This window comes from Nocardia goodfellowii (assembly GCF_017875645.1).
Lineage (GTDB): Bacteria > Actinomycetota > Actinomycetes > Mycobacteriales > Mycobacteriaceae > Nocardia > Nocardia goodfellowii.
Genome location: NZ_JAGGMR010000001.1, coordinates 1,715,675 through 1,826,920 on the forward strand (window position 1 = coordinate 1,715,675; position 111,246 = coordinate 1,826,920).

115 protein-coding genes, 1 pseudogene and 1 riboswitch (2 of these 117 only partly in view) are annotated in these 111,246 nt (G+C 68.1%); of the genes and pseudogenes, 57 read left to right on the plus strand and 59 right to left on the minus strand.

Annotated features, from left to right (window positions below):
• From BJ987_RS07385 to BJ987_RS07395, 3 genes are all read left to right on the plus strand, one after another.
• Window positions 1-281: the 3' portion of an Rv0361 family membrane protein gene (locus tag BJ987_RS07385; protein WP_209885970.1), read on the plus strand. The gene continues 172 nt to the left of window position 1, outside the view; only the last 281 of its 453 coding nucleotides appear in the window; its start codon lies beyond the left edge, outside the window; it ends in the stop codon at window positions 279-281.
• A 51-nt stretch (window positions 282-332) separates the two neighbouring features.
• Window positions 333-448: riboswitch (SAM riboswitch) on the plus strand.
• Between the two features lie 15 nt (window positions 449-463).
• Window positions 464-880: a rhodanese-like domain-containing protein gene (locus BJ987_RS07390; RefSeq protein WP_209885974.1), complete on the plus strand. Its 417-nt coding sequence runs from the start codon at window positions 464-466 to the stop codon at window positions 878-880.
• 67 nt (window positions 881-947) lie between these two features.
• Complete coding sequence (locus BJ987_RS07395) at window positions 948-2,162, plus strand: O-succinylhomoserine sulfhydrylase (protein WP_209885977.1); 1,215 nt, start codon at window positions 948-950, stop codon at window positions 2,160-2,162.
• 5 nt (window positions 2,163-2,167) lie between these two features.
• On the opposite strand, the gene BJ987_RS07400 is transcribed toward BJ987_RS07395, so the two are convergent.
• Both BJ987_RS07400 and fgd read right to left on the minus strand, forming a co-directional pair.
• Complete coding sequence (locus BJ987_RS07400) at window positions 2,168-2,461, minus strand: hypothetical protein (RefSeq protein WP_209885980.1); 294 nt, start codon at window positions 2,459-2,461, stop codon at window positions 2,168-2,170.
• A gap of 164 nt (window positions 2,462-2,625) precedes the next feature.
• Window positions 2,626-3,636 (minus strand): glucose-6-phosphate dehydrogenase (coenzyme-F420), encoded by a 1,011-nt coding sequence (fgd, locus tag BJ987_RS07405; protein ID WP_209885983.1) that lies wholly within the window; start codon window positions 3,634-3,636, stop codon window positions 2,626-2,628.
• A 127-nt stretch (window positions 3,637-3,763) separates the two neighbouring features.
• Between fgd and BJ987_RS07410 the strand changes: the two genes are divergently transcribed.
• On the plus strand, window positions 3,764-4,519 hold the full coding sequence (locus BJ987_RS07410; protein ID WP_245366648.1) for an HAD-IIA family hydrolase: 756 nt from the start codon (window positions 3,764-3,766) through the stop codon (window positions 4,517-4,519).
• Here the strand turns inward: BJ987_RS07410 and BJ987_RS07415 are convergent.
• The 4 genes from BJ987_RS07415 to BJ987_RS07430 are packed head-to-tail and all read right to left on the minus strand — an operon-like array spanning window position 4,516 to window position 7,077.
• Entirely contained in the window at window positions 4,516-4,962 is a 447-nt protein-coding gene (locus tag BJ987_RS07415; protein WP_209897987.1) for a MarR family winged helix-turn-helix transcriptional regulator, read from the minus strand. The genes BJ987_RS07410 and BJ987_RS07415 overlap by 4 nt on opposite strands.
• Entirely contained in the window at window positions 4,962-5,597 is a 636-nt protein-coding gene (locus BJ987_RS07420) for a type 1 glutamine amidotransferase family protein (RefSeq protein ID WP_209885989.1), read from the minus strand. The genes BJ987_RS07415 and BJ987_RS07420 overlap by 1 nt, the downstream gene beginning before the upstream one ends.
• Before the next feature lie 36 nt (window positions 5,598-5,633).
• The gene (locus BJ987_RS07425) at window positions 5,634-6,518 is read right to left on the minus strand and encodes a DUF2268 domain-containing putative Zn-dependent protease (RefSeq protein ID WP_245365859.1); all 885 of its coding nucleotides are present in this window, start codon (window positions 6,516-6,518) and stop codon (window positions 5,634-5,636) included.
• Between the two features lie 52 nt (window positions 6,519-6,570).
• A complete protein-coding gene (locus BJ987_RS07430) occupies window positions 6,571-7,077 on the minus strand; it encodes a nitroreductase/quinone reductase family protein (protein WP_209885993.1) in 507 nt (168 codons plus the stop codon).
• 95 nt (window positions 7,078-7,172) lie between these two features.
• Here BJ987_RS07430 and pta point away from each other — a divergent pair, with 95 nt between their 5' ends.
• A complete protein-coding gene (gene pta / locus BJ987_RS07435; protein ID WP_209885997.1) occupies window positions 7,173-9,248 on the plus strand; it encodes a phosphate acetyltransferase in 2,076 nt (691 codons plus the stop codon).
• Between the two features lie 20 nt (window positions 9,249-9,268).
• Window positions 9,269-10,474, plus strand: coding sequence for an acetate kinase (locus BJ987_RS07440; protein WP_209886000.1), 1,206 nt, complete (start codon window positions 9,269-9,271; stop codon window positions 10,472-10,474).
• A 262-nt stretch (window positions 10,475-10,736) separates the two neighbouring features.
• On the opposite strand, the gene BJ987_RS07445 is transcribed toward BJ987_RS07440, so the two are convergent.
• From BJ987_RS07445 to BJ987_RS07455, 3 genes are read right to left on the minus strand one after another with little or no spacing between them, the layout of a single operon-like run.
• Window positions 10,737-13,094 carry a serine/threonine-protein kinase PknG gene (locus tag BJ987_RS07445; protein ID WP_245365860.1) on the minus strand — a complete coding sequence of 786 codons (2,358 nt, stop codon included), beginning with the start codon at window positions 13,092-13,094 and terminating at the stop codon, window positions 10,737-10,739.
• A 4-nt stretch (window positions 13,095-13,098) separates the two neighbouring features.
• The gene (locus tag BJ987_RS07450) at window positions 13,099-14,067 is read right to left on the minus strand and encodes a glutamate ABC transporter substrate-binding protein (protein WP_209886003.1); all 969 of its coding nucleotides are present in this window, start codon (window positions 14,065-14,067) and stop codon (window positions 13,099-13,101) included.
• On the minus strand, window positions 14,064-15,377 hold the full coding sequence (locus BJ987_RS07455; protein ID WP_307869528.1) for a GlnX family signal transduction membrane protein: 1,314 nt from the start codon (window positions 15,375-15,377) through the stop codon (window positions 14,064-14,066). The genes BJ987_RS07450 and BJ987_RS07455 overlap by 4 nt, the downstream gene beginning before the upstream one ends.
• A gap of 152 nt (window positions 15,378-15,529) precedes the next feature.
• Here BJ987_RS07455 and BJ987_RS07460 point away from each other — a divergent pair, with 152 nt between their 5' ends.
• Together BJ987_RS07460 and BJ987_RS07465 are read left to right on the plus strand one after the other, a co-directional pair.
• Window positions 15,530-16,231: an NUDIX hydrolase gene (locus BJ987_RS07460; protein ID WP_209886009.1), complete on the plus strand. Its 702-nt coding sequence runs from the start codon at window positions 15,530-15,532 to the stop codon at window positions 16,229-16,231.
• A gap of 122 nt (window positions 16,232-16,353) precedes the next feature.
• Complete coding sequence (locus tag BJ987_RS07465) at window positions 16,354-16,971, plus strand: DUF8020 domain-containing protein (protein ID WP_209886012.1); 618 nt, start codon at window positions 16,354-16,356, stop codon at window positions 16,969-16,971.
• A 58-nt stretch (window positions 16,972-17,029) separates the two neighbouring features.
• Here BJ987_RS07465 and thiE read toward each other — a convergent pair whose 3' ends face one another.
• Window positions 17,030-17,728 (minus strand): thiamine phosphate synthase, encoded by a 699-nt coding sequence (gene thiE / locus BJ987_RS07470; RefSeq protein WP_209886016.1) that lies wholly within the window; start codon window positions 17,726-17,728, stop codon window positions 17,030-17,032.
• A 343-nt stretch (window positions 17,729-18,071) separates the two neighbouring features.
• Here thiE and thiO point away from each other — a divergent pair, with 343 nt between their 5' ends.
• From thiO to BJ987_RS07500, 6 genes are all read left to right on the plus strand, one after another.
• On the plus strand, window positions 18,072-19,166 hold the full coding sequence (gene thiO, locus BJ987_RS07475) for a glycine oxidase ThiO (RefSeq protein WP_209886019.1): 1,095 nt from the start codon (window positions 18,072-18,074) through the stop codon (window positions 19,164-19,166).
• Window positions 19,163-19,381, plus strand: coding sequence for a sulfur carrier protein ThiS (thiS, locus tag BJ987_RS07480; protein WP_209886021.1), 219 nt, complete (start codon window positions 19,163-19,165; stop codon window positions 19,379-19,381). Before thiO ends, thiS begins: the two co-directional genes overlap by 4 nt.
• A 1-nt stretch (window position 19,382) precedes the next feature.
• Complete coding sequence (locus BJ987_RS07485; protein ID WP_245365861.1) at window positions 19,383-20,135, plus strand: thiazole synthase; 753 nt, start codon at window positions 19,383-19,385, stop codon at window positions 20,133-20,135.
• A 93-nt stretch (window positions 20,136-20,228) separates the two neighbouring features.
• Window positions 20,229-21,161: an ABC transporter ATP-binding protein gene (locus BJ987_RS07490; protein ID WP_209886029.1), complete on the plus strand. Its 933-nt coding sequence runs from the start codon at window positions 20,229-20,231 to the stop codon at window positions 21,159-21,161.
• Window positions 21,161-21,937: an ABC transporter permease gene (locus BJ987_RS07495; protein WP_209886033.1), complete on the plus strand. Its 777-nt coding sequence runs from the start codon at window positions 21,161-21,163 to the stop codon at window positions 21,935-21,937. The genes BJ987_RS07490 and BJ987_RS07495 overlap by 1 nt, the downstream gene beginning before the upstream one ends.
• 293 nt (window positions 21,938-22,230) lie before the next feature.
• Window positions 22,231-23,154, plus strand: coding sequence for an adenylate/guanylate cyclase domain-containing protein (locus tag BJ987_RS07500; protein WP_372446847.1), 924 nt, complete (start codon window positions 22,231-22,233; stop codon window positions 23,152-23,154).
• On the opposite strand, the gene BJ987_RS07505 is transcribed toward BJ987_RS07500, so the two are convergent.
• Window positions 23,151-23,309 (minus strand): CG2302 family histidine operon protein, encoded by a 159-nt coding sequence (locus BJ987_RS07505; protein ID WP_209886036.1) that lies wholly within the window; start codon window positions 23,307-23,309, stop codon window positions 23,151-23,153. The genes BJ987_RS07500 and BJ987_RS07505 overlap by 4 nt on opposite strands.
• Window positions 23,310-23,443: 134 nt before the next feature.
• On the opposite strand from BJ987_RS07505, the gene BJ987_RS07510 reads away from it, so the two are divergent.
• The 8 genes from BJ987_RS07510 to BJ987_RS07545 all read left to right on the plus strand — a co-directional run bounded on the left by BJ987_RS07510 (window position 23,444) and on the right by BJ987_RS07545 (window position 33,420).
• A complete protein-coding gene (locus tag BJ987_RS07510) occupies window positions 23,444-25,156 on the plus strand; it encodes an acyclic terpene utilization AtuA family protein (RefSeq protein ID WP_209886039.1) in 1,713 nt (570 codons plus the stop codon).
• Window positions 25,153-26,334 carry an acyl-CoA dehydrogenase family protein gene (locus BJ987_RS07515; RefSeq protein WP_209886042.1) on the plus strand — a complete coding sequence of 394 codons (1,182 nt, stop codon included), beginning with the start codon at window positions 25,153-25,155 and terminating at the stop codon, window positions 26,332-26,334. The genes BJ987_RS07510 and BJ987_RS07515 overlap by 4 nt, the downstream gene beginning before the upstream one ends.
• Window positions 26,331-27,929 (plus strand): acyl-CoA carboxylase subunit beta, encoded by a 1,599-nt coding sequence (locus BJ987_RS07520; RefSeq protein ID WP_209886045.1) that lies wholly within the window; start codon window positions 26,331-26,333, stop codon window positions 27,927-27,929. The genes BJ987_RS07515 and BJ987_RS07520 overlap by 4 nt, the downstream gene beginning before the upstream one ends.
• 8 nt (window positions 27,930-27,937) lie before the next feature.
• Entirely contained in the window at window positions 27,938-29,977 is a 2,040-nt protein-coding gene (locus BJ987_RS07525) for an acetyl/propionyl/methylcrotonyl-CoA carboxylase subunit alpha (protein WP_209886048.1), read from the plus strand.
• 18 nt (window positions 29,978-29,995) lie between these two features.
• On the plus strand, window positions 29,996-31,156 hold the full coding sequence (locus BJ987_RS07530; RefSeq protein ID WP_209886051.1) for an acyl-CoA dehydrogenase family protein: 1,161 nt from the start codon (window positions 29,996-29,998) through the stop codon (window positions 31,154-31,156).
• A 9-nt stretch (window positions 31,157-31,165) separates the two neighbouring features.
• Complete coding sequence (locus tag BJ987_RS07535) at window positions 31,166-31,942, plus strand: enoyl-CoA hydratase family protein (RefSeq protein WP_209886053.1); 777 nt, start codon at window positions 31,166-31,168, stop codon at window positions 31,940-31,942.
• Between the two features lie 4 nt (window positions 31,943-31,946).
• Entirely contained in the window at window positions 31,947-32,555 is a 609-nt protein-coding gene (locus BJ987_RS07540; protein WP_209886056.1) for a TetR/AcrR family transcriptional regulator, read from the plus strand.
• A 97-nt stretch (window positions 32,556-32,652) separates the two neighbouring features.
• Window positions 32,653-33,420, plus strand: coding sequence for an SDR family oxidoreductase (locus BJ987_RS07545; RefSeq protein ID WP_209886059.1), 768 nt, complete (start codon window positions 32,653-32,655; stop codon window positions 33,418-33,420).
• Between the two features lie 65 nt (window positions 33,421-33,485).
• Here BJ987_RS07545 and BJ987_RS07550 read toward each other — a convergent pair whose 3' ends face one another.
• The 5 genes from BJ987_RS07550 to BJ987_RS07570 form a co-directional block, all read right to left on the minus strand.
• Window positions 33,486-33,839 carry a hypothetical protein gene (locus BJ987_RS07550; RefSeq protein ID WP_209886062.1) on the minus strand — a complete coding sequence of 118 codons (354 nt, stop codon included), beginning with the start codon at window positions 33,837-33,839 and terminating at the stop codon, window positions 33,486-33,488.
• A gap of 61 nt (window positions 33,840-33,900) precedes the next feature.
• Window positions 33,901-34,956 (minus strand): hypothetical protein, encoded by a 1,056-nt coding sequence (locus BJ987_RS07555; RefSeq protein ID WP_209886065.1) that lies wholly within the window; start codon window positions 34,954-34,956, stop codon window positions 33,901-33,903.
• A 42-nt stretch (window positions 34,957-34,998) separates the two neighbouring features.
• Window positions 34,999-36,918 (minus strand): glycosyltransferase family 39 protein, encoded by a 1,920-nt coding sequence (locus tag BJ987_RS07560; protein ID WP_209886068.1) that lies wholly within the window; start codon window positions 36,916-36,918, stop codon window positions 34,999-35,001.
• Window positions 36,915-38,303, minus strand: coding sequence for a bifunctional glycosyltransferase family 2/GtrA family protein (locus BJ987_RS07565; protein ID WP_209886071.1), 1,389 nt, complete (start codon window positions 38,301-38,303; stop codon window positions 36,915-36,917). Before BJ987_RS07565 ends, BJ987_RS07560 begins: the two co-directional genes overlap by 4 nt.
• Before the next feature lie 72 nt (window positions 38,304-38,375).
• Window positions 38,376-39,020: an SAM-dependent methyltransferase gene (locus BJ987_RS07570; protein WP_209886074.1), complete on the minus strand. Its 645-nt coding sequence runs from the start codon at window positions 39,018-39,020 to the stop codon at window positions 38,376-38,378.
• 192 nt (window positions 39,021-39,212) lie between these two features.
• Here BJ987_RS07570 and BJ987_RS37705 point away from each other — a divergent pair, with 192 nt between their 5' ends.
• Both BJ987_RS37705 and BJ987_RS07575 read left to right on the plus strand, forming a co-directional pair.
• On the plus strand, window positions 39,213-39,338 hold the full coding sequence (locus BJ987_RS37705; protein WP_281070358.1) for a hypothetical protein: 126 nt from the start codon (window positions 39,213-39,215) through the stop codon (window positions 39,336-39,338).
• A 43-nt stretch (window positions 39,339-39,381) separates the two neighbouring features.
• Window positions 39,382-40,125, plus strand: coding sequence for a TetR/AcrR family transcriptional regulator (locus tag BJ987_RS07575; protein WP_209886076.1), 744 nt, complete (start codon window positions 39,382-39,384; stop codon window positions 40,123-40,125).
• Between the two features lie 24 nt (window positions 40,126-40,149).
• On the opposite strand, the gene BJ987_RS07580 is transcribed toward BJ987_RS07575, so the two are convergent.
• Window positions 40,150-40,833 (minus strand): TetR/AcrR family transcriptional regulator, encoded by a 684-nt coding sequence (locus BJ987_RS07580; protein WP_245365862.1) that lies wholly within the window; start codon window positions 40,831-40,833, stop codon window positions 40,150-40,152.
• Between the two features lie 86 nt (window positions 40,834-40,919).
• Between BJ987_RS07580 and BJ987_RS07585 the strand changes: the two genes are divergently transcribed.
• Complete coding sequence (locus BJ987_RS07585; protein ID WP_209886079.1) at window positions 40,920-42,008, plus strand: epoxide hydrolase family protein; 1,089 nt, start codon at window positions 40,920-40,922, stop codon at window positions 42,006-42,008.
• 106 nt (window positions 42,009-42,114) lie between these two features.
• Window positions 42,115-42,738: an NAD(P)-dependent oxidoreductase gene (locus tag BJ987_RS07590; RefSeq protein WP_209886082.1), complete on the plus strand. Its 624-nt coding sequence runs from the start codon at window positions 42,115-42,117 to the stop codon at window positions 42,736-42,738.
• 32 nt (window positions 42,739-42,770) lie between these two features.
• On the opposite strand, the gene BJ987_RS07595 is transcribed toward BJ987_RS07590, so the two are convergent.
• Window positions 42,771-43,916: a GTP-binding protein gene (locus BJ987_RS07595; protein ID WP_209886085.1), complete on the minus strand. Its 1,146-nt coding sequence runs from the start codon at window positions 43,914-43,916 to the stop codon at window positions 42,771-42,773.
• 113 nt (window positions 43,917-44,029) lie between these two features.
• Here BJ987_RS07595 and thiD point away from each other — a divergent pair, with 113 nt between their 5' ends.
• From thiD to BJ987_RS07610, 3 genes are all read left to right on the plus strand, one after another.
• A complete protein-coding gene (gene thiD, locus BJ987_RS07600) occupies window positions 44,030-44,875 on the plus strand; it encodes a bifunctional hydroxymethylpyrimidine kinase/phosphomethylpyrimidine kinase (RefSeq protein ID WP_209897997.1) in 846 nt (281 codons plus the stop codon).
• Window positions 44,876-45,025: 150 nt separating this feature from the next.
• On the plus strand, window positions 45,026-46,549 hold the full coding sequence (locus BJ987_RS07605) for an MFS transporter (RefSeq protein WP_307869529.1): 1,524 nt from the start codon (window positions 45,026-45,028) through the stop codon (window positions 46,547-46,549).
• A 130-nt stretch (window positions 46,550-46,679) separates the two neighbouring features.
• The gene (locus BJ987_RS07610; protein WP_209886089.1) at window positions 46,680-47,597 is read left to right on the plus strand and encodes a hypothetical protein; all 918 of its coding nucleotides are present in this window, start codon (window positions 46,680-46,682) and stop codon (window positions 47,595-47,597) included.
• 119 nt (window positions 47,598-47,716) lie between these two features.
• On the opposite strand, the gene thiC is transcribed toward BJ987_RS07610, so the two are convergent.
• From thiC to BJ987_RS07625, 3 genes are all read right to left on the minus strand, one after another.
• Window positions 47,717-49,357: a phosphomethylpyrimidine synthase ThiC gene (gene thiC / locus BJ987_RS07615; RefSeq protein ID WP_209886092.1), complete on the minus strand. Its 1,641-nt coding sequence runs from the start codon at window positions 49,355-49,357 to the stop codon at window positions 47,717-47,719.
• A gap of 240 nt (window positions 49,358-49,597) precedes the next feature.
• Complete coding sequence (locus BJ987_RS07620; protein WP_209886095.1) at window positions 49,598-50,077, minus strand: VOC family protein; 480 nt, start codon at window positions 50,075-50,077, stop codon at window positions 49,598-49,600.
• Window positions 50,078-50,212: 135 nt separating this feature from the next.
• Window positions 50,213-51,604: a lipase family protein gene (locus tag BJ987_RS07625; protein WP_209886098.1), complete on the minus strand. Its 1,392-nt coding sequence runs from the start codon at window positions 51,602-51,604 to the stop codon at window positions 50,213-50,215.
• 97 nt (window positions 51,605-51,701) lie between these two features.
• Between BJ987_RS07625 and BJ987_RS07630 the strand changes: the two genes are divergently transcribed.
• The gene (locus BJ987_RS07630) at window positions 51,702-52,388 is read left to right on the plus strand and encodes a TetR/AcrR family transcriptional regulator (RefSeq protein ID WP_209886101.1); all 687 of its coding nucleotides are present in this window, start codon (window positions 51,702-51,704) and stop codon (window positions 52,386-52,388) included.
• Here the strand turns inward: BJ987_RS07630 and fahA are convergent, their stop codons facing one another.
• From fahA to BJ987_RS07655, 5 genes are all read right to left on the minus strand, one after another.
• Window positions 52,389-53,576 (minus strand): fumarylacetoacetase, encoded by a 1,188-nt coding sequence (gene fahA, locus BJ987_RS07635; RefSeq protein WP_209886104.1) that lies wholly within the window; start codon window positions 53,574-53,576, stop codon window positions 52,389-52,391.
• Entirely contained in the window at window positions 53,573-54,769 is a 1,197-nt protein-coding gene (locus tag BJ987_RS07640) for a homogentisate 1,2-dioxygenase (protein WP_209886107.1), read from the minus strand. Before BJ987_RS07640 ends, fahA begins: the two co-directional genes overlap by 4 nt.
• Before the next feature lie 134 nt (window positions 54,770-54,903).
• Window positions 54,904-55,728, minus strand: coding sequence for an exodeoxyribonuclease III (locus BJ987_RS07645; protein WP_209886110.1), 825 nt, complete (start codon window positions 55,726-55,728; stop codon window positions 54,904-54,906).
• A gap of 32 nt (window positions 55,729-55,760) precedes the next feature.
• Window positions 55,761-56,723: an N-acetylglutamate synthase, CG3035 family gene (locus tag BJ987_RS07650; RefSeq protein ID WP_209886113.1), complete on the minus strand. Its 963-nt coding sequence runs from the start codon at window positions 56,721-56,723 to the stop codon at window positions 55,761-55,763.
• An 11-nt stretch (window positions 56,724-56,734) separates the two neighbouring features.
• On the minus strand, window positions 56,735-57,325 hold the full coding sequence (locus BJ987_RS07655) for a peptide deformylase (RefSeq protein ID WP_209886116.1): 591 nt from the start codon (window positions 57,323-57,325) through the stop codon (window positions 56,735-56,737).
• 273 nt (window positions 57,326-57,598) lie between these two features.
• Here BJ987_RS07655 and napA point away from each other — a divergent pair, with 273 nt between their 5' ends.
• From napA to BJ987_RS07680, 5 genes are all read left to right on the plus strand, one after another.
• Window positions 57,599-57,901, plus strand: coding sequence for a nucleoid-associated protein NapA (gene napA / locus BJ987_RS07660; protein ID WP_194816285.1), 303 nt, complete (start codon window positions 57,599-57,601; stop codon window positions 57,899-57,901).
• A gap of 49 nt (window positions 57,902-57,950) precedes the next feature.
• Window positions 57,951-58,538: a LytR C-terminal domain-containing protein gene (locus tag BJ987_RS07665; protein WP_209886119.1), complete on the plus strand. Its 588-nt coding sequence runs from the start codon at window positions 57,951-57,953 to the stop codon at window positions 58,536-58,538.
• A gap of 148 nt (window positions 58,539-58,686) precedes the next feature.
• Window positions 58,687-59,415 carry a superoxide dismutase[Cu-Zn] gene (gene sodC, locus BJ987_RS07670; RefSeq protein WP_209886122.1) on the plus strand — a complete coding sequence of 243 codons (729 nt, stop codon included), beginning with the start codon at window positions 58,687-58,689 and terminating at the stop codon, window positions 59,413-59,415.
• Window positions 59,416-59,428: 13 nt separating this feature from the next.
• Window positions 59,429-60,574 (plus strand): glutamate--cysteine ligase, encoded by a 1,146-nt coding sequence (locus BJ987_RS07675; protein WP_209886125.1) that lies wholly within the window; start codon window positions 59,429-59,431, stop codon window positions 60,572-60,574.
• Between the two features lie 53 nt (window positions 60,575-60,627).
• Window positions 60,628-62,004, plus strand: coding sequence for a phosphatase PAP2 family protein (locus BJ987_RS07680; protein ID WP_209886128.1), 1,377 nt, complete (start codon window positions 60,628-60,630; stop codon window positions 62,002-62,004).
• A 5-nt stretch (window positions 62,005-62,009) separates the two neighbouring features.
• Here BJ987_RS07680 and BJ987_RS07685 read toward each other — a convergent pair whose 3' ends face one another.
• Window positions 62,010-62,666 (minus strand): dihydrofolate reductase family protein, encoded by a 657-nt coding sequence (locus BJ987_RS07685; protein ID WP_209886131.1) that lies wholly within the window; start codon window positions 62,664-62,666, stop codon window positions 62,010-62,012.
• Window positions 62,667-62,765: 99 nt separating this feature from the next.
• Here BJ987_RS07685 and BJ987_RS07690 point away from each other — a divergent pair, with 99 nt between their 5' ends.
• Entirely contained in the window at window positions 62,766-63,263 is a 498-nt protein-coding gene (locus BJ987_RS07690) for a winged helix-turn-helix transcriptional regulator (protein WP_209886133.1), read from the plus strand.
• An 11-nt stretch (window positions 63,264-63,274) separates the two neighbouring features.
• Here the strand turns inward: BJ987_RS07690 and BJ987_RS07695 are convergent, their stop codons facing one another.
• The gene (locus tag BJ987_RS07695) at window positions 63,275-63,844 is read right to left on the minus strand and encodes a Uma2 family endonuclease (protein WP_209886135.1); all 570 of its coding nucleotides are present in this window, start codon (window positions 63,842-63,844) and stop codon (window positions 63,275-63,277) included.
• Window positions 63,845-63,911: 67 nt separating this feature from the next.
• Here BJ987_RS07695 and BJ987_RS07700 point away from each other — a divergent pair.
• A pseudogene (locus tag BJ987_RS07700) lies at window positions 63,912-64,031 on the plus strand (TetR/AcrR family transcriptional regulator); the annotation flags it as partial.
• Window positions 64,032-64,038: 7 nt separating this feature from the next.
• On the opposite strand, the gene mnhG reads toward BJ987_RS07700, so the two are convergent.
• The 13 genes from mnhG to BJ987_RS07765 form a co-directional block, all read right to left on the minus strand.
• Window positions 64,039-64,380 (minus strand): monovalent cation/H(+) antiporter subunit G, encoded by a 342-nt coding sequence (gene mnhG, locus BJ987_RS07705; RefSeq protein WP_209886137.1) that lies wholly within the window; start codon window positions 64,378-64,380, stop codon window positions 64,039-64,041.
• Window positions 64,377-64,637: a monovalent cation/H+ antiporter complex subunit F gene (locus BJ987_RS07710; protein WP_209886139.1), complete on the minus strand. Its 261-nt coding sequence runs from the start codon at window positions 64,635-64,637 to the stop codon at window positions 64,377-64,379. Before BJ987_RS07710 ends, mnhG begins: the two co-directional genes overlap by 4 nt.
• Complete coding sequence (locus BJ987_RS07715; protein WP_307869530.1) at window positions 64,634-65,167, minus strand: Na+/H+ antiporter subunit E; 534 nt, start codon at window positions 65,165-65,167, stop codon at window positions 64,634-64,636. The genes BJ987_RS07710 and BJ987_RS07715 overlap by 4 nt, the downstream gene beginning before the upstream one ends.
• Window positions 65,164-66,768 carry a Na+/H+ antiporter subunit D gene (locus BJ987_RS07720; protein WP_209886142.1) on the minus strand — a complete coding sequence of 535 codons (1,605 nt, stop codon included), beginning with the start codon at window positions 66,766-66,768 and terminating at the stop codon, window positions 65,164-65,166. The genes BJ987_RS07715 and BJ987_RS07720 overlap by 4 nt, the downstream gene beginning before the upstream one ends.
• Complete coding sequence (locus tag BJ987_RS07725) at window positions 66,765-67,148, minus strand: Na(+)/H(+) antiporter subunit C (protein ID WP_209886145.1); 384 nt, start codon at window positions 67,146-67,148, stop codon at window positions 66,765-66,767. The genes BJ987_RS07720 and BJ987_RS07725 overlap by 4 nt, the downstream gene beginning before the upstream one ends.
• Window positions 67,145-70,057 (minus strand): Na+/H+ antiporter subunit A, encoded by a 2,913-nt coding sequence (locus tag BJ987_RS07730; protein ID WP_209886148.1) that lies wholly within the window; start codon window positions 70,055-70,057, stop codon window positions 67,145-67,147. The genes BJ987_RS07725 and BJ987_RS07730 overlap by 4 nt, the downstream gene beginning before the upstream one ends.
• Before the next feature lie 53 nt (window positions 70,058-70,110).
• The gene (locus tag BJ987_RS07735; RefSeq protein ID WP_209886151.1) at window positions 70,111-71,439 is read right to left on the minus strand and encodes a hypothetical protein; all 1,329 of its coding nucleotides are present in this window, start codon (window positions 71,437-71,439) and stop codon (window positions 70,111-70,113) included.
• Window positions 71,440-71,491: 52 nt separating this feature from the next.
• Window positions 71,492-73,726 (minus strand): AAA family ATPase, encoded by a 2,235-nt coding sequence (locus BJ987_RS07740; RefSeq protein WP_209886154.1) that lies wholly within the window; start codon window positions 73,724-73,726, stop codon window positions 71,492-71,494.
• Between the two features lie 35 nt (window positions 73,727-73,761).
• Window positions 73,762-74,184, minus strand: a complete 423-nt coding sequence (locus BJ987_RS07745) for a hypothetical protein (protein ID WP_209886157.1) — start codon at window positions 74,182-74,184, stop codon at window positions 73,762-73,764.
• Window positions 74,185-74,270: 86 nt separating this feature from the next.
• A complete protein-coding gene (locus BJ987_RS07750; RefSeq protein ID WP_209886160.1) occupies window positions 74,271-74,624 on the minus strand; it encodes a UBP-type zinc finger domain-containing protein in 354 nt (117 codons plus the stop codon).
• Entirely contained in the window at window positions 74,617-76,107 is a 1,491-nt protein-coding gene (locus BJ987_RS07755; protein ID WP_209886164.1) for an ATP-binding protein, read from the minus strand. Before BJ987_RS07755 ends, BJ987_RS07750 begins: the two co-directional genes overlap by 8 nt.
• Window positions 76,108-76,117: 10 nt before the next feature.
• The gene (locus tag BJ987_RS07760) at window positions 76,118-77,785 is read right to left on the minus strand and encodes an FAD-dependent oxidoreductase (protein WP_209886167.1); all 1,668 of its coding nucleotides are present in this window, start codon (window positions 77,783-77,785) and stop codon (window positions 76,118-76,120) included.
• Between the two features lie 57 nt (window positions 77,786-77,842).
• A complete protein-coding gene (locus tag BJ987_RS07765; protein WP_209886170.1) occupies window positions 77,843-78,010 on the minus strand; it encodes a hypothetical protein in 168 nt (55 codons plus the stop codon).
• Window positions 78,011-78,198: 188 nt separating this feature from the next.
• On the opposite strand from BJ987_RS07765, the gene BJ987_RS07770 reads away from it, so the two are divergent.
• The gene (locus tag BJ987_RS07770) at window positions 78,199-78,654 is read left to right on the plus strand and encodes an SRPBCC family protein (RefSeq protein ID WP_209886173.1); all 456 of its coding nucleotides are present in this window, start codon (window positions 78,199-78,201) and stop codon (window positions 78,652-78,654) included.
• Window positions 78,655-78,690: 36 nt separating this feature from the next.
• On the opposite strand, the gene BJ987_RS07775 is transcribed toward BJ987_RS07770, so the two are convergent.
• The gene (locus tag BJ987_RS07775; protein WP_209886176.1) at window positions 78,691-79,719 is read right to left on the minus strand and encodes a beta-ketoacyl-ACP synthase III; all 1,029 of its coding nucleotides are present in this window, start codon (window positions 79,717-79,719) and stop codon (window positions 78,691-78,693) included.
• Window positions 79,720-79,899: 180 nt separating this feature from the next.
• On the opposite strand from BJ987_RS07775, the gene BJ987_RS07780 reads away from it, so the two are divergent.
• The 6 genes from BJ987_RS07780 (at window position 79,900) to BJ987_RS07805 (ending at window position 84,858) form a co-directional block, all read left to right on the plus strand.
• Complete coding sequence (locus BJ987_RS07780) at window positions 79,900-80,172, plus strand: GlsB/YeaQ/YmgE family stress response membrane protein (protein ID WP_209886179.1); 273 nt, start codon at window positions 79,900-79,902, stop codon at window positions 80,170-80,172.
• 116 nt (window positions 80,173-80,288) lie between these two features.
• Window positions 80,289-81,008, plus strand: coding sequence for a phosphatidylserine decarboxylase (locus tag BJ987_RS07785; RefSeq protein ID WP_209886182.1), 720 nt, complete (start codon window positions 80,289-80,291; stop codon window positions 81,006-81,008).
• The gene (locus tag BJ987_RS07790; RefSeq protein WP_209886185.1) at window positions 81,008-81,934 is read left to right on the plus strand and encodes a CDP-alcohol phosphatidyltransferase family protein; all 927 of its coding nucleotides are present in this window, start codon (window positions 81,008-81,010) and stop codon (window positions 81,932-81,934) included. The genes BJ987_RS07785 and BJ987_RS07790 overlap by 1 nt, the downstream gene beginning before the upstream one ends.
• Before the next feature lie 87 nt (window positions 81,935-82,021).
• Window positions 82,022-82,903 carry an RNA polymerase sigma-70 factor gene (locus tag BJ987_RS07795; RefSeq protein WP_209886187.1) on the plus strand — a complete coding sequence of 294 codons (882 nt, stop codon included), beginning with the start codon at window positions 82,022-82,024 and terminating at the stop codon, window positions 82,901-82,903.
• A gap of 89 nt (window positions 82,904-82,992) precedes the next feature.
• On the plus strand, window positions 82,993-84,081 hold the full coding sequence (locus BJ987_RS07800) for an NAD(P)/FAD-dependent oxidoreductase (protein WP_209886190.1): 1,089 nt from the start codon (window positions 82,993-82,995) through the stop codon (window positions 84,079-84,081).
• Window positions 84,082-84,138: 57 nt separating this feature from the next.
• Window positions 84,139-84,858, plus strand: a complete 720-nt coding sequence (locus tag BJ987_RS07805) for a Clp protease N-terminal domain-containing protein (RefSeq protein ID WP_209886193.1) — start codon at window positions 84,139-84,141, stop codon at window positions 84,856-84,858.
• Window positions 84,859-84,874: 16 nt separating this feature from the next.
• On the opposite strand, the gene BJ987_RS07810 is transcribed toward BJ987_RS07805, so the two are convergent.
• Window positions 84,875-85,540 (minus strand): response regulator, encoded by a 666-nt coding sequence (locus BJ987_RS07810; RefSeq protein WP_209886196.1) that lies wholly within the window; start codon window positions 85,538-85,540, stop codon window positions 84,875-84,877.
• The gene (locus BJ987_RS07815) at window positions 85,537-86,724 is read right to left on the minus strand and encodes a sensor histidine kinase (protein ID WP_307869531.1); all 1,188 of its coding nucleotides are present in this window, start codon (window positions 86,722-86,724) and stop codon (window positions 85,537-85,539) included. Before BJ987_RS07815 ends, BJ987_RS07810 begins: the two co-directional genes overlap by 4 nt.
• 107 nt (window positions 86,725-86,831) lie before the next feature.
• Between BJ987_RS07815 and BJ987_RS07820 the strand changes: the two genes are divergently transcribed.
• Together BJ987_RS07820 and BJ987_RS07825 are read left to right on the plus strand one after the other, a co-directional pair.
• Window positions 86,832-87,797: an SDR family NAD(P)-dependent oxidoreductase gene (locus BJ987_RS07820; RefSeq protein WP_245365863.1), complete on the plus strand. Its 966-nt coding sequence runs from the start codon at window positions 86,832-86,834 to the stop codon at window positions 87,795-87,797.
• Window positions 87,794-88,294, plus strand: a complete 501-nt coding sequence (locus tag BJ987_RS07825; protein WP_209886199.1) for a GtrA family protein — start codon at window positions 87,794-87,796, stop codon at window positions 88,292-88,294. The genes BJ987_RS07820 and BJ987_RS07825 overlap by 4 nt, the downstream gene beginning before the upstream one ends.
• Here the strand turns inward: BJ987_RS07825 and BJ987_RS07830 are convergent.
• Window positions 88,178-90,262 carry an NAD(+) synthase gene (locus tag BJ987_RS07830; protein ID WP_209886202.1) on the minus strand — a complete coding sequence of 695 codons (2,085 nt, stop codon included), beginning with the start codon at window positions 90,260-90,262 and terminating at the stop codon, window positions 88,178-88,180. The genes BJ987_RS07825 and BJ987_RS07830 overlap by 117 nt on opposite strands.
• Window positions 90,263-90,306: 44 nt before the next feature.
• Complete coding sequence (locus BJ987_RS07835) at window positions 90,307-90,981, minus strand: suppressor of fused domain protein (RefSeq protein ID WP_209886204.1); 675 nt, start codon at window positions 90,979-90,981, stop codon at window positions 90,307-90,309.
• 205 nt (window positions 90,982-91,186) lie between these two features.
• Between BJ987_RS07835 and BJ987_RS07840 the strand changes: the two genes are divergently transcribed.
• Both BJ987_RS07840 and groL read left to right on the plus strand, forming a co-directional pair.
• Window positions 91,187-91,489 (plus strand): hypothetical protein, encoded by a 303-nt coding sequence (locus BJ987_RS07840; RefSeq protein WP_209886207.1) that lies wholly within the window; start codon window positions 91,187-91,189, stop codon window positions 91,487-91,489.
• A gap of 240 nt (window positions 91,490-91,729) precedes the next feature.
• Window positions 91,730-93,355 carry a chaperonin GroEL gene (gene groL, locus BJ987_RS07845; RefSeq protein WP_209886210.1) on the plus strand — a complete coding sequence of 542 codons (1,626 nt, stop codon included), beginning with the start codon at window positions 91,730-91,732 and terminating at the stop codon, window positions 93,353-93,355.
• Window positions 93,356-93,419: 64 nt separating this feature from the next.
• On the opposite strand, the gene BJ987_RS07850 is transcribed toward groL, so the two are convergent.
• From BJ987_RS07850 to BJ987_RS07860, 3 genes are read right to left on the minus strand one after another with little or no spacing between them, the layout of a single operon-like run.
• Complete coding sequence (locus BJ987_RS07850; RefSeq protein ID WP_281070442.1) at window positions 93,420-93,623, minus strand: DUF885 family protein; 204 nt, start codon at window positions 93,621-93,623, stop codon at window positions 93,420-93,422.
• Between the two features lie 24 nt (window positions 93,624-93,647).
• On the minus strand, window positions 93,648-93,872 hold the full coding sequence (locus tag BJ987_RS07855; protein ID WP_209886216.1) for a hypothetical protein: 225 nt from the start codon (window positions 93,870-93,872) through the stop codon (window positions 93,648-93,650).
• On the minus strand, window positions 93,869-94,495 hold the full coding sequence (locus BJ987_RS07860; RefSeq protein ID WP_209886219.1) for an Rpn family recombination-promoting nuclease/putative transposase: 627 nt from the start codon (window positions 94,493-94,495) through the stop codon (window positions 93,869-93,871). The genes BJ987_RS07855 and BJ987_RS07860 overlap by 4 nt, the downstream gene beginning before the upstream one ends.
• 178 nt (window positions 94,496-94,673) lie before the next feature.
• Between BJ987_RS07860 and BJ987_RS07865 the strand changes: the two genes are divergently transcribed.
• Window positions 94,674-95,114: a hypothetical protein gene (locus tag BJ987_RS07865; protein ID WP_209886221.1), complete on the plus strand. Its 441-nt coding sequence runs from the start codon at window positions 94,674-94,676 to the stop codon at window positions 95,112-95,114.
• Between the two features lie 55 nt (window positions 95,115-95,169).
• On the opposite strand, the gene BJ987_RS07870 is transcribed toward BJ987_RS07865, so the two are convergent.
• Both BJ987_RS07870 and BJ987_RS07875 read right to left on the minus strand, forming a co-directional pair.
• Entirely contained in the window at window positions 95,170-95,859 is a 690-nt protein-coding gene (locus tag BJ987_RS07870; RefSeq protein ID WP_209886224.1) for a ZIP family metal transporter, read from the minus strand.
• Window positions 95,860-95,951: 92 nt separating this feature from the next.
• Complete coding sequence (locus tag BJ987_RS07875) at window positions 95,952-96,926, minus strand: SMP-30/gluconolactonase/LRE family protein (RefSeq protein ID WP_209886227.1); 975 nt, start codon at window positions 96,924-96,926, stop codon at window positions 95,952-95,954.
• A gap of 109 nt (window positions 96,927-97,035) precedes the next feature.
• Here BJ987_RS07875 and BJ987_RS07880 point away from each other — a divergent pair, with 109 nt between their 5' ends.
• Window positions 97,036-97,479, plus strand: coding sequence for a MarR family winged helix-turn-helix transcriptional regulator (locus BJ987_RS07880; protein ID WP_245365864.1), 444 nt, complete (start codon window positions 97,036-97,038; stop codon window positions 97,477-97,479).
• Between the two features lie 2 nt (window positions 97,480-97,481).
• On the opposite strand, the gene BJ987_RS07885 is transcribed toward BJ987_RS07880, so the two are convergent.
• Window positions 97,482-98,288, minus strand: a complete 807-nt coding sequence (locus BJ987_RS07885) for a DUF6585 family protein (protein WP_209886228.1) — start codon at window positions 98,286-98,288, stop codon at window positions 97,482-97,484.
• A gap of 517 nt (window positions 98,289-98,805) precedes the next feature.
• Here BJ987_RS07885 and BJ987_RS07890 point away from each other — a divergent pair.
• Window positions 98,806-99,438 (plus strand): TetR/AcrR family transcriptional regulator, encoded by a 633-nt coding sequence (locus BJ987_RS07890; protein WP_245365865.1) that lies wholly within the window; start codon window positions 98,806-98,808, stop codon window positions 99,436-99,438.
• Between the two features lie 39 nt (window positions 99,439-99,477).
• Entirely contained in the window at window positions 99,478-100,338 is an 861-nt protein-coding gene (locus tag BJ987_RS07895) for an alpha/beta hydrolase family protein (RefSeq protein WP_209886230.1), read from the plus strand.
• A 4-nt stretch (window positions 100,339-100,342) separates the two neighbouring features.
• On the opposite strand, the gene BJ987_RS07900 is transcribed toward BJ987_RS07895, so the two are convergent.
• On the minus strand, window positions 100,343-102,445 hold the full coding sequence (locus BJ987_RS07900; protein WP_209886232.1) for a prolyl oligopeptidase family serine peptidase: 2,103 nt from the start codon (window positions 102,443-102,445) through the stop codon (window positions 100,343-100,345).
• 42 nt (window positions 102,446-102,487) lie between these two features.
• Entirely contained in the window at window positions 102,488-103,042 is a 555-nt protein-coding gene (locus BJ987_RS07905) for an AMIN-like domain-containing (lipo)protein (RefSeq protein ID WP_209886234.1), read from the minus strand.
• A gap of 170 nt (window positions 103,043-103,212) precedes the next feature.
• Here BJ987_RS07905 and BJ987_RS07910 point away from each other — a divergent pair, with 170 nt between their 5' ends.
• Window positions 103,213-104,193: a dipeptidase gene (locus BJ987_RS07910; RefSeq protein ID WP_209886236.1), complete on the plus strand. Its 981-nt coding sequence runs from the start codon at window positions 103,213-103,215 to the stop codon at window positions 104,191-104,193.
• Between the two features lie 5 nt (window positions 104,194-104,198).
• Here the strand turns inward: BJ987_RS07910 and BJ987_RS07915 are convergent, their stop codons facing one another.
• Both BJ987_RS07915 and BJ987_RS07920 read right to left on the minus strand, forming a co-directional pair.
• Window positions 104,199-105,254 carry an NADP-dependent oxidoreductase gene (locus BJ987_RS07915; RefSeq protein WP_209886238.1) on the minus strand — a complete coding sequence of 352 codons (1,056 nt, stop codon included), beginning with the start codon at window positions 105,252-105,254 and terminating at the stop codon, window positions 104,199-104,201.
• 123 nt (window positions 105,255-105,377) lie between these two features.
• A complete protein-coding gene (locus BJ987_RS07920) occupies window positions 105,378-106,433 on the minus strand; it encodes a helix-turn-helix domain-containing protein (protein ID WP_307869532.1) in 1,056 nt (351 codons plus the stop codon).
• A gap of 77 nt (window positions 106,434-106,510) precedes the next feature.
• Between BJ987_RS07920 and lpdA the strand changes: the two genes are divergently transcribed.
• Both lpdA and BJ987_RS07930 read left to right on the plus strand, forming a co-directional pair.
• Window positions 106,511-107,914 carry a dihydrolipoyl dehydrogenase gene (lpdA, locus tag BJ987_RS07925; RefSeq protein WP_209886240.1) on the plus strand — a complete coding sequence of 468 codons (1,404 nt, stop codon included), beginning with the start codon at window positions 106,511-106,513 and terminating at the stop codon, window positions 107,912-107,914.
• A 165-nt stretch (window positions 107,915-108,079) separates the two neighbouring features.
• Entirely contained in the window at window positions 108,080-108,781 is a 702-nt protein-coding gene (locus BJ987_RS07930; RefSeq protein WP_307869533.1) for a polysaccharide deacetylase family protein, read from the plus strand.
• Here the strand turns inward: BJ987_RS07930 and BJ987_RS07935 are convergent.
• On the minus strand, window positions 108,774-109,193 hold the full coding sequence (locus BJ987_RS07935; protein WP_209886243.1) for a PPOX class F420-dependent oxidoreductase: 420 nt from the start codon (window positions 109,191-109,193) through the stop codon (window positions 108,774-108,776). The genes BJ987_RS07930 and BJ987_RS07935 overlap by 8 nt on opposite strands.
• 39 nt (window positions 109,194-109,232) lie before the next feature.
• Window positions 109,233-109,631: a winged helix-turn-helix transcriptional regulator gene (locus tag BJ987_RS07940; RefSeq protein ID WP_209886244.1), complete on the minus strand. Its 399-nt coding sequence runs from the start codon at window positions 109,629-109,631 to the stop codon at window positions 109,233-109,235.
• 100 nt (window positions 109,632-109,731) lie between these two features.
• Between BJ987_RS07940 and BJ987_RS07945 the strand changes: the two genes are divergently transcribed.
• Complete coding sequence (locus BJ987_RS07945) at window positions 109,732-110,589, plus strand: SDR family oxidoreductase (protein WP_209886246.1); 858 nt, start codon at window positions 109,732-109,734, stop codon at window positions 110,587-110,589.
• Between the two features lie 22 nt (window positions 110,590-110,611).
• Here the strand turns inward: BJ987_RS07945 and BJ987_RS07950 are convergent, their stop codons facing one another.
• The gene (locus BJ987_RS07950) at window positions 110,612-110,989 is read right to left on the minus strand and encodes a VOC family protein (RefSeq protein WP_209886248.1); all 378 of its coding nucleotides are present in this window, start codon (window positions 110,987-110,989) and stop codon (window positions 110,612-110,614) included.
• 128 nt (window positions 110,990-111,117) lie between these two features.
• Here BJ987_RS07950 and BJ987_RS07955 point away from each other — a divergent pair, with 128 nt between their 5' ends.
• A protein-coding gene (locus BJ987_RS07955) for a TetR/AcrR family transcriptional regulator (RefSeq protein WP_209886250.1) crosses the window boundary here: on the plus strand, window positions 111,118-111,246 show its beginning. It continues 630 nt past the right edge of the window; only the first 129 of its 759 coding nucleotides appear in the window; the start codon lies at window positions 111,118-111,120; its stop codon lies beyond the right edge, outside the window.

The window sequence follows — 111,246 nt, forward strand, 5'->3', positions numbered from 1 at the left end:
GGATCGCCGCGGCTGTCGGCAATTACGTCGGCGGACGTGCCCAGCGTGACGAGGTGCCCGCGCCCGGCACCGCCTGCGCCGGATTCGACGAGGCCGAGTCGCCGCTGGCCGCGCAGTTCGGGCCGGGCGGCCGAAAGTCCGTGGAGATCGCCAAGATCGAAGGTCAGACCGTCAACGGTGACCGGGCCAAGGCCACCGTCACCACCAAGGCGGACGGCAAAGAGACCACCGCGACTTGGAATCTGGTCCGTTCCGACGGCAAATGGCTGGTCTGCGACTGAGCCGGATTCGGTGTTTGACAGCCCGGCCCCCGTCCAGGCAATCTCAGTTCAGGTCATGAGCACCAGCGTCAAGCCCCGGCTCGCTGGTCGGCAACCCTCCTCCGCGGTGGGGTGCTCCGGGTGACGACCTGGCACGCATCCGAACCCCGATGCGGCAAGTGCGGATTCACAGGAGGATCGACATGACTTACGCCGGCGACATCACCCCCCAGCAGGCGTGGGACCTGCTGCGCGAGCACCCCGAAGCCGTCCTGATCGACGTGCGCACCGAAGCCGAATGGCGCTTCGTCGGCGTACCCGACACCACCCCGATCGAGCGCCCCACCGTGCTCATCGAATGGGTCGACAGCACCGGCGCACGCAACCAGGCCTTCACCGATCAGCTGCGCGAAGCCCTCGACGGCCGCGCGCCGGAAGCCCCCGTGGTGTTCCTCTGCCGGTCCGGCCAGCGCTCCGCGCACGCCGCGACGGTCGCGACCCAACTCGGCATCACCCCGGCCTACAACGTGGACGAAGGCTTCGAAGGCCCGCTCGACGCGAACGGTCACCGCGGCGGCGCCGGCTGGCGTGCCCAGGGACTGCCGTGGCGGCAGTCGTGAGCACCTGGGCGCCGGCGGCAGTCGGAGCCGCCAGGTCGGGTACACACAGTTCGGTGGAGGAACAGTCATGATCACTGGTGGCGCATTCGACAAGCCGCTGCCCGAGGGCGTCGGGCCGGCGACGCTCGGCGTGCGCGGCGGCCTGCGGCGCAGCGGTTTCGAGGAGACCTCCGAGGCGCTGTACCTCAGCTCCGGCTTCGTCTACGAGAGCGCCGAAGCGGCCGAGGCGTCGTTTACCGGCGATATCGAGCATTTCGTCTACTCCCGCTACGGCAATCCGACGGTGGCCATGTTCGAGGAGCGGATGCGGCTGCTCGACGGCGCCGAAGCGTGTTTCGCGACCGCGAGCGGCATGTCGGCCGTCTTCACCGCGCTCGGTGCGCTGCTGGGCGCGGGTGATCGGCTGGTGGCCGCGCGCAGCCTGTTCGGTTCCTGTTTCGTGGTGTGCAACGAGATCCTGCCGCGCTGGGGCGTGGAAACCGTCTTCGTCGACGGCGACGACCTGGACCAGTGGGAACAGGCGCTGTCGGTGCCGACCCAGGCGGTGTTCTTCGAGACCCCCGCCAATCCCATGCAGACGCTGGTCGATGTGCGCCGCGTCACCGAGCTCGCGCACGCCGCGGGCGCGAAAGTGGTGCTGGACAACGTTTTCGCCACCCCGCTGCTGCAGCGCGGCTTCGACCTCGGCGCCGACGTGCTGGTCTACTCCGGCACCAAGCACATCGACGGACAGGGCCGGGTGCTCGGCGGCGCCATTCTCGGTGATCACGACTACATCGACGGCCCCGTGAAAAACCTGATGCGCCATACCGGCCCGGCGCTCAGCCCGTTCAACGCCTGGACCCTGTTGAAGGGCCTGGAGACGATGCCGCTGCGAGTGCACCACTCCGCTGCCTCCGCTCTGCGCATCGCGCGGTTCCTGGACGAGCACAAGTCGGTGAACTGGGTCCGCTACCCCTACCTGGAATCGCACCCGCAGCACGCGCTGGCCACCAGCCAGATGAGCGCCGGCGGCACCGTGGTCACCTTCGAACTCGACGCCCCCGCCGGCGCAGCGAAGAAGCGCGCCTTCGAGGTACTGAACCGCCTCCGCATCGTCGACATCTCCAACAACCTCGGCGACGCCAAAACCCTGATCACCCACCCCGCCACCACCACCCACCGCGCGATGGGCCCCGAAGGCCGCGCCACCATCGGCCTCACCGACGGCGTGGTGCGAATCTCGATCGGCCTGGAAGACGTGGAAGACCTCCTCGACGACCTGGACCACGCCCTCGGCTGAGTCGGCTACGGCCGCGGCGGAAGTCGCCGCAGAATCTCGTCCATCTTGGTGTCGACGTGCGCGAAGCCGTCATCGACCTTGGTGTTCAACCCCCCGACGGTGGTGTTCAGCCTCGCGTGGGAGTTACTCAACTCCTCGTGCTTCAGCGCGAGATTCGTGATGGCTTCTTGAACTTGATCGAGCTTTGTGTCCAGCTTGAACAGCTTGCCGCCGATCATGGTCAGTGTTGCGGAATCTCGTGCGCCTTGGATTTCCATCTGAGCCTCCAGGGTTGCTACTCGGTCTTCGAGATCGGCCATGGTGTCGAGATTCCTTCCACTGATCGTACAAGCGCGGACAAGGCCCCGAGGGCGTTCGGTTCTTCGCCAAGCTTGGCCGTGGCCGGAGCGGAAAACACCCCCCGATCCACCAAATGTGGATAACTCGGGGGGTGTGGATAACTTCACTTTGGGGCTGTGAAGTCCTAGCCCAGTGCGCGCAGGCGGGGAGCTAGGTCGCGCTGGAACAGGTCCAGGAAGCGGCGCTGGTCGTGGCCGGGGGCGTGGAAGACCAGGTGGTTCAGGCCCGCGTCCAGGTAGGGCTTGATCAGGTCGACGGCTTGGTCGGGGTCGCTGGCGACGATCCAGCGCTTGGCGATCTGCTCGATGGGCAGGGCGTCGGCGGCGGTCTCCATTTCGATCGGGTCGGTGATGGAGTGCTTCTGCTCCGGGGTGAGGGAGAGGGGAGCCCAGAAACGCGTGTTCTCCAGTGCCAGTTCGGGATCGGTGTCGTAGGAGATCTTGATCTCGATCATCCGGTCGATGTCCTCGACGGTGCGGCCGGCCTTGGCGGCGCCCTCGGCGACGGCGGGCATCAGCTTCTCGGTGTAGAGCTCCATGCCCTTGCCCGAGGTGCAGATGAAGCCGTCGCCCGCGCGGCCCGCGTACCGGGCGACCAGCGGGCCGCCGGCGGCGACGTAGATCGGGATGCCGCCCTTGGGCACGTCGTAGATGGAGGCGCCGACGGTCTTGTAGTACTGACCCTCGAAGTCGGTGCGGTCACCGCTCCACAGCGCGCGCATCAGGTCGACGGCCTCGCGCAGGCGGCCGAACCGCTCCTTGAACTCCGGCCACTCACCGGTGTAACCGGTGGCGATCTCGTTCAGCGCCTCGCCGGTGCCGACGCCGAGCATGATCCGGTCCGGGTACAGACAGCCCATGGTGGCGAAGGCCTGGGCGATGACCGCGGGGTTGTACCGGAAGGTCGGGGTGAGCACCGAGGTGCCGAGCTGGATGCGCTTGGTGCGTTCCCCGACCGCCGCCATCCAGGCCAGCGAGAACGGCGCGTGCCCGCCCTTGTGCCGCCACGGTTGGAAGTGGTCGCTGACGGTGGCGCTGTCGAGGCCGTGCTCCTCGGCGAGCACCGCGATTTCTACCAGTTCGCGCGGCCCGAACTGTTCGGCCGACGCTTTGTATCCGAGCTTCAGATCACCCATTGCTCCGACGATAGTCAGCCGAGGCCGCTCGTGTGCGGAGGGTCTCGACGACGCGCATTCCGCGGGATTAGCCGATAATTGACTCGTGACCCCAGACAACGAACCGATTCTGTCCTACCTCACCGATATGGATGGGGTGCTGGTACACGAGGATCAGTTGATCCCCGGCGCCGACGAGTTCCTGGCCGAACTGCGCGCGAACAACACGCCGTTCCTGGTGCTCACCAACAATTCCATCCGCACCCCGCGTGACCTGCAGGCTCGGCTGCGCCAGACCGGCCTCGACATTCCCGAGGAAGCGATCTGGACCTCGGCGCTGGCCACCGCCACCTTCCTCAACGATCAGCGCCCGAACGGCACCGCCTACGTGGTCGGCGAATCTGGCCTGACCACGGCGTTGCACGAGATCGGCTACGTGCTCACCGACAGCGATCCGGATTACGTGGTGCTCGGCGAAACCCGCACCTACTCCTTCGAGGCGATAACCACCGCGATCCGGCTGGTGGAGAAGGGCGCTCGATTCATCGCGACCAACCCCGACGCCACCGGTCCGTCCCGGGACGGACTGCTGCCCGCGACGGGTTCGGTGGCGGCGCTGATCACCCGCGCGACCGGTAAGGACCCGTATTACGTCGGTAAACCGAATCCGTTGATGATGCGGTCGGCGCTGCGGCGGATCGGCGCGCATTCGCAGTCGACGGTGATGATCGGCGACCGGATGGACACCGATGTCATCTCCGGGCTGGAGGCGGGTATGCGCACGATTCTGGTGACCACGGGTATTTCGACCCGGGCTTCGGTGGAGGGCTTTCCTTACCGGCCGACCACGGTGGTGGATTCGGTAGCGGATCTGGTCGGCCGGACCGACAAACCGTTCAGCTAGGGCTTGTCCGCCAGTTTGTCGAGGACGTCCGCGAGCCTGGCCAGCGCCTCGACCGTGCGCGCGAACTCCGCGTAGCCCAGCTCGCCGACCAGCCGGTCCGCGAGTACGGCGTGGCGCGGGTTGATGCGCTCGACCGCGGCCCGGCCCGCGGCGGTGATGTCGACCAGCTTGGCGCGCCGGTGCGCCGGGTTCGGACGGTATTCGGCAAGTCCCTTGTCCACCAGCAGATCCGCGACGCGCTGCACACTCTGCCGAGTAATGCCCATCGCACGCGCGATGCCCGACACCGGCAGTGGCTCGCGCAGTACCGCGCCGAGCACCTGCCACCAGGCCGCGGTCAGCCCGGCGGGCGCGGCCAATTCCTCTGCGATGGCCAGGAATTGGCCGTTGAGGCGAAAGGACGTGATCGCCGCCGTACTGAAGAGCTCCTGCTCCGGGGTCATCATGCCTGGGTTTTCGCCTGTTCGTACGCGTCGAGTTCGGCGTAGGCGGCGGGGTCGCTGTGCGCGAAGAGCCGATACCAGGCGTCGAGGATGTGCGGTTCGTAGATGCCCAGCACGCCGAGCACCTCGCGGGCGAACTCGAACGGCGCGGTACCAGAGGCGGTGACCACGTCGCCGTCTGTCACCGCAGGTTGCTCGACATAGTGGCCGGCGCCTGAATACCCGCTGTAGACAAGGAATTCCGCGACGTTGCTGGTGTGCTTGCGGCTGTCGAGCAAGCCCTCCTTGGCGAGGCCGAAGGTGGCGCCGCAGATCGCCGCGACCGGTACCCCCGATTCGACGAACTCGCGCGCCTTGCGTGCGAAGGGAACCAACTCCTCGCTCATCCAGGTGTCGGCACCCGGGAGGATGAGCATGGCGCTCTCGGCGGGCGTCAGATCGGCCAGCGCGCGGTCGGGCACGATCCGCATGCCGCCCTTGGTGGTGATCGGATCGGTGGTCAGGCCGACCGTGCGTACCTCGAAGGTTCCCGGGGCACTCTGCCATTCCGGATTGTTGATGTGCGCGGTGGCGGCGCCGATCTCCCAGTCGGCGAGGGTGTCGTAAACGGCGGCGTGGACTGTCTTCGTGGTCATGACAGTATCCTGTCATATTTGACAGAATACTGTCAATCACTGATTCCGCAGTGCCATCCTGATGACCTCGGCGCTGTCGGCGTGCAGAGCCTGGGCGGCCGTCCGGCCCGACGCCGCCAGGTACGCGTCGACCAGCCGGTTCCCCGCGGCGTAACCCGCCCCGGTCGGCAATCCCACCGGGGTCGCGCCGTAGCGCTGGGCGCTGGCATCGCCGTGCACCCAGGCGGTGAAGTTCTGCATGCCGGTAACGTCCAGGCCGGTAACGACTTTGGCGAAGACCGCGTCATCGTGCAGCACGGGCACGCCGATCCGGGCGTATCCGAGTTCGTCGCCGTAGAGCTGCCGGGCGAACGCGTCGGCCAGTCCCTCGGACACCACGTGCTCGCCCACGGTCACCGTCGCCGGGTTCCACACCACTCCACCCGGGCTGTAGCGCAGATTGTGGTTGAGCTCGTGCACGGCGCCGGCCGCCAACCGTTCCACGTTCTCCGCGAACGGCCACAGCGTGAGCAGGATGAAGCCGGGCATGCTGCCGTTGCCGGTCATGCCGAGACAGGGACCCATGAAATGCGCGTCGCCCGGATCGCCGAGCACGAACAGCACGGTGATGTCGGGGACATGGATGTCCGGGGTCGCGGCGAGTTGCACGTCCAGCGCGTCGTCGAGGGCGCGCTGGATCCGGGTCCAGGCGTCGGCCGCGGCCAGCGTCTCCAGCGCGTCGAGGCAGCGCTGCTCGTCGCGGTCGAGCGGAAAGCCGGAGCCCATGTGGTGCAGGGCGACCAGGTCCACCTCGCCGGGGAAATAGCGGTACATGTCCTTGACGGGCTCGAGCATCGAGCGCAGCAGTTCGGCCCGATCCGCGACCGGTGCGCGCAGGATTCGCCGCATGTCCGAATAGGTGTCGAGAACGGTGATGGTCATGCCTCGACCCTAGGAATTGACGCTACGTCAAGGTCAATCCCGACGCAGTGCGCTAGGCCCGGCGCAGGGAGAATATGCGCAGGTCACGACTGGTGCGGTCGCGATAGGCGGCGTAGGCGCCGGTGACCTCGACGAAGCGGGCGAACACGCGCTCCTGGTCGGCTTGGGGGACGAGCGTGGCGGTCACCGGGATGCGCTCGCCCGCGATCGCGACGGTGGCCGCCGGGTCGGCCAGCAGATTGGCGGTCCAGGCCGGGTGCTTCGCCTGGCCGAAGTTGCTGCCGATGACATAGAGGACATCGCCGTCGTGCACGTACAGCAAGGGCTGGGTGCGCGGCTGACCGGATTTCCGGCCGATGGTGGTGAGCAGGATGACGGGTGCGCCGATCGGGCCGAGCACGGTGTACTTCGCGTTCGTGCGCGCCAGAACGGCGCGGTCCAACGGCGTGATTGTGCGGATGAACCAGGACCCGGGTCTGGTCGCGGCAAACCGATTCGCGGCTCGCGAAAGAACATTCGTGCGCGAACCCCATTGCCGGTCCGGGAACTCCTCCACCATGGGGGCGACTATATCGGCCTGGGCGGGTTATCCCATTCGGTGATGACTGTCTCGCCAACGGCTGCAATTGCCGCCGATTCACTAAGCTTCTGATCATGGCCGATAAAGACCCGTCCACCGTGTACATCGCCTCGCCGGAGGGCGACACCGGTAAGTCGACGGTGGCCTTGGGCGTGCTGCAGATGCTGTGCGCCACCACTGCCCGGGTCGGCGTCTTCCGGCCGATCACCCGTTCCACCACCGAGCCGGATTACATCCTGGAGTTGCTGCTCGAGCACAGCACCGCCGATATCGATTACGAGCAGGCCGTGGGCGTCACCTACGAGCAGGTGCACGCCGATCCGGATGCCGCGATCAGCGAGATCGTGATGCGCTTCCACGAGGTAGCCAAGGTGTGTGACGCGGTCGTGGTGGTCGGCACCGACTACACCGACGTGGCCAGCCCCAGCGAGCTGCGGTTCAACGCCCGGATCGCGGTGAACCTCGGCGCGCCGGTGCTGCTGGTGGTGCGCGGCGCCGAGCGCACGCCGGACGAGGTGCGCCAGCTCGCGGAGCTGTGCGCCAGCGAATTGGCCACCGAGCACGCGCAATTGGCGGCGATCGTCGCCAACCGCTGCGAGCCGGATCAGCTCGCCGAGATCGCCACGGTGCTGCAGGTTTTCAGCAATGTGCCGTCGTGGACCTTGCCGGAGGTGCCGCTGCTCATCGCCCCGACCATGGCGGAACTGTGCACCGCGATCGACGGCGAGATGTACAGCGGTGATCCGGAATTGCTGCAGCGTGAGGCGCTGTCGGTGATGGTCGGCGGCATGACGGCCGAACACATTCTGGAGCGGCTCACCGACGGTGTCGTGGTGATCGCCCCCGGCGACCGCTCCGAAGTTTTGCTGAGTCTGGTGAATGCCCATGAGGCGGAGGGTTTTCCGTCGCTGGCGGGCATCATCATGAACGGCGCTATGTTGCCGCATCCGGCGGTGGCCCGATTGATGGCGGGCCTGAAGCCCCGGCTGCCGATCCTCACCACCGAGCTGGGCACCTACGACACCGCCAACGCGGTGCACCACACCCGGGGCCGGATGGCGGCGGGCAATCCGCGCAAGGTCGACACCGCGCTGGCGCTGATGGAGGACCATGTCGACGCGCCGGAATTGTTGCGGCGCATCAGGGTTCAGCGCACCACGGTGGTCACCCCGCAGATGTTCGAGTACCAGCTGATCGAGCAGGCGCGCGGCAACCGCAAGCGCATCGTGCTGCCTGAGGGCACCGACGACCGCATCCTGCGCGCGGCCGGCCGGGTATTGCAGCGCAAGATCGCCGATCTGGTCATTCTCGGCGACGAGACGAGCATCCGGGCCCGCGCCACCGAACTCGGCGTCGACATCGGTGACGCGCAGGTGCTGGATCCGCGCACCTCCGGATATCTGGAGGAGTTCGCGGCCGAGTACACCGAGCTGCGCAAGCACAAGGGCATGACGATCGAGCGGGCCCGGGAAACCATGGCGGACATCTCCTATTTCGGCACCATGATGGTCTACAAGGGCATTGCCGACGGCATGGTCTCGGGCGCCGCGCACACTACGGCGCACACCATCCGCCCGTCCTTCGAGATCATCAAGACGGTGCCCGGCGTAGCCACCGTGTCGAGCGTCTTCCTGATGTGCCTGTCCGACCGGGTGCTGGCCTACGGCGACTGCGCGGTGGTCCCGGATCCGAGTTCCGAGCAACTCGCCGATATCGCGATCTCCTCGGCGCGCACCGCGGCCCAGTTCGGTATCGACCCGCGCATCGCCATGCTGTCCTACTCCACCGGCGAATCGGGCAGCGGCGCCGACGTGGACAAGGTGCGCGTGGCCACCAAGCTGGTGCGCGAGCGCGAACCGGATTTGCTGGTGGAAGGGCCGATTCAATACGACGCCGCGATCGAGCCGACGGTCGCCGATACCAAGCTCCCGGATTCCGAGGTGGCCGGGCGGGCCACGGTTTTCGTCTTCCCCGACCTCAATACCGGCAACAACACCTATAAAGCGGTGCAGCGCAGCGCCGGTGCCATCGCGATCGGTCCGGTGCTGCAGGGCCTGCGCAAGCCGGTCAACGATCTGTCCCGCGGCGCGCTGGTCGCCGACATCGTGAACACCGTCGCCATTACCGCGATCCAGGCGCAGGGGCAGTGACCATCGACGCAGGAGGCATAATGTCCGGCCAGGCGAAAGATCTTGTGCTGGTACTCAATTCGGGGTCATCCTCGATCAAATACCAACTGGTGGACCCGAGCTCGGGTGCCGTGGCCGCCGCCGGCCTGGTCGAGCGGATCGGGGAGGCCGACGGCGCGATCGAGCACAAGGCCGGTGACCAGGTCGTCGAGCACCACGGGCCGATCGCCGATCACAAGGCCGGGCTGCAACTGGTCTTCGAGAAGTTCGCCGAGACCGGCTTCGACCTGGCCGGCGCCGGGCTGTGCGCGGTCGGGCATCGGGTGGTGCACGGTGGTGAGGTTTTCTACCGGCCGACGCTGATCACCGATGAGGTGGTCGCCGCCATCGCCGCCCTTTCCGAGCTCGCGCCCCTGCACAATCCGGCGAACGTCACCGGCATCGAGAGCACCCGTGAACTTCTGCCCGATGTGCCGCAGGTCGCCGTGTTCGACACCGCGTTCTTCCACGGCCTGCCCGATGCCGCCAAGACCTACGCCATCGATGCGGAAGTCGCGGCGAAGTACGGCATCCGGCGCTACGGCTTCCACGGCACCTCGCACGAGTACGTCTCCGGCCGGGTGGCCGAGGTGCTCGGCCGGGATCCGGCCGAGGTGAATCAGATCGTGTTCCATCTGGGCAACGGTGCCTCGGCCTCGGCGGTGCGGGGCGGCCGGCCGATCGACACCACCATGGGCCTGACCCCGCTCGAAGGCCTCGTCATGGGTACCCGCGGCGGTGATATCGACCCGGGCATCCTGCTGCATCTGATGCGTTCGGCGCAGCTCGACGTCGACGGCGTCGACAAGTTGCTGAACCGCGACTCCGGGATCAAGGGGCTGTCCGGGGTCAACGATTTCCGGGAGCTACAGCGTCTGATCGACAGTGGCGCCAGGGCTGCTCGACTGGCCTACGACGTCTACATCCATCGGCTGCGCCGCTACCTCGGCGCGTATCTCGTCGGGTTGGGGCGGGTCGACGCCATCACTTTCACCGCTGGCGTGGGGGAGAACAGTCCGCAGGTGCGCGCCGACGCACTGGCCGGGCTGGAGCACTTCGGTATTCGGGTCGACCCAGGCCGCAATACCGCCGAAAATCGTGCCGCCAGGCGTATTTCGCCGGACGGTGCGGAGGTCGCGGTGCTGGTGGTGCCCACCAACGAGGAGCTGGCCATCGCCCGCGCCGCGCACGGTCTGGTCGTCTCCTAGGACGCATTCCCAGGAGACTCCAAGGAAACCTCACGGATTCCTCATGATTCGCACGGCATTATCAATGGCGGATCGAGTTCGCCCGGCACCGCCGGAATTCGCACCGACCACCGCACTCCTCGGGATGCCGCTTCCCTCGCCGCGCCCCGACGCCGCCCCGGCTGCCCCCGGTGCGGCAGCGGTGGCCGGTGACCCGCGGTGCCGACTGCAAACGACCCGGTCCGCGCCCGGCCGGAGCCTTCCCCGGCCGGGCTTTAACTTGTCAGAACCAGGATTTGGCGCGAATCGTATTGGCCAGGTCGACCAGGGCGTAGCGATGGCCGCGCCCCGGCGCGGAACGGGCCAGCGTGCGCAGGCCCGCCTCGGTGCCGTCGCGCAGATCGCGTTCGGTGAACGGTGCGCCGAACAGGGTGGCGTCGGGCAGTCTCGGGCGGTTGCCCGCCTGCAACCAGGCCAGGGCCGCACCGAGGACCATGACTCGCAGCTGTACCGCACGGCGTTCGCCGGTCGGCACGGCTTGCACCCGGGAGGCCGCGATATGCAGGGTGTCCTCGTCCAACTCGGCGACGGGTGCGGCGGTGAGCAGCAGGACCACTGCGGTCATCCGGGCGGTGGTGTAACCCCGTGAGGTGGCGGGGACTTCGTCGAGGGCACGTACCGCCTCCTCGACCCGCCCCGCTTCGGCCAGCTGCCGGGCCAGGCCGAACGCGGCGCTGATCACCGCGCGATCGGTGCGCCACACCGTGGCGTACATCCGTTCGGCGTAGGCGCGCCACTGCTCCGGCTCGGTCGAATCCCAATGGTGCAGTACCAGTTCCGCGGTGGCGGCGAGCGCGAGTTTCGGCGCGATCTCGCCGGGCAGCTGCCGCAGTACCGCGTCGAAGTGCCCGAAAGCCTGCTCGTAGTTCTGTTCCACCAGCTCGGTGCGCCCGAGATACCAGTCGACGCGCCAGTCCCCGGGCGGCAGTTGACGAAGCAGGTGCCGCACCGCGGCCGATTCGCCGAGATCGAGCCGGGCTCGGGCCTCGGCCAGCGTCAGCTCCAATCCCACTGTCTCCGGCGCGTTTCCGGGATCGCCGGTGGCCCGCTCGCGCGCCTCCTGCAAAGACTCCAGTGCTTGGCGCGGGTCGGGCTGCATGGCCGCGGCGAGCAGCGGAGCCGACGGGTCGGCGGGGTCGATCACCGGAATAGGCAGGGCCGCCGCGATATCGCGCGCCTGCAGCAGCTTGCTGCGACCGATGCCGTCGGCGTAGGCGTCGGTCTGACTGAGTACCTCCTCGGTGCCGAAACTGGCACGCTGTGGACTGAACACTGTGGACAACTGGGGATGTTCCACGCCCGTGTCCAACGCCAGGATTTCCCGCAGCACCCCGGCCAACTGCGCGTACATGGCGCGGGCAGACGGAAAACGGAGTGCCGGATCGGGTTCGGTGGCGCACAGCAGCAGCCGGTGGAAGAACTCGTAGCGTGCCAGCACCGGATGGTCGGCGGGATCCGGGATGCCCTCGGCGTAGCGCCCCTGCTCCATCGGCATGTTCAGGGTGAGCACGGCCAGGGTACGCCCGACGGTATAGATGTCCGAGGCCACCGTCGGGCCGGTCTTGGCGATCTCGGGGGCTTGGAATCCCCTGGTGCCGTACAGGTTTCCGTACGCCTCGATGGTGGCGACGGCACCGAGGTCGATCAGTTTCACCTGGTCCTCGGTGATCATGATGTTGTCGGGCTTCAGGTCGTTGTAGGTGAGCCCGATGGAATGCAGATATTCCAGGGCGGGAAGCACTTCCAGCACATAGGCGATGGCCTCGGCGACCGGCATCCGCTCCGGACGCAGATAGGAGTCGAGGATGGTGCGCAGCGAGCGTCCGCCCACGTACTCCATCACGATGTAGCCGATCGGGTCGCCGTCCGGTCCCGGATGTTCGACGAAGTTGTGAATCTTGACGATGCTGGGATGCGCTACCTCGGCGAGGAATTGGCGTTCGGCGACGGCCACCGCCTGCGCCTCCGCGTCCCCCGCGTGCAGCAGGCCCTTGAGCACCACCCAGCGGTCGCTGACATTGCGGTCGATGGCGAGGTAGATCCAGCCGAGGCCGCCGTGCGCCAGACACCCCTGGATCTCGTACTGGTTGGAGACCATATCGCCGGGATGCAGCGAGGGCCGGAAATCGTAAGGGGCGTCGCAGGTTTCACAGACACCCGTGGTACTGGCCGCGCGTACCCCGGTGGCCCGGCCGACCGGATTACCGCAGCGCCAGCAGAACCGTTTCGCCTCGGCGACAACGGGATCGGTGAGTACGGCCGCGAGCGGGTCGGCGGGCGGCACGTTCGGGATCGGCACCAGGCCCGCGCCGAGTCGCCGGACCGCCGGTCGCGATCGCGCCGTGCGCACGCTGCGCCCCGAGGTCCGATGCGCCGCACCGGAACTCGCACCGGAGTCGGGACGGCTGCCGGTGTCGGCGAGCGCGGCGGCCATGGTGCCGGGTAGCTCGGGTTCCGGCGGGGTCAGCGGCACCGCGACAGTCGGGTCGAATTCCTCGTTCTGCTCCGGTTTCCGGGGCGGGGTCCAGAACCCGGCGTAGATCGGCTGGGTGCTTTCGTGGTCGGACTCGTCGGCGTTCATCGGCTCAGTCCTGATAACTCGGGGCCGGCGGGCCGGGTGAGGGGCCGAGCCCGGTGAGCCATCGGTGGTAGAGCCGCTCCCAGGTGCCGTCGCCGCGGACCCGGTCCAGGGTGCCGTTCACGAAGCGCACCAAATCCTCTGCGCCCTTGGGTATTCCGATGCCGTAGGGCTCGACGCTGATGCTCGCGCCGACCACCTCGGTGTAGGGATCCTGCGCGGCCAGCCCGGCCAGGATCGAATCGTCGGTGCTGACCGCGTCCACCTGCCGCTGTTGCAGCACGACCAGGCAGTCGGCCCAGGTGGGCACGGAAAGAATGGTGGCGGCGGGCTGTTCGCGGCGGATGCGATCCAGCGAGGTGGTGCCGGTGACCACGCACACCCGCTTGCCCGCCAGGTCGGACAGGCCGGTGATGCCGGAGTTCTTCATCGTCAGCACCCGCTGATTGGCCCGCAGGTAGGTGGTGGAGAAGTCGACCTTCTGCCGGCGCTCGCAAGTGATCGTCATGGTTTTGACCACCAGGTCGACGGTGTGGTCCTGCAGTGCCCGCTCCCGATCGGCGGAACTGAGGGTGCGGAATTCGATGAGCTCGGGGCTGCCGAGCAGATCCTTGGCGACCTCGCGGGCGATATCGGCGTCGAAACCGACGACGTTGCCGGTGAGCGGATCGCGGAAGCTGAAAAGGTTACTGCCGGTGTCCAATCCGACGACCAGCCGCCCGCGTGCGCGAATCTTGTCCACGGTCGCGCCGCGGCCGCCGTCCGGTCGCAGACTGGCGGTGGGGTCACCGCAGTTCTGGCCGTTCTCCGGTGCGACGGGCGTATCGGTCTGCACCGGAACGGCTTTGGCGGGCAGCGGCGGTTCGCCGAAGTCGCTGGTCCGGCTGGGCGGGCTGGTGTCGGCATCGCTGACGCAGCCGCTGAGCAGCGCGGTGGCCGACAGCAGGGCGGCGAGCAGGGCGCAGCGGGTTCTCATCGGTACTCCCGTAGTCGGGGCCACAGGCCCAGTCCCACCGAGACGGCCGCGGCGATGCCCAGCGCCATCGCGCCGGGCGCGAGGAAGTCGAGCACCCGGGCGGCCTGGGAGATATTGCCGCGCAACGCGCTACGGGTCCGGTCCAGACCCTGCTGCAGGGCGCGGTCGAGCGCTTCGACCTGGGCGGCGGCGTCCGCGGCGCCCGGCCCGGTGGCCACCACGGCGGCTCCGGTGAAGTCACCGCGATCCAGGGTCTCGTTCATGCGCTGGTGGGCCGCGCGCCAACGATCCAGTGCGGCACGGGCTTCCGCGAGGTGGTCGGCGGCGGGCGCGTCCTTCGGGTAACCGGCGAGCAATTCGGTCATGCGGGTCATACCGGTGTTGTAGGTGCGGTCGTAGTCGCCGGTCGCGTCGCGGTTGACCAGCTTCAGGGTTTCGGCGGCCCTGGCCTGCTGGGCCAGGATCCGGGTTTCGGTGAGCCGGGCGGCGGGCAGCGCGCCTTCGTCCCGGCCCTGGATCACCGCCGCGGCGGAAATGGAACCGGCGGCGACGGTCCAGGCCAGCAGGATCAGCACCGACCCGCTGGCCAGCAGCAGGCCCGCGTTCAAGGTGCGCCGCCAGCGCCGCGCCAGATCCCGCTGCGCCCAGCCCAGCGCGCCCAGCGTCACGATCAGCAGCGCGATGGCCGCCCACGGCGGCCGCACGTGCCGGCTTTGCGCCGCGTCGACCGCGTCGGAGCGGTGGCCCTGGAGTTCCTGTGCCATCGGCAGCAGTGTGGTCTGCATCTGGTTCGACGCTTCGCTCAAATATGCCGCGCCGACCGGGTATCCGATGCGGTTGTTGGTGCGCGCGGTCTCGATCAACCCGCTGTAGATCGGCAGTCCCGTCGCGATGCCGGTGCGCAGCCGATGATCGGGGGAGGAGTGGCCGACGGCTTGCCCGGACTGGGTGACCAGTTCCGCGGCGGCCTCGCCCACGGCCTGCGAATACCGGTCGCGCACCGCCTCCGGTTCGAGCCCGCCCGCGATGAACGCCGTCGCCGCCGCGGCGTCGGCGATCGAGAGCGAGGTGTAGAGCCGGTGCGCGGAATGCGCGTCCGGTTCGGTGTCGTCGAGCAGGATGTCCAGGGCGTGCTGGCGGTCGCTGACCGTGCCCGCGGTGACCCACCCCGCCGCCAGGCACAGCGCGATCAGCAGCAGACCGAACGCGATGAGCCGGCCCGGCGAGGATTGCGCGAACGACCGCACATTGGCCGGGTCGAGCTGTTCGCGGACCTTGGCGACGGGGACACCGCGAAGCTGTCTACGCACGGACAACTGCTCCGTCCGAGCCATCTCCACCTCCGGGTCCGCGCTTCCCTGTGCGGCTGCGTCGCAGTTTATTGTGGGCTTACCGGTGCCGTGGATGTGAAACACCCCTGGAAAGCCAGTCTGCACCCACGGCGGGACGAGGATGGTTGGCAATGCGTGGTGACGGAGACGGGTGGGCCAAAGACCCCAGCGGCGTTCGGCACTGGGGCCGTTTCGGCGCGGCCGGGCTGCTGCTGCGGGCCCCGCTGCCCGGTGGCGGTTCGGCGGTGCTGCTGCAGCATCGCGCGCCGTGGAGCCATCAGGGCGGCACCTGGGCGCTGCCCGGCGGCGCCCGCGACAGTCACGAGACCCCGGTGCACGCCGCGGTCCGCGAGGCGTGGGAGGAAGCGGGCATCAACCCCGCCGACGTGCGGGTGCGCAGCGAACGCGTGACCACGTCGGCGGTCAGCGGCTGGACCTACACCACGGTCGTCGCCGACGCCGTCATGACCTTGCCGACCAGCCGGAACAAGGAGAGCACCGCCCTGGCGTGGGTGCCGGAGGCCGAGGTCGACGCGCACCCGCTGCACCCCGCGTTCGCCCTGGCCTGGCCTGGTCTGCGGGCCGCTCCCGCCCGCGTCTGCCTCGACGAGCTGCCCGACAGCGATGACGCCCGCCAGGTCGCGGCCGCCCTGCCGCGCACGGTCGACCTGGCCGAGCAAGGTTTCTACTGGCTGCACGCCGAACCGGACGGGCCGGGCGCGCACGCGCGCATCGTCGACGCCGCGGTTCCCGCGACCGCCCGGGACGAGGCGCAAGCCGAGCATTTGGCGAACGCCGTCCTGGCGCTCACCCGGGGTCAACTACTGACGTAGGCATCAATCAGCAAATATTGCGGTGGGATGACAACGGACCCCTTGTGTGGCAATGCTTTTCGCGCCGTTTTAGGTTGTTCGCGGCGCGCTCATCAGGGGCGTGCAGCGAAGGGGATTCAAGAATGAAGTTCGGGAAGATCACGGCTGCCGTTTTTATGGCGATCACCGCGGTGGGGATTACGGCGGCGACGGCCAACGGGCAGCCGGGGGTGGCCACGGAAGCGCCGGCGGTAACCGCACCGGGGAACGCGACCGCGGGCGTTGTGCAGGGAATCAACTACCGCACAACGGTTTCCCCGGCTGAGAAGCTGATCACCATGGCCCTGGACAAGGGGCGGTTCGAACTCGCGGCCGACGGTGCGTCCGTGCTGCTGAAGGCCGACGACGGCGCGACGGTGGACCAGGTGCCGCTGCGTTCCGAGCTGGCGGGGCGGCCGATCGCGGTCGCGCAGGAGATCGGCGTCGACGGCCGCAGCCTGAAACTGACCGCGTCCATGACGCCGGAGGACACCGCGCAACTCGGTGACGTGGCGCGGTTGAAGGACATCAGCTCCTACGACCGGCTCATGGAGCAGGTCGAGAAGAACAAGACCGGCATGATCATCGGCGGCGTCATCGGAGCGTTCTTCCCGTTCCTGTGGCTGGTCACCATCCCGGCCGGCGTGCTGATCGGCGGGTACGTCACCGGCGGTCAGGAGTTCCTCGACGCGGTGATCGCGTTCGCCACCGGCCGGCCGTGATCCGCGGCAGCTGACACCAAAGGTGTGCGGGCTTCGAGCCCGCACACCTTTTTTGTGTTCACGCGTTGGTGAGCAGCGCCGCTTTCAGTTCACGGGCGGCGGCTTCGGGGTCGCGGGCATCGGTGATGGCACGCACGACGACGATCCGGTCGGCGCCCGCTGCCAGCAATTCCGGGATGCGCGTCGCATCGATGCCGCCGATCGCGAACCACGGCCGGGTCGGATGCGCGTCGGCGGTGGAGCGGATCAGGTCGATGCTGGACGGGGTGCGCCCCGGCTTGGTCGGGGTCGCCCACACCGGGCCGGTGCAGAAGTAGTCGATGTGCTCGTCGATCGCGGCCAGTCCGGCCTGCGCCCGGTTGTGTGTGGACCGCCCGATCACCACGTCGGGGCCGAGGATCCGGCGCGCGTACCAGGGCGGCAGGTCGCCCTGGCCCAGGTGCAGGACGTCGGCTCCGGCGGCCAACGCGATATCGGCGCGATCGTTCACCGCGAACAGCGCGCCGTGCCGGCGGGCGGCGGCCTTCAGTTCGGCCAGCGCGCCGAGCTCGGCCTTGGCCTCGAGCGGCCCGTACTTCGCCTCACCCGGCGAACCCTTGTCCCGGAGCTGGATGATGTCGACTCCGCCCGCCAGCGCCGCGTCCGCGAACTTGGCCAGATCCCCTTTTTCCCGGCGTGCGTCGGTGCACAGATACAGCCGTGCCGTAGCGAGCCGTTCCCTGGGGGAAAGTGATCTTTTCTGCTGGGAGGGTTGCACGACTCCGACGGTAGCCGCGCTACCGTTGGTATGCGAACGGGTGGGGGTTGAAAAAGGCGAGGAAAGCGGTGAACGGTATGCGGGGTCGGCGACAGGACGCCTCCAAGTGGTTCGCACCCGCCCTCGGTGATTGTGGATGGCGACGGGATGCCGCCGGGTTGTCTGCACCTGCCCCCGATGGGTGTGGGTGGCGACAGGTTGCCACCGGATCGTCCGCACCGACCTTCGGTGATTGTGGATGGCGTCAGGATTCCGCCGAGTTGTCTGCACTCACCCCTGATGGGCGTGGGCGGCGACAGGCCACCGAGTTGGCCGCACCGGACTTGCGTGATCGCGGATGGCGATGAGCACGCTGGGTGTTGTCGGGGGTGGTGCTGTCGGGTTGGGGGTGGCTTGGCGGGCGGCTGAGGCGGGGTGGTCGGTCACTCTGTTCGATCCGGCGATCGGTTCCGGGGCTTCCTGGGTGGCGGGCGGCATGCTGGCACCGTTGTCCGAGGGCTGGCCCGGGGAGGAGCGGGTGCTGGAATTCGGCGCGGCGTCCTTGGCGCGCTGGCCGGAATTCGCGGCCCGGCTGGAGCAGCTGTCCGGTGTGGCGGTTTTCGTCGCCGACGAGACGCTGACCGTCGCGCTCGATGCCGCCGATGCCGCCGACCTGCGCACTATCGCCGCCTGGGTCGGGGGCCACGGTCACGACCTCCAGGTGTTGGACCGCGCCGGGGTGCGCGCGCTGGAACCCGCACTGGCCCGCACGGTGCGTGCCGGTCTGCTCGCCACCGCGGAACCCGCTGTGGACAACCGCCGGTTACTCGACGGACTGCGGAAAGCCTGCGTCGCCGCCGGGGTCCAGGTTCGTGCCGAAGCCGTGGCGGATCTGGATCGGCTCGACGCCGATCAGGTCGTGCTGGCCGCCGGGGCTGCCTCGGCCGGGCTCAGACCCGACCTGCCGGTCCGTCCGGTCAAAGGGGAGATCTTGCGTTTGCGGCACCGGCCGGGCGCGACGCCCGCACCGCGCCGGGTGATCCGCGCCCGGGTGCACGGCCGGGCGGTCTACCTGGTCCCGCGCGATGACGGAATCGTCGTCGGCGCAACACAATACGAGGCCGGTTTCGACACCACCGTCACTGTCGGCGGTGTCCGTGACCTGATCGCCGACGCCGAGGCGATCCTGCCCGGCATCGCCGAATACGAACTGGCCGAGGCGATCGCGGGTTCGCGCCCCGGCACCCCGGACAATCTGCCGCTGATCGGCAGGCTCACCGACCGGATCGTGGTCGCCACCGGCCACGGCCGCAACGGCATGCTCACCACCCCGCTCACCGTCGACGCGGTGCTGGGCGAGCTCGCCGGTTCTCCGCTGCCGGACGCGCGATCCGCTGATCCGCGGCGCTTCACGACGCCCACCGCGTCTGTCTCGTCATCTCTAGGAGGAATTCGATGACCGCCACCTCGGTCCCGATCGGCGTCACCGTGAACGGGCAGGACCACGAGTTCGCCGAAACGCTCACGGTGCGTGAGCTTTTGCGGCGGCTCGAGCTGCCGTGTCAGGGTGTCGCCCTGGCTGTCGACGGTGCTGTCTTCCCGAAATCGCGCTGGGACGAGCCGGTCGGGCGCGGCTGGAATATCGAGGTGCTCACGGCGGTGCAAGGTGGCTGACATGGCACCCTTACGCATTGCGGACCGCGAGTTCGGCTCCCGTCTGATCATGGGCACCGGTGGCGCGGAAAGCCTTTCGGTGCTCGAGGAAGCGCTGCGGGCCTCCGGCACCGAACTGACCACGGTCGCCATGCGCCGGGTGGACGCGGCGGGCGGCACGGGCGTGCTGGACTTGCTGAAGCGCCTGGACATCATGCCGCTGCCGAACACCGCGGGTTGCCGCACCGCCGCGGAGGCCGTGCTCACCGCGCAGCTGGCCCGCGAGGCCCTCGACACCAACTGGGTGAAACTGGAAGTGGTCTTCGACGAGCGCACCCTGCTCCCGGATCCGCTCGAATTGCTGGCCGCCGCAGAGCAATTGGTCGACGACGGTTTCACCGTGCTGCCCTACACGAACGACGACCCGGTCCTCGCGCGCCGGTTGGAGGACGCGGGCTGCGTCGCGGTGATGCCGCTGGGTTCGCCGATCGGCACCGGGCTGGGCATCGGCAATCCGCACAATATCGAGATGATCGTGGCCGCGGCGGGCGTGCCCGTCATCCTGGACGCGGGTATCGGCACCGCCAGCGACGCCGCCCTGGCCATGGAGCTCGGCTGTTCGGCCGTGTTGCTCGCCACCGCGGTGACCCGCGCCCAGCAGCCGGCGCTGATGGCGGCCGCCATGGCCGACGCCGTGCGCGCCGGATACGGGGCCCGGCACGCGGGCCGGATCCCGAAGCGGTTCTGGGCTCAGGCTTCTTCCCCATCCCGATAACCGCACCTCCGGGTATTTCTCATCCTCGAGGATGAGGCGACTCGGCACCTTGTGCTGACGCATCCGCGCCGTTTTTACGGAATGCTGAGCGGCATGATCGAACTGAGGGGCCTGACCAAACACTATGGCCAGACCGTCGCGGTTCAGGATCTCTCGTTCACCGTCCAGCCAGGACAGGTGACCGGCTTCCTCGGACCCAACGGCGCTGGTAAATCCACCACCATGCGGATGATCTTGGGCTTGGACCAGCCCACCGCGGGCACGGCGCTGATCAACGGCAAGCCGTATCACGAACTGCGGTCACCGCTGTGTGAAGTCGGCGCACTGCTGGACGCGAAATGGGTGCATCCGAACCGTTCGGCGCGTTCACATCTGCGCTGGATGGCGGCGACCAACAACATTCCGGCGTCCCGGGTCGACGACGTGCTGAAGCTGGTCGGCCTGTCCGAGGTCGCGGGCAAGGCCGCGGGCGGTTTCTCGCTCGGTATGTCGCAGCGGCTCGGCCTGGCCGGCGCGCTGCTCGGCGATCCGCAGGTACTGCTGTTCGACGAGCCGGTCAACGGTCTCGATCCGGAGGGCATCCTGTGGATCCGCCGCTTCATGCAGCGCCTGGCCGCCGAGGGTCGCACCGTGCTGGTGTCGAGCCATCTGCTCTCGGAAATGGCGCAGACCGCCGAGCATCTGGTGGTGATCGGCCGCGGCCGGCTCATCTCCGATTCCAGTACCAAGGAATTCATCGAAAAGGCGTCGGAATCGACGGTGCGCGTGCGCAGTCCGCAACTGGATCAGCTGCGCAGTCTGCTGACCTCCAACGGGATGACGGTGCGCGAGGACGGTTCGGACGCGGTGATCGCGGTCGATGTCACCAGTGACGCGGTCGGAAAGCTGGCCGCCGCCAACGAGATCACGCTCTACGAGTTGTCGCCGCAGCGGGCTTCGCTGGAGGAGGCGTTCATGCGGATGACCGGCGGTGCGGTGGAATACCACGCCACCGGCTTGGACGAAGTGATGGGAGGTGCGCTCTGATGGGCGTGTTGACAGCGGAACGCATCAAACTCACCTCGACCCGGTCGCCGTGGTGGTGCACGGCGATCATCATCGCGCTCGGCTTGGGCCTGCCCGTGCTGTTCACCCTGATCACCAATGCCACCTTCGGCACCGAGAACAGCGGCGACGCGCCGGGCTTGAATCCGGCCATGGCTTCCAGCGGTATCGCCGGATTCGGCGTGATGGTGCTGATGATCATGGCGGCGCTCGCGGTGACCAACGAATACCGCTTCGGGATCATCCGGACCACGTTCCAGGCCACCCCGCATCGCGCTCGGGTGATCAGCACCAAGGCCGGGTTGCTCGCGGTCTACGGCGCGGTGCTCACCGGCGTGCTGGTGGCGCTGGCCTATGTGCTGGTCAAGGTGCTGGCTCGGGCCGAACTGGCGCCGAATCTCGAGCTTTCCGGCGTGGATTCGTGGCGGCCGCTGTTCGGCGTGCCGATCTACGGCTTCCTGTGTGTGGTGCTCGCGGTGGCCATCGGCGTGCTGGTGCGTCAGTCGGCGGCGGCGATCTCGCTGCTGATCCTGTGGCCGTTGCTGATCGAGGGCCTGTTCGGCGCGATCCCGTGGGTCGCCAAGAATGTGACGCCGTTCCTGCCGTTCGCGAACGCGAATCACTTCCTCGGCTCGGGTGGTGAAACCGCCGTCAGTCACTTCCACTGGGGTCCGTGGGGTGGGCTGCTGTACTTCGCCGCGTTCGTCGCGATCGTTTTCGGGGCGGCGCTGTACACGGTGAACAAGCGCGACGCCTGACAAAGACCACCCGGGTAGCCTCCCTCGCCACTCGGGTAGGGGCCGCGACCTTGTCGGGAGGTCCGCGTGCCCCGATCGCATCTCCTGCCACTGCCCGGCGGGACGGTGTGACAACTATGGCCCGGTGCGGGATTCGTCCCCACCGGGCCGTGGTGTGTCCGGCGTCGGCAGTAATCTCGATCACAGCAATTTGTGAGTTATCTGTCGGGGCCCGATGGGGTGGTCCGCCGCCCGTTCCCGGGGCGAGTACAAGTAATCCGCCGATGGCAGATCTCCTGAGCTACGCTCGGGGCGTGAGGGATACACCTTCCGGCGGTACCGAACCCGTGCCGGAGCCGGAGGCCGATGGGGGAGTTCCGCCTGAAGTCGTCATACCGCTCGAGCCGTCCGATGCGCCGAAGCCGCCCCGCCGCGGCGGGCCGGCCTTCCGCCGTGCGCAGTTCTCCACGCTGATGACCACCGCGAACCAGCGCCCCGACTTCATCGGGATGCTGCGTAAAGCCCGCGAGCAGTTGCCCGGCGATCCGGCTTTCGGTGACCCGCTGTCGGTTTCGGGTCCCGGCGGCCCGCGCGCGGTGGCTCGCGCCGCGGACAAACTGGTCGGCGATACGCCCAGCGCGGCCCGCGAGATCGGCTTCGGCGCACTGCAGGTCTGGCAGGCCATGCTGGAGCGGGTAGGCCGGGGGAAGGGTAACGCCGAAGTAACTGTGATGTTCACCGATCTGGTCGCGTTCTCCCGCTGGTCGCTCTCGGCGGGCGACGAGGCCACCTTGGAGCTGCTGCGCGGTGTCGCCAAGGCGATCGAGCCGCCGATCGCCGACCGGGGCGGTCAGGTGGTCAAACGCATGGGTGACGGCGTGATGGCCGTGTTCACCTCGGCCGATCGCGCTGTCCGGGCGGCCGTGCAAGCCAAGCGCAATCTGGAGCACGTGAGCGTGCAGGGCTATCGCCCGCAGATGCGGATCGGTTTGCACACCGGTTCGCCGCGGGAGATCGGCGGCGACTGGCTGGGTGTGGATGTCACGATCGCGGCGCGGGTGATGGAGGCTGGCGGCAACGGCAACACCATGCTGTCGGAGGCGACACTGCAGTCGCTGGCGCCGGAGACGCTGGCGGAACTGGGCTTCACGGTGAAGCCGTATCGCCGCAGTTTTTTCGCGGCCCCGCTCAGCGGTGTGCCCGAAGACCTGCGTATCTACCGTTTGTTCGAGAGTTAACCGAGGGCCCAGGCGATCGCGCCGCCTGCCGCGAGCACGGCGCATACCGCCAGTGCGATGGCCAGGGGCCGGGTGGTTTTCCACAGCGAGTAGGCCCCGCCGGCCAGGAACCCGGACAGGGCGAGCAGCAGAATCACGGAGACGTCGGTCGACATTGTGCTGATTCTGCCGGGTTCGTCCGACTTGCCCCGCGCAGGGGTGGCCCGGGGAAAACCATGCCCCCACCTGCGCGGATATTTAACAAGCACGCGTGCTTGCTTTTTTCTGGATCGAATGTGATGCTGGCGCTATGGGAAATCTGGCCGCGGACCCGGATGTCATCCGGATCGGCAACTGTTCCGGGTTCTACGGTGATCGGCTCGGCGCCATGCGCGAGATGCTCGAGGGTGGGCAGCTCGATGTGCTGACCGGTGATTACCTCGCCGAGCTGACCATGCTGATCCTGGGCCGGGACCGGATGAAGGACCCCGACCTCGGCTATGCCAAGACGTTCGTGCGCCAGGTGCGGGACTGTCTCGCGCTGGCGCTGGAACGCAATGTGCAGATCGTCGCCAACGCGGGCGGCCTCAACCCGGCGGGGCTGGCGGAGAAATTACGCAAGGTCGCCGCCGACCTCGGGCTGGACGTGAAGATCGCGCACGTCGAGGGGGACGACCTGCTCGGCCGCGCCGGCGAGCTCGGGCTCGGCGCACCACTGACGGCCAACGCCTACCTCGGTGCGTGGGGCATCGTCGAGTGCCTGAACGCGGGCGCGGACATCGTGGTCACCGGCCGGGTCACCGACGCCTCCCTGGTCGTCGGACCCGCCGCGGCCCACTTCGGCTGGGCCAGAACCGATTACGACCGACTCGCCGGTGCCGTGGCCGCCGGTCACGTCATCGAGTGCAGCACCCAGGCCACCGGCGGCAACTTCGCGTTCTTCACCGAACTCGCCGACCTCGGCCGCCCCGGGTTCCCGATCGCCGAGATCCGGGCCGACGGCAGCAGCGTCATCACCAAGCACGAGGGCACCGGCGGCGCGGTCACCGTGGACACGGTGCAGGCGCAGCTCATGTACGAGATCCAGGGCCCGCGCTACGCGGGACCCGATGTCACGACGCGCCTGGACAGCATCCGGCTCCGCCAGGAAGCCCGGGACCGGGTGCTGATCAGCGGGGTGACCGGTGAGCCGCCGCCGCCGCAGCTGAAGGTCTCGCTGAACACCCTCGGCGGGTTCCGCAACGAGATGGAGTTCGTTCTCACCGGTCTCGATATCGAGGCGAAAGCCCAACTGGCGCAACGGCAATTGGAATCCTGGCTGCCGGTGCGGCCGGCCGAGCTGAACTGGACGCTCGCCCGGGTGGACCGGCCCGACGCCGAAACCGAAGAACAGGCCAGCGCGCTGCTGCGCTGCGTCGTGCGCGATCCGGACCCGGACAAGGTCGGCCGGGCATTCTCCAGCGTGGCCGTCGAACTCGCGCTGGCGAGTTACCCCGGATGCAGTTTCACCACGCTGCCGGGCAACGGTTCGCCCTATGGGGTGTACACGCCCGGGTTCGTCGATGCCACCGAGGTCACCCATATCGCCGTGCTGCCGGCCGGCGCGCGGATCCGGATCGATCCGGCGACGGAAATCCGTGCGCTGGAAGCGGTTCCGGAACCGGCACTGCCGCCTGCCCCGCCCGTGAGTGAAACTCGCAGCGTGCCGCTCGGCACCATCGCGCTGGCGCGCAGCGGCGACAAGGGCGGCGATGCGAACATCGGCGTCTGGGTGCGGACCGACGCGCAGTGGCGGTGGCTGGTGCATACGCTGACCGTGGAACGGCTGCAGGAACTACTGCCCGAAACCGCGCCGCTGCCGGTCACCCGGCATGTGCTGCCGAATCTGCGCGCGATCAACTTCATTGTTTCCGGCCTGCTCGGGAAGGGCGTGGCCTATCAGGCGCGCTTCGATCCGCAGGCCAAGGGGCTCGGCGAATGGCTGCGCTCCCGTCATGTCGATATCCCCGTGGAGCTAATATGACTGCGTCGCACAGCGATTCGATCAGTGGTGGGCGTCTCTGGAATGCGCCCGAGCGGCGCGAGTTGCGCGCCACCGTCCGAGGTTTCGTCGAGCGGGAGATCCTCCCGCACCTCGACGCCTGGGAGCGCGACGGCGAGATCCCGCGCGAGCTGCACAAGAAGGCCGGTGCGCTCGGCCTGCTGGGCATCCAGTTCCCGGAGGCCGTCGGCGGTTCCGGCGGTGACGGCATCGACGCGATGATCGTCTGCGAGGAGATCCACCAAGCGGGTGCGTCCGGCGGCCTGTTCGCCTCCTTGTTCACCTGCGGGATCGCGGTGCCGCACATCATCGCCTCCGGCAACGAGGATCTGATCGAGCGGTTCGCCCGGCCGACGCTGGCGGGGGAGAAGATCGGCTCGCTGGCCATCACCGAGCCCGGTGGCGGTTCGGATGTGGGCCATCTGACCACGACGGCCCGCCGCGACGGCGACCACTACATCGTCAACGGCGCGAAGACCTACATCACCTCCGGCGTCCGCGCCGACTTCGTGGTCACCGCGGTGCGCACGGGCGGCCCCGGCTCCGGCGGTATCTCGCTGCTGGTGGTGGAGAAGGGCACGCCCGGATTCACGGTCAGCCGAAAGCTGGAGAAGATGGGCTGGCTGGCCTCCGACACCGCCGAATTGTCCTACGTGGATGTCCGGGTGCCGGTGGAAAACCTTGTCGGCCCGGAGAATTCGGGTTTCTACCAGATCGCCGGGGCGTTCGTCAGCGAGCGCGTCGGCTTGGCCGTGCAGGCTTACGCGCAGGCGCAGCGCTGCCTGGACCTGACCCTGGAGTGGGTGCGCAACCGGGAGACCTTCGGCCGCCCGCTGATCAGCCGGCAGTCCGTGCAGAACACGGTTACCGAGATGGCGCGCCGGATCGACGTGGCCCGCGTCTACACCCGCACTGTGGTGGAGCGCGCGGCGGACGGCGAAACCGACCTGATCGCGGAGGTGTGCTTCGCCAAGAACACCGCCGTGGAAGCGGGCGAGTGGGTGGCGAATCAGGCGGTGCAGCTCTTCGGCGGTCTCGGCTACATGCGTGAGTCCGAGGTGGAACGGCAATACCGCGATATCCGGATTCTCGGTATCGGCGGCGGCACCACCGAAATTCTGACCGCGTTGGCGGCGAAACGATTGGGGTACCAGTCTTGAGCACACTGCGCAGCACACTCGACAGCGCGTCGCCGGAGTACGCGGCGGCAGCGGAGGCCATGAGCGGCAAGCTCACCGAGATCGAGGCGGAGTCCGCCAAGGCGATCGCCGGCGGCGGCCCGGAGAAGCTGGCCCGGCATCGCAAGCGCGGCAAATTGACCGCGCGTGAGCGCATCGAATTGCTCATCGACGAGGATTCGCCGTTCCTGGAACTGTGCCCGCTCGCCGCGTGGGGCAGCGACTTCCACGTGGGCGCGAGCGTCATCGCGGGTATCGGCGTCGTGGAAGGCGTGGAATGCGTCATCGTCGCACCGGATCCCACGGTGCGCGGCGGTACGTCCAACCCGTGGACGCTGCGAAAGAACCTGCGCATCAACGACATCGCGATGGAGAACCGGCTGCCGGTGATCGGCCTGGTCGAATCCGGCGGCGCCGACCTGCCCACGCAGAAGGAAGTTTTCGTGCCGGGCGGGCGGATGTTCCGTGACCTCACCCGGCTCTCGGCGGCTGGAATCCCCACCATCGCTTTGGTTTTCGGTAATTCGACCGCGGGCGGCGCCTACATTCCCGGCATGTCGGACTACACGGTGATGATCAAGGAGCGCTCCAAGGTGTTCCTCGGCGGGCCGCCGCTGGTGAAGATGGCCACCGGTGAGGAATCCGACGACGAATCCCTCGGCGGCGCCGACATGCACGCCCGGGTCTCGGGTCTCGCCGACTATCTGGCCGCCGACGAGCAGGACGCGATTCGCCTCGGCCGCTCCATCGTCAAGCGGCTCAACTGGCAGAAGAAGGGCCCGGCGCCGCGCGCGGAGGTCATCGAACCGCGGTATGACGCCGAGGAGCTGCTCGGCATCGTGCCGTCGGATCTGAAAATCCCGTTCGACCCGCGCGAGGTCATCGCCCGCATCGTGGACGGCTCCGATTTCGACGAGTTCAAGCCGCTCTACGGCAGCAGCCTGGTCACCGGCTGGGCCGAACTGCACGGCTATCCGGTCGGCATCCTCGCCAACGCGCGCGGTGTGCTGTTCTCCGAGGAGTCGCAGAAGGCGACCCAGTTCATCCAGCTGGCGAACCAGAAGAACACGCCACTGTTGTTCCTGCACAACACCACCGGCTACATGGTCGGTAAGGAGTTCGAGCAGAAGGGCATCATCAAGCACGGCGCGATGATGATCAACGCGGTCTCCAATTCGAAGGTGCCGCACATTTCGCTGCTCATGGGTGCTTCCTACGGCGCGGGTCACTACGGTATGTGCGGGCGCGCCTACGACCCGCGCTTCGTCTTCGCCTGGCCCAGTGCGAAGTCCGCGGTCATGGGTGGGGCCCAGCTGGCCGGTGTCATCTCCATCGTCGGCCGGGCCGCGGCCGAGGCGAAGGGCATGCCGTTCAACGAAGAGGCCGACGCCGGTATGCGCGCCATGGTGGAAGCGCAGATCGAGGCCGAATCGCTGCCGATGTTCATGTCCGGGCGGCTCTACGACGACGGCGTGATCGATCCGCGCGATACCCGCACGGTGTTGGGAATGGCGTTGTCCGCCATCCACAATGCCCCGATCAAGGGCGCCGAGGGCTTCGGCGTCTTCCGGATGTGAGGCGAACAATGACTGCATCGCACAGTGCTTCGGTGGATGGCGGTCGCGCGACGGGTGGGCTGGTCACCAATGTCCTGGTGGCCAACCGCGGCGAGATCGCGCGGCGTGTGTTCGCCACCTGCCGCCGGATGGGCCTCGGCACCGTCGCGGTCTACTCGGACGCGGATGCCGCCGCGCCGCATGTCGCGGAAGCCGATGCGGCCGTACGCCTTCCCGGCAATACGCCCGCGGAGACGTACCTGCGTGCTGAGCTGATCATCGAGGCCGCGCTGGCCGCCGGTGCCGACGCGGTGCACCCCGGTTATGGATTCCTCTCCGAGAACGCCGGATTCGCGAAGGCCGTGCAGGCCGCGGGCCTGACCTGGATCGGTCCGCCGGTCGAGGCGATCGAGCAGATGGGCTCCAAGGTAGCGTCCAAGAAGCTGATGGACGCCGCCGGTGTCCCGGTGCTGGCCGAACTGGATCCCGCCGAGGTCACCGACGCGCACCTGCCGGTGCTGATCAAGGCTTCCGCCGGTGGCGGTGGTCGCGGCATGCGGGTGGTGCGCGAGCTCGCCGAACTGCGACCGCAGATCGAGGCGGCCCGGCGGGAAGCCGAGTCGGCCTTCGGCGACCCGACCGTGTTCTGCGAGCGCTACCTGGAGACCGGACGCCATATCGAAGTCCAGGTGCTGGCCGACGAGCACGGCACCATCTGGTCCGTCGGTGAACGCGAGTGCTCCATCCAGCGCCGCCACCAGAAGGTTGTGGAGGAAGCGCCTTCGCCACTGGTGCAACGGATTCCGGGCATGCGCAAGCGCCTGTTCGAGGCGGCGCGGCTGGCGGCGGGCGCGATCGGGTACACCGGCGCGGGCACCGTGGAATTCCTGGCCGACGAGGCGGGTGACTTCTTCTTCCTGGAGATGAATACCCGGCTCCAAGTGGAGCATCCGGTCACCGAGTGCACCACCGGACTGGATCTGGTTCGGTGGCAGCTGGATATCGCCGCAGGCGGTCACCTCCCGGCGGAACCGCCGGTGATGCATGGGCATTCAATCGAGGTCCGGCTCTACGCCGAGGACCCGGCGCAGGATTGGCAGCCACAGAGCGGCCAGGTACACCGTCTCGCGATTCCGTTGGTGGCCAAGGAATTCGATCTGCTGAACCGTCCCGGCGTGCGACTGGACACCGGTGTCGTCGATGGATCGGTCGTCGGTGTGCACTACGACCCGATGCTGGCCAAGGTCATTTCCTACGGCGAATCCCGCGGCGAAGCAGCCCGTCTGCTGGCTGCGGCGTTGCAGCGCGCCGAGATCCACGGTCTGGTGACCAACCGCGATCTGCTGGTGCGGGTATTGCGGCATCCGGCGTTCCTCGCCGGTGACACCGACACCGCGTTCTTCGCCACCCATGGGTTGGACACGCTCGCGGCGCCGTTGGCCTCCGAGGCCGACGAAGCCCTGTCCATCGTGGCCGCGGCGCTCGCGGACGCCGCCGCCAACCGCAAGACCGCGAAGGTCGGCGGTGGCCTGCCCAGCGGTTGGCGCAACCTCCCCGCGCAGCCGCAGCGCAAGTCCTACGAGAGCCGCGTCAGCGGAATCCACGAGGTCGCTTACCGCTTCGGCCGGAGCGCGGTCACAGTCGAGGGGCATGCGGGTCTCGCCGTGCTCGAGGCCACGCCCGACCGCGTGGTGCTGGCTGTTCCCGGCGCACGCGGCGCGGTGCGCAGGCAATTCGACATTGCCCGCTACGGCGATCTGGTCTGCGTCGATTCGCCGCTGGGCCCGGTCGCGGTACGCAGACTGCCGCGCTTCAGCGATCCGGCCGACCAGGTGGCCACCGGTTCGCTGCTGGCGCCCATGCCGGGCAGCGTGATCCGGCTCGGCGCCGCGGTCGGCAGTCAGGTCGTACAAGGTCAGCCGATCCTGTGGCTGGAGGCGATGAAAATGGAGCACACCATCGCCGCACCCGCCGCCGGTGTGCTCACCGCACTCAATGTCACCGTCGGCCAGCAGGTCGACATCGGAGCCGTTCTCGCGGTGGTCGAGCCCGCGCCCGAGTCGCAGTAAATACGCCGAGGAGTAGCAATGAGTTTCATCGAAACCGAAGAGCAGAAGGCCCTGCGATCGGCGGTGGCCGCGCTGGCCGCCAAGTTCAACTACCGCGACTACGTGCTGCCCAAGGCGCGCAAGGGCGAGCCGCTCGACGAATTGTGGGACGAGGCCGGCAAACTCGGCTTCCTCGGCGTGAACCTGCCGGAGGAGTACGGCGGCGGTGGCGCCGGTATGTACGAACTCGCGCTGGTGCAGGAGGAACTCTCCGCGCAGGGTGCGGGCCTGCTGCTCATGGTGGTGTCCCCGGCCATCTGCGGCACCATCATCACCAAGTACGGCACCGACGAGCAGAAGTCGCATTGGCTGCCCAAGCTCGCCGACGGCAGCGGCAAAATGGTCTTCGGCATCACCGAGCCGGATGCCGGGTCCAACTCGCACCAGATCACCACCACCGCCCGGCGCGACGGTGACGACTGGATCCTCAACGGCCGCAAGATCTTCATCTCCGGTGTGGATCAGGCCGAGGCGGTGCTCATCGTCTCGCGCACCGAGGATCACAAGACCGGCAAACTCAAGCCGGCGCTGTTCATCGTGCCGACCGATGCCGAGGGCTTCCAGAAGACGGCCCAGGAGATGGACATCATCGAGCCGGACCATCAGTTCACCCTGTTCCTCGACGATGTCCGCCTGCCGTCGAGTGCGCTGGTGGGCAAGGAGGATGCCGCGCTCATGCAGCTGTTCGCGGGGTTGAACCCGGAACGCATCATGGGCGCCGCCATGGCCGTCGGCGGCGCGCGCTACGCCATCGATCGCGCGGTGGAATACGCGAAGGAACGCACCGTCTGGAAGACGCCGATCGGTGCGCACCAAGGCATTTCGCATCCGCTCGCGCAGGTGAAGATCGAGGTGGAACTGGCCAAGCTGATGATGCAGAAGGCCGCCACCCTCTACGACGCCGGGGACGAGATGGGTGCGGCCGAAGCCGCGAACATGGCGAAATACGCTGCGGCGGAAGCCAATATCAAGGCACTCGACCAGGCCATCCAGACCCACGGCGGCGCGGGCCTCACCCGCGACGTCGGCTTGGCCGCCATGCTCGCCGCCGCCCGGATCGGCCGGATCGCCCCGGTCAGCCGGGAAATGGTGCTCAACTTCGTCGCCCAGTTCTCGCTGGGCCTGCCGAAGTCCTACTGAGGAGGCACGATGAGCGATACCGCGCCCTTGGTGCGCTACGAACTGCGCGACGGCTTCGCGGTCCTCACCCTGGACTCGCCGCACAACCGCAACGCCCTGTCCGCCCGCTTGGTCGCCGAACTGCTGCAGGGCTTGGACCGCGCCTGGGCGGACCCGGCGGTGCGCGGCATCGTGCTTGCCCACACCGGCAACACCTTCTGCGCGGGCGCCGACCTCAGCGAGGCGAGCAATGCCGACCCGGCCGCGGCCGCCGATGAGCGCACCCGCGTCATGATCGGCGTGCTGCGCCGCCTGGTGGAAATCCCGAAGCCGGTGCTCGCGCAGATCGACGGCAATGTCCGCGCCGGTGGCATGGGCATCGTCGCCGCCTGCGATCTCGTGGTCGCGGGGCCGGGTTCCTCCTTCGCGCTGACCGAGGTGCGAATCGGGTTGGCGCCGTTCATGATCTCGCTCACCCTGCTGCCGCGCCTGGACCCGCGCGCGGCCAGCCGGTACTACCTGACCGGCGAGAAGTTCGACGCCGCCACCGCCCGCGAGATCGGGTTGGTCACCGTCACCGCCGACGATCCCGCCGCCGAGGTCGCGCGCCTGTGCGGTGAGCTCCGCAAAGGTTCGCCGCAGGGCTTGGCCGAGGCCAAGAACCTGGTCAACGGCGGCATCGTCGCGGCGTTCGACGACTCCGCGGAAGCGCTGGCCGAGCGTTCGGCGAGCTTCTTCGGCACCCCCGAGGTGCAGGAGGGCATGCTGGCCTTCCTGCAGCGCCGTCCACCGAGCTGGGCACAATAAGCCCATGGCGACACCGCACGAACCCAAGCAGGACCGCAGCCGGGCCACCCGGCAGCGGCTGCTCGAGGCGACCATCGACTGCCTGGCCGAGCGGGGCTGGGCGGCCGCCACCGTGTCGGTGGTCGCCGAACGGGCCGGGGTGTCGCGCGGCGCGGCCCAGCATCATTTCCCGACCCGGGAAGATCTGATCACCGCCGCGCTGGAGTACATGTTCGATACCAGAATGGCGCAGTCCAAGTCCGAGGCGATCGCGCTGTCCGAGGTCGCCGAGGGCTCCAGCCGCACCCAGGCCGTGGTGGCCGGTCTGGTGGACTCCTACACCACGCCCCTGTTCAAGGCGGCGCTGCAGGTGTGGACGCACGCCGCCGCCGATCCCGTGCTGCGTGAGCGAATCGTGCCGCTGGAGGCCAAGTTCGGGCGTATCGCACACCGCCGCGCCGTCGAGGCGCTGGGCGTCGATGACTCGGATCCCGTTGCGCACCACCTGGTTCAGGCAACCCTGGATCTGGCTCGCGGCCTGGGCCTGGCCGACGTGCTCACCGACGACTCCGCGCGCCGCAAGCAGATCGTCGACCAGTGGTCGGCCACCCTGCACGCCGCCCTGACGGCCTGACCTGCGCCGTCGCCGGGATGTCACACTCGTGCGCCCGGCGTCGTCTCCTCTGTGAACGCGGCACGACGCCGCGAAAGCCGAACAGCGGGAGCAGAGCATGTCGAACTCGAAGAAGATCGCGGTAGCCGGGGCGACCGGACGGTTGGGCCGCCATGTGGTGGACGTGCTGACCGAGCGGGGGCACGAGGTGGTGGCGTTCTCCCGGGCCGACGGTGTCGATATCGAAACCGGCGCGGGCCTGGCCGCGGCGCTGGACGGCGTGCGGGTTGTGATCGATGCCGCCAGCACCCCGTCCGCGGACAAGGACATCGCCACCCGGTTCTTCACCGCATCCGCGCGCAACCTGCATGCGGCGGGTCGGCAGGCAGGTGTGGAAAAGCTGGTCGCGGTGTCCATCATCGGCATCGACGATGCCGTCGGCGGCTACAACGCCGCGAAACTCGTGCACGAGCAGGTGTTGCGCGAAGGGCCGCTGCCGGTGCAGATCCTGCGCGCCGCGCAGTTCCACGAATTGGTCGAGGTGATGCTCGGCTGGGGGACGCAGGGTGCGGTGGCCCGGCTGCCGAAGATGCGGACCCAGCTGGTCGCCGCCCGCACGGTCGCCGAGGCGCTGGTGGACCTGGCGGTGCGGCCCGCGCCGGCAACCACCGGCGGGCCGCTCCCCGAAATCGCCGGTCCCCAGCCGGAAACCATGGCGGGGGCCGCCGCGCTCCTGGCGGCCGAACGTGGCCTTCGCCTCGAGGTCGAAGAGGTGAGCGATCCGGCCAACCCGGATCGCGAACAGTTCGAGGACGGCTCACTCCTGGCCGCACCGCACGCCACCCTCGGTGGCCCGACCTTCGCGGAATGGCTTGTCACACAGTGAATTCCCGTTCTATAGCCACCGTACGGCAGACCGGACAGCTTGCTGCCCAGTGAGTTTCGGACCGATCAGCAGCCCTGCGGTGCCTGACCGGCGTCCACGGCATACCAGGCCGAGCCGATCATGAACCCGACCACGCCTCCGATGATCGCGCCGGGGATAGCGCCGAACAGCAGGACCGGCACGCCCAGGATCGCACCCACCGTGCTGCCGAGCACGGCGGCGATCGCGCCCCGAAGTTCGAGGCTGTCGCCCGGCGCCATGCAGGCCGCGACGGGCGTCGCCGCCGGTGCGACCGCCTCGGCGGCCGCGACGGGCGCGGGCGGGGGTTCAGCCGAGGCGACGCCCCCGAATCCGACGATGAGCAGCACGGCGACAACGGCGCCGAGCACAGTGCAGGCCAATCTCTGGATCGTGTTCACGCAGGTCCCTGCTCGTTCGAAAGTGATTCGCGCCCCGGCAGTTCCGGGAAGCAACCCATCTTTACCCACTTTCCGCGGCGACGCTGCCTTTTCCGGATCGATCGGCGGGCTCGACGTGGGCGAACCAGGTGGCCGCCGCCGCGGCCGGCAGCACCTCTTCCAGCGCTAAATCGCCTGGCATGTAGGGAAAGAACCGTCCGGCGGGCCAGTGCCGCCGATACGGCGGCGGGTCGAGAACCAGCAGACGGACGCCCTCGACCAGTGGGATATCGGAGGGCGTGCCCTCGTTCCAGATCCACTCACCGCTGGGTGATACGAGATTGAACGAACCAACCGTCGGCACCATGCCCTCGGCGTCCCGGCACGCCGCGACCGCATCGTCGGCCGGTGCTTCACCCGCCACGTAGCCGCCGCCGATCAGCTCGTGGGCGAGCAGGGTGTGCAGCTGAAAGTTGTCGCCCATCCCCGACATTCGCATCCGGTACGCCGTGCCGGTCTCGCGGTGCAGGACAACCAGCGGTTCGTCGTCCAGGACGCGCAGCACATAGTCGAGGCATTTGTTCCAGCGGCCGGAGACCTCGGCGAAGCTGTCGTGCCGCTCCTGGAGCAGGGCGCGGATAGGGCCCAGGCGCTTGCGGACCGCCGGTCGTTGCAGCATGGCGAGGCCCGAGCGCTCCCAGTCCGGCTGCGTCCACCAGGCCATGACGTGCACCGGGTCGAACACCTCGAACAGCTCGGTGAACGGGACCTCCACCTCCTCTTCCGGATCCGGCAGGTCGATGTCCATGATCTCGGACCACTGCCGCGCGAACGTCGCGGCGTGCTCCAGATTCCGCGCCAGGTTCGCCAGCACGCGGGGCGCGCAGGCCACCGGGTCGGCGCCGTATTCGACGCACGCGCCGATCAGGACAGCGAGCTGGCCGCGTGCCAGCGGTGGCACCTCGTTGAGGATGGCGACCAGCGGATTCGCGGCCTGAGTCAGCTCCGCGGGTGTCGCATCCTGATACGCCGTCCGCATACGCTGGTCCGCGGCGGCCATGTCCGCGCCTACTCCGCCGCGTACCGCGTCGATGAAATCGTTTACGGCAGTGTGGAATCCGCCGGTAACCCCGTTCACCAGCGACACGGTATCGGCTCGGCCGGAGCATGTCGACCGGTGTCAGCGGGGGGCGGTCAGGTCGTAGAGCAGGACGCCGTCGACCTCGGTACCGGTGAAGTGTTCCCGCACCCACTGCGTGATCTGCGCCGAGACGCCCGCGCCGCCGCCGGGTCCGCGACTGTCACCGCCGATGAAGTAGTGGATCTTCCCCTGGGCGACATACTCCCGGAACTGCTCCAGCGTCGGCGCGGGGTCGCTGCCGTTGAAGCCGCCGATCGGCAGCACCGGAAGTTCCGTGGCCAGCTGGTAGCCCGCGGCGCTCTGCGCTCCGATGGTCGCCGCCACCCAGGTGTAGCCGGCGCTGCCCCGCTCCAGCAGCGCGGTGACCTGCGCGCTGGGCGTCCCGGCGCCGAGCAGTCCGCTGGGGCCGCCCTCGCGTCCCGTCGCTCGGCCGTCGGGTCCGTCGATCCGCACGGCGGTGCCCGGGGCCAGTTCGAGCATGCCTTCCGGGCCACCCATCATGCGCATGCCGCCGCGTCCGCCCACGTTCGGACCCGCGGTCGGAATCGAGCCCTGATGGGCGGACGCGATCGTGTCGACGCTGTAGGCGACCGGTCCGGCCAGCCCGGCGAACGCGGCGACCAGCGCGGTGACCAGCGCGAGCTTGCGTGGTGCGGGGAAAGCGACGGCGAGTGTGGCGAGGATGCCGGCCGCGAGCACCGCCCAGCGCAGCCACGGCACGAAACTCGCACTGCGGGACAGTAATACCCACGCCGTCGCGGTGGTCAGTCCGAGGGCGGCGGCCAGCGTGAGGCGCGCCCAGAGCCGCTCGCGGACCCGCCACAGCTGGGTCGCGCCCGCCCCCACCAGTGCGGCTACGGCCGGCGCCAGTGCCACCGTGTAGTACTCGTGGAAAATGCCCGCCATATAGCTGAACACCAACCCGGTCACCAGCAGCCAGCCGCCCCAGAGGATCAGCGCCGCTCGGCGGCCGTCCGTACGGGTAGCCTTGCCGCGCAACAGGATTCCGGCGGCCAACCCGACCAGGGCGGCCGGGAGCAACCAGGCGATCTGCCCGCCCTGCGCGGCCTCGAACATCCGGGTGATGCCGGTGCTGCCCCACATGCCGTTGCCGCCGGGCGGCAGCTCCGTACCACCGCCGCCGACGCTGCCGACCTCGTTGCCGTTCAACCGCCCGAGCCCGTTGTAGCCGAGGGTCAGCTCCAGAATCGAATTGTGCTGCGACCCACCGATCCACGGTCGCGCCGAGGCCGGCCACAGCTCGACCGCCACGATCATGGACGCACCGGCGGCCAGCAGCTGCAGGACGCGCTTGCCGAGCCGCGGCGGGCCCGCGATCAGGTAGGTGAGCGCCAAGGCCGGGACTACCAGCAGCACCTGCAATTGTTTGGTGAGAAAGCCGAAGCCGATCAACGCGCCGGTCAGCACCAGCCAGCGGGTCCGCCCGTCCGCGACCGCGCGGGTCATCGCCCAGGCCGCCGCGACCATCAGGAACACGAGCAACGCTTCGGGATTGTTGAACCGGAACATCAGTGCGGCAACCGGGGTTACGGCCAGGACCAGACCCGCGAGCAGTCCCGCGGCGGGGCCGAAGGGCCGGCGCACGGTCGCCCACAGCAGCGCCACCGAGGCGACGCCCAGCAGCACCTCCGGCACGAGGATGCTCCAGCTGTTCAGGCCGAACGCGCGCACCGACAGTTCCATCAGCCACAGCGCGGCGGGCGGCTTGTCCACCGTGATCGAGTTCGCGGCGTCCGAGGAGCCGAAGAAGAAGGCCGTCCAGGATTGCGAACCGGCTTGTACCGCAGCGGAATAGAACGAGTTGGCCCAGCCGTTGGCGCTCAGGTTGCAGAGATAGCCGATCAGCGTGCCGAGCACGAGGAGCGCCAAAGCCGGTAGCTCCCAGCGAGGCCGGCGCTCGAGCGATATCGGGCCACGCCGGGCCGTGGGCGGGGTCACCGGTCGGTCTCCTTGCTGAGGGCCGGTCGCGCCACGCCAACAGCGCTCGGTCCGGTGAAAACTGTCATGGGCCCGGCGGAGATCCGGGCCGGTCGTTGAGCGGCACACGCTACTTCGGCGTTGTCGGCCGCAGGTGCCGCGGCGTCGAACCGGGCGGTGCCCGCGTTGTTCCGGAACACCCAGCGCAGCCCGAGGAAACGGATCGACGTCGCCAGCAGATTCGCGAGCACCAGAACGAACAACTCCAATTGGATCGGCGCCGTCGCTGCCCAGTGCCGCAGCGCGAACAGCGATCCACTGGTCAGCGTCAAGCCGATGCCGAAGATCAGCAACCCGTGGAACTGGTGCCTGACCACGTTGGTCGTGCCGCGCACACCGAAGGTGAAGGCCCGATTGGCGGCCGTGTTGCCGATGGCGGTCACCAGCAGCGCGACGAAGTTCGACATCTGCGAGCCCGTAATCGGTTGTAGCGCAAGGTAGAGCGCCAGATAGGCGACTGTGCTGAGCACCCCGACGAGGGTGAACCGAACCAGCTGTCCGATCATGCCCGGCGGCACTCCGGGCACCAGTGGTTCACGGCCCACCGATCGGCGCAGTTCGTCGAGCGGTAGCGCGCCGGTCGCCAGTGCCCGGCCCAAGCGTCCGATGCCGAGCAGATCTTTGCGCGCGGTGTCGAAGAGTTCGACCCGGCTGTCCGGATCGTCGATCCAGTCGACCGGCACCTCGTGGATCCGCAGCCCGGCCCGTTCGGCCAGCACGAGCAGTTCGGTGTCGAAGAACCATTCCCCGTCCCGCACCAGCGGGAGCAGCTTGCGCGCCACGTCGGTGCGGATCGCCTTGAATCCGCACTGCGCGTCCGAAAAACGTGCCCGCAGCGTGGTTCGCAACAGCAGGTTGTACGACCGCGAGAGGAACTCGCGCTTGGGCCCGCGCACCACCCGCGCCGCCGAACTGAGCCGGGTGCCGATCGCGAGGTCGGAGTGCCCGGACACCAGCGGCGCCACCAGCGGGAGCAAGGCGTTCAGGTCGGTGGACAGGTCGACATCCATATAGGCGACCACGGCCGCGTCGGAGTCCGCCCACACGGTGCGCAGCGCCCGGCCCCGCCCCTTGGCCGCGAGGTGCACGACCCGGACCGCAGTCAGTTCGCTGCCGAGTAACTCAGCTACCTGCAAGGTGTCGTCGGTACTGGCGTTGTCGGCGATGGTGATGCGGGCCGGGAACGGGAATCCGTCGCGCAGGTGGGCGTGCAGTCTGCGCACGCAGCCGCCTAGATCGGCCTCTTCGTTGTAGACGGGAATGACGATATCCAGCACGGGCCTGATCGCCGTCGGCTGCGCGGGTGGCGTAGCGGTCGCGGTATCGCGAGTGGGCACAGTGGTCATGGCGACCACGGTCGCCAACCCCGCTGGTGCCCGGCTGGGTCCCGGCTGTGAGGTTGCTGGGACCCGCTGGGTCTACTTCGACCGGTGCACTCGCAGGACGCTGTCGGTGCGTACGCCGGTCGTACCGTCCGGGGCGGTCCACTCCCGCTCGACCTCGTCCTTGGTCTGCACCTGCCACTCGCCCGGCACGCCGGCGATCGCGTCGAGCATCTCCTCCAGGGTCGGGAAGTGCACGTCGTGGTGGTGCTCGTGCTGGTTCGAAGCCCAGCCCGCGTGGCTGCCGATCAGCAGCGCACCCCCCGGCGCGACCGCCGCGGCCGCGCGGCGCAGGATCTGGTTCCGTTCCCCTTCCACCTCGACCGGGGAGTGCAGGAACTGCGCCGACACCAGATCGAAGGTGCCTTCCGGAAATGATTGCGCCAGATCATGTTTCACCCAGGTGATGCGGTCGCCGACCCCGGCCGCCTCGGCATGGCCGGCGGCGCGCCCGAGCGCGGTCGCGGAGATATCGGCGGCGGTGACCGTCCAGCCGCGCTGCGCCAGCCAGATCGCGTCACCGCCTTCACCGGAGCCGAGATCGAGTGCGGTACCCGGGGTGAGATCGATGGCTTCCCGCACCAGCAAGGGGTTGGGATTGCCGGTCCAGATCTGGTCGCGCTCCTGGTAGAAGGCTTCCCAGAAGTCCTGTGCGGACTGGGAGGCACTGGTGTCGGCCATGCGGGTCTCCTATCACCGGGGGTTCGTCGGCGTGCCCGGCCATGTTGCGCCCGCGCGCGGTTCAGCGCCACTATTCTTGCCGTTTCGGCAACGGCGGCCGAGGCTGGAGCGCCGGGTTCAGCCCCCTCGGCCGCCGCCGTAGCGTACGGTCGTGCCAACGGGACCGTTCAGGTCTCCAAGCGAAGGACACGCATGTCCGATAAATCTCCGCGCAGCGCCATGTCCAAGAAATCCGGGAAGTCCCTGAAGGAAAAGCGAGCGGAGAAGCGGTCCAAGACTGCCGATCCCGTATTCGAAGTGACGCCGAAGAAGCGGTAGTACTCCGCCCGGTGCCGAGTCCTTGCTTGGTACGGTCGCTTTCGTGAGACAGCGCGGGCAGCAGCGTGGCGACCGGGCCGATGGCACCGCTCCGGCGGCGCCCAAGCGTGTCGACGCTCGTACCGAACGGTGGCGCGCGCACCGGCTGAAGGTGCGCGCGGAATTCGTCGACGCGGCCTTCCGGGCGCTCGCCGAGTTCGGCCCCGAAGTCAGCATGGGCGATATCGCCAAGGCGGCCGGTGCGGCGAAACCCAAGCTGTACCGGCATTTCGAGGACAAGACCGACCTCTACAACGCCATTGTCGACCGGGTCCGGGACATACTCTGGGACCGGATCGTCGCCAGCGTCGACCTCACCCACGATTCGGCGCGCGAGCTGGTGCGCCGCGGGGCGGCCGAATACGTGCTGGTGGTGACCGAGCACCCCAACGTCTTCCGATTCATGCTGCACAGCCACTTCACCCAGCAGGCCGACGAATCCGAGCGGGCGCTGCAATCCGCGCGGCAGTCGGCCCGGCGGGCCGCGGAAATGTTCGCGGGGCTGCTGGACGACCGGATCGAGGTGGCCCGCCTCGAACTCGTCACCTATTCGATCTTCGGCGCGGTCGCCTCCGCCACCGACTGGTGGATCGGCGCCAACCGCCTACAGGACCCGGCCCTGCCGATCGAGGATTTCGTCGCCTACCTCGCCGAGAGCATCTCCGCCCTCGCCGAGGCCAACGCGCGCATGAACGGCATCCCGATCCACGCCGATCGGCCCCTGCATCGAGCGTTCTCCGCCGAGTAGCTCACTCTCACAACCACTTCCGGGTCACGCCTCCACCACGCGTCCGCGGGCATTGCGCTCGCGTTGCCAGCGCCACGCGAACTCACCGGGCTGCGGGGCCGGACCCGGCAGTTCGTTCTCGGTTCGGGGTACCGCGATCCCCGCGATCAGCATGGCCAGGGTGCGCCTGCGCAGCTGCGCGGTGCGCTTCGTGTCCGGCATGCTGATCGCCGAACAGGCTTCCAGCACCAAACCGAGGTCTTGCGCGTTCACCTCCGGGCGTAACCGCCCCGACTCGTGTGCCCGGCGTACCAGTTCCGCGGTGACCTCGCCGGAGTGCGTGACATCGGGCAGCATCGCCTCGTCGGGGGTGAAGGTGCCGGCCAGATGCACGGTCAGGGAATGCACATCGGCGTCGACGACTCGTTCCAGGAAACCGACCAGCGCCTGCCAGCCATCCGAATCCGCCAGCGCGGCATCGGCTTCGGCGTTGTAGCGGCGTAACCCGTCGTGGCAGAGCTTGCGTAAGAGCGCGTCTTTGCTCGGATAGCGGCGATACAGGGCGCTGATGCCTACGCCCGCGCGGGTGGCGACGGCGGCGATGGGGGCGGTCGCGTCGGCGAGGAACACCGCGCGCGCCGCTTCCAGGATGAGTCCGTCGTTGCGCGCGGCCTGTGCTTTGCGTCCGGGCAGACCCTTCGGAGCCGGGTTTTCGGATGACTTGGGCATGGTTTCAGGATAGCACTTGAAACGGAATGATCCGTTCTGCTACATTGAGATCAGAACGAAGCATTCCGTTTCAAAAGGAGCAACCGATGAGCACCACCATCACCCCCTTCCACATCGCCATCGACCAGGCCGATCTCGACGACCTGGCGGCACGGCTGGAGCGCACCCGCTGGGCCGATCAGATTCCGGGTTCGGGCGACGCCTACGGCGTGAGTGTGGATCGGGTACGGCACCTGGTGGACTACTGGCGGGGCGGTTTCGATTGGCGCAAGGTCGAGCAGCAGCTCAACGCCTACCCGCAGTTCACCACCGAGATCGACGGGCAGAACATCCACTTCGTGCACGTGAAGTCGCGGAGGGACAACAGCTTCCCGCTGATTCTCACGCACGGCTGGCCGGGCACCTTCGTCGAATTCCTCGGCGTCATCGAACCGTTGACCGCCGCTGGATTCGACCTCGTCATCCCCTCGGTCCCCGGATACGGATTCTCCGGCGTGACAACGGAATCCGGCTGGAACGATCAGCGCATCGCGAAGGCGTGGGCCGAACTGATGTCCCGGCTCGGGTATGCGAAGTACGGTGCGGTCGGCAACGACGGCGGTGCGCAGATTTCCCCGGAGCTCGGCCGTGTCGCCCCGGAAAACGTGGTGGGCGTGCATGTTTCGCAGGTGTACTCGTTCCCCTCGGGCGACCCGAGTGAAATGGCCGACCTCACCGCCGACGAGCAGCAGTCGCTGGCCACCCTGGACTGGTTCGTCAAGAACAAGATGGGCTTCAACATCCTGCAGTCGCAGCAGCCGCAGACGCTGGCGCACGCACTCATGGATTCCCCGACCGGTCTGCTCGGCTGGAACAGCCAGCTGCTCGGTCCGGATCTGGACGACGACTTCGTGCTCACGAATATCGCGATCCACTGGCTGACCGGCACCGCGGGTTCGGCGATCCGGCACTACTTCGAGAAGGCGCAGGCTGAGCAGCCCACCGAGCCGACCACGGTGCCGCTGGCGCTGTCCGGATCGACGGGCGATTTCCACGGCATCCGGCGCTTCGCCGACCGCGATCACCGCAACATCGTGTCGTGGCGGACGCACGACGTGTTCACCCACTACCTGCACCACGTCGCGCCGGAGTTGATGGCGCAGGAGATCACCGAGTTCTTCGCGCAGTACCGCTAGACAGTCGCTTATGTAACCGAGACTCCGGACCATGGTTCGTCTCGTTCTCCGCTGATGTACTTAGTCCATCAGCAGCACAACAGCTTTCATCACAAGGAGAATCGAAATGCGAATCGCAGTCTTCGGAGCCACCGGAACCGTCGGCCGGGTCGTCGTCGAGCAGGCGCTGGCCCAGGGCCACGAGGTCACCGCGTTCACCCGCAACGCTGCCGGCGTCGGCCGGCAGCACGAGCGGCTGCGCGTGGTGGAAGGCGATGTGTTCGACTCGAACTCGGTCGAGCGGGCGGTCGCCGGGCAGGACGCGGCGATCATCGCCCTCGGTGACGACCGCAAGGGCCAGGTGCGCTTCGGCGGCACCAAGTCGGTCATCGAGGCGATGAACCGGACCGGGGTCAAGCGCCTGATCGTGCAGTCCAGTCTGGGTGTCGGCGACAGCCGGCCGAACCTGAACTTCCTGTGGAAGTACATCATTTTCGGGATCGTGCTGCGCAAGGCCTACGCCGACCACGGCCGGCAGGAGGAGTTGGTGCGGGCCAGCGACCTGGACTGGACCATCGTGCGGCCCGCCGCCTTCACCGACGGACCGCGCACCGGCGCCTACCGGCGCGGTTTCGGACCGGACGAGCAGGGTCTGCGGCTGAAGATCGCCCGCGCCGATATCGCGGAGTTCTACCTCGAGCAACTCACCGACCCGGCCTACGTGCGCCGCGCCGTGAGCATCTCGAACTGAGCGCGACGGCCATGCCCGAGTTCGCCACGCCCTCAGGCGTGCTCGTACAACTCGCCCCAAGCCGGGAACGGATCCGGGAGCGTCCGCCAGAGGTCGCGTCCCGCGGTGAATTCGGCATCCGTCAGCAGAGCGGTATCGAGCAGCTCGCGTATCCGGTCACCGTCGAGCTTGACGCCGATGAGCACGATCTCCTGTCCCGCGGGTACTCCCAGCGACGACCACCAGGCGGCGGGCTCGAAGGTCAGGTTCGGCCCCGCCTGCGACCACACCGCGGCGAGGTCGGGGCGACTCGCTATCCAGCAGAAACCCTTGCTGCGCAACATCCCTCGCAGCTGTTCGAGCGCCGCGGCCAGTCGCTCCGGGTGGAACGGCCGATCGGCGGTGTAGGTGATGCTGCGAATCCCGTATTCCTCCGTCTCCGGGACATGCCCGCCCGCGAGTTCTTCGGCCCAGCCGTCGGACTCGGCCGCGACCGCCGGGTTGTAGCGGCCGGTCTCCAGCACCTCGGCGAGATCCACCACGCCCTTGGTGGCGCGCAGTACGTGCGCCCGCGGGTTGAGCCGCCGGACCGTGGCTTCCACGGTTCCGGCGGCGTTCGCGCTCACCAGATCGGTCTTGCTGATCACCAGGACGTCGGCGAATTCCACCTGATCGACCAGCAAGTCCGCGATGGAGCGCTCGTCGCCCGCGCCGGCCGCCAGGTCCCGAGCGGCCAGGGCCTCGCCGCGCACCACTTCCGCGAGGAACGTCGAGGCGTCGACCACGGTCACCATGGTGTCCAGCCGGGCGACATCGCCGAGGGAGGAGCCGTCCTCGAATTCCCAGTCGAAAGTCGCGGCCACGGGCATCGGCTCGGAGATGCCGGTCGACTCGATGACCAGCTGGTCGAATCGGCCTTCCCGAGCGAGCCGGGCCACGGCTTCCATCAGGTCCTCGCGCAGCGTGCAGCAGATGCATCCGTTGGTGAGTTCGACCAGCTTCTCCTCGGTCCGATCGAGGTGCCCCTGGCCCGCGATCAGCGCCGCGTCGATGTTCACCTCGCTCATGTCGTTGACGATCACCGCGACCCGCCGCCCCTCCCGGTTCGCGAGGATGTGATCGAGCAGCGTGGTCTTGCCCGCGCCGAGGAAGCCGGACAGCACGGTGACGGGCAGGCGGGCGTCGAAAGATGTGGTCATAGCGTTAATGATAATCGTTTTCATTTGCGCGACCGCATGCGGGCAGGAAGCGGCGAAAATCGGGGGACGCGGGGGTGTTGGTCGTGACATCTGGTCGTAGGGTCTGAGACGTGCTGAAATTTCTGCCGATTCCCGCCGACGGGCAGACCCCTGTTCGAGTCCTCACCATCGCGGGCACCGACTCCGGCGGCGGCGCCGGAATCCAAGCCGATTCCCGGACCATGGCACTGTGCGGTGTGCACGCCTGCGTCGCCGTGGCCGCGGTGACGGTGCAGAACTCGGTGGGCGTCAGCGGCTTCCACGAGATCCCCCCGAATATCGTTGCGGGCCAGGTGCGCTCGGTGGTCGAGGACATCGGTATCGGCGCGGCCAAAACCGGCATGCTGGCGTCCACGGCCATTATCGAGGCGGTCGCGGAGGTGTGCCGGGAGGTCGGCATCGGCCGCGACGGTTCCATCCCGCTGGTGGTCGACCCGGTCGCGGCCTCCATGCACGGCGACCCGCTGCTGCACGAATCGGCGTTGGACGCGGTGCGGCACACGCTGTTCCCGCTGGCCACCGTGGTCACCCCGAACCTGGATGAGGTCCGGTTGCTCACCGGTGTGGCTGTGGTGGACGACGGCAGCGCCCGCCGCGCGGCCGAAGCCCTGCACGCGCTCGGCCCGCGCTGGGCCATCGTCAAAGGCGGTCACCTGCGCACCTCGGAATACAGCACGGACCTGCTCTTCGACGGTGACCGGTTCCTCGAATTCAGCGCGCCGCGCATCAAGACCGGCAACGATCACGGCGGCGGCGACACCATGGCCGCGGCCATCGCGTGCGCCCTCGCCAACGGCTACCCGGTGCCCGAGGCGGTGGAGTTCGCCAAGGAGTGGACCCGCCGCTGCCTCGAAGCCTCCTACGACCTGGGTGCGGGCCACGGCCCGGTGTCCCCGCTCTGGCGCCTGAACTACGCCTGAGCTCAGGGTTTTCCGAAGGCGAGCGCACCGCTCGTGCCGCCCGGCGGCTGATCGAGCAGCACATCCGCTAGTCCCTGCGTGGGTAACTTGATGTTTGCCGTAACCCGGTCAATGCTGGCTCGGACGCATTCGGTCTAGGGAAGGATCGACGTGACGGCGGATTTGCCCGAGCGCAACTTCGGGGTCATACGGTGGGTGATGCTCGCCGTGCTGTGTGCGAGCCTGCTGCTGGTGGCCATGGATGCCACCATCCTCAATGTCGCCCTGCCCTCGCTGATCGACGACCTGCACGTCGGTCAGCTGGAGCAGTTGTGGATCATCGACGTCTACGGCCTGGTGCTCGGCGGCCTGCTCATCACCACCGGCGCGGTCGGCGACCGGGTGGGCCGGAAGCTGTTGTTTCTCAGCGGGTTTCTGCTCTTCGGCATCGCCTCGGTAGTGGCTGCCACCGCGCAGAGCGCCGGCCAGTTGATCGCCGGCCGGGTGCTGCTGGCCCTGGGCGGCGCCATGGTGATGCCCTCGACGCTCTCGCTGATCCGCAATATTTTCGCCGATCCGAAGGAACGCACCCTCGCCATCGGTATCTGGGCGGCGGTGGCGGGTGCGGGCGCCACCATCGGCCCGATCGTGGGCGGGCTCCTGGTCGAGGATTTCGGCTGGGCGTCGGCATTCTGGCTGAATGTGCCCGTCGTGCTGGTCACCGTCGGCGCGGGCGTGTGGTTATTGCCCGAATATCGGTCTCCGCAATCGGGTGTGCTGGATTGGCTCTCGGCCGCCCTGTCGATCGCCGGAATCGTCGGGCTGGCCTGGGGTATCAAACACATCGCGAAAGGGTCGGCGGGCGGGCTGGATTGGGCTGTTTTCCTGCTCGGTCTGCTTTTCCTGGCCTGGTTCGCGCGACGGCAGCTCACCGCCGCCGACCCGCTGCTGGATGTCCGGCTGTTCCGCAACGGGCCGTTCCTGGCCGCCGCGCTGGCCACCCTGCTGGCCATGCTCGCCATCGGCGCCGCCCTGTTCCTGATTTCCCTGTGGCTGCAATACATTCACGGTTATTCGCCGTCCCAGGCCGGCCTGCGAACCATGCCGTCGGCCGTCACCCTGCTCGCGGCGTCGCTGGCCACCCCGTGGCTGATGCAGCGCGTCGGCGTGCGCGGCGTGCTCGCGATCGGGCTCGGCGCGCTCGCTCTCGGCTTCCTCGGCCTGGCGCTGAGCCCGGAACCGACGACCTACCCGGTGGTGGCGCTGGTGCTGGCCACGTTCGGGCTCGGTGACGGGCTCGCGGTCACGGCCGCCGCCGCGGTCCTGGTCTCCGCGGTACCGCCGGAACGAGCCGGGCAAGCGGGTGCTGTCTCCGAAACCAACTACGAACTCGGCATGGGTCTGGGCGTGGCGCTGCTCGGCAGTATCCACGCCCGCATATTCAGCGAGAATATGACCGAGATCCCGCTGCACGGTGATTTGCTCGAACAAGCGCGGGGGTCGGTGGGCGGCGCGGTCGAGGTCGCCTCGGAATTGGATCCGGCCGCGCGCGCCCAAGTGCTCACCGAAACCGGCCACGCCTTCGATGTGGCGCTGACCATCACCTCCTATATTTCGGCGGCGATCGTCGCGGGGGTGGCGGTAATCGCGGTATGGCTGGTCCCGCGCGGTTTCCGGATCACCGGTAATCACTGATGTGTAATTCTCTCGGTTGGAATACAAATAATGCCGAATTGTTTCCGCATGCCATTTGATCCCTGATTGAATAGCCAATGTTCCGGCCGATTAATACGAATGGGGGAGACCGAATTCCATTGGAGGCATGATGGCCAGCAGTGCGAACGGCAAGTCCGAACGCAAACGCAAGCCGGTCGAGGAGGCGCGGATGATCGAGCAACCGGTCGCCGAGATCGTGGATCGAATCCAGCGCAAACCGGTTCGCGTGCAGCGCATGGTCGAGAAGCCGGTGGTGGAGATTCAGGACAAGGTGATCCGGAAGCACGTCACCGTGGAACGCCGCACGCACAAGCCGGTGGTGAAGATCGTCGACAAGGTCGTCGAGGTGCCGGTGCAGCAGCTCGAGGAGCGGGTGGTCGAGAAGCCCGTGCAGAAGGTGATCCGGAAGGTCGTGCAGAAGCCGGTCATCAAGATTGTCGAGAAGGTGGTCGAGGTCCCGGTCGAGAAGATCGTCTACAAGGTGGTGCGGCGCCCGGTGGAGAAGGTCGTCACCGTCTACGAGGACGAGCCGGTCATCAAGATCGTCAAGGTGCCGCGCACGGTGGTGCACGAGAAGGTGGTGGTCAAGCCGGTCACCAAGGTGGTCACCAAGACCGTCGACAAGGTGGTCGAGAAGCCGAAGGTCGTGCAGCGGACGGTGGACAAGACGGTGAACTGGGAAGTCGACAAGGTGGTCGAGAAGCCCCGGATCAAGGAGAAGACCATCACCAAGAATGTCGATTGGGTGGTCGAGAAGGTGATCGAGCAGCCGAAGATCCGCGCGAAGGTCACCCGGGTTCCGGTGCGGAAGCCGACGCGCGCTGTGCGCGAAAAGACCGTGCCGATCCAGCAGACGGTGCCGCGCGTTGCCACCCCCGCGGTGGAACAGGCGGTGGAGCCGATGGTCGGCATCGGTAGCCGGCCAGCCAGGCGTCGCGCGGGTGAACTCGTGGCCGGCGCACCGGGCGCCGAACGCCGTTGGGGCGGCGCCGACCGGCCCGACGAGAACGGCCCGCCGCAACGCTGACCCCTCGGACAGCGGTGACGGTTTCGGCGCCCCTCGGAATCGTCACCGCCCCACCGGCCACCCGCCCGGGGGAGAAATGCCACCGGAGATGTCACTCGTCTCCGGTGGCATTTCGGGGGTCAGGACACGATCGGCAGATACACCTTGGCGCCCGCGTCGGCGAACTCCGCCGACTTCTCGGCCATGCCGGCCTCGATCGCCTCGACATCGGTAAGCCCTTGCCGCTCAGCGTATTCCCGCACATCGGCGGAGATGCGCATGGAGCAGAACTTCGGCCCGCACATGGAGCAGAAGTGTGCGGTCTTGGCGGGCTCCGCGGGCATGGTCTCGTCGTGGTACTCGCGCGCGGTGTCCGGATCCAGCGACAGCGCGAACTGGTCGCGCCAGCGGAATTCGAAACGGGCCTTGGACAATTCGTTGTCCCGGTCCTGGGCGTGCGGGTGCGCCTTGGCCAGATCCGCGGCATGCGCGGCGATCTTGTAGGTGATCACGCCGACCTTCACGTCATCCCGATTGGGCAGTCCCAGATGCTCTTTCGGGGTGACGTAGCAGAGCATCGCGGTGCCCGCCTGCGCGATGATGGCCGCGCCGATGGCCGAGGTGATGTGGTCGTAGGCCGGTGCGATATCGGTGGCGAGCGGGCCCAGGGTGTAGAACGGGGCCTCCTCGCAGAGCTCCTCCTCCAGACGCACGTTCTCCACGATCTTGTGCATCGGCACGTGGCCGGGGCCCTCGATCATCACCTGCACGCCATGGGATTTCGCGATCTTGGTGAGTTCGCCCAGGGTGCGCAGCTCGGCGAACTGCGCCTCGTCGTTGGCGTCGGCGATGGAACCGGGGCGCAGGCCGTCACCGAGGGAGAAGGTGATGTCGTAGCGCGCGAGGATCTCGCAGAGTTCCTCGAAGTGCGTGTACAGGAACGATTCCTGGTGGTGCGCCAGACACCACGCGGCCATGATGGATCCGCCCCGCGAGACGATGCCGGTGACGCGCTTGGCGGTCAGCGGTATGTAGCGCAGCAGCACACCGGCGTGCACGGTCATGTAGTCCACACCCTGCTCGGCCTGCTCGATCACGGTGTCGCGGTAGATCTCCCAGGTGAGCTGGGTCGGATCGCCGTTCACCTTCTCCAGCGCCTGGTAGATCGGCACGGTGCCGACCGGGACGGGGGAGTTGCGCAGGATCCATTCGCGGGTTTCGTGGATGTTCTTGCCGGTGGACAGATCCATGATGGTGTCCGCGCCCCAGCGGGTCGCCCACACCATCTTCTCCACCTCTTCGGCGATCGAGGAGGACACCGCGGAGTTGCCGATATTGGCGTTGATTTTCACCAGGAACTTCTTGCCGATGATGGTCGGCTCGAGCTCGGGATGGTTGTGGTTGGCCGGGATCACCGCGCGGCCCGCGGCGACCTCCGCGCGCACCAGCTCCGCCGAAACCCCTTCGCGCGCGGCGATGAAACGCATCTCCGGCGTGATGATGCCCTGCCGTGCCCAGGCCAGCTGGGTGCGCGGCCCCTCGACGTCCGGCTTGGTCCAGGCGTCGCGTAGCTTCGCGAGCCCCGCCTCCAGATCGATGGCGGCGTTGTCGTCGGTGTACGGACCGGAGGTGTCGTACACATCGAAGTGCTCACCGTTGGTGAGGTTGATGCGGCGCACCGGAATTCGGAGTTCGTCGACTTCGATGTAGTGCTTGACGCTGCCTTCGATCGGGCCCGTGGTAACGGTGTCGACAGTGTCGGACGTGGCTTGTTTGCCCATGTGGATCTCTCCCTACGCCGGCATTACCCGGTCAGGTTCATACGGTCGACGGCCCTGAACGCCCGGAATGGGCTAGCCGTCCTCTCAGCCCGCTGGTGCGAGCCCCCGTTCGGTGTGAAATTTTCCGCCCGACCATACCTGTCCGCTACCGTCCGGCACGCACCGAATGCCGTAATCCGGTGCTTCCGCACAACCGGGCGGGCCTGTCGCCCGCCCGCGCTCGGTCGATCCTCCGGGCTTTCAGCTGACCTTGCCCTCGTAGGCGTCGCGCATGGCCTGGACGTCGATCTTGCGCATACCGAGCATGGCCTTCATGGCGCGGTTGACGGCTTCCTTGTCGCCGACCATGAGCGCGTTCGCTTCGGCGGGCCAGACCTGCCATGGCACGCCGTACTTGTCGTTGAGCCATCCGCATTCGATTTCCTGGCCGCCGTCGGCGAGCAGCGCCGCCCAGAGGCGGTCGACCTCGGCCTGGCTGTCACAGTTGATCAACAACGACATAGCGTGCGAGTAGTGGTAGTCACCGCCGCCGTTGATAGCGGTGAACTGCTGCCCGCCGAGTTCGAAGTCGACGGTCATGACGAGGTCGGCTTCGCGCGGCCCGGCCTCGGAGTAGTGCTGCACGTTGGTGATCTTCGAATCGGGAAAGAGCGAACAGTAGAACTCGGCGGCTTCCTCGGCCTGGGTGTCGTACCAGAGATTCGTGACGATTTTCTGCATGACAGGGTCCTCCCGGTCTAGTGCATGGCCTGTGCCCATACCGACGATACGACGGCGCGAAATTCATCGGTCGGAAAAGACCGACCCCGGCCGGTCCGGTTCCGGTCGGGGTCAGCGGCGGCATCCGGCCGGTTCCTACCGTTCGCGCGGGCCGATCGGGAAGCCCAGTGCGCCGAAGGTGGCGTTCAGGTTGATCTCGATCTGGGTGATCAGGTCGTTGGTGTCGGCCAGCATGGAGACCGTGTTCTCGGTGCGGCAGCCGACCTGGTCGGGGGCGCCGGGCGCGAGCCGGGACTTCAGCCAGTTGAACGTGTCGGCCATGCCGAGCGAGGGCAGGGTCAGGTGCTCGCTGAGATGATCGCGCTTGTAGAGCACGGAAGCGCCTGCGGCACACCACTGCTGGGACAACCGGTCATTGGTCCACACCGGCACCGCTTCGTCGAAGACGCCCTGGTACAGGAAGATCGGCGCGGTCGGGGTGTTGCGGCCCAGTACCGTGGCGTCGAAGACTTCCTTGATTTCCGGCAGGGCCAGGAAGTCCTTGATCGGAATATCCAGCAGCCGTTGGTAATCCACGAACATCGCGGTCAGCGCATTGCGCGGGAGGCACTGCGAGTTGATCCGATCCAGCAGCCCGCGCCCCTCCGGCGTCAGGTGCCGGTAGGTGGTCTCCCGGAACGCGGGGTAGGCCTTGGACAGCGAGGCCATGCCGATACCCACCAGGCTGGAGAACATCGAGCCGTTGGTGTGTAGCAGCGAGACCACATCCGAGGTCGGCGCGCCGAGCGCAACCCCCTCGACGTTCAATTCCGGCGCATAGCTCGGCTGCATTTCGGCGGCCCAGCCCGAGCCCATGCCGCCACCGGAGTAGCCCCACATCGCGACCGGTGTGTGCACCCCGTCCAGGCCCAGCGGCTCGAACCGCTCGGCGGCCCGGATGCCGTCCAGCGTCATGTAGCCGGGTTCCTTGGCGACCGCCAGATGTCCTTGCAGCCCTTCGTAATCCGGGATGGAGACCGCCCAGCCCTGACTGATCAGCGCGGCCAGGGCGATCAGTTCACTTTGTGAATGGATGCCTTCCAGGCCTGGCAGACCCGCACCCTCTCGGAGCACGAACGAGGGTGCGCAGTCCGGGCTGGCGCTGTCGTAATAGAACTGGAGCGAGACCAGCGGCCGGGGCCGGTTCGGATCCGCGCCCGCGGGCAGGATGACGGTGCTGACCGCGACGGTGGGTTGCTCGAACAGATCGGTGGTGCGGTACATCAGCTGCCAGGAGCGCACATTCAGCGGCAGCACCGTGATCACCGCGAGCCGCACCTCCCGGGACTTGAGCACGGTGCCGGGTTCGGTGGCTTCGAAGCCCGCCGGGGCTTGATAGAACGCGTCCTGCGACGGCGGCGGCACCGCCGCGGCGGGCGCGGCGGTGACCCCGCCGGTCAGCAGCGTGGCCGCGACGGCCACGGCCACCCCCAGCGTGGCCGCGAGCGATCTGCCGCGTCTGGTCCGATCTCCGGTGAGCACTGCCACGTCTGCCTTCTTCCTGCTCGAGGTGGAGTGATTACAACAGACCATCGGGTTAGGAACAAGATGTCTTGTTGAAAGTGCGCCCGCTAATCTCGAAGTCATGACCCGCAGCAACTCCGCCGCGCGGCCGGCCCCAGCCCCGGCCCAGGCTCCGGCGCGGCGCCGGATCCGTGGTCTCGACGCCGAACAGCGCAGCGCGCAACGGCGCAGTCAACTGCTCGATTCGGCCACCGAACTGTTCGCCGCGCAAAGCTTTTCGGGTACCTCGATCGAGCAGATCTGCCAGCACGCGTTCGTCGGAACCAAGGGCTTCTACGATCACTTCGATAGCAAGGAAGCCTGCTATATCGCGCTGCTGGAACAGCTGACGGCGCAGATTCAGGATCGGGTCGCCGCGGCGGCGGCCGCGGTCGCCGACCGGCCGCGCCCGGAACGGATCGCCGCGGTCCTGACGGAGTTCGTGCACGCCATCGCCGACGATCCCCGCCTGGCCAAGGTCACCTTCGGCGAAGCGGGCGGCATTTCGCCGACCGTGGAGAAACAGCGCCGCGGCAACCGGCGCTGGGCCGCCGCCTTCCTCGAGCGGCAGTGGTCGGACGAGCCGAACCCGGACCGCGCGAGTCTGGCGTTGGCGCTCGCGACGGTCGGCGGCATGTTCGAGCTGGTCGCCGACTGGCTGCACCACCACGACGACGGGGGCGTCCCGGACGCGGTCGGCGTCTTGATCGAGGACCTCATCCGGTTCGTCGCGGCCGTCGAGGCCGGCCGGGCCGCTGTCGCTCGCTGATCAGGCGTGCTTGCCCGCGCGCGCCGCCCAGATACGGCCGCGGACTTCGCCGAGGCCGATGCGCTGGAAACCCGGGCCGGGCGCCGACGCCGTGATGACGATCTCGTCCCCGTCCTCCAGGAAGGTGCGCTTCTGGCCGTTGACCTGAATGGGTTGGGTTCCGCCCCAGGACAATTCGATGAACGAGCCGCGCTGGTCGGGATCCGGGCCGGAGATGGTGCCCGAGGCGTAGAGATCACCGGTGCGGGTGGCGGCGCCATTGGCGGTGAGGTGGGCCAGCATCTGCGCCGGTGACCAGTACATCCGGGCGTACGGCGGGTAGGAGACCGCTTCGCCGTCCCAGTGCACGGTGAGGTCGATGTCGAGACCCCACGGGTCGGGCGCCTGCAGGTAGGACAGCGGCGCCGGATCCTGCGAGGGCAGCGGGATGCGCGCGGTCTCCAGGGCGGCCAAGGGGGTTATCCACGCCGAGAGCGAGGTGGCGAAGGACTTGCCCAGGAACGGGCCGAGCGGCTGGTACTCCCAGGCCTGGATATCGCGGGCCGACCAGTCGTTGACCAGGCCGATGCCGAAGACGTGCGCCTCGAAATCCTCTATATCGATCGGCCGGCCGAGCTCGGAGCCGACGCCTACGACGAAGCCCAGCTCCGCCTCGATGTCCAGTCGCCGGGACGGACCGAAATCCGGTGTGCCCGAATCGGTCCGGCGTTGCCCGCGGGGGCGGACGATATCGGTGCCGGACACCACGACGGTGCCGGCTCGGCCGTGGTAGCCGACCGGCAGATGCCGCCAATTCGGCAGCAGCGGTTCGGCGTCCGGGCGGAACAGCCGACCGAGATTGGTGGCGTGATCGATGCTGGCGTAGAAGTCGACGTAGTCGCCCACCCGTACCGGCAGTTTCAGGTCGACCTCGGCGAGCGAGTGCACGGCCGCGGCCGGAAGATCGGTCTCGGCGAGCGTCCGCACCCGTTCGCGCACCTCGCGCCAGCGCCGGGGACCCTGTGCCAGAAAAGGATTCAGGCTCGGCTCGGCGAAGACGGAATCGTCCAGCGCCGCCGCGAGATCGATGACCGAGTCGCCCAACCGGACCCCGACCCGGTAGCCCCCGCCTGCCGGGGCGAACACGCCGTAGGGCAGGTTGTCCGGCCCGAACAGTGATTCGGGTGCCACCTCGATGCGGGTCCTCATGCCGGGCCCCGCCCCGACCAGGTCCACGCGTAAGCCGGGTCTTCGCAGGCCAGCGCGCCCTCCCCGAGTTCTAGCGGACGGAAGGTGTCGACCATGACGGCCAGCTCGTCGAAGAAGTCCAGGCCGATGCTGCGCTCGTAGGCGCCGGGCTGCGGGCCGTGCGCGTAACCGCCGGGATGCACCGACACCGAACCCTGGCCGATTCCGGATCCCTTGCGCGCCTCGTAGTTTCCGCCGCAATAGAACATGATCTCGTCGGAGTCGACATTGGAGTGGTAGTACGGCACCGGGATGGACAGCGGGTGATAATCCACCTTGCGCGGCACGAAGTTGCACACCACGAAGTTGACCCCCTCGAATGCCTGATGCACCGGCGGCGGCTGATGGATGCGCCCGGTGATCGGCTCGAAATCGGCGATATTGAAGGTGAGCGGATACAGGCAGCCGTCCCAGCCGACCACATCGAAGGGATGGGTCGCGTAGACCATCCGAGTGCCCGCGACCTGCCCGCCGGGGCGGTGCTTCACCAGCACCTCCACGTCGGTGCCGATCTCCAGCAAGGTTTCACCGGGTCCGTGCAGATCGCGCTCGCAATACGGCGAATGTTCCAGCAGCTGACCATATTTCGACAGATAGCGCTTCGGCGGCGTGATGTGGCTCGACGCTTCGATCGCGTACGCGCGCAGCGGTTCCGCGCCGGTAGGCAGCCAGCGATGCGTGGTGGCCCGGGGGATCAGCACCTGGTCGCCCGGACGTGCGCGCAAGGGCCCGAAGACCGTCTCCACGACCGCTTCGCCGGACTCGACGTAGACGAGTTCGTCGCCGATCGCGTTGCGGTACAACGGCGATGGTTTGCGCGCCGCCACGTAGGAGATGCGCACATCGGCGTTGCCGAGGACGAGTCGCCGGCCGGTCACCACGTCCGTCTCGGCCGCGGTGTCCCCGGGGAACAGCTCGTGCAGCCGCAGATGCCGGTGCCGCAGTGGATGATTCGGCGTGGTGCGCTGATCCGGCAATTCCCAGACCGTCGAGTCGACGATCGCGGGCGGCAGGCCGCGGTGATAGAGCAGCGAGGAATCTCCGGAGAAGCCCTCTTCGCCCATCAACTCCTCGTAATAGAGGTTGCCCTGCTCGTCGCGGTGCTGGGTGTGCCGCTTCGGCGGCACCGAGCCGACCTGCCGATAGAACGCCATGCCCGCATGCTAGTGCGCGGCAGCGCGAAATAAAGCGAAGTTGCCGGGTGATAGGCAGTTTGCACGGAATTACGCCGGGCGATCGGCACTGTGACCGAACAATTGCCTACCTGAAAGCCGAACTCCTTGTCATCTCACTCATTCGGCAAACCGAACTCCGCGATGACCGGCGCGTGGTCGCTGGCGCCCTTGCCTTTGCGCTCCTCGCGGTCCACGTTCGCGTCCTTGACGGTGGCGGCCAGCGCCTGCGAGGCCAGGATGAAATCGATGCGCATGCCCTCCCGGCGGGGGAAGCGCAGTTGGGTGTAATCCCAGTAGGTGTAGACGCCGGGTCCGGGCGCGAACGGTCGCATGACATCGGCGAATCCATGGTCGAGGAAGGCGTTGAAGGCATCGCGTTCCGGTTGCGAGACATGGGTCTTGCCCGCGAAGAACTCCATCGACCACACGTCCTCGTCGCGGGGCGCGATATTCCAGTCGCCGACCAGAGCGACCTTGGCCTGCGGGTCCGCGGTCAGCCAGCCGCCGGCGGTAGCGCGCAGGGCGGCCAGCCATTCCAGCTTGTAGGCGTAGTGCGGGTCGCCGAGGGTGCGGCCGTTCGGCACATACAGGCTCCATACCCGGACGCCGCCGCACGTCGCGCCCAGCGCGCGCGACTCCACCACCGGCGCGCTGATCAGCGACTCGCCGGCGTCCTTGTCGAAGCCGGGCTGACCGGGAAAGGCCAGTTCGACATCGCTCAGACCGACGCGGGAGGCGATGGCCACGCCGTTCCACTGGTTCACGCCGAGATGGGCGACCTCGTAGCCGAGTTCGTCGAACCGCTCGAACGGGAACTGATCGTCGCGGCACTTGGTTTCCTGCAGCGCGAGCACATCGATGTCCTGACGGTCCAGGAACTGCACCACCCGATCGATGCGGGAACGGACGGAGTTGACGTTCCAGGTCGCCAAACGCACGAAAAGCCTTCTTTCGGTATCGGATTCGACAGTTACCGGGGCGCCGCGTACCGGTAGTTGTGGTGCTCGAGGAATCCCAGATCCCGGTAGAGCGCGAGGGCCGCCGCGTTGTCGGCCTCGACCTGCACGTAGGCGTGGGTCGCACCGCGGGCGTGCCCCCAGCGGATCAGCTCGGCGCACACCAGCGCCCCGAGACCGTGGCGGCGGTGCGCCGCCTGCACGGCGATACAGCTGAGGCCGACCCAGCGGCGCAGGTCCGGCGCGGTCGTGACGGCGGCGCGTCCGATGGCGATCGGTTCCGGCACACCCAGCGCGGCGAAACCCAGTTTGCCGTCGTGCACGGCGGTCAGCACCTCGGGGACGGGCTGCTGCGGGACGGCCGTCAACGCGGGATTCTCGCCGCGGTAGCGGTGCAGTCGCAGCCAGGCCGCGTCTGGTTCGGTCGCCGTGCGCACCATCGGCGGGCCCTGGGGGAGAACGAAATTCTCGATATCGATGCCCAGGACGACGGTCTCGCTCCAGGTGCGCCAACCCTGGGGGACCGGTGCCAGGCGATCGGGCAGCAACAACTGGAAGGGCAGGCCGCGCTCGGCGTACCAGGCGGCGATACGCTGCAGCGTCTCCGCGGCGAGCACCGCGGGCGCACCGGAACGGCCCAGTGGCGCAGCCGAATTGGCGCGATTGGTGTATCCGTGCCCGGCGCGCAGTAGCCAGCCGTCGATCCACTCCTGTTGCACGCCCGGCCAGCCGTCGGCCGCGGCGGTTTCCAGTGCGCGGATCTCGCTGGTGCGAATCGGCCTGGGGCCCAGCGCCTTCAGCGCCACCACCTGGTCCGGTGGGACGGTAACCAGTTGTTCGGCACCGACTTTGACGGTCGGCGGCTCCAGCGACACCAGCTCGCCGATGACATCGGTCAGCGGCGGGGTGGAGCCGGGCGGCAGCTGGTAGCGCATGACCACCCGGGCGCCGAGCGGGATCGAAGGTTCAGTTGTCATCTACTCATGATTCAGTCGTCGTGGCCGAACGGATCCGGCACTGTGCCGGGCACCCAGCTGAGACCCGGTGTGCCCCAGCCCTCGCGCTTGATCGCCTTCTTCGCGGCCCGTGCGTGCCGGCCGATCAGCACGTCCACGTACAGGAATCCGTCCAGGTGGCCGACCTCGTGCTGCAGCATGCGGGCGAAGAAGCCCTTGCCCTCGATGTCGACCGGATCGCCGTGCTCGTCGGTGCCGGTGACGCGCGCCCAGTCGGCCCGTCCGGTGGGGAACTGGAAGCCGGGGACCGAGAGGCAGCCCTCATCGTCGTCGTCCGGATCCGGCATGGTCTCCGGGATCTCGGAGGTCTCCAGCACCGGGTTGATCACCGCGCCCTTGCGCCGGGTCGCGGTGCCGTCGTCGGTGATGTCGGGGCAGTCGTAGACGAACAGTCGCAGCGGGACCCCGACCTGGTTCGCGGCCAGCCCGACACCGTTGGAGACGTCGAGCGTTTCGTACATGTCCGCGATCAACTCCGCCAGTTCCTCCGGCGTCTGGGTAACCGGTTCGGTCGGGTTGTGCAGAACGGGGTCACCGACGATCACGATGGGGAGGACTGCCATGAGAAACAAGCCTAACGTGTGGGCCGGGTCATCCCGGGGCCGGAGGCCGGAGCGGGACACGCCGCTAATCCGTAGTAAACGAACACGCCGCGTTGGAGCTGAGCTACCTCCGGGCCGCGTGGTTGAATGATCCGCGACGTACAGGCACCATTTTTCGTCTGCCGCGGTGCGAGCTCAGCGTCCGGAGGCGGTAGCGGAGCGTGACCGTCAGGCGACGGGTGGGCGGGCGTCGCGAACACCGCCATAGAGACTGGAACTCGGCGAGGGAGCAAGATGGACGGCGCAGCGGCTCGGAATCTCGAGACGGTAACCGACGGGGAAAGCAGCGGCCTGAGTCGCCGCGAGCTGGACATCCTGGCCTTCGAACGGCAGTGGTGGAAGTACGCGGGCGCCAAGGAAGAGGCCATCCGTGAACTGTTCTCGCTCTCGCCGACCCGCTACTACCAGGTGCTCAACGCGGTAGTCGATCGTCCCGAAGCCCTCGCCGCCGACCCCATGCTGGTGAAGCGCCTGCGCCGGTTGCGCGCGAGCCGGCAGAAGGCCAGAGCCGCTCGCCGCCTCGGATTTCAGGTATGACACTCCCAGTTGCGTTCACCGGAGCTGAACTGCGGCTAGGGTCGTTGGCGTGAGCTCTCCCAATCCCACCTCCGGCGGGCCGCCGTTGCGCGCGCTGGCGATGGTGTTGATCGCGTTGGCCATCGTGTTCGCCGGGCTCGGTGCGATGTCGCTGTCGAATTCCGACTCCGGCACCGTGGCCGAAACGCCGTCCAGCACACCGAAACCGGTGCCGCCGGCCACCTCCGCCGCCCCGCGCACCACCGTGCCGTCCTCGGCCCCCGCGACGACCACGGACGTGACGTCCACCACCGCGCCGACCACCACCGCCCCGGTCACCACTACGCCGAGCACCACCGCGGCGGCTCCGGCCGCGACGGTGAATCGCGCTGTGCCCGTGCGGGTCCTGAACAACAGCCTGGTCGCCGGCCTGGCCGCGAACACCGCGGCGGAGCTCACCGCCAACGGCTGGACGAACGTCTCGGCCGGCAACTACGCGGGCGGCACCATCGCGAAAAGCACCGTGTACTACGGGAATACGGCCGGTGAAAAGGAAGCGGCCGTGCAGATCGCGAACGAACTGGGCGTCAGCGCCCAGCCGAAAGCGGCGGGAATCGACTCCGGCACGGGTGTGATCGTCATCTTGACGGGTAACTGACTTACAAGCACCAAGTAGTGAAGCGCGAGTGACGCGGCCCCTGCACGGTGTGACGCGGCGGGCGTGGCATCATCTTGTCCGGTAACGAACGTGTCCACCCAGCTTTACTCGTAAGATCTAACTCGGTACTCGTAAAGGAGTTCCCCCGATGGCAGTGCCTACCCACCCCGCCGACTCCGTCGGCTGCCATCCCCGGACGTCCGCGACTCGTCGTCCGTCCTGGCGGACCGTGGCCCCGGTGCTCGCGGTGGCGGTCTTCGGTCTCGCTGCCTGCACGAACAGCCAGGAATCGAGTGACGTCAAGGGAACCACGCCGCCGGTGTGGACCGGTGCGGATGCCCCGCCGCAGGGCGAGCCCGGCAAGGAAACCGGTGACGCGCACGGCAGTCAGGGTCACAAGGTCGACCTGAAGGACCCCTCGGGCGCCTCGGTCGGCACCGCGAACATCGTGCAGAGCGGGAACCACCTGCAGTTCACCATCGAGGCGCACGGCCTGAAGCCCGGCTTCCACGGTCTGCACATCCACTCCTTCGGCAAGTGCGAGCCGAACTCCGTCGCCCCGACCGGCGGCCCGGCGGGCGCCTTCCTGTCCGCGGGTGGCCACCTGCAGGTCGGCAGCGCCAACACGCACCCGGCCAGCGGCGACCTGACCTCGCTGCAGGTGCGCGCGGACGGCAACGCCAAGCTGATCACCACCACCGACGCGGTCACCATGGACGACATCAAGGGCAAGGCCCTGATGATCCATGCCGACGCGGACAACTTCGGGAACATCCCCAACCGTTATCTCCAGGCCAACGGCGCCGCTGGACCGGACCAGAACACGCTGGCGACAGGTGATGCGGGCGACCGCGTCGCCTGTGGCGTGATCCAGTAACGAAGGTGGCGACATGGCCGGGGCACCAAGCGCGAACGTACCGTTCAAAGGTTCACCCCGGCCCACGATCGGCATCGAGTGGGAGATAGCGCTCGTCGACAAGGTGACGCGCGATCTGTCCAACACCGCCGCAGCGGTTTTCGACGCGGTCGGTGATCTGCGCGCCCACGACGGCACCCCGCAGATCACCAAGGAATTGCTGCGCAACACCGTCGAACTGGTGACCGGCGTACACGAGAACGTCGCCAGTGCGGTGGACGACCTGCGCGGCACCATGGACACCGTGCGCCGCGCCGCCGACCCGCTCGGCGTCGATCTGTTCTGCGCGGGCACCCACCCCTTCGCGCAGTGGTCGGCCCAGCAGCTGACCCGCTCCGAGCACTACGACGAGCTGATCGAGCGCACCCAGTGGTGGGGCCGGCAGATGATGATCTGGGGCGTGCACGTGCACGTCGGAGTCTCGCACCGGGACAAGGTCTTTCCGATCCTGAACTCGCTGCTGCTGTCGTATCCGCATCTGCTCGCGCTGTCCGCGTCCTCGCCGATGTGGGCGGGTTCGGACACCGGTTACGCCAGCAACCGGACGCTGATGTTCCAGCAACTGCCCACCGCGGGCCTGCCGTTCCAGTTCGACAATTGGCCGCAGTTCGAAGGTTTCGTGCACGATCAGCTCAAGACTGGCGTCTTCGAGCAGCTCGGCGGCATGCACTGGGATATCCGGCCGGCGCCCAAGTGGGGCACCATCGAGGTGCGGGTCTGCGACGGCATCTCCACCAAGACCGAGCTGGCCGCGATGGCCGCGCTCATCCACTGCCTCATCGTCGATCTGGACCGGCGCATCGAGGGCGGCGAGGAGTTGCCCACGCTGCCGCCCTGGCATGTGCAGGAGAACAAGTGGCGGGCCGCGCGCTACGGGCTGGACGCGATCATCATCGTCGATGCCGACAGCAATGAGCGCCTGGTCACCGACGATCTGTCCGAACTGCTGAATCGGCTGGAACCGACCGCCAAGGAACTGGGCTGCGCGGCCGAGCTCGCTTCGGTCGCGGAGATCCCGCTGCGCGGTGCGTCCTATCAGCGGCAGCGCAAAGTCGCGGCCGCGGCGCAGGGCGATCTGGTCGCGGTGGTGGACTCGCTGGTCAAGGAGCTGGACACCTAGCTCCGGCCGCCTGTTCAGTTGGCCAGGGGGCTGACGTTCACGCGCCGTTTACTATGGTCGACGTGCTAGTCGAAGATCCAGGTTCCGGCGCGGGAAGTGTGGCGCAACGGTTTTCCGCGCCCCCGGCCCGGATCTGGGTCACCGCAGCGGTTTCGGCCGTCCCCGTGTTGCTGGTCACATTGCAGGTGGTGGCCGCGTGGCAGGGCTTCCCGGGTCCGCTGGAAAGCGTGTGGCAGGACTACGCCGGTACGCCCAAGTCGATGACGGTGCCGTGGGCCGGTCTGGTGCTGGCGCTGGTCGGTCTGCCGATGCGCCGCCGGATCATCGCGGTCGGCGCGGCCGTCGGCATCGACGCGGTGTGCGCGGGGGTGCGGTTGCTCGCCGGTTCGCCGTTCAGCGTGGGCAACGGCCCGGTGATCGTGCTCACCGGCATCGCGGTGCTGGCCTGGTGGCGCTGGACCGGCACGGAACGCCGCAACGCACTGCATGCCGCCGCGCTCGGCGCGCTGCTCATTCTCGCCACCAAGGTCGGCGATGTCTGGCTGCACATCACCACCATGGCCCGGCCCGCGGTGCTGGACGAGTACGTCATCCTCGCCGACCACGCGCTGGGTGATCCGTCCTGGGTGCTGGGCCGGGTGCTGGACGCGCTCGGGCCCGGCGTCTCGGCCGTATTGCACTGGGTCTACATCGAATTGCCGGTCGCCGCCATCGTGGTCGCGGTCTGGCAGTTGCGCCGGGTCACCGCGGCGGGTGAGCACGGCTGGCCGTCGCACTATCTGGTGCGCACGTTCCTGGTGCTCGGCCTGATCGGGCCGCTGTTCTATGTCATCTTCCCGGTGGTCGGCCCGATGTTCGCATTCGGTGCCGATGGGCACGGCCTGCAACTCGGCAACTACTGGCCCGGGGTGTTGCCGCCGCTGGACCGGAATCCGGCGGAGCTCGCCTTCGACAACTACACACCCCGCAACTGCATGCCGTCCATGCACACCGCCTGGGCGCTGTCGGTCTTCCTGCATACCCGGCGTGATCTCACCGGCGCCCGGGCGCCTGCCTGGCTGCGCTGGATGGGCGCGTTCTGGCTGTTCGGCACTCTCGCCGCCACCCTGGGTTTCGGTTACCACTATGGCGTAGACCTGGTCGCGGGCGCGGTGCTGTGCCTGACCGTCGAGTCCGCGCTGCGCGAACCCGAGCGCGGGTGGGGCTGGTTCCGCGTCCGCCTGGTGGGCGGTGGCACGATCGTCTTCGCGGCGCTGCTGCTGTCGTTCCGTTTTCTGGCGGTGCCGATGGCGGAATATCCGGTGCTCTCGGGCACGGTGGTGCTGGCCGCGCTGGCCGGTGTGGCCGCGGCTTTCCACGCCACCTGGTTCGCGCACCGGGACACCGTCGTCGCCCCGGTGCGTGCGGGGGAGGCAGTGGATACGGCGTAGCCCGGTCAGGCCCGGGTGAGGGTCAGGTGGGTGACGCCGCTGGGGGTGGACACCGCCTCGATGTCGTAGCGAGCATCGATGTCTTCCAAGCCATCCCACAGGCGCACGCCGCGGCCGAGCACGATCGGAACTTGCACCACGTGCAGGGTGTCGATCAGGCCCGCCTGAAGGAAGTCGCGCACGACCGTCGGGCCACCGCCGACGCGGATATCCAGATCGCCCGCCGCTTCGCGGGCCCGGTCGAGCGCCTCCTGCGGGGTGGCGTCGAGGAAATGGAAAACCGTGCCGCCCGCCATTTCGATCGACGGCCGCGGGTGGTGCGTCAGCACGAAAACCGGCGTATGGAACGGCGGGTTCGGACCCCACCAGCCCCGCCATTCCTGCTCGGTGCCGACCTCGGTCCACGGCCCGGTCTGATAGCTGAACTTGCCGCGCCCCATGATCTCCGCGCCGAACCCGTTCTCGATCTGTTCGGCGAACGCGTTGTCGGCGCCGGTGCTGCCGCCGGGCTGACCGAGCGCGGTGCGGCCGAAGCGGGTGGCGAACATCCACTCGTGCAGCCGCTCCCCGGCGTGGCCGAACGGCGCGTCCCGGGTGATGCCCGCGCCGGTAGCGAAACCGTCGAGCGAGATGGAGAAGTTGTGCACGCGAACTCTGGACATGATCGCCACTCCTAAGTGGTTGTTATTTGCAATCGCTTCTGTCGCATGACGGTAGGCGAAGTGATGGTAGATTGCAACCACTAGTTCGAGGAGGGGTACATGCATAGCTCGCCGCGTTCGGGATGCCCGATCAACGCCGCCGTCGAGGTACTCGGCGACCCATGGGCGATGCTGGTGTTGCGCGACATCATGTTCGGCAATCGCCGCTATTTCCGGGAGTTGCTCACCGGCTCCGAGGAAGGCATCGCGAGCAATATCCTCAGCAGCCGGCTCAAACAACTCACCGCCGCCGGCCTGCTCACCCGCGCGGCGACGCAGCGCGGCCAGCGCGCCGAATACTCCCTCACCGAGGCGGGCATCCAGGTCCTGCCGATCATGGTCGCCCTCGGCAACTGGGGCCTGGCGCACCGCCCGGGCACCCCGCACCTGCGCGTCCGCGCCGAACTACTCCGCGACGCCGGCCCCGAACTCACCGAAGCCATGATGGACGAACTCCGCGAACTCCACCTCGGCATTCCCCGCCCGAACCCGCAAGCCCCCCGAGCATCCACCCAGCTCGAAGCCGCCTACGAAGCGGCCACCCACACCACCGCCTGAACCCGACCCGACTACCGCACCCAATCCGCGAGCGGTGCGCTATCCAACTCGACCCGCACCGGGTCCGGCAACTCCACGGTCGCCCCGAACGGCACCGTGAGCTTCTTCTCGTAGCGAGTGGGTGTCGGCTGGCTGTAAACCGTGAGTTCGCCGTATTGGCGATCGATCAGCAGGTAGAGGGGAATTCCGCTTGCCGCGTAGGCGAGCGGCTTCTCTTCGCGATCGCGGCGCTCGGTGTCCTGGTCATCGGAGGTCACCTCGACCACCATGAGCACCGGGGCCGGATCGGCCCATTCGCCCTGACCGACAAAGGCCTCGGCGGCTGCCAGTACACCGTCCGGACGAGCGCGGCCCTTTCGGTACTGCCCGACCTTCAGCCCTTGTTCGGGCGTAAGAAACAGCTCCGGACGGAACAGCAGGAATGTACGGATCAACCATTGAATGATCCGGCCATGATCTCCGTCCGGAGCTGCTTTCGCCCCAAGTTGTCCATCGATGAACTCCAGTCGCACACCTTCGGCCACGCGAGCGAGTTCCTCGAACTTCTCGGTCGTCATGAGGGACTCACGCACGGCGGTCATATCCTCACGCTGTCAATGGCGTTGGGCGGTCGTAGAGCGAATCGATAGGTACCTCCAGGATAGGCCGTGGGTCTCGGCCGGCGAGGGCGCGGTGCGCACGCTGCTCGCCGACGACGGCGCCTGGACCGCGCGGACGCTCGGCGCCTTCGTGGGCGCGGCCGTCTATCGGGCGCTGCGCCAGGCGTGAAAGTGCTTCAGGTGTCGTCTAATTCGTCGCCGAGTTCGTTGATGCGCAGCAGTCCGTCGCGGTGCCGCTGTTCCCGGTAGGCGGTGCGGCCGAGCAGGTGCGCGATGACCGGCGCGGTCAGCATGGTGAACAGACCGGTGAGCGCGAGCATCCAGGCCTGACCGTCGTGGCGGAGCGCGATGGCGGTGCCCGTCAGGATCAGGATCAGGCCGATCACCTGTGGTTTGGTGGCGGCGTGCATCCGGGTCAGGGTGTCGGGGAAGCGGATGATGGCGATCGCGGCGGTGAACGCCAGCAGCGCGCCGGTGAGGATCAGCAGGCCGGACACCAGGTCGAGGACGAGCTTCATCGGTCGTCCCGGACACGGAAGCGTGCCACGGCCGCCGAGCCGAGGAAACCGACGATGGCGATCGCGACGATGGCGGGCACGTCGGTGGTGTCCTTGTCGTAGGCCGCCCAGACCGCCAATCCGGACGCGGCGATGGCGGTGAGCGAGTCGATGCCGACGACCCGGTCCAGCGTGCTCGGGCCGGCCAGGATCCGGAAACTGGTGAGCCCGGCGGCCGCGACGAGCAGCACGCCCGCGATCACGAAGACGACGATCATCGCGTCACCGTCCGTTCGAACGCCGAGACCAGCAGCCGGTCCAGCCGCCGGGTGGTCTCGTAGAACCGCCGCACCGCCGCGTCGCTGCTTACATCGAGGACGTGCACGTACACCGCGCAGCGTCGCCGATCGATTTCCAGCACCATGGTGCCGGGGATCAGATTGAGCAGGTCGGTGCACAGCACCATCACCAGATCCGAGCGGGTACTCAGGTAGACCCGCAGGACGCCCGACACCGGCGGCGGCGCGGGGCGAACGGCGAACCAGGCGATCTGAAAACTGGACTCCAGCGCGTAATACACGATCACCACGATCAATTCGGCCAGCGCCCGCAGGTTCAGCTGCCCGGCGACCGGCATCCGGGGCAGCGGCAGCGCGAAGATGATGAGCGCGCCCACGGCCAGCCCGGCGAGAATGTTGGCGACGCTGAGGTCACCCCAGAGTGCCGTGTAGACCAGCGCCAGCCAGACCAACAGCGCGATCCGCAGGATCACGGATCTGCTCACCCCGAGCAGCCGTTCGGCGTTCACCGGAAAGCTCCCGGATCACCCAGTACGGCAACGACATACACCGTCGAGTCGTGCAGTTCTGCGGCCGCGCGATCGGCGATGCCGAGGATCGGCCCGGCGAAGACGGTCAGCGCGAGCCCGACCGTTCCGAGCACCACGGTCGCGCCCACCATCAGTACCGGGGTGCGGCCGGGGTCGGGCCGTTCGTCGTAGAGCACATCGTCTGTCTCCTCTATCAGCGCGGGTGGTTTCGCGGCCGCGAGATGGCCCTCGGGTGCGTCGGATCGGCTGCGCCAGAACGCTTTCGCCCAGACGATCGCGACCACGTAGAGCGTCAGCAGACTGGTGAGCACCGCCGCGCCGACCAGTACCCAGGCCAGCGCGCTGCCGTCCATCGCGCCCGCCTGCAACAGCGCGACCTTGCCGATGAAGCCCGAGAAAGGCGGTATACCAGCGAGATTGAGCGCCGGCACCAGGAACAAGAGCGCCAGCAGTGGACTGGCCGCCAGCCCGCCGAGCCGGCGCATGGACGTCGATCCCGCCTGGCGTTCGATGATGCCGACCACCAGGAACAGCGTGGTCTGCACCAGGATGTGGTGTGCCACATAGAACACCGCGCCGGCGAGCCCCGCGACGGTGGCCAGCCCGATGCCGAACACCATGAACCCGATATGGCTGACCAGGGTGAACGACAGCAACCGGCGGATATCGCTCTGGGCGACCGCGCCGAAGATGCCGATCAACATGGTGAGCAGGCCGCAGACCAGCAGCACGGTGTCGAACCGGCCGTCCGGCGCGAGCAGCGAATGCGTCCGGATGATCGCGTACACACCGACTTTCGTCAGCAAGCCGGCGAAGACCGCGGTCACCGGCGCGGGGGCGGTCGGGTAGGAGTCGGGCAGCCAGTTCGACAGCGGGAAGACCGCCGCTTTGATGCCGAACGCCACCAGCAGCACCGCGTACACGGCGGTGCGAATGCCGTCCGGCGCCTCGCCCAGCCGGAGGGACAGTTGCGCCAGGTTCAACGTTCCGGTGGTGGCGTACGCCAGCCCGATCCCGGTCAGGAAGATCAGCGACGACAGCATGGACACCATCACGTAGGCGACGCCCGCCCGGATACGTTCCGCGGTCGCACCGATGGTGAGCAGCACGAACGACGCGGCGAGCAGGATCTCGAAACCGACGAACAGATTGAACAGGTCACCGGCCAGGAACGCCGCCGAAACCCCGGCCGTGAGCACGAGATAGGTGGGGCGGAAGATCGACGTCGGCTGCTTCTCGTCGCCGTCGCGGATGTTCTGGCCCGAGCCGTAGACCGAGACGCACAGCAGCACGATGTAGGAGACGAGCAGCATCGTGGCGGAGAGCCGGTCGGCCACCAGCGAGATCCCGATCGGCGTCCGCCAGCCGCCGACCTGCACGACCGCGGTGCCGTGCCGATCGGCCAGATACAGCATGAACGCGCTGATCACGACGCCCGCGGCCAGCACCAGCAGGGTGATGTAGCGCTGGATCAGGCGCCGCTGCCCGATGATCAGCGTCGCGGCCGCGCCGAGCAGCGGAATCAGCACGGCCAGCGGGATCAGCACGGGCAGCACGCCGGGCGAGAGGTGGTCGGTCATTCTTCCGGCTCCTCGGCCTGGCGGCGACGAGCCACCTGGACGTCGTCCGGATCGTTCGCGACCTCTTCGGAGGTGGTGAGAATGTAGGACCGGTAGGCCAGCGCGAGCACGAAAGCGGCCAGGCCCATGGTGATCACGATCGCGGTGAGCACCATGGCCTGCGCGAGCGGGTCGGCCATCTCGGCATGCACGTCGTCCGTGGCGCCGCGGATCGGCGGCGCCCCGTCCGGACCGCCGACGGTGATGATCAGCAGGTTCACCGCGTTGCCGAACAGGATCAGCCCGAGCAGCATTTTCGACACGGCGCGTTCCAGGATCAGGTAGACCCCGCAGGCGACGAGCACCGCGATCAGCACCAGCATGGTCAGGTCCGAGGTCATGTTTCCTCGAGTTCTTTGTCCAGCCGCGCACCCAGGCTGCGTAGTACGTCCAGCACCAGGCCGACCACGATCAGATAGACCCCGAGGTCGAAAAAGATCGCGGTGACGAGTTTTACGTGCCCGACGACCGGCAGGGTGATGTCCAGGATCGCCGAGGACAACGGTGGCGCGCCCAGGAACAGCGAGGTGACGGCGGTGCCCGCCGCCGCGATCAGGCCCGCGCCGAGAATGTGTCCCGGATCGATGGGCAGCGCCTCGCCGAGTTCGTAACGCCCACCGGCCAGATAGCGCAGCGTGAGTGCGAGCCCGGCGGTCAGCCCGCCCGCGAAACCGCCGCCGGGCGCGTTGTGGCCCGCGAAGAAGAAGTACACCGACAGCACCATGATGGTCGGGAAGACCAGGCGGGTGGTGATCTGTAGCACCATGGACCGATCCCGTCGATCCACCAAACGCCCTGCGGGCAGCCAACTCACGGCGTCCGGATCGTAGTTCGGCGAGTCCGCCGCGCGGGGGGCGCTGCCGAGGGGGCGGGTGCGGAACACCAGCGACGCGACCCCGGTGGCGGCGACGATCAGCACCGAGATCTCCCCAAGGGTGTCCCAGGCCCGGATATCCACCAGCAGCACGTTGACCGCGTTCTTCCCGCCGCCGAGTTGATAGGCGGCGTCCGGGATGAGCCGCCAGATCGGTTCGGTGCCGCGTGCGGCGGTCGCGAAGGCCGCCAGGACCGCCACCGTCACGCCGGCGAACACCGCGAACACTGCCCGATGCGGCCGGTACGCGGCGGTACGGCTGTCCTCGATCTCTGCCGGGAACGCGCGCAGCACCAGTACGAAGATCACCAGAGTCAGTGTCTCGACCAGGAATTGGGTGAGCGCGAGATCCGGAGCGCCGTGCAGGGCGAACAGCACGCCGCACCCGTATCCGGTGACCCCGACGACCAGCACACTGGCCAGTCGATTACGTAGCACGGTGGCGGCCACCGCCATCGCGGCCATGATCGCGGCGACGGCCGGTTGCACGGCCGTATCCCACAGCCGCAGCTCCACTTGCCGCCGCGCGCCCAGCACCAGCATCGCGACGGGAAGAACGATGAGCGTGCCGAGGATGGTGGCCTGGCTCAACGGCAGCGAACCGCGCTGCACCGCGGCGGTCATCCGCCGCGACAGCCGGTCCATCGCGCGCAGCGTCGCGTCGTAGGCGCGGTCGGCGTTGCCCAAGCGGTGCCGCCTGGACGCGCTGAACTCGTGCCGGAACGCGAACATCGTCGCGCCCGCCAGGAGAACCACCGCGGTGAGCAGCAATTCGACGCTCCAGCCGTGCCACAGTGCGAGATCGGCGTAGGCCGTGCCGCCCGGCAGCGTTTCCGCGTACGGCTCGATCAGGCGGCCCACCCACGGCGCGGCCAGCCCGCCGAGTAATCCCGCCGCCGCTAGGACCGCGGGCGGTATCAGGAACAGTGCGCCCGGGGCATGCCAGTGCGCGTCGGGCCGATCGCCGGTAGCCGGATCGGGTCGTGGCGGTGGGGTCCGGTGCTCACCGGGCAGCCGGGAGACATCGACCGGGTGCCATCGCACCGGCTCGTCGTCGGTGCCTTGCTCCCTTGGCGGCCAAGGCTTTTCACTGAACGCACCCCAGACGAATCGCGCACTGTAAGCCACCGTCAGGGCGGAGGCGACCACCACCCCCACCAGCAATCCGTTGCGCGCCAACCACGGCAGTTGCCCCGCGTCCAGGATCGCGCTGAGCGCACTCTCCTTCCCGGCGAACCCGAGCAGCGGCGGCAGCCCCGCCATGCTGGCCGCCGCGAGCACGGCGATGCCGCACAGCCACGGCGCCTTCCGCCCTACACCGGAGAGCCTGCGCAAATCCCTTGTGCCGGAACCATGGTCGACGATGCCGACCACCATGAACAAGCAGCCTTTGAAGAAGGCGTGCGCCAGGATCATCGCCACCCCGGCCAGCGCGCCCGCCGGAGTGCCGAGCCCGACCAGCAGGATCAGGAACCCCAGCTGGCTGACGGTCCCGAAGGCCAGCACCAGTTTGAGATCGGTCACCTGCATCGCCCGCAAACCCGCCAGCAGCATGGAGAACACGCCGAGCGTGAGCACCAGCGGATGCCACACCGGACTCGTCGCGAATACCGGGGCCAACCGCGCCACCAGATACACGCCCGCCTTCACCATGGCGGCCGCGTGCAGATACGCGCTGACCGGGGTCGGTGCCGCCATCGCACCCGGCAACCAGAAATGCAGCGGCACAATGGCCGACTTGCTCAGCGCGCCGACCAGCAGCAGGCCCACCGCCACCTGTGCCGCGACACCGGTGGGCGGATGCCCGGCCGCCAGCAGGTCCGAGAGCAGATAGCTGCCGGTGCGCTGGCCCAGAATGACGATCCCGACCAGCATGGCCAGCCCGCCCGCACCGGTCACCAGCAGCGCCTGAATGGCCGCGCGCCGGCTCACCGCCTGTTCGCCGTTGTGGCCGACGAGCAGGAACGACAGCACCGTGGTGGTTTCCCAGAAGATGTACAGCAGCAGCATGTTGTCGCTGGTGATCAAGCCGAACATGGCGCCGGCGAAGCCCACCAGCTGGGCCGCGAACACCCCCAGCCGGGGTTCGTCGTCCTGGAAATATCGTGCGCAGTAGGCCAGGATCAGCGCGCCGATACCGAGCACGAGCGAGGCCATGATCGCCGACAGCGTGTCGAACCGCAGATCGATGTTCATCTCGATGGCCGGCGCCCAGCGGATCCGGACCCGCTGTGTGTCACCCCAGTTCGCGATCACCCAGAGCAGCGACCCGAGCGGCGCCAGCGCGAGCAGCGCGAAAGCGTTGCGCCCCCATACCCGGACACACACCGGCGCCACCAGTGCGGCGAAGGCGTGTACGAGCAGAATTGCGAGCAAGCCGGGCGCTCCATGAGGTCGAAGAATGTTGGGGGACAGGTGTTCGTGCGGAGCTAGCTGTCGGTGGCGACCGATTCCCCCGATGTCGCCTCGGCCGGTCTGTGCCGGTGCCGGGGCCGCGAGCGGTACAGCAGCAGCAGTCCGAGCGCGCAGCAGGTCGTGAGGAACACCGCCACTCGTCCGGGCGTCGCCGGTTCGGGCACCCCCGGCCGGTCCGGCCACATGGTGTCGGATGTCGGCAGGGCGGTGATCAGTGACGGCAGGAACAGCGCCGCGATCGCGAGCACGCCGCTCGGCGGATAATGCGGCCGCGCCGCGCCGCAGCTGTATCCGGCGGTCAAAGCCAAGAAGACGCTGCCTATTCCGTAGCGCACGGGGCTGTCGTGCGCACCGCTGACGATGTCGAACAGCGCCAAGCCGAGCATCGCCACGATGGCCGCCGCCGCCGACGGCAGCCGGGCGCCCAGCAGGATTCCGGCCCCCGTCACCGCGAGCAATACCGCCACCAGCCAGCCCGGTCGCGGCGTATCGCCCAGCGCGTCCGCGACGGCGACCAGTGGAACCGCCAGCAGCACGCCGACGCCGTCGCGCCCCGGAAGCAGCATCGCCGCGGCGACGGCGGCCAGCGCGACCGCGATGATCGCCAGCCCGATTTCGGGGCCGTGCCCGCCGTCGTCCGGGGCGTCGCGGTACTGGCGGGAGAGCCATTCGGTCGCCGTGAGCGTCACCAGCGCGAGCACGGTGGCCGCGAGGATCGGTGTGATCGGCAGTTCCACCGCGATACCGGGCGGCGGCGTCCGGGCGGTCCGGTCCCGGTGGCGTAGCGCGCTGGCCAGCAAGAACGCGATGGCGATGGCGATGAGCGTGCGCGGCGGCGTCTCCAGCACGGCGTAGGGATCGCGGTCGCGGATCTGCAGGAGTTCGGCGAGATCACCGATCACGAAGGTCGCGGCGCCGCCGAGCGCGTAACCGAAACCGGGGCCCTGGCGGCCGGATTGCCAGCACCGCAGGGCCGCCGCGCCCAGTGCGCCCAGCAGCATGCCGCCGCACACGGAGTCCACATAGTTCTGCGTGGTGAGCAGCTCGGGGGCCGAAACCTGCTGACCGACAAAGTGATTCACGAGCAGTGCGATGGCCGCGCCGAACGCCCACCACCAGGCCGCGGCGGGGCCGGCGAAGGTCCGCATGAGCACCGCGATCGCCACGGCCACGATCACACCGATCGCGGCGCCCCGCGGCACGCTGTTGATCAGGCTGGAGAATCGGTACGGCGTGCTGTCCTCGGTCCACGCGAAGGTGATCGGCAGGAACAGTGTGACGCCCGCGACCGCGGCCCCCCAGCAGGCCGTGACCATATCGAAGAGTTCGCCGCGCCGTCGCACGCAGCGAACTTACCCCCGTTCACCTCCCGAACTGGGGATTGCTAACTGTTAGCTAATGGTGTCGGTCTGCGTATCGCCGCAAATCCTCCACCAGAACCGGATCCAGCGATGGACGAACCACCGACCGGGCCGCGGCGACATCGGCGGCGGTCACATCGGCGGCATCGACATCCCGGCGCATGGCCGACAGCGCCGCTTCGCGCAGCAGCGCGGCGCAGTCGGCGGCGGAGTATCCGTCCAGATCCTTGGCGAGCGCGGTCAGGTCGACATCACCGGCCAGCGGCACCGATCGCCCCGCGGTCCGCAGAATCTCCAGGCGTGCGGCCCCGTCCGGCGGCGGCACGAAGATCGAGCGCTCCAACCGGCCGGGACGCAGCAGCGCCGGATCGATGAGCTCGGGCCGGTTCGTCGCGGCCAAGACGACCACGTCGCGCAGCGGCTCGACCCCGTCCAGCTCGGTGAGCAGGGCCGCGACCACCCGGTCGCCGACCCCGGAGTCGGCGCTCTGCCCGCGACGCGGCGCGAGCGCGTCCACCTCGTCCAGGAAAATCAGCGACGGTGCGGAATCCCTTGCGCGCTGGAATAATTCGCGCACGGCCCGCTCCGAGGAGCCGACCCACTTGTCCATCAGCTCGGCGCCCTTCACCGCGTGCACGCTGAGCTGACCGCTGCCCGCCAGTGCCCGCACCAGGAAGGTCTTGCCGCAACCCGGCGGACCGTAGAGCAGCACGCCGCGCGGCGGGTCGACACCGAGCCGCGCGAAGGAATCGGGATGCCGCAGCGGCCAGAGCACCGATTCGGTCAGCGCCTGTTTGGTCTCGACCATATCGCCGACATCGGCGAGATCGAGGCTGCCGATGGCGAGTTCCTCCATACCCGAACGGGACAGCGGGCGAATGACTTTCAGCGCGCCGACCAGGTCGTCCTGCTCCAACCGCGGCGGTATCTGCTCCTTGGTACTGCGCGAGGCCGCGCGCAACGCCGCTTCCCGGCACAGCGCGGCGAGGTCGGCGACCACGAAACCCGGTGTGCGCGCGGCGATCTCGTCCAGCCGCAGATCGCCCGTCGGCACCCGCCGCAACAACTGCTCCAGCAGCGCCCGGCGCACCGCCGCGTTGGGCAGCGTGAGCGCGAGTTCGCGATCGCACAGATCCGGCGCGCGCAGCCGGGCATCGACCCGGCTCGGATGCGCGGTGGTCGCGAGAAACGCGATACACGGTGAGGCCACCGCGGCCCGCAACTGATCGAGGATGAGCGTGGCCACCGGCTCGGGCTGCGCGGGCAGCAGCGCGTCGATGTCGGTGATCAGCAGGATGCCCCCTTGCCCGGAACCGACCTCGGCGACCGCCGCCGCGACATGCCGCAACCGGTTGCCGCCCTCTTCGGCGCCGACGGTCGGGCCGTCCAATTCCACTACCCGCCGCGGCGCGGCGACCGCACGGGCCAGCGTCGTTTTGCCGACGCCCGCCGGTCCGGTCACCAGCACGCCGAGATGTGGTGTGGCGCCGAGGGTTTTGAGCAGTTCGGGCTCGTCGAGGGCCAGGCTGAGCCATTCGCCGAGTTTGGCGGCCTGGGTGTGCACACCCACCAGATCCTCGACCGCGACCGTCGAGAACGACCCGCTGGTGGCGGTGCGGCCCAGTTGGCCGCCGTCGGTGGTGGCGACCGAATCCAGCGGGGTCGCACCCGGCGCCGGCACACCGACCTCGGCGATATCGAGCCGCGAGACCGCGCCCGCACCCCACACCACCGCCGTGTTGGGCTGCACGCTGACCGGGCCGGGGGCCGGGTCGGTCGAGGTGACGGTGAGCAGTTCGGTGGTCCACGCGATGCCGAAGGTCCGCGAAAGTGCTTGGCTGGCTACCGAAGACGGGATATCGGGCCCGAGATCCCGCGGCAGCAGCGAGACCGTGTCGCCGATCGTGACGACCTTGCCGAGCAGGGCCTGACGCAGCGTCGTCGCCGGAATGGCCTGGGTGGCGTGCGCCGAACCGCTCACCGAAATCTGCTTGGCCCCGACCACGGCCGCGGGCGACACCACGACGGTGGTGTTCTCGCGCAGGCCGGCATTGGACAGCGTGACATCGTCGAGCAACGCCACCCCGGCGGGTGTGCCGACGGGCGCGATCCCGACCACGGCGGCGGTGCGCCGGGAACCGAACAGGGCGATGCCGTCCCACTCCCGCAAGCCGAGTGCGGCCAGCGCCTCCGGATGCAACCGCACCACCCCGCGCCGGGCGTCGGCGGCGGACGGATTCAGGCGAGCGGTGAGCGGGAGTTCAGCCACCGTGCCATTCTGCCCGCGTCGCCGCGTTCGCGCCTTTACTTCTGGGTGACGATGCCCGCGGCGACGGCTACCGGCTTGCTCGCGTTGCTCGACGCCAGGCACACCAGCTTCGCGGTGCCCAGGGCGACGTTCGGGCTGCCCGCGAAGCTGCTGTCCGGATTCTCCTGCAGGATCTGCTCCACCAGCGTCTTCTGGGCGGTGCTGTCCAGCGCCTTGAAATCGGCGCAACTGGTGCGTGAGGCGGTGCCCAGCTTGGCGGTGTCGATGGGCGCGGCACTCGCGGTCGCGGCCGGCGCGTCGGCGTTGCCGCTCTGCGGCGTGCTGGTGGCGGCCGACGAGGTCACCGAACCGCCTTTGCGCAGACCGCTCGCGTCACCGGAATCGTCGGACCCGCCGCAGGCGGTCAGTGTCAATGCCACCGCGCCGGCGGCCAGGACCATGACGGAAATTCGCTTCATGTCGTGCTTTCCCCGGGTGCCTCCGGGCGCCGGAACCTCCGGCGCGCTCGGTGCAGCGTACCGGGTGTGTGCCAGGACCTGTGCGCTCAGTGCACGTGCGACTGCCAATCGGCGGGCACCCGCCCGCGCGGCCCGGGTGCGCCCTGATCGGCCGGATGGCTGTGCGGCGGGGCCAATTCCGGGCCGTCGCCGTACATTTCCTCGGTCTGATAGTTCCAGTACCAGTCCTCGCCGGGCTCGTAACTCTGGATGAACGGGTGGCCGTTCGCCTTCGCGTGCGCGGACGCGTGCTGGGCGGGGGAGGAGTCGCAGCAGCCGATGTGGCCGCACTGCGCGCAGCGGCGCAGATGCACCCACCAGCCCTGGGACGCCTCGCATTCCACACAGCCGGGCCCGCTCGGCGCGACCTTCGGATCGATCCCTTCGATTGCCTCAGACATCAGTGACCTCCGGTGCTTGATTGTGACGATCCTCGGTGGATGGGTGCAGCGGCAGCCGGACGATGAAACGGGTGTTGCCCGGCTCGGATTCGACGCGGATATCGCCGTTGTGCTTGTTGACCACGATCCGGAACGAGATGTCCAGACCGAGGCCGGTGCCTTCACCGACGGGCTTGGTGGTGAAGAACGGTTCGAAGACGCGGCGCAGCACCTCGTCCGGCACGCCGGGTCCGGTGTCGCCGATTTCGACTGCGGCGCAGTCGCTTTCCTGGTACGTGCGGACGGTGAGGGTGCCTTCGCCGCCCATCGCGTAGACCGCGTTGTCGATCAGGTTGGTCCACACCTGATTCAATTCGGCCGCGTAGCAAGGGATTTGGGGCAGCAAACGGTCGTAGTCCTTGACCACCTTGATGGTGTCGCCGATCTTGCGGCCCATCATCACCAGCGTGCTGTCCAGCAGTTCGTGCAGGTCCACCACCTGGAACGGCGCCCGATCCATCTGCGAATACTGTTTGGCCGCACCGACGAGCGTGGAGATGCGCGCCGTCGAGTCGGCGATCTCGTTCATCAACAGCTCGGTCTCGATGGTGTAGTTGAGCCAGCGGATCGCGCCCTCGAACACCTTGTTCGGGCATTCCTGCAGCGCGCCGTGCACCGTCTCCAGCCAGTCGACGTCGATACCCGCCTGGACGAAGTTCGGCGCCAGATCCCAGCCGCCGGAGATGTCGTGGTTCTCGAACCATTCCCCCAGCGCCTCTTCCCGGTCGCTCGCCTCCATCGTGGTCAGTTCCGGCGCCTTGGCCACCTTCTCCGCGGCCTCCTCCTGCAAGCGCACCAGGGTCACGAAGGCTTCCGGGGTGAACTTGCCCTCGGCCATCATCGCCAGTTTGTGCCGCATGCCCGCGACCCGGTCGCGCAGCCCGGAGGTGGCGCGCACCGCGGCGGCCGCCGGGTTGTTCAACTCGTGCGTCAGCCCGGCGGACAGCGAACCCAGCGCGAGCAGCCGTTCCCGTTCGGCGACCCGCTGATTGGTGTTGCGGTTGCCGTAGAACGCGCCCTCCAGCAGATGCACCGCCATCGGGAACCAGTCCCGCATCATGCGCGCGAAGGTCCCCGCGTCCAGCACGAAGAACCGGGACTTGCGGGTGACATACATCGACCCGGTGTAGTTCTGCTCGACGTTGTCGCCGAGGTAGGCGGTCCAAGCGCCCGCGTAGGCGCCGCGGAAATCGGTGCGGTTGATCTCGATCTCGGTGCCGCCGGACAGTTTGGTGATCCGCACCTCGCCGTCCATCAGCACGTAGAAGCAGGTCGCCGGAGCGCCCTCGTGGAAAACCGGGCCGGGTTCGATGTATTCGATCTTGCCGTCGGCGCACAGCCATTCCAGCTGTTCGTCGGTGAGTTTCTCGAACAGGAACAGGGTGCGCAGCTCGGCGGGGTCGCAGACCTCGTGCGAGGTGCGGGTGGCGATCTCTTCGGTCATTTCACTGCTCCTAGGCGAGGTACCGATGCACGAACATGACGGCCATGGCGCCCTCGCCGACCGCGGACGCCACCCGCTTGGCCGATTCGGCGTGTACGTCCCCGGCCACGAACACGCCCGGCACATTGGTCTCCAAATGGTGTGGCGGCCTGGGCAGTTCCCACCCGCCCGGACGGGAACCGTCCACGGTCAGATCCGGGCCGGCCAGCACGTAGCCCGCGTCGTCCCGCTTGACGACGCCGTCGAGCCAGTCGGTCTGCGGCGCGGCGCCGATGAACAGGAACAGCCGCTCCGCCTCGGCCTTCTCCTCGACGCCGGTCACGCTGTTGCGCAACACGATCCACTGCAGGTGATCCTCGCCGTCCGCGCCGACCACCTCGGTCTCGGTGTGCACGTGGATATTCGGGATCTGCGCGATCTGCTGGATCAGATAGTGCGACATGGACTTCTCCAGCGAGTCGCCCCGCACCACCAGATGGACCGCGCGGGCGTTGCGGGACAGGAACACCGCGGCCTGCCCCGCCGAGTTCGCCCCGCCGACGATGTACACGTCGTGGTCGGCGCATTCGGTCGCCTCGGTCATCGCCGAGCCGTAATACACGCCGCGCCCGGTGAATTCGTCCACCCCGGCCGCGGGGTGGCGCCGGTAGTCGACGCCGGTCGCGATGATGACGGTGTGCGCGCACAGCCGCCCGCCGTCGGCGAACTTCACCGTGCGCGCCGACCCGTTCACCTCCAGTCCCACCACCTCGCGGGTGGTGATGACCTCGGCGCCGAACTTCGCGGCCTGGCGTCGCGCCCGATCGGCCAGCTGGGCCCCGGACAATCCGTCCGGGAAGCCCAGGTAGTTCTCGATCCGGGAACTCTGCCCCGCCTGCCCGCCGGTCGCGGTGCGTTCCACCAGCACGGTGCGCAGACCCTCGGACGCGCCGTAGACCGCCGCGCCCAGCCCCGCGGGACCGCCGCCGACCACGATCAGGTCGTAGAAGTCGCCCGCCGGATTGACTGTCAGCCCGACATGTTCGGCCAGTTCGCTGTCGGACGGCTCCACCAGCGCCTGCCCGTCGGAGGTGATCACCACCGGACATCGGTCCGGTCCCACGCCCGCGGCCTCCAGCAGCCGGGTGCCCTCCGCTTCCTCGGCGAGGTACCAGCGGTAGGGAAGCTGGTTGCGGGCCAGGAATTCCCGGACCTGCGAGCAGCGCGGGGACCAGCGGTTGCCGACCACCTTGGTCTCGGTCACCGGCCGGTTCTCCATGCTGCGCCAGGCTTCCAGCAGTCCGTCCAGCACCGGATACAGCTTCTCCTCCGGCGGGTCCCACGGTTTGAGCAGGTAATGATCCAGGTCGACGACGTTGATCGCGTTGATCGCGGCCGAGGTGTCGGCGTAGGCGGTGAGCAGCACGCGCCGGGCGTACGGGTGCAGATCCATGGCCTGTTCGAGGAATTCGATGCCGTCCATGCCGGGCATCCGGTAGTCGGCGATCAGGACGGCGACGGGCTGGCCACGCAACTTCATCTCGCGCAGCGCGTCCAGCGCGTCCGCGCCGGACTCCGCGCGCAGGATCCGGTAATCGGCGCCGTAGCGGCGGCGCAGGTCGCGCACGACCGCACGGGAAACACCCGGATCATCATCGACGCTGAGGATGGCCGGTTTCGAAGCAGCTGGAGCAGTCACCCGGCCAGTATCCCGTGTGCGGAGATCGGCTGTCGTGCCTGTGCCCCAGAGGTTCGCCTAGAGCTGATGGTGGTTGACCAGATCGAGTTCGGTCGGCGTGAGCAGGCGCTCGAGCTTCTCCTCGGTCGGCCGGACCTGCACCGGTTGTCCATCCTCGGGTTCGATCGACGGCAGCAGCGGTAGCTCGTTGCTACGGCGACGGGGTAGGAGCGAGCGCAGTTTCACAGCCGATCACCTCACACTGGACGGGACAGTTGGGGGCAGTGCGTCTGTTGTTGCTACGTCTATCAGCCATTCTGCGCCCGGTATTACATCGGGCGGTGATCGTGGGGCCAAAATGTGACCCGGTTGTATTCCAATCGGCTCCCACTACTATGTGTGACATCTCGTCACTTACATCACCGGAGGCACCGTTGCCGAAGAATCTCGAAGCGTCCATCGACATCGCCGCGTCCCCGGAGCAGGTCTGGCGAGTGGTCGCCGACGTCAAGCGCATCCCGGAGTTCAGCCCGCAGTGTGTGCGCATGATCCCGCTCGGCAAGGTCAAGTCCGGCACCTTCACCATCAACCTGAACCGGGACGGGAAGCTGTTCTGGCCCACGACCTCCCGCATCGTGCGGTTCGAGCCCAACTCGGCGTTCGCCTTCAAAGTCCTGGAGAACCGGTCGATCTGGAGCTTCACCCTGGAACCGACCGCCACCGGCACCCGGCTGACCCAGCGGCGGGACTCCCCGAACGGCACCACGGCATTCTCCAAGAAGGCCATCGAACTCGGCATGGGCGGTTACGAGCGCTTCGACGGGGTCCTGGCGCAGGGTATGAACGAAACCCTGCAGGGCATCAAGACCGCCGTCGAAGCGGGTAGATAGCAGCGCCCCCGGCCCCGGGAGCGTGGCGGGTGGGGCTTACTTCCAGTTCGGCAGCGTGACTACCTGCGCCGCGTAGGACAGGCCCGCGCCGAACGCGATCAGCAGCGCGGTGGCGCCGGGCTTGGTCTCACCCTTGCGCAGCATCGCCTCCATCGCCAGCGGAATCGAGGCGGCCGAGGTATTCCCGGTCTCCTCGATGTCGTTGGCCAGCGCGCAGTTCTCCGGCAGCTTCAGCACCCGCGCCATGATCTCGATGATCCGGCCGTTGGCCTGGTGCGGGATCATCGCCTCCATGTCGTCGGTGGACAAACCGGCGCGATCGATGGCGTCGCGGCAGACCTTCTCCAGGGAGTGCGCGGCCCAGCGGAAGACCGCGGTGCCCTCCATCGCGAGGTAGGGGCGGACCGCGTCCAGACCCTTCTCCTCGATCTCGGTGAAGAACTCGATCCAGTCCTTGTCCTGCCGGATCGCGTGGTGCTGGGTGCCGTCCGAACCCCACACGGTGGGGCCGATGCCGGGCTCCTCGGCCGGGCCGACCACCACCGCGCCCGCGCCGTCGGCGAACAGGAACGCGGTGGAGCGGTCGGCCGGGTTGATCGTGTCGGTCAGCTTCTCCACGCCGATCACCAGCACGTTCTTGGCGGTGCCGCAGCGCACCAGATCCGAGGCGAGCGCGAGCGCGTGACAGAAGCCCGCGCACCCGGCGGAGATGTCGAAGGCGGCGGCGCCGTTCATGCCGAGCTCGGTCGCGATGCGCGGCGCGGCCGCGGGCGTGAGCAGCAGATGGGTGGAGGTCGCGACGATGACGCAGTCGACCTGATCGACCTCGATCTCGGCGGCCTCGATGGCGTCGCGGGCGGCGGCGACACTCATCGACTGAATGGTCTCGGTGTCGTCGGCGAAGCGCCTGGTCTTGATGCCCGATCGGGTCCGGATCCACTCGTCGCTGGAGTTGATCGGGCCCGCCACTTCCTCGTTGGTCACGACCCGAGCGGGGCGATAAACGCCGAGCCCGAGAATCGCGGTGTGCTCTGCTCCAGTGGTCTGGGCGATTCGAGCAGACATATGCGTCTCCTATACCTGGCGCTGCCTCATCCATTTGCCTCTAGACAGACATGAGGCCCCCTCATATTAGCCCGGATCCGGCGCGGCGGAAGCGAGTATTCTGACTTTCGCCGGGTATACCCCGTTGAGCACGCCTTTTGGTACGAGCGTGCGTTCCCAACTAGTGGATGCGAGGTTTCCATGCTGGGTCTCGGGATTATCGGATGGATCATCATCGGCGGACTTGCCGGATGGATCGCCAGCAAGTTCATGGGGACGGACGCCCAACAGGGCATCGTCCTCAATATCGTCGTTGGTGTCGTCGGCGGTCTGCTCGGCGGCTTCCTGCTGAAGCTGTTCGGTGTGGACGTCGAAGGCGGCGGTCTCATCTTCAGCTTCCTGACCTGCCTCGCCGGCGCGGCAATTCTGCTGTTCCTGGTGAAGCTGGTGACCGGACGCCGCTCAGTGCACTGACGAGGTCGCCATCGGCACGTGCCACAGGCTCCCTTTCCCGTAAGGTGTGATCGCTTGCGCTGGCCCTATCGTTGAGGGTGCGCAAACCTTCTGCACCGAGCACGAAAGAGGAGCCTGTGGCACGCCGCCCCACCCCGCCCGGCACGCCCGATACCACCGCCGTCGGCCATGTGGTCGACCTGGTTCGGTCTTCGATTCCACCGCTGCATCCCGCCGGGCTGCCGTTCGTCGCCGTCCCGCTCGCGGTCGCGGTGCTCGGCGGCAAACGCAAGTGGGTCCGCCGCACCGGCCTGATCGGCGCGGCCGCCATCGCCGGGTTCTTCCGGCATCCGCACCGGGTGCCGCCGAACCGCCCCGGCGTTGTCGTCGCGCCCGCGGACGGTGAGATCGCACTCGTCGACAACGCCACGCCGCCGGCCGAATTGGGCCTCGGCGATCAGCCCGTACCCCGGGTGAGCATCTTCCTGTCCGTGCTCGACGTGCACGTGCAGCGTGTTCCGGTCTCCGGCACGGTGCGCGAGGTATTGCATCAGCCCGGCCAGTTCAAGTCGGCCGATCTGGCCGACGCGAGTTCGGTCAACGAGCGCAACAGCATGGTGCTGGAAACCCCGGCCGGGCAGCGGCTGGTCGTGGTGCAGATCGCCGGACTGCTGGCTCGCCGCATCGTCTGCGACGCCCAGAAGGGTGACGCGCTCACCATCGGCGACACCTACGGCCTGATCCGCTTCGGATCCCGGGTCGACACCTACTTCCCGGCCGGCACCGAATTACTGGTGCAGCCCGGGCAGCGCACGATCGGGGGCGAAACCGTCCTGGCCGTGCTGGCCGGTTCGTGATGGAGGCCGCCCTGTCCCCTTCGCCGCGCTCCGTCCCGACGCCCAGGCAGCGGCGGCGATCGATTCGGCTGCTGCCGAGCGTCGTCACGATTCTGGCGCTGTGTGCCGGGCTGTCGGCGGTGAAGTTCGCCCTGGACGGGCGGCTCGACATCGCGCTGGCCATGATCGGCGCGGCCGCCGTGCTGGACACCCTGGACGGGCGGCTGGCCCGCATGCTGGACGCCACCACCAAGATCGGCGCGGAGCTGGATTCGCTGTCCGACGCCATCTCCTTCGGTGTGGCGCCGGCGCTGGTGCTCTATGTCACGCTGCTGGACGAGAGCAGTGCCGGCTGGATCGTCGCGTTGCTGTACGCGGTGAGCTTGGTGCTGCGCCTGGCCCGGTTCAACACCCTGCTCGACGACGACACCCGGCCGGAATGGTCGCGGGAGTACTTCGTGGGTGTGCCCGCGCCCGCCGCCGCGCTGATCGCGCTGGTGCCGATCGCGCTGTTCGTGCAGTTCGATGGTCCCTGGTGGCTCGGGTTCTGGCCGGTCGCGGCTTGGACGGTGTTCGCGGCGGCCCTCGCGGTCAGCACAATTCCCACCCTCGCCATGAAGTCGGTGTCGGTGGCCCCGCAGGCGGCCGCCGGATTGCTGGTGCTGGTCGCCGTCGCGGCGGCGCTGCTGGTGACGTATCCCATTGTGCTGCTGCTGATTCTGGTCGGTCTGTACCTGTGCCACATTCCGTTCGCCTGGCATTCGCAGCGCTGGGTGGCGGCGCGACCGGAGACCTGGCAGCACAAGCCCGCCGAACGCCGGGCCCAGCGCCGGGCGCAGCGGCGGCGCCCGGCCTTGCGCCGCCCCGCGATTCGAGGTTCCAGCGCGCGGCTGCGGTTGCGTCGGCCGGGCGCGAAGCGGCCGCCGTCGGACAACATCAATCGCTGAGCAGATTCTCCGGAGGTTTCCGCAAGGGCCGAAAGATACTGTCACAGTTGGTAATCGAGCCGTCGATGAGCGCGGAAGAAGGTGGCGGTGGAACCCGAAGGCCTGCACGAATTCCTGGTGCACCGCCCGCGCCTGTTCGCCCTCGCCTATCGGATGCTCGGCTCCGCCGGCGAGGCCGAGGACGCGGTGCAGGAGGCCTACCTGCGCTGGTCCGGCACCGAGCGGGACACGATTCGCTCCGCCGAGGCCTGGCTGACCACCACCGTCGTGAATCTCTGCCGTACCTGGCTGGTCTCGGCTCGGGCGCGCCGCGAGGTCTATGTCGGTCCGTGGCTGCCCGAACCGGTGCCGACTGCGGGCGGTGAACTCGGGCCGCTGGAGTCCGCGGAAGAGCGCGAACAGATTTCGCTCGCGCTGCTCACCACCCTGGAGCGGCTCAACCCGGTGGAGCGCGCGGTGTTCGTGCTGCGCGAGGGGTTCGGCTACGCGCATCGCGAGATCGCGGACATGCTCGACTTGTCCGAGGCCAATTCGCAGCAGACCTACCGGCGGGCGAGTCAGCGGGTGCGCGAAGGCAAGGCGCGTTTCGAGGTTTCCGCCGATCAGTCGCGCGAGTTGATCGAGCGCTTCATGAAGGCGGCGCGGACCGGTGATCTCGACCAGCTGAAAGCCATGCTCGCCGCCGATGTCACCGCGACGGCGGACGGCGGCGGCACGGTGACCGCGGCCCGGCGGCCGGTGGTGGGCGCGGAGCACGTCGCGCGCTACCTGCTCGGGCTGTTCCGGTGGGAGGTACCCGGGATGGAGATCACGCTCGAAGAGGTCAACGGCGGGCCGGCGGTGGTGGCCAGGGTGGGGCGCGATCCCCTGGTGGTCATCGGCATCGAAACCTCAGCGCACGCGGTCACCGCGCTGCGATTGATCGTCAATCCGGAGAAGCTGGCCTATTTCGGGCGGGCCACCCGATAGGCGCTGTGTGGGGGCTCACAGGCGTGGCTGTCAGGAACGGCGCCGCTGTCCGGTCTAGGTGATGTCGGTTGTACGAAGGGAGCCACATCATGACCGGTCAGCATCGGATCGTCGTCCTCGGCGCGGGATACGCGGGACTCTCGGCGGCGCGCAGGTTCGCTCGCAAGGCCCGGGGTGCGGACATCACGGTGGTCGACGCGCGAGCGGAATTCGTCGAACGGGTGCGGTTGCATCAACAGGCCGCGGGACAACAGCTTTCGAGCTGGGATATCCAGGAGAAACTGGCGGCGAAGCGGATTCGGTTCGTGCGGGACCGGGCGCAAGATATCGATACCGCGGGCAAGCGGGTCGTTTTGGCGAACACACCGGCGCTCGAGTACGACACCCTGGTCTACGCGCTGGGCAGCATCGCCGATACGAGTGGCGTACCAGGTGTCGCCGAACACGCGCTGACGGTGGCCACGCCGGAGGACGCACGGTGGTCGGTCCCGGGGCGTGGACCGGTGGTAGTCGTCGGGGGCGGGTCCACCGGGATCGAGCTGGCCGCCGAACTCGCTGAGTCGCAACCGGATTCGCGGGTGGTGCTGGTGAGCTCGGAGCAGCCGGGCGCGTGGTTGTCGCCCCGGGCACAGGCGCATATCCGCCGGGTGCTGAAACGCCTCGGCGTCGAGATCCGCGCGGACGCGAAGGTTATCGAGGTGCTGGCCGATGGCGTCCGGCTGGCCGACGGCACGGTGCTCGAATCGGCGGCGACCGTGTGGACCGCGGGCTTCGGCGTGCCGGACCTGGCCGCGCGCGCCGGTCTCGCGGTCGACCGGAAGGGCCGTATCCGCACCGACGAGACGTTGCGCTCGATCTCGCATCCGGACATCTATGCCGCCGGGGACGCCGCCGTGATCGCCGGTCCCGGCGATCGGGAACTGCGCATGGCCTGCGCGACGGCGCTGCCCACCGGCAAGCACGCCGCGGACGCGGTGATCGCCCGGTCGGACGGCCGGGAACCAGGGCCGCTGCGGTTCCGGTATTACCTGCAGTGTCTGAGCCTGGGACGGCGCGACGGTGTCATCCAGATATTGCACGCCGACGATTCCCCGGCCCGCACGGTGCTGACCGGCCGGACCGCGGCCTGGGTCAAGGAGAGCATCGTGCGCGGGGCGGGCCGGGCCGCCACACCGTAACGCGCCACCGTCAACGATGGGTTGACGATGCGGCGATCGTCAACCTATCGTTGACGCATGACATCGCCCTTCCGCCTCGACGACCTGATCGACGGCATCAAGAAAGCTCGCCCCGACAACGCCCTGGACCAGCTCTCCGACGCGGTGGTGGCCGCGGGCCACCTCGGCGAAGTGGCCGACCACCTGATCGGCCACTTCGTCGATCAGGCCCGCCGCTCCGGCGCCTCCTGGACCGACATCGGTGCCAGCATGGGCGTCACCAAGCAGGCCGCGCAAAAGCGTTTCGTGCCCAAGGATCCCGGCGACGCCGCCACCATGAATCCGAACGCCGGTTTCGCCAAGTTCACCCCGCGCGCCCGGCAGGTGGTGGTGGCCGCACAGGAACAGGCCCGCGCCGCCGGGCACGTCCAGATCAGTACCGGTCACCTGGTCCTGGCCCTGCTCACCGAGCCGGACGGGCTCGGCGCGCAGGAGATCATCGCCAACGGCGTCACGCTGGAAGCCGTCGCCGAAGCCGCGCGCGCGGCCTTGCCCGCCGCCGCGGACGCTACGGTTCCGCCGATGATCCCGTTCGACGCCGAGGCCAAGAAGGTGCTCGAACTCACCTTCCGCGAGGCGCTGCGGCTGGGGCACAACTACGTCGGCACCGAGCACCTGCTGCTCGCCCTGCTCGAACAGGAGAACGGCTCCGGTCTGCTGACCGGCCTGGGTGTGGACAAAGCGAAGTCCGAAGCCCATCTGCAGGAACTGCTTTCGGTGTACTTGACCCAGCAGTAGGACCGGCCGGACTGTGTCAGGCCGGTGCACCGGATGGGCCGGGCCTGGCTACCGCGGCCAACCGGACCCGGTTCGTGGCACCGGTTTTCGCCATCAAGTTCGTGACATGGGTTTTGACGGTGGTGATGCCGATGTGCAGTAATTCGGCGATCTCCGCGTTGGCGTGACCTTCGGCGACCAGGGCCAGTACCTCGGCTTCGCGCGGGGTGAGCCCGAAAGCGGCACTCGCATCTGGGGTTTCGGCGGGCGGCCCGGTGCGGGCCGCGATGGCCGCATCCACCATGCGCTGCAAGACATCGGGGGAGAAGGGGCGACCGCCGGTGGCGGCACGGCGGATACCGTCGAGCAGATCGGCGGGCGCGGCGTCCTTGACCAGGAACCCGCACGCTCCGGCGGCCAACGCGGGATACAGGTGATCGTCATCGTCGAAGGTGGTCAGGGCGATCACCCGGGTTGTCGGCCGGGCCGCGAGAATCGCTGTGGTGGCGCGGATTCCGTCCATGCCCGGCATCCGTAGATCCATCAGCACCACATCGGGCCGGCACTGTTCGGCCAGGCGCACCGCGTCGCCGCCGGTCGCGGCCTCTCCGATGACTTCGAGATCAGCGGCGGTCTCGCAGAGCATGCGCAGACCCGCACGGACCAGTTGCTGATCGTCGACGATCAGCACCCGAACGGTCATGACGCGGCCGCTGTCGCGGTGGGCAGGTGCGCGGCCAGCCGCCAGCCGCTACCGGTGGCTCCGGCCGAAAAGGTGCCGCCGAGCAAGGCGACTCGCTCGTGCAGTCCGATCAGGCCAACACCCCGCGCACCGTCTCCGGCGGCGGCGCCGGAACCATTGTCGGACAGCAGGAAATCAACCGATCGAGCGCTCTTCGAGATCTCCAGCCGCGCGTCGACGCCGGCTCCGGCGTGTCTGACCGCGTTGGCCAAACCCTCCTGGGTGAGCCGCAGCAGCGTGAGGCCCACCGTCGCGTCCACCTCGGTGATGTCCGCGCCGATCCGGGTCTCGATCCGCAATCCCAATTTCTGATTCCGGTCGACCGCCGCGGCGATGGCGTCCGGCAGATCCGCGGGCGCTACGAATGATTCACCGGAGGCCTGCGGATCGCGCAGGATGGTCACCAGCTTCCGCAGATCCGCGAGGGTGGCTTTGCCGCTGGCGTGGATGTCGTCGAGGACCTCCAGCAGCGCGGGCGGCGCGTCGGGCACCGCGTGCCGGGCCACACCGACCCGCAGCACGGTGGAGGAGACGTGATGGGCGATCAGATCGTGCAGTTCACGGGCGATCGCAGTGCGTTCGACGGCCCGGGCCGCGGCGATCTCCGATTCCCGGCGCTGCGCCATCTCCAGCGCCTCGCGCCGGGCCCGCTCCGCGTTCTCCCGCGCCGCGCGCAGCAGCATGCCGAGCAACAGCGGCGCCGCGGCCATGACTGCGGCGCGGTAGCCCATGGCCCCCAGACCGCCGGAGGCCGGATGCGCCAGATATGCCCCCGCGAGCGCCGCCGCACCGAGGTACGGCCGCCAACCGCCTTGCCGCGCAGCAAGTTCGGTGAGTGCGACGGCGGCGGCCACCTTCGGGACGGCCGGCCCGACCTGCCCGATCTCGAAACCGAGCAGCAGCAGCCCGGTCGTGGTCAGCGCGGTGGGCAGCGGCCACCGCGCGCCACCGGCCACGGCCAGCACCGCTAACGTCGCGATGACCCAGTCCACCGTGGCGGGCCCGTCGAGGAGCAGCAGCATGCAGCCCGCGCCGAGGGCCAGCAGCGCCGTCATCCGGATCGGCAGCGATCGCGCGTCCAGCAGCCATTCCACGCCGCGGCCCACTCCGCTCGACTCCACCACGTACCCATAATGCCGCGTCACCGCCGTCGCGCGGCTCCTACCGTGGGAGGAGACGGGTCCGCCGCGAGGCCGCGATTCGAGCCCGCCAGGCGGATTCGGTCGCCGAGTCGCCGGGCCAGAGTCGAGGCATGACCGATGAGACGGACCACCCCGACGCCCCAGCACCCGTTCCCGCCGCCCCGAAACCGAACCGGCGCAAGCTGTTCGGCATGACCGCCGCAGGTCTGGCGGCGGGTACCGCCGCCGGTCTGGCCGGTGGCATCGCGCTCGGCGCCGACTCCAACCCGCCGCGCGCGCTGCACGGCGGAATGCGCCGCTTCGCCGACCAGGTGGTTTTGATCACCGGGGGCACCTCCGGCATCGGAGCGGCCGCGGCCCGGCAGTTCGCGGCCGAGGGCGCGCGCGTCGCGTTCTGCGGCCGGCGTGTCGAGCGCGGGCAGGCGGTGGAACGCGAAATCCGCGCCGCGGGCGGCGAAGCCACCTATCTCCGCGCCGACGTGCTGGTCGAGAGCGAGGTGCGTGACTTCGTCGAGACGGCGGTCCGGCGTTATGGCGGATTGCACGTCGCCTTCAACAATGCGGGCATCACCATCCAGAAGAAGCTGCACGAGTACAGCGCCGACGACTTCGACCGCGTGATCGGCACGAGTCTGCGCGGCGTCTTCTTGTCGATGAAATACCAAGTGCCGCACATGATCCGGTCCGGCGGCGGCACGATCGTCGTCACCTCGTCGAGCAACGCCGTGGCCACCGACGCTGGACGCGCCGCCTATACCGCCGCAAAGCGCGGCCTGGTCGGATTGGTGCAGTCCGCGGCATTGGACTACGCGGCCGACGGCATTCGCGTCAACACGCTCGTCCCCGGCACCACCGACACCGAACTGGTGCGCCGCGCGGCCGGAATGGAAGGCCTGCCCGACGACGCCTACCAGGCGCTGATGAAACAGTGGGCGAAATCCAATGTGCCCGGACTCGGCCGCCTCGCCACCGCCGACGAAATCGCAGCCTTCGCACTGACGCTCGCCTCCCCGGAACACCCCTACCTCACCGGCGCGCAACTCGTCATCGACGGCGGAAAGACCGCGCACGCATGAGCGGACCGCTGAAATACCTGCGCGGTGACCGCGCCACGGCACAGCTGATTCGCTTCGCCGCGGTCGGCGGCTTCGCCAATCTCGGCTACCTACTACCGTTCCTCCTGTTGTACGGCAGCGGAGTGCAGCTGGCCAACCTCGTGGGTTCGATCCTCAGCACCGTCCTCGCCAACGAACTGCACCGCCGCCTCACTTTCCGATCCGCCACCCGGACAACCTGGTACTCAGCACAACTCAAAGGCGGCGGCACCGCTGTCGCGGCCCTGGCCGCGAGCTCGGGCACCCTCGCGCTCCTGGGCGAACTCGCCCCGGGTCTGCGCGGACCGGGCGAGGCCGCCGCGGTCATGACCGTCTCGGGAATCGTCGGCGGTCTTCGCTTCTTATCCTTGCGCCACTGGGTCTTTCGAGCCGCGCACGTCGGGGACGTTGCGGTCGAGCTCGTCCAACCACGCGGCGGCGGAGGCGTCGCTCGGCGCGCGCCAGTCGCCGCGTGGTGACAGGGATCCGCCGGAGCCGACCTTCGGGGCGTTCGGGAGCGTCGAGCGTTTGAACTGACTGGTTTGGATGAAGCGGCGCAGGAATTCGGCGAGCCAGTGTTTGATCTCGGACAGGTCGTAGGTGTGGCGCTGGTCGGCCGGGATCAGGTCGGGCCAGCTGCCGCGGGCGGCGTCGGACCAGGCGTGCTGGGCCAGGTAGGCGATGCGGCTGGGCCGGTCGCCGAAGCGCAGCAGGTGGTAGAGGTGGAAATCTTGCAGTTCGTAGGGACCGACGGTGGCTTCGGAGCTCTGCCCGGGTTTGCTGTCGTCGCTGTTGGGGACGAGTTCCGGTGAGATCTCGGTGCGCAGAATGGATTTCAGCACCGCGCCCGCCTCGGGGCCGAACTGGTCCGTGTCGGCCGCCCAGGCGATCAGGTACTTGATCAGAGTTTTCGGGACCGAGGCGTTCACGCCGTAGTGCGCCATGTGGTCGCCGACGCCGAAAGTGCACCAGCCCAGAGCGAGTTCGCTGAGATCACCGGTGCCGACCACGAGCGCGCCGTGCTGATTCGCCAGGCGGAACAGGTGCGAGGTGCGCTCGCCCGCCTGCACGTTCTCATAGGTGACGTCGTACTGCGGGATGCCTTCGGCGGCCGGGTGTTTCAGGTCGCGCAGCATCTGCGTGGCCGACGGTTTGATGTCGATCTCCGCGGCGGTCACACCCAGCGCGTCCATCAAACGGTGTGCGTCGGTACGGGTTCGGGTGCTGGTACCGAAACCGGGCATCGTGTAGGCCAGCACGTTCGCGCGGGGCAGCCCGAGCTTGTCCATGGTCTTGGCGGCCACGATCAGCGCCTGGGTCGAATCGAGTCCGCCGGAAACGCCGATCACCAGGCGTTCGATGCCGGTCGCCCGCATGCGGGTGCTCAAACCCTCGACCTGGATGTGATGCACCTCGGCGCAGCGTTCGTTCAACGCCGCCGGATCGCTGGGTACATAGGGGAAGCGCGGGATTTCGCGGTGCAGCGGCACCGCCGCGGTGGGAATCGGCAGGCCGACTTCGATCCGGGGCATGGTCGACAGCCGTTCCCGATGGTCGTGCACATTGTCCGCGAAACTGGTGGTGCGCAATCGATCCGCGGCCAGCCGCTGCAGATCGAGGTCGGCCAGCACCAGTTGCGGGTCGTCCGCGAAACGCTCGCCCTCGGCCAGCAGATCGCCGTTCTCACAGATCAGCGCTTGACCATCCCACGCCAGGTCGGTGGTCGACTCGCCATGTCCCGCAGCCGAATACAGATACGCGGCGAGATAACGCGCCGAATGCGACGTGCACAGCGCCCGCCGGTAGTCGGCCTTCCCGATCACGATATTGCTGGCCGACACGTTCACCAGCACGCTCGCACCGGCCAGCGCCGCGTAACCGCTGGGCGGCAACGGAACCCAGCCGTCCTCGCACACCTCCAGATGGAAGGTGAAACCGGCCAGATTCGTCGCCGTGAACAGCAGATCGGAGCCGAATGGCACCCGCTGCCCGTCGATGACGATCTCGTCGCTCAATGATTCACGCGCGGCGGCGAATTGGCGCTTCTCGTAGAACTCGCGATAGTTCGGCAGATAGCTCTTCGGTGCCGCACCCAGCACCCGTCCCTCGCTCACCGCGATCGCGCAGTTGAACAGCCGCCCCTGGCTGCGCACCGGCGCGCCGACCACCAGGACGGTGTCGATCCGCGTGCTTTCCCGCACCAGCCGCTCCAGCGCCAACTCCACCGCGTCGTCCAGCGCGTCCTGATGGAAGAGGTCGTCGGCGGTATAGGAGGACAGTCCGAGTTCCGGAAACACCGTCAGCACCGCGCCCTCGGTCGCGGCCCGCCGGGCCAGTTCCAGCGTCTGCTCGACGTTGTAGGCGGGATCGGCTACCCGCATCCGCGGCACGGCCACCGCGACCCGCGCGAACCCATGCCGGTACAGCGATTCGAACGGCACACTCATTCGGTCGCCTCCTGTCAGGAGTTGATCATGGTCCGCTCCCGAATCTACGCGCGGCCGCGCAGTCCGCCGCCCCAGCGCGGCCAACTGGCCTGTGGTTTCGGCTCGGGGATCAGTGAGCGCCGATCCATGTCCGTGATGTTCATCGGCAGCTGGTCGGACATCCCGCCGAGCAGGCCGAGCAGCTTCCCGCCCAGCGTGGCCCGGTATTCGGTCATCGTCAGGCCGACCATCTGGCGGAACTCCACCCGTCCGAAGGGCGCCTCCAGGACCCCCAGTTCCGGGTCCGGCACGAACCCGACCGCGTGGATCAGGGAATCCGGCCGGTCCGCGGCGATCGGCCCGCTCGACTTGATGGTGTGGCCCACCTCGAACCGCTTCCCCGACTGGAACACGTACCGCGCCAGGTTTTGCAGAAAGGTCACCGGCCAATGCGGCGCTCGGAGCTCCCCCTCCTGTCGCGCCAACCGGAACGTGAATTCGAACCCCCACCCGGACTCCGCCGGGTTGTCCCATTCCTTCTCGTACAACTCGCTCATCCCGAAGCTCACGTAGTGCCAGTGCGGCACCGGCTCGCTGCGTTCATACGCGTTCACGCACTCCAGCGGCTCCGTCCCCCCGGCCGCCCACGGATCCTCCGCATGCCACCGTCGCGGCTCGACCTCGCCGTATAGCTCGCCCAGCACCCCCTCGATCGCATCCCACCCGGGTCTACCACTCACCTGCCCAACCCTAGGTCCGCGCGGCGTGTCCCCGCATTCGAGGTCCTCGCGCCGGACCCGCGGAGCGCGTGCCGGGGGCGACCGGTCCGGGCCGCCGTACAGCACGGTGCCGCCACCGGAGGGCACTATTTCGCGCGCGGTACGCAGCGCGGTGGTCGGCCGGTTAGCTGGCGGGGCGGCAGGGGTTGCCAGCTAAGCTATAGCGATGGCGGATGACACGGATGACACGGATTCCGACCTAGTCGCGGGAGAGCGCCGCTCGGACCTCCTGCGCGCGTTGTCGTACGTGTCGACGGAACATGGGCCCGACGGCGAGTACATCGTGAACGGGGATCTGCCGCCGGAGGTCGCACCGCCCTTCATCCGAGCGATCATGCGGGTGGAAGCCGAGTTGTTGCTGCATGACGCCGAGCTGGTCACCGTGGACAACGAGGAACCGCGCACCCCGGACGAGCGTCGTACCGATGCCTTCGTCGCGCTGGTACTGCGCATCGACGACCGGCCTTAGCTCGCCGCGCCGTACGCCGCGCGGTCCGTGCGCCCCGACCTTGCACTCGCCCCGGGCGAGTGCTAGAAATGGCTTTGGCACTCTCACCATGTGAGTGCCAGGTCGGGACGGTGAGACCGGGTTCCATCGACACCCTCGGTCGTCCGTCGCGGGCACCGAACCTGGCCAGCGTAAATGGGGCGATCCGACAAGCGGTCGTCCTGTGTGTCAGCCCCATTACATGTGGAGGATCTCAACGCAATGGCCAAGACAATTGCGTACGACGAAGAGGCCCGTCGGGGTCTCGAGCGCGGTCTGAACGCCCTCGCTGACGCGGTCAAGGTGACGCTGGGCCCCAAGGGTCGCAACGTCGTCCTGGAGAAGAAGTGGGGCGCCCCCACGATCACCAACGATGGTGTTTCCATCGCCAAGGAGATCGACCTGGAGGACCCGTACGAGAAGATCGGCGCCGAGCTGGTCAAGGAAGTCGCCAAGAAGACCGACGACGTCGCGGGCGACGGCACCACCACCGCTACCGTTCTGGCCCAGGCGCTGGTGCGCGAAGGCCTGCGCAATGTCGCGGCCGGCGCGAACCCGCTGGGTCTCAAGCGCGGCATCGAGAAGGCCGTCGAGGCCGTCACCGCCAAGCTGCTCGACACCGCCAAGGAGGTCGAGACCAAGGAGCAGATCGCCGCTACCGCCGGTATCTCGGCCGGCGACCCGTCCATCGGTGAGCTCATCGCCGAGGCCATGGACAAGGTCGGCAAGGAAGGTGTCATCACCGTCGAGGAGAGCAACACCTTCGGTCTCCAGCTGGAGCTCACCGAGGGCATGCGCTTCGACAAGGGCTACATCTCCGGTTACTTCGTGACCGACCCCGAGCGTCAGGAAGCGGTCCTCGAGGATCCGTACATCCTGCTCGTCGGCTCGAAGATCTCGACCGTCAAGGATCTCCTGCCGCTGCTCGAAAAGGTCATCCAGGCCGGCAAGCCGCTGCTGATCATCGCCGAGGACGTCGAGGGCGAAGCCCTGTCCACCCTGGTGGTCAACAAGATCCGCGGCACCTTCAAGTCCGTCGCCGTGAAGGCCCCGGGCTTCGGTGACCGTCGCAAGGCTCAGCTCGCCGATATCGCCATCCTCACCGGTGGCGAGGTCATCAGCGAAGAGGTCGGCCTCTCCCTGGAGACCGCCGGCATCGAGCTGCTCGGCCAGGCGCGCAAGGTCGTCATCTCCAAGGACGAGACCACCATCGTCGAGGGCGCGGGCGACGCGGAGGCCATCAAGGGCCGCGTGGCGCAGATCCGCACCGAGATCGAGAACTCGGACTCCGACTACGACCGGGAGAAGCTGCAGGAGCGTCTGGCCAAGCTGGCCGGCGGTGTTGCGGTCATCAAGGCCGGCGCGGCGACCGAGGTCGAGCTCAAGGAGCGCAAGCACCGCATCGAAGATGCCGTGCGCAACGCCAAGGCTGCCGTCGAAGAGGGCATCGTCGCCGGTGGCGGCGTGGCTCTGCTGCAGTCGGCTCCGGCCCTGGACGAGCTGAAGCTCACCGGTGACGAAGCCACCGGCGCCAACATCGTGCGTGTCGCGCTGTCGGCTCCGCTGAAGCAGATCGCCTTCAACGCCGGCCTCGAGCCCGGCGTCGTCGCGGAGAAGGTGTCCAACCTTCCCGCGGGCCACGGCCTGAACGCCGACTCGGGCGAGTACGAGGACCTGCTGGCCGCCGGCGTTGCCGACCCGGTCAAGGTCACCCGTTCCGCCCTGCAGAACGCCGCCTCCATCGCGGCGCTCTTCCTCACCACCGAGGCTGTCGTCGCCGACAAGCCGGAGAAGGCCGCCGCTCCCGCCGGCGACCCGACCGGTGGCATGGGCGGCATGGACTTCTGAGTCCAGCCACCCGGATTCACCTTCGAAGGCCGGCCCACCATTGGTGGGCCGGCCTTCGGCCATATCAGAGGGTCGCCAGTTCGGCTCGCAGTAAGTCCAGGCCCATCGGGCCGAGGTCGAGGGCGGCCATGTGCCAGGACTTCAGGTCGAAGGCCGCGCCGTGCCGGGCCCGCGCACCGGCCCGCCCTTCGGCCCAGACGCGCTCGCCGACCTTGTAGGCGATGGCTTGACCCGGCATGCCCAGGTAGCGGTCGATTTCGAAATGCAGCGCCGCGCCCTCGTGCGAAACTCGCTACTCGGCGAACACCTCGTCCAGGCTCGTCGCGGTAAGCAGGCGCCGCGCCCAGAGGTGTTGTTCATCGGCAGTAGCGGTGTAGATGGTGTTGCGGACCTGGGCGGGCAGCGGACCGAATTTGGTGGTCATCAGGTCCATCAAAATCGCGATCCGCTCTTTGGTTTCCCCACGGAGTTCTCCACGTGCTTCGCCCTCGGCGCGGAGCCGGTCGGCTGTTGTCATGAGCGATTCCTTGCTGACGTGAACAACCGGCTTGCTGGCCCTAGTTCCTGAGGATCGATGGATTGCGGTCTCCTTCGGCCGAAATCGGTTGGGGCGCCTGCAGGGCCGCGAGGTAGATGGTGGCGACGTCGTCGAGTAGGGCATTTGAAGCGGGGGAGGAGCGGGCCCAGTGTTTCGAGCATGGCGGGGCTGACGTCGTACAGTTCGGCGAGTTCGGTAGGCGCTGCCCAGGCCGAGCCGTGGAGATCGTTGCGCACTACCACCGGAAAGACCACGGGAAGTGTTCGGGCATCAGGGTTTTGGACTCGGTAGTGGTTCCAGACTCCGATGATCGAGTCGAGCATGCGCAGCGGCATCAATCGGTCCGAACAATTGCGCTGCTCGATCAACAGGTAGCCGAACGCCTCGTCTGCGCCGCAGCGGGTTCGGAAAACGAGATCGTCGTAGCTCGAGCGCAACTCCTCGCTGACGAAGCTGCACGACATCGGTTCCAGCCGAGTCCAATCTACCCGCGCCACAACTTCTTCGGGTAGCACAGTGCGCAGGTGTGCTGCTGCGTCAGCGGGTTGTCCGAGCAGTTGGCGGACGTAAGCGTCATGTGGGTTCGAAGTCGTGACTGCCATGCTCGGGGACCGTACGCCTGCGCGGCGTCCAGCGAACGTAGAAACGCAAGATTGCGAACGCAATATTGCGAATCCGGCCCTTCGATCGCGCTGAGGCTGGAACATATAGCGCATGGCTACCAGCGGATGTCCTGATCCGGGGATGTCCGACGCGGCTTCGCTGTTAGGAGGAGGGTTCATGGAATCGTTCAGTTGTTGGCCGCCACCCGCGCTGCCGCCCGGATGGCATCGGTTCACGCTGTTCCACTGCCCGATCGGGGTGTGGGACATCCAGTTCGAGGACTCGCGGTACGACGTGATCAAAGGCGATCCGCCGTCGGGGTGCACGGTCACCGAGCTGGGTCGTTATTTCGCCTTGGAGTGCGAGCGGCCGGGGGCGACCTTCCTCGATGCCGTCGCCACCACCTGCGCCCAGATCCGGGACAAGTACGGCCTTTCCATGTATGACCTCGGTATCGAGGACGTCGACGAGTGGTCCTCCGACGGCCTCAACGGCTGGGGCGCGAAGGTGCTGGGTCAGCTGGCCCTGATGTCGGTCGAGCGGGTCGAATTACTCGGATATCACACCGAGGATCTGGTCAGATTCGTCCGGACGGTGGCACGGCCGATCGAGGCTTAGTCGCTTCGGGTGGTGGGTCGGCCATCTGCCGGTCCACCACCCGCGCGATCGAACGTCACCCCGCGAGCACGAAGGCCACGAGAAAGCCTGCGGCGGTGGCCATTCCGACCCACCAGCCGCCCTCGCGATAGGCCTCGGGCATGAGCGAGTCGGCGAGGACGGCGATGGTGGCGCCGCCGGCGAAGGCCTGAACGGCGCTGACGTGCGTAGGCGAGAGATTGTCGGACAGGGTGTATCCGACCACGGTGACCAGCACGAGCATCGCGCCCGTCGCGGCCCAGAGCCAAAAGGCGCGGGCGGGAGAGAAGTTGTGTTTGTCGCGCATGAGGGTCGCGCCGCTGATGGCTTCGGGGATATTGCCGACCGCGACGGCGACGAGCAGGACCAACCCGCCGGCGGAGGTGAGCGAGACGCCCAGGGCGGTGTTCTCGGGGACACCGTCGAGGATGGTGCCGAGCATCAGCGCCCACCCGATCGCCCCCGCGCCGAGCTTCGCCTCGATGAAATGGTTGGCCACCACGTAGATCCCGGCCCCCGCGAACAGGGCCGCGCCGGCGATCCACACCCCGGCCGTATGAAACGCGGGCTCGAACAATTCCGAGGACGCCGCCGCGATCATGGTGCCCGCACCGAACGCCATCAGCGATGCCAGCACCTGCTTCGGCAACGTCCATCGCAACCCGATCGCGGCCCCGGCCAGCAGCGGCACCGCGGTCCCCAGTCCATAGAGCAGCGCTTTGAGCATGTCCGCCACCCTAGGCGGCGGATAGCGGTAACTCCCGGAGGCTGGGGCGCGCGGTGCCGCTGCCGGCCGGGGCCGCTCGTTCGTTCCGCCGCTCAGATGCCGTCGACGGCAAGCACTTTGAACGGCCCCGGCGTGCCCGGACCCATCGGGCCGCCCTTGTCGAATTGGGAGGCGGCGATCAGTGCTTTGCCGCCGACGTACACCATGGTCGTGGGGATGGCGAGGGATTCGTCGGTGAAGACGGCCGCGCGGGTGGCTGTCGCGTAGTCGTCGGACAGCGTCCAGCGGGTGAGTGTGTTGGTCCGGTTGTGGACGACTCGCAAGGTCGTGCCGGTGAGGTCGAGTCCGTCGCCGTTCCGCACGTCCCCGCCGCGCAAAGCGACCTTATGGATGGTTGTGGATGAATTCGGGGTGGTGGTGATCCGGTAGAGGTCACCGGTGGGCATGTCGACGACCAGCAGGTAGGTGCCGGTGGGATCGGCGACGATGCCGTTGAGGCTGAAGCCGTCTGCGCGCGGGGCTATCGTCGCGCTCAGGTCGAAAGCCGGTGCCAGCTCGGCGTTTCCGCCCCGCGCGACCTGGTCCGGGGTGACACGGTAGACGACGGCGCGCACGGAATCGGTGAGGTACGCGGTGCCGTCGGGGGTGATGGCCAGGTCGTTGACGAAGCGCGGGCCGGGGCCGGGAACGGTGAACGTGGCGAGCAGGGCGCGGGTTGCGGTGTCGTACACCGAGACTCCCTTGGTGGAGTCGGTGACCCAGAGCCGGCCGGCCTGATCGACTTTCAGGCCGTTGGCGGTGCCGCGGCCGTCGGTGCCCGCGGGCAGGAAGACCTCGGCTTCGGTGGCGCCCGGCTCGGCGCGGTAGATCGCGCCGGTGCTGTAGGAGCCGACATAGGTGGCGCCGGTGCGGGCATCGGCGGCGATGCCTTCCGGGTAGGCGCGGTCGCCGGGGAGGTCGTACGCGGTGCTGATGCGGGGTGTTGTGCTCGGGGTCGCCGTATCGGTCCCGCAAGCGGCGAGCAGTGCGACGGCGGTGGTGGTGACGAGCGGACGCAGCAGGTTCATGATCGAGCCCTAACGTATGAAGTCATACTAAACGATGAGCACGAAGATATATTAGAACTCTAATCATCGTCAAGAGTCGAACAATATGGTGGGCGGATACGATGCGTGCATGACGTCGATGCCCGCTGCCGAACGCATCGGTTCCTATCTGAAGCGCGCCGAGCAGGCCATGGCCGCGGCGAAAACGGCGGCCCTGAAGCCCGCGGGCCTCACCGTCCCGCAATACGCCGCCCTGCTGTACCTGGACGAGAATCCGGGCATCTCGGCGGCGGCGCTGGCCCGGCTGTGCGGCGTCACGCCGCCCACGATGAACACCGTCCTCGGGAACCTGCGGGAGCGCGGGCTGATCGAGCGCACGCCGCACGCCTGGCACAAGAACGTGCTGGAGACCCGCCTCACCGACAAGGGCGCCGCGGTCATGCGGGACGCCGACCAGCGCGCGATCCACGTGGAGCGCACGGCGGCGGCGGAATTCAGCGCGGCGGAGCTGAAGTCACTGCGCAGCCTGCTGATCCGCTGCGCTGATCGATTCGACTCGATTCGCCCGGAGTGACGTCAGATCGGGTCGGTCACCCGCAGCCGCTCCGCCAGTTCGTTGAAGATGTAGAAGTTCGGAATCGCCGCCACCGCGGCCAGTGAGATCCAGCGGCCGTCGACCTTGATCCGTACCAGCCCGCTGCGCGCGTCGATCAACTGGATGCGCTCCCATGGATAGCTCTGCCCGCGGAACACCAGCGTGTCCAGGTTCAGTGCGATATCGCCGAACTGCACGTCCTCGCCGTTGTCGATGGCGGTGACGGCGCTCGGCAGCTGGGTGGCGGTGATCGCCGACTGGATCGTCTTGCCCCACTCGCGGCCGTTGCAGAACAGGGTGTCGTCGAAGGTCGCGTGTGCGCCGGGCCCGGTCATCTCGAACGCGTACTCGGTTACCGCCGAGTTCTGGAACGGAATCACGCGCTGCTTCACCTGCGCGGTCTCCCAGCGGAATCCGGCGATTTGCTCGCCGGAGCGGTAGACCGTCATGCCGAAATCGAACAGATCCAGGCGCGCGGCCCGATGCCGGCGGTTGCTGCGGGCCCGCCATGCCGCGGGGACGGCCGGCACCAGCGCGAGCAGACCGGCGGCGGCCCCACCGGCGGGCGCGCCCACCGCCACGCAGATGACCCCGAGCACCACGCAGCAGCCGACCACGATGCCGCAGGCGCGCACGAACGTATCGCTCACGGGTGCGGGCAGGTAGGTCTGACGGTGCGTGCCGAGCTTCTGGTACTCGGCCATCAGATGGATCAGTTGCGAAAGCGGTACCGTACGTCCGTCGTCGGTCTCGCCCGTTTCCTGCTCCAGGGTGTTCGGAGTGGCCATAGTCCCTCCACGAGGCGGTTTTCCGCGCGAAGCGTATGTCACGCCGGTCCGACTCGCCACCGCGACCCCATGCGACGCGCCGGAGATGGCGACGAAAGTCAGGGCGTGGACGCCCCGTTCGAGCGACGTGCGAGCAGTCACCGGTGATTCGAAGCCGGCCGCGGTACCGGATCGGAAAAAGTCGAGAATTCGGAAGTGCGTTGTGCGCATCGCGTTTCGGCGCACCACTCGAATCGACTCCGGTAGCAGCCCGGCAAACTCCCCGTTCCAGGGGGACCGGTCTGTCCAAAAATAATTCTACGATTTCCCTTCAAAATCGCCCACGGGCGGCGAGTGCCTCGGTATCGTCCGTTTCGGCAAACAGCCAGTGACAGCGGAATGGCGGCCGTTAGATCGGAGTTGTTGGATGACAGCTGTTTTCCCGCCAACTTCCGGCTAACGCGCGGTCGGCCAGAGGTTGCAGCGAAGGCCCCGATCCATGACGAGGGGATCGGGGCCTTCGGTATTGTCTGCCCCAATGTCACAGGATGCGAATACGGGACGAATGTATGCCGGGCAACCCGTAGAGGACCGGCAACGTCAGCGGCGTGCGCGTTTTCTGGAGTCGGGCCTCACGGTCTTCGCGCGCGACGGCTACGCCAATAGTTCGGTGGGCGCTATCTGTAAAGACGCCGGGCTCTCCTCGCGGCAGTTCTACGAGGAGTTCACCGGCCGGGAATCGCTGCTACTCGAGCTCTACGAGCAGATCGATCGGGAGTCGCGCGAAGCGGTCACCGCCGCACTGGACAAGAAGGCCGAAGCCGGCGCCCTGGAGATCATCGACGCGGCGGTCCGCGCCTATGTCGAATCCATCGGCGCCGACCCGCGCAAGGCCCGGGTGGCGCTGGTGGAGGTGGTCGGCGCCGGCCCCAAGGTGGAGAAATTCCGGTTGGAGTTGCGCCGGGTCTGGGGTTCGCTGCTCGCCGGCGCCGCGGAGGATGCCGCCATGCACGGCGAGATCCCCACGGGCGACTACGAAATGCGCGTGCTGGCCATCATCGGCGCGGTCAACTACGTGGTCGACTCCTGGAGCGGCGCCGATCCGCGGCCGCCGCTGGACGATGTGATCCGGGTGCTCAGCCGAGTGATCATGGGAGCTGTCGGAGCGTAGTGGCCGGGACCGCGCTACCGAGCGGTAGCGTGGCCCCGCATGGAAACGGTTCCCATTCAGGTTCCGGACGGCAGCACCATTCCGGTGCGGTTGTTCCCGGCTCAGGGCTCGCACAAGCATCCGGTGACTCCGGACGCGCCCCGTCCCGTGGTGGTGCTCATACCCGGATTGGGCGTCCCGGGTGGGTATTACGAGTACTTCGCGGGCCGGCTGGCCGACCGCGGCTTCGACGTCGCGATCGGCGAAATCCGCGGCAACGGCGACAGTCGGCCCAAGCCGGGCGCGTCCAGCACCTACGGCTACCACGAACTGGTGTCGGTAGATTTCCCGGCCATCTTCGAGGTGGTGCGCAACCGGTTCCCCTCCAGTACGCCATATCTGCTCGGGCACAGCATGGGTGGCCAGTTCGCGGTGCTGTACGCCGCACGCATCCGCGGCCGTCTCGGCGGGCTCGTGCTCGTCGCGTCCGGAACTCCGTACCACCGGGCCTATCCGGGTGTCTTCGGTCCGGGCATCCTGGTCGGCACGGCCGCGGCCGCGCTGACCGCCGGCGTCGCCGGCTTCTGGCCCGGTGACCGAATCACGGTGGGCGGCTTCGGCCGTCAGTCCAAAGTGCTGATCGCGGACTGGGCGCGGCTGGCTCGCACCGGCCGGTTCCGCCCGGTCGGCGCCGATATCGATTACGAGGAGCGCATCGGCCGGCTGAAACTGCCGGTGCTGTCGATCACGATGGCCGGGGACGACCTCACCCCGCCCGGCTCCGCCGAACATCTGCTGTCGAAAATGCCGGACGCCGAGGTGACCGAATGGCATCAGCCGGAAAGTCTCGGTCACAACGGCTGGATCACCGATCCCGCGAGCACCCTCGACCGGATCGAGAAGTGGCTGCGGGACCGGTAGCCGGTCAGCGGGACTTGTTGTCCTCGAACAACATCTGGATAAAGAACTCGTAGATCAGCGCGGCCTGGAACGCCGACTGCTTGTTGTCGGCCGCGCCGCCGTGGCCGCCCTCGATGTTCTCGTGGTACCAGACGGTGCGGCCCTGTTCCGCCAAGAGCGCGGCCATCTTTCGCGCATGCCCGGGGTGCACGCGGTCGTCGCGGGTGGAGGTGGTCAGCAGGATCGGCGGATACTCCGGCGCGGAAGGCGCGGCTCCGGCCGCCATCGCGACCTGGTACGGCGAGTATTCGCTGATGTACTCCCACTCCTCCGGCTTGTCCGGGTCGCCGTACTCGGCGATCCAGGACGCGCCGGCCAGCAGCAGGTGGTAGCGCTTCATGTCCAGCAGCGGTACCTGGCACACGATGGCGCCGAACAGCTCCGGGTATCGGGTCAGCATGACGCCCATCAGCAGGCCGCCGTTGCTGCCGCCGACCGCGCCGAGCCGGTCGGCGGTGGTGATGCCGCGCACGACCAGGTCCCGGGCGATCGCCGCGAAATCCTCAAAGGCCTTGTACCGGTTGGCCTTCTGTACCTGGGTGTGCCATTCGGGGCCGTATTCGCCGCCGCCGCGAATATTCGTCATCACCCAGGTGCCGCCGCGTTCCAGCCAGCCCATCCCGGACGCGCCGCTGTAGGCGGGGGTGCGGGAGACCTCGAACCCGCCGTAGCCGGACATCACCGTCGGGCCCGGGACGTCCATGCGGTCGCGATGCCGGAGGACGAAGTACGGCACCATCGTTCCGTCGTCGGACCGGGCGAAGAACTGCTCGGTCACGATGCCCTCGGCGTCGAAGTATTCGGTTTCCTGCTTCAACTGGGTGGTCTCGCCGCCGACCGAGCTGGCCAGCAGCGTCGACGGGGTGGTGAAACCGCTTGTCATCAGCATGAATTCGTCGCCGCCCTCGAGCGGGTCCAGATTCACCACGCTGGTGGTGGCCATCGGCGGCGCATCCGCCAACGGCCGGCGCGCCCAGCCGTCGGGGCCGTGCTCACCCACCCCGCCGGCTCCGCCGTCTGCCATCCCCGGCGGCGTGAGGACGTAGAGCTTGGTCTGCACATCCTCCAGGGTGCTCAGGATCAGGTGGTTCTCGGTCCAGCCGTACCCGTGCAGCGCGGTGTGCGCGTCCGGGGTGAACAGCACCTCGAATTCCCTTGCGCCGGAGAGGAACTTCTCGAAGTCGATGGCCAGCAGCGCGCCCGCCGGATAGGTCGTGCCGCCCACCTCCCACGCCGACTTCAACCGGATGGTCAGCCAATCCTTGTACCAGGACTCGCTGGCGTCGGTGGGCACGTCCAGGTGCCGGAGCGTGCCGTCGTTCTCCAGCAGGTAGACCTCTTCGTTGAAGAAATCCGTGGCCCGGCCGATGTAGTGGCGCTCGTATCCGGGAGTGCGGTCGTAACCCGCCGATACCGAGACGTCGCCCGGCTCGCCCTCGAAAACGGTTTCGGCGGCGGATAATTCGGTGCCCCGCCGCCAGCGCTTGGCGATCCGCGGATAGCCGGAATCGGTGAGTGAACCCGGTCCGAAGTCGGTGCCCACATAGACCGAATCGATGTCGATCCAGCTGATCCGGGACTTGGCTTCGGGCAGAAAGAACCCGCCGGCCGCCGGTTCGACGAATTGCCTGGTGTCGAGATCGAACTCGCGCACCACCTTGGCGTCGGCGCCACCGCGCGACAGGCTGATCAGCGCGCGGCTCTGCGCCGGCCGCAGGACACCCGCGCCGCCCCACACCCAGTTCTCCTCCTCGGCGGCCGCCAGCGCGTCCACGTCGATGAGCACATCCCAGGCCGGGGACTCCTTGGCGTACTCCTCGAAGGTGGTACGCCGCCACAGGCCACGCGGATGCTCGGCGTCCCGCCAGAAGTTGTACAGCCACTTGCCCCGGCGGCCCGGATAGGCGACTTTGGTGTCGTCGTCGAGCATGTCCAGGATGCGGCGCTCGAGCCCACTGAACCGCTCGGAGGACGCGAAACGCCCCACGACTACGTCGTTATGGGCGCGGGCCCAGTCCAAGGCACGCTCGTCGGTCACCTCTTCGAGCCAGAGGTAAGGATCGCTCATGGAAGACATTGTCGCCTGGATGTCGTGTCAAGGCCGTCCGGGTCACCAATAGTGCGCCACATCGAGCACCACGCGGGAGCCGTCGCCGGGCCCGTCCAGGGTGAACACGCGGAACGGCAACCGGGCGCGCACACCCAGTCCGACCGTGGTCTGTCCCTCGAAGGAGCCGGCCCACGCGACCTGGCGGAAGGTGCTGTATCCGGTGACATCGGTCAGTTCCGAGCGGTTCGCCGGGTGATAGGTGCTGTTTCCCGCGGCGTCGTAGGCGGGCGCGTAGACGCCGACCCGCAGGAAAGCGCCGCCGCGCAACGGGACCGGGGCCCCGGAACCGTCCATGGTCACCCGGTCGACATAGCCGACGTGATATCCCGAGGCCGGGCCCGAGAGGTCGACGACCAGGCGATCGAAGCATTGGTGGCGGCCGGAGCGGATATTCGTCAGCGGGGCGGTCGAACCGGTCGGATTCGATTCGTCCAGCGAGCCCCAGACCAGGCCGCAATAGGAGGGAGTCGAGCCGGCCGGGGCCGCGGTGACGACCAGGGTCGCCAGCGTCGCGAGCGCGGACAGCACGACAAAGAGGGAAAATATGCGACGCATGTCGCACCAGCCTTCGGCAGAGAATCATCAGGTACCCGGTAGATCGGGCCGGTCGGACCCCTCGTTAGGCACGGGACGGTAGCGGCTTCGTCTCGAAATGGGGCCAGGAACCTGGGCGGATGCGATTTCGTTGAGACCCGAGGCCGTGTTTTCCGAATCGAGGAGTCCGAATGCCGCCCTTCGTGTGGGAACAGCATTGCTGTCTGCCGCTGCTGCCTTCGGCGTCCATCGCCGAGCTGGCGCGCTACCCCGTCGGGTCCTATGTATCGCTGAATGTGGGGTACGCGCCGGAGTCGACCGCGGACGCGGTGGCCATGGCGGAACTGTTCCGCAAGGACGCCCTCGACGACGGCCGGTTCCGGTTGGTGCGGCGCTATCGCGATATCGCGGCCTGCGACGGTGAATCGATCGCGCTGGCATTCGATCTCGAGGACTCCGGTCCGCTGGGCGGCAATCTCGGCAACGTCGAGATGTTCTACGAGCTGGGAGTGCGTTCCCTGGCCGCCACCTACAACCACGCCAACGCCGCGGGGTGCGGCTGTCTCGACACCGAGGACACCGGGCTTACCGCCTACGGCCGCGACCTGGTCCGGACGCTCAACGAGGTCGGCATGTTCGTGGACGGCTCGCATTGCTCGCGGCGCAGCGGACTCGACATGGCCGAACTCACCGACGCGCCGATGATCTACAGTCACTCCAATTTCGCCGCGCTGTGGGCACATCCGCGCAATATCACCGACGAACAGGCCCTGGCCTGCGCACGCACCGGCGGCGTGATCGGCATCAACGGCGTGGGAATCTTCTTGGGGCACAACGCGGAATCCGAACGGGCCGAACGCGTGGCGGCGATGGCGCGGCATATCGAGTACGGAGCCGAGCTGGTCGGTATCGAGCACATCGGAGTCGGATCGGACTATTCGTTCGACGGCGACGAGTTCAACCAGGCGATCGCGCAGCACCCGGCGAACTTCTCCGACGACTACACCAAATATGGTCCGCTGCAATGGACTCCGCCCGAGGACTGGCTCGGTACGGCAGAAATCCCCGGTCTGGACGAGGTACTCGCCGACCGGGGTTTCGCCGAATCCGACCGCGCCGCCGTCTTCGGCGGCAACTTCGCCCGCATCGCGGAACAAGTCTGGCGCGACTGAGCCGATCAGCCGAGGCGGACCAGCATCTTGCCGGTGTTCGCGCCGGACAGCACGCCCAGGAAGGCGGCCGGGGCCTGCTCGAGGCCGTCGTACACGGTCTCCTTGGTGCGCAGGGTGCCGTCGGCCAGCCAGCCCGCGGCCTTGCCGATGTACTCGCCGAAGATCGGGAAGTAGCTGTTCACCAGCATGCCGCGCAGCGTCGCCTCCTTGGTGGCGGCTTTGTACAGGTCCGGCCCGGCCGCGGGCGCGCCGCCGTTGTAGCCGCTGATCGCGCCGACCAGGGCGACCCGGCCGTGCTGACGCAGCGCGTCGACGGCGACCCGCAGATGTTCGCCGCCGACGCTGTCGAGGTAGACATCGATGCCCTCGGGCGCGGCCGCGGCGAGCTGACCGGCCAGATCGCCCGCGCGGTAGTCGATCGCGGCGTCGTAGCCGAATTCGGTCAGCAGCAGTTCGGTTTTCACCGGACCGCCGGCCGAACCGACAACCTTCGCCGCGCCGAGCGCTTTCGCGATCTGCCCGGCCACGCTGCCGACCGCGCCGGCGGCCGCGGAGATGAACACCGTGTCGCCCGGCTCGACCCGCGCCACATCCGTGAGCGCCGCGTAGGCGGTCAGGCCGGTGGTGCCGAGTGCGCCCAGATAGTGCTGCGGCGCAGCGAGTTCCGGATCGATCGGGGTAACGGCCGCAGCATCGAGCACCGCATGCTCGCGCCACCCGGCGAAGTGCGAAACCATTGTGCCGACCGGGATTTCGCCGGACTGCGAGGCGATCACCGTGCCGACCGCCGAACCCTCCAGCGCTGCGCCCAGCTGGAACGGCGCGATGTAGGACGGTCGATCGTCCATCCGGCCCCGCATGTACGGGTCGACCGACATCCAGGTGTTGCGCACCAGGACCTGTCCCGCCGCCAGGGCGGGCAGTTCGCGCTCGACGAGTGCGAAGTGTTCGGCGGTCGGCGCGCCGGTGGGGCGCGCGGCGAGCTGGATCTCCCGCGTGGTGGTGGGGAGGGGCGCGGTCTCGGCAGGGGTGGCCTGGTTCCGCGTGACGATGTTCTGCATGACGACACTGCCTGTTCTTCGTGGTCCGTTCGGACCGTTCGATCCGACACGAATGACGTTATGCGGCAGCGGGACCCGTTCCGAGGTCCGCCGATGACGCGCACCGGTCCGAACGCGCCAGGTTCAGACCGAGGCCGCCCGCAGCCGCGAAGGTGATGTCCCCGCCCACCGCCGGAACGCCTTGCGCAGTGCGCGGTCATCGGTGAAACCCAGGCGCTGCGCGATCGCCGCGGTGGTCAAACGTCCTTCGGCGAGCAGGGTTTTCGCCTGTTCGTAGCGGACCGCGTCGTATTCGTGCCGCCAGGTGGTCTCGTGTTCGGCGAGGTGCCGTTGCAGGCTGCGCGGGCTCATGGCGAGCCGTCGCGCGACCGTCGCGAGCGTGGGATCGCCAGCCACGATCGCCGCGGCCAGCGCGATCCGGAAGGCCTCCAGCGGGCTCGGCAGCGGGCGCGCGGAGGCCAGCACCAGGTCGGCGTGGCTGCGCAATAGATCGGCAAGCATCGGGTCCGTGCGGAGCAGCGGCGCCGTGGCGTCGGTCGCCGCGAAGGTGATGCTGTCGGCCTCCGCGTCGAATTCGATCGCGGTGGTGCCGAACGCGTCCGTCAGGAGGCGGTGGTCCGGGGGCGCACTGTGGCCGAAGGTCACGCGCACCGGGGTCACCGCGCGGCCGGTGGCCTCGCGCGCCCGCCGCAGGTAGTAGCCGAGCACGTACTCGTTGACCACGGCGACCACCGCCGGGTCGCCTGCGGTGGTGCGGAAGCCGACGGTCAGCTCACCGTCGTGATGCAGATCGAAGCCTTCGGCGGCGGCGGTGACCAGGCGGTGATAGGGCTGAGCCGAGTGCAGGGCGTCGGCCAGGGTCGGACCGTTGGTGACGAGATAGTCCCAGGTGGTCAAGGTTCCGAGCGGCGCGGCGGCCGCCACCGCGAGACCCGCGCCCGGTCCCGGCCGGGCGGCGGCGAGCGCTTCCCAGAGCTGGACCAGTGACCGCAGGGGTATCCGGTTGAGCTCTCCGGCGAGCGCCGCGTCGTCGGTGCCGGGAATGGCCGCCAGCCTGTCCGCGTCGGCCCCGGCGGCGCGTGCGGCATCGCGGACCAGCCGGATCAAATGCGTCGAGGCGGTGGTGTCCGTCGGATCCAGGGTGAGCCGTTTGCCCCCGCTCAACCGGTGCCGATCCACCCGATCACCTTAGCGATGCATTTATTTCGCGGGGGACGGGTGGGCCAACCTCAGGTGACGGCGTTAGGCTCGGGGGCGTGACTTCCCATTACGACGTTGTCGTTCTCGGTGCCGGTCCTGGCGGCTATGTCGCCGCCATCCGCGCGGCACAACTCGGCCTCCGTACCGCCATCGTCGAGCAGAAGTATTGGGGTGGTGTCTGCCTCAATGTGGGCTGCATCCCCTCCAAGGCGCTGCTGCGTAACGCCGAACTGGCGCACATCTTCCACAAGGAAGCCAAGACCTTCGGCATCTCCGGTGACGTGAGCTTCGACTTCGGGGCGGCGTTCGACCGCAGCCGCAAGGTCGCCGACGGCCGGGTCAAGGGCGTCCACTTCCTGATGAAGAAGAACAAGATCGACGAGTTCGACGGCAAGGGCTCCTTCGTCGACGCCAACACCCTCTCGGTCGAGCTGTCCAAGGGCGGCACCGAAACCGTCACCTTCGACAACGTGATCATCGCGACCGGCACCATCACCAAGCTGCTGCCGGGCACCAAGCTTTCCGACAATGTGGTGACCTACGAAGAGCAGATCCTGACCCGGGACCTGCCCGGCTCGATCCTCATCGTCGGCGCGGGCGCCATCGGTATGGAGTTCGGCTATGTCCTGAAGAACTACGGCGTCGACGTGCGCATCGTGGAATTCCTGGACCGCGCGCTGCCGAACGAGGACGCCGACGTCTCCAAGGAGATCACCAAGGCGTACAAGAAGCTGGGCATCACGATCAGCACCGGCGCCGCCGTGCAGTCCATCGACGACGACGGCTCCAAGGTCACCGTCCAGATCAAGGACAACAAGTCCGGCAATGTCGAGACCGTCACCGTCGACAAGGTGTTGCAGGCCGTCGGCTTCGCGCCCCGGGTGGAGGGCTACGGCCTGGAGAACACCGGCGTTCAGCTGACCGACCGCGGCGCCATCGCGATCGACGACTACATGCGCACCAATGTGCCGCACATCTACGCCATCGGTGACGTCACCGCGAAGCTGCAGCTCGCCCATGTCGCCGAAGCCCAGGGTGTCGTCGCGGCGGAGACCATCGGCGGCGCGGAGACGCTCGCGCTCGGCGACTACCGCATGATGCCGCGCGCCACCTTCTGTCAGCCGCAGGTGGCCAGCTTCGGCCTGACCGAACAGCAGGCTCGCGACGAAGGCTACGACGTGAAGGTCGCCACCTTCCCGTTCACCGCCAACGGCAAGGCGCACGGCCTCGGCGACCCGACCGGTTTCGTCAAGCTCATCTCCGACACCAAGCACGGCGAACTGCTCGGCGGCCACCTCATCGGCCCCGACGTTTCCGAGCTGCTGCCCGAGCTGACGCTGGCCCAGAAGTGGGATCTGACGGTCAACGAGCTGGCCCGCAACGTCCACACCCACCCGACGCTGAGCGAAGCGCTGCAGGAGGCGATCCACGGCCTGGCCGGCCACATGATCAACTTCTGATCGGACTGCCGGTCGCGTGACAGCCGCGAATGGCCCGATGCCGGTAAACGGCATCGGGCCATTATTGCTTTCCGCCGAGGCGGGTCGGGGAGTGCCGAGTCGAGTTTTATTGGGGCGCAAGCTGTATCAGCACCCGGACCGCGTCGCTCTGGTATACAGGCCAGGGTGCGTCGAAAGTTGCTGATCGGTAGTGCGCTGACCCTCGTCGTCCTGGTGGTGCTCGCGGTGGGCGGCTACTACCTGATGAACTCGCGGACCTATCAGCTGGCCGGGCGGCTGGTCGATCGGGTGGACACCAGCGCGAAGGTGGTGGCGCTGACCTTCGACGACGGGCCCACCGCCAAGACGCCCGAGGTGCTGAAAGTGCTAGCGGAGGCCGGTGTTCCGGCGACGTTCTATCTCAACGGGCGCGATCTGGCCGCCAATCCCGAGGCCGGGCGGGCGCTCGCGCAGGCCGGGCACGAACTCGGCAACCACACCTATTCGCATCGCCGGATGGTGCTCGTCTCCGCGGACACGGTGCGCGACGAGGTGGCCGGGACCGACGCGGAAATCGCGAAAACCGGCTACCAGGGCCCGATCACCTTCCGGCCGCCGTACGGGAAGAAGCTGTGGGGGCTGCCCAAATACCTGGCCGACCACGACCGGACCACCGTGATGTGGGATGTGGAACCCGACTCCGGCAAGACCGCGTCGACCGAGGAGATCGTGGCCGAGACCGTGGGCAAGGTGCGTCCCGGCTCGATCGTGCTGCTGCACGTCATGGGGGAGCAGGGTGCGAACTCGCTGGCCGCGGTGCCGCGGATCGTCGCCGAACTGCGTGCGCGGGGCTACGCGTTCGTCACGGTGTCGAAGCTGATCAGCTGAGCATGCCGTAGGCGTTGGCCGGGGTGAACCGGGCCAGGACGCGGCGCTCTCCGACCATGGCCCGGCGGTATTCGTCCCAGTCCGGGTGTTCGCCGGTGGCTTCGCGGTAATACGCGACCAGTTCTTCGACGGTGGCGTCGTCCGGGTTCTCGGCGACGGGGGTGAGCTCGACGGTGCCCTCGAGGACGGCGTAGGCGAAGAAGTCGTCCCGCGTGACATGCAGCGCGGCCCACGGGTCGCGGCGCAGATTGTGGTACTTGGCCCGGTCGGCCGTGATCGAGATGCGGATGACGCCGTCGTCACCGACGAGGTGCAGCACGTTGGACAGCTGCGGCCGGCCGTTGCGGCGGATGGTGGTCAGCACGGAGCGGCGTGCGGTGCGAGCGAAATCGACGGCGTCGGAGAGATCCATGCCACAGTCAACCGCCGCGGCCGCGTGGACCTTCCCGACTCAGTCGCGGTGATAGGCCGCCTGGGCTTCCGCGATGCGCGGCAGATTGGTTTCCAGCACCTTGATCAGGGCTTCCAGGTGGTCGGCGACCTGCGCGCCCAGTTCGGTGAGGGTGTATTCGACCCGTGGCGGGATGGTCTCGTGGACTTCGCGGTGCACCATGCCGTCACGTTCCAGAGCCTGCAATGTCTGCGAGAGCATACGTTCGCTCACGCCGTCGACCCGGCGGCGCAGGGCGCTGAACCGGTACGGCCCCTCCCGCAGAGCGACGAGAGCCAGGGTGCCCCACCGGCTGGCGACATTTTGCAGAACCGGCCGTGACGTGCAGTTTCGTGCGAAAACATCGGCTTCCAGCGTGGGATCGTCGGCGTCGGCCGACGGGATGCGCTGGGTACTCATGGTTTCGATAGTACCGAACTTGACTTGTGTGCTGGCGGAATGGATAGTGCTTACTATTAGTTAGTACTTCACGAACAGTACTCGAGCCTGGAGGTAAGTCATGACCGTCGCAGTCACCGGAGCCAGTGGTCAGTTGGGTCGTCTCGTCGTCGAAGCATTGCTGCGTATCGGGTCCACACCGGTGGTCGCGATCGCTCGCGACCCGCACAAGGTGGCCGACCTGGCCGAATTGGGCGCCGAGATCCGCCAGGCGTCCTATGACGACCCCGCCGCCCTGGACCGTGCCCTGGCCGGGGTCGATCGCGTGCTGCTGATCTCGGGCAACGAGTTCGGCAAACGGGTCGACCAGCACACCAACGTGATTCGCGCGGCCGAGCGCGCCGGGGTGGAATTGCTGGCTTACACCAGCATCCCGAAGGGTTCCGAGAATCCGCTGATCCTGGCGCAGGAACACATCGGTACCGAAGCCGTGCTCGCGGAATCGACTGTCCCGCATGTCATCCTGCGCAACGGCTGGTACTGGGAGAACTATCTCGGCGGTCTCGCGCACGCCGTCGAAACCGGCGTGCTCAACGGCGCGGCGGGCAATGGCCGGGTAGCGGCGGCGGCTCGGGCCGACTACGCCGAAGCCGCCGCCAAGGTGCTCACCACCGCAGGGCACGCGGGCCGCGTCTACGAACTCGGCGGCGACCAGCGCCTCACCTATGCCGAACTCGCACAGGAGATCTCGGCGGCGGCGGGCAAGCCGGTCCGCTACGAGAACCTGCCGGAATCCGGTTATGCCGCGGCGCTCACGGGCGCCGGTCTGCCCGCGGCCTACGCCGAGACGCTGGCCGACGCGGACGCCGGCATCGGGCACGGCGTCCTGGACGTGGACTCCGGCGACCTCCAGAAGCTGCTCGGCCGTCCTTCCACCCCGGCGGTCGAGGTCTTCCGCGCCGCCCTCGCCCAGGGCTGAGCGCCGGCCGCGGCGTCGTTCGTCAGACCCACTGCACCAGCTGGATGATGATCCCGTTCGGATCGATCATCTGGAAGTAGCGCTCGCCCCACGGTTCGGTCTCGATCGGCGTCACGATCGGGACCCCCGCGGCGGTCAGTCGTTCGTACTCGGCGTCGATGTCGTCCACCGTGAACGCGACCAGCAGGCCCTCGCCCGCGGCGCCCGCCTTGTCCTTCGGCTTGAACGACTTCAGGCCGACGGCCAGGTAGACGACGCTCATCCCGGCCTCGGGGTGGGCGAGGGCGATGAATCCGTCGGCCGACATCTGCTCGGTGAAGCCCAGCGTGTCGCTCAGGAACCGCGCGGAGGTCTGCGGGTCGGCGACGTTGAGGGAGATGGTGGATGCGGTGATGGCCATGCGGCCTCCTCTAGCTCGGCGAACTAACTCTATACTAAGTACGATGTACTTTGTAGATTAATTTCCGAGCCGCTGCATTATGAGCTGAGTCACATCGATACGATCGAGGCTCCAGCGGAGGAGGCGACTTGGGTAAAGAACGCAGCAGTGCGGGTGATCCGGCGCGCACGCTCGAATTGCTCTGGCGCGTACCGGGAAAACCGGCACGCGGCCCGAAGCAGCGCAGCAGTATCGACGCCGTGGTCCGGGCCGCCATC

Bases quoted from the DNA above. Each gene is read 5' to 3' on its own strand.
- BJ987_RS07855 (WP_209886216.1), bottom strand. From the start codon at position 93,872: ATGACAACAGCCGACCGGCTCCGCGCCGAGGGCGAAGCACGTGGAGAA.
- BJ987_RS07450 (WP_209886003.1), bottom strand. From the start codon at position 14,067: ATGAGAACCCGCTGCGCCCTGCTCGCCGCCCTGCTGTCGGCCACCGCG.
- BJ987_RS07830 (WP_209886202.1), bottom strand. From the start codon at position 90,262: ATGAGTGTGCCGTTCGAATCGCTGTACCGGCATGGGTTCGCGCGGGTC.
- BJ987_RS07690 (WP_209886133.1), top strand. From the start codon at position 62,766: ATGCATAGCTCGCCGCGTTCGGGATGCCCGATCAACGCCGCCGTCGAG.
- napA (WP_194816285.1), top strand. From the start codon at position 57,599: ATGGACGGCGCAGCGGCTCGGAATCTCGAGACGGTAACCGACGGGGAA.
- BJ987_RS07390 (WP_209885974.1), top strand. From the start codon at position 464: ATGACTTACGCCGGCGACATCACCCCCCAGCAGGCGTGGGACCTGCTG.
- BJ987_RS07650 (WP_209886113.1), bottom strand. From the start codon at position 56,723: ATGACAACTGAACCTTCGATCCCGCTCGGCGCCCGGGTGGTCATGCGC.
- BJ987_RS07685 (WP_209886131.1), bottom strand. From the start codon at position 62,666: ATGTCCAGAGTTCGCGTGCACAACTTCTCCATCTCGCTCGACGGTTTC.
- BJ987_RS07595 (WP_209886085.1), bottom strand. From the start codon at position 43,916: ATGACCACATCTTTCGACGCCCGCCTGCCCGTCACCGTGCTGTCCGGC.
- BJ987_RS07820 (WP_245365863.1), top strand. From the start codon at position 86,832: ATGACCGATGAGACGGACCACCCCGACGCCCCAGCACCCGTTCCCGCC.
- BJ987_RS07490 (WP_209886029.1), top strand. From the start codon at position 20,229: ATGATCGAACTGAGGGGCCTGACCAAACACTATGGCCAGACCGTCGCG.
- BJ987_RS07935 (WP_209886243.1), bottom strand. From the start codon at position 109,193: ATGGATCTCTCCGACGCCGTCGATTTCGCTCGCACCGCACGCCGCTCC.
- BJ987_RS07880 (WP_245365864.1), top strand. From the start codon at position 97,036: ATGACGTCGATGCCCGCTGCCGAACGCATCGGTTCCTATCTGAAGCGC.
- BJ987_RS07425 (WP_245365859.1), bottom strand. From the start codon at position 6,518: ATGACCATCACCGTTCTCGACACCTATTCGGACATGCGGCGAATCCTG.
- BJ987_RS07885 (WP_209886228.1), bottom strand. From the start codon at position 98,288: ATGGCCACTCCGAACACCCTGGAGCAGGAAACGGGCGAGACCGACGAC.
- BJ987_RS07610 (WP_209886089.1), top strand. From the start codon at position 46,680: ATGGCCAGCAGTGCGAACGGCAAGTCCGAACGCAAACGCAAGCCGGTC.
- BJ987_RS07540 (WP_209886056.1), top strand. From the start codon at position 31,947: ATGGCGACACCGCACGAACCCAAGCAGGACCGCAGCCGGGCCACCCGG.
- BJ987_RS07620 (WP_209886095.1), bottom strand. From the start codon at position 50,077: ATGCAGAAAATCGTCACGAATCTCTGGTACGACACCCAGGCCGAGGAA.
- thiC (WP_209886092.1), bottom strand. From the start codon at position 49,357: ATGGGCAAACAAGCCACGTCCGACACTGTCGACACCGTTACCACGGGC.
- BJ987_RS07410 (WP_245366648.1), top strand. From the start codon at position 3,764: ATGGATGGGGTGCTGGTACACGAGGATCAGTTGATCCCCGGCGCCGAC.
- BJ987_RS07510 (WP_209886039.1), top strand. From the start codon at position 23,444: ATGGGAAATCTGGCCGCGGACCCGGATGTCATCCGGATCGGCAACTGT.
- BJ987_RS07420 (WP_209885989.1), bottom strand. From the start codon at position 5,597: ATGACCACGAAGACAGTCCACGCCGCCGTTTACGACACCCTCGCCGAC.
- BJ987_RS07860 (WP_209886219.1), bottom strand. From the start codon at position 94,495: ATGGCAGTCACGACTTCGAACCCACATGACGCTTACGTCCGCCAACTG.
- BJ987_RS07400 (WP_209885980.1), bottom strand. From the start codon at position 2,461: ATGGCCGATCTCGAAGACCGAGTAGCAACCCTGGAGGCTCAGATGGAA.
- fahA (WP_209886104.1), bottom strand. From the start codon at position 53,576: ATGAGGACCCGCATCGAGGTGGCACCCGAATCACTGTTCGGGCCGGAC.
- thiO (WP_209886019.1), top strand. From the start codon at position 18,072: ATGAGCACGCTGGGTGTTGTCGGGGGTGGTGCTGTCGGGTTGGGGGTG.
- BJ987_RS07695 (WP_209886135.1), bottom strand. From the start codon at position 63,844: ATGACCGCCGTGCGTGAGTCCCTCATGACGACCGAGAAGTTCGAGGAA.
- BJ987_RS07905 (WP_209886234.1), bottom strand. From the start codon at position 103,042: ATGCGTCGCATATTTTCCCTCTTTGTCGTGCTGTCCGCGCTCGCGACG.
- BJ987_RS07585 (WP_209886079.1), top strand. From the start codon at position 40,920: ATGAGCACCACCATCACCCCCTTCCACATCGCCATCGACCAGGCCGAT.
- BJ987_RS07720 (WP_209886142.1), bottom strand. From the start codon at position 66,768: ATGACCGACCACCTCTCGCCCGGCGTGCTGCCCGTGCTGATCCCGCTG.
- BJ987_RS07525 (WP_209886048.1), top strand. From the start codon at position 27,938: ATGACTGCATCGCACAGTGCTTCGGTGGATGGCGGTCGCGCGACGGGT.
- BJ987_RS07750 (WP_209886160.1), bottom strand. From the start codon at position 74,624: ATGTCTGAGGCAATCGAAGGGATCGATCCGAAGGTCGCGCCGAGCGGG.
- BJ987_RS07535 (WP_209886053.1), top strand. From the start codon at position 31,166: ATGAGCGATACCGCGCCCTTGGTGCGCTACGAACTGCGCGACGGCTTC.
- BJ987_RS07945 (WP_209886246.1), top strand. From the start codon at position 109,732: ATGACCGTCGCAGTCACCGGAGCCAGTGGTCAGTTGGGTCGTCTCGTC.
- BJ987_RS07460 (WP_209886009.1), top strand. From the start codon at position 15,530: ATGCGTGGTGACGGAGACGGGTGGGCCAAAGACCCCAGCGGCGTTCGG.
- BJ987_RS07755 (WP_209886164.1), bottom strand. From the start codon at position 76,107: ATGACCGAAGAGATCGCCACCCGCACCTCGCACGAGGTCTGCGACCCC.
- BJ987_RS07515 (WP_209886042.1), top strand. From the start codon at position 25,153: ATGACTGCGTCGCACAGCGATTCGATCAGTGGTGGGCGTCTCTGGAAT.
- BJ987_RS07505 (WP_209886036.1), bottom strand. From the start codon at position 23,309: ATGTCGACCGACGTCTCCGTGATTCTGCTGCTCGCCCTGTCCGGGTTC.
- BJ987_RS07465 (WP_209886012.1), top strand. From the start codon at position 16,354: ATGAAGTTCGGGAAGATCACGGCTGCCGTTTTTATGGCGATCACCGCG.
- BJ987_RS07590 (WP_209886082.1), top strand. From the start codon at position 42,115: ATGCGAATCGCAGTCTTCGGAGCCACCGGAACCGTCGGCCGGGTCGTC.
- BJ987_RS07640 (WP_209886107.1), bottom strand. From the start codon at position 54,769: ATGGCGTTCTATCGGCAGGTCGGCTCGGTGCCGCCGAAGCGGCACACC.
- BJ987_RS07680 (WP_209886128.1), top strand. From the start codon at position 60,628: ATGGTCGACGTGCTAGTCGAAGATCCAGGTTCCGGCGCGGGAAGTGTG.
- BJ987_RS07790 (WP_209886185.1), top strand. From the start codon at position 81,008: ATGGAGGCCGCCCTGTCCCCTTCGCCGCGCTCCGTCCCGACGCCCAGG.
- BJ987_RS07710 (WP_209886139.1), bottom strand. From the start codon at position 64,637: ATGATCGTCGTCTTCGTGATCGCGGGCGTGCTGCTCGTCGCGGCCGCC.
- BJ987_RS07675 (WP_209886125.1), top strand. From the start codon at position 59,429: ATGGCCGGGGCACCAAGCGCGAACGTACCGTTCAAAGGTTCACCCCGG.
- BJ987_RS07545 (WP_209886059.1), top strand. From the start codon at position 32,653: ATGTCGAACTCGAAGAAGATCGCGGTAGCCGGGGCGACCGGACGGTTG.
- BJ987_RS07810 (WP_209886196.1), bottom strand. From the start codon at position 85,540: ATGACCGTTCGGGTGCTGATCGTCGACGATCAGCAACTGGTCCGTGCG.
- BJ987_RS07805 (WP_209886193.1), top strand. From the start codon at position 84,139: ATGACATCGCCCTTCCGCCTCGACGACCTGATCGACGGCATCAAGAAA.
- BJ987_RS07530 (WP_209886051.1), top strand. From the start codon at position 29,996: ATGAGTTTCATCGAAACCGAAGAGCAGAAGGCCCTGCGATCGGCGGTG.
- pta (WP_209885997.1), top strand. From the start codon at position 7,173: ATGGCCGATAAAGACCCGTCCACCGTGTACATCGCCTCGCCGGAGGGC.
- groL (WP_209886210.1), top strand. From the start codon at position 91,730: ATGGCCAAGACAATTGCGTACGACGAAGAGGCCCGTCGGGGTCTCGAG.
- thiS (WP_209886021.1), top strand. From the start codon at position 19,163: ATGACCGCCACCTCGGTCCCGATCGGCGTCACCGTGAACGGGCAGGAC.
- BJ987_RS07840 (WP_209886207.1), top strand. From the start codon at position 91,187: ATGGCGGATGACACGGATGACACGGATTCCGACCTAGTCGCGGGAGAG.
- BJ987_RS07745 (WP_209886157.1), bottom strand. From the start codon at position 74,184: ATGAAGCGAATTTCCGTCATGGTCCTGGCCGCCGGCGCGGTGGCATTG.
- BJ987_RS07775 (WP_209886176.1), bottom strand. From the start codon at position 79,719: ATGTCTGCTCGAATCGCCCAGACCACTGGAGCAGAGCACACCGCGATT.
- BJ987_RS07725 (WP_209886145.1), bottom strand. From the start codon at position 67,148: ATGACCTCGGACCTGACCATGCTGGTGCTGATCGCGGTGCTCGTCGCC.
- BJ987_RS07800 (WP_209886190.1), top strand. From the start codon at position 82,993: ATGACCGGTCAGCATCGGATCGTCGTCCTCGGCGCGGGATACGCGGGA.
- fgd (WP_209885983.1), bottom strand. From the start codon at position 3,636: ATGGGTGATCTGAAGCTCGGATACAAAGCGTCGGCCGAACAGTTCGGG.
- BJ987_RS07910 (WP_209886236.1), top strand. From the start codon at position 103,213: ATGCCGCCCTTCGTGTGGGAACAGCATTGCTGTCTGCCGCTGCTGCCT.
- BJ987_RS07440 (WP_209886000.1), top strand. From the start codon at position 9,269: ATGTCCGGCCAGGCGAAAGATCTTGTGCTGGTACTCAATTCGGGGTCA.
- BJ987_RS07415 (WP_209897987.1), bottom strand. From the start codon at position 4,962: ATGACCCCGGAGCAGGAGCTCTTCAGTACGGCGGCGATCACGTCCTTT.
- BJ987_RS07870 (WP_209886224.1), bottom strand. From the start codon at position 95,859: ATGCTCAAAGCGCTGCTCTATGGACTGGGGACCGCGGTGCCGCTGCTG.
- BJ987_RS07915 (WP_209886238.1), bottom strand. From the start codon at position 105,254: ATGCAGAACATCGTCACGCGGAACCAGGCCACCCCTGCCGAGACCGCG.
- BJ987_RS07430 (WP_209885993.1), bottom strand. From the start codon at position 7,077: ATGGTGGAGGAGTTCCCGGACCGGCAATGGGGTTCGCGCACGAATGTT.
- BJ987_RS07875 (WP_209886227.1), bottom strand. From the start codon at position 96,926: ATGAACCTGCTGCGTCCGCTCGTCACCACCACCGCCGTCGCACTGCTC.
- sodC (WP_209886122.1), top strand. From the start codon at position 58,687: ATGGCAGTGCCTACCCACCCCGCCGACTCCGTCGGCTGCCATCCCCGG.
- BJ987_RS37705 (WP_281070358.1), top strand. From the start codon at position 39,213: ATGTCCGATAAATCTCCGCGCAGCGCCATGTCCAAGAAATCCGGGAAG.
- BJ987_RS07580 (WP_245365862.1), bottom strand. From the start codon at position 40,833: ATGCCCAAGTCATCCGAAAACCCGGCTCCGAAGGGTCTGCCCGGACGC.
- BJ987_RS07950 (WP_209886248.1), bottom strand. From the start codon at position 110,989: ATGGCCATCACCGCATCCACCATCTCCCTCAACGTCGCCGACCCGCAG.
- BJ987_RS07825 (WP_209886199.1), top strand. From the start codon at position 87,794: ATGAGCGGACCGCTGAAATACCTGCGCGGTGACCGCGCCACGGCACAG.
- BJ987_RS07865 (WP_209886221.1), top strand. From the start codon at position 94,674: ATGGAATCGTTCAGTTGTTGGCCGCCACCCGCGCTGCCGCCCGGATGG.
- BJ987_RS07445 (WP_245365860.1), bottom strand. From the start codon at position 13,094: ATGAACGCCGACGAGTCCGACCACGAAAGCACCCAGCCGATCTACGCC.
- BJ987_RS07780 (WP_209886179.1), top strand. From the start codon at position 79,900: ATGCTGGGTCTCGGGATTATCGGATGGATCATCATCGGCGGACTTGCC.
- BJ987_RS07570 (WP_209886074.1), bottom strand. From the start codon at position 39,020: ATGGCCGACACCAGTGCCTCCCAGTCCGCACAGGACTTCTGGGAAGCC.
- BJ987_RS07890 (WP_245365865.1), top strand. From the start codon at position 98,806: ATGTCACAGGATGCGAATACGGGACGAATGTATGCCGGGCAACCCGTA.
- mnhG (WP_209886137.1), bottom strand. From the start codon at position 64,380: ATGAAGCTCGTCCTCGACCTGGTGTCCGGCCTGCTGATCCTCACCGGC.
- BJ987_RS07630 (WP_209886101.1), top strand. From the start codon at position 51,702: ATGACCCGCAGCAACTCCGCCGCGCGGCCGGCCCCAGCCCCGGCCCAG.
- BJ987_RS07940 (WP_209886244.1), bottom strand. From the start codon at position 109,631: ATGAGTACCCAGCGCATCCCGTCGGCCGACGCCGACGATCCCACGCTG.
- BJ987_RS07655 (WP_209886116.1), bottom strand. From the start codon at position 57,325: ATGGCAGTCCTCCCCATCGTGATCGTCGGTGACCCCGTTCTGCACAAC.
- BJ987_RS07565 (WP_209886071.1), bottom strand. From the start codon at position 38,303: ATGACCACTGTGCCCACTCGCGATACCGCGACCGCTACGCCACCCGCG.
- BJ987_RS07495 (WP_209886033.1), top strand. From the start codon at position 21,161: ATGGGCGTGTTGACAGCGGAACGCATCAAACTCACCTCGACCCGGTCG.
- BJ987_RS07895 (WP_209886230.1), top strand. From the start codon at position 99,478: ATGGAAACGGTTCCCATTCAGGTTCCGGACGGCAGCACCATTCCGGTG.
- BJ987_RS07485 (WP_245365861.1), top strand. From the start codon at position 19,383: ATGGCACCCTTACGCATTGCGGACCGCGAGTTCGGCTCCCGTCTGATC.
- BJ987_RS07395 (WP_209885977.1), top strand. From the start codon at position 948: ATGATCACTGGTGGCGCATTCGACAAGCCGCTGCCCGAGGGCGTCGGG.
- BJ987_RS07900 (WP_209886232.1), bottom strand. From the start codon at position 102,445: ATGAGCGATCCTTACCTCTGGCTCGAAGAGGTGACCGACGAGCGTGCC.